The 111597-nt window shown below is 67.2% G+C and carries 104 protein-coding genes, 3 pseudogenes and 1 riboswitch (2 of these 108 only partly in view); of the genes and pseudogenes, 46 read left to right on the top strand and 61 right to left on the bottom strand.

Going from position 1 to position 111597, the window contains the following annotated elements:
- The 3 genes from ACTOWJ_RS02130 to ACTOWJ_RS02120 all read left to right on the top strand — a co-directional run.
- Positions 1-282: the final stretch of a siderophore-interacting protein gene (locus ACTOWJ_RS02130; RefSeq protein WP_441332922.1), read on the top strand. It extends 456 nt beyond the left edge of the window; only the last 282 of its 738 coding nucleotides appear in the window; the start codon falls outside the window, past its left edge; its stop codon occupies positions 280-282.
- A gap of 126 nt (positions 283-408) precedes the next feature.
- Positions 409-1425 carry a M28 family peptidase gene (locus ACTOWJ_RS02125; RefSeq protein WP_441332921.1) on the top strand — a complete coding sequence of 339 codons (1017 nt, stop codon included), beginning with the start codon at positions 409-411 and terminating at the stop codon, positions 1423-1425.
- Positions 1426-1480: 55 nt separating this feature from the next.
- Positions 1481-1660 (top strand): hypothetical protein, encoded by a 180-nt coding sequence (locus ACTOWJ_RS02120; RefSeq protein ID WP_441332920.1) that lies wholly within the window; start codon positions 1481-1483, stop codon positions 1658-1660.
- Positions 1661-1673: 13 nt separating this feature from the next.
- On the opposite strand, the gene ACTOWJ_RS02115 is transcribed toward ACTOWJ_RS02120, so the two are convergent.
- Positions 1674-2195 carry a hypothetical protein gene (locus ACTOWJ_RS02115; protein ID WP_441332919.1) on the bottom strand — a complete coding sequence of 174 codons (522 nt, stop codon included), beginning with the start codon at positions 2193-2195 and terminating at the stop codon, positions 1674-1676.
- A 579-nt stretch (positions 2196-2774) separates the two neighbouring features.
- Here ACTOWJ_RS02115 and ACTOWJ_RS02110 point away from each other — a divergent pair.
- Complete coding sequence (locus tag ACTOWJ_RS02110; RefSeq protein WP_441332918.1) at positions 2775-3035, top strand: hypothetical protein; 261 nt, start codon at positions 2775-2777, stop codon at positions 3033-3035.
- 84 nt (positions 3036-3119) lie between these two features.
- On the opposite strand, the gene ACTOWJ_RS02105 is transcribed toward ACTOWJ_RS02110, so the two are convergent.
- From ACTOWJ_RS02105 to ACTOWJ_RS02080, 6 genes are all read right to left on the bottom strand, one after another.
- Positions 3120-5114, bottom strand: coding sequence for a serine hydrolase domain-containing protein (locus ACTOWJ_RS02105; protein ID WP_441332917.1), 1995 nt, complete (start codon positions 5112-5114; stop codon positions 3120-3122).
- Positions 5111-6262 (bottom strand): YkvI family membrane protein, encoded by a 1152-nt coding sequence (locus ACTOWJ_RS02100; RefSeq protein WP_441332916.1) that lies wholly within the window; start codon positions 6260-6262, stop codon positions 5111-5113. The genes ACTOWJ_RS02105 and ACTOWJ_RS02100 overlap by 4 nt, the downstream gene beginning before the upstream one ends.
- A gap of 33 nt (positions 6263-6295) precedes the next feature.
- A complete protein-coding gene (locus ACTOWJ_RS02095) occupies positions 6296-7351 on the bottom strand; it encodes a DUF1611 domain-containing protein (protein ID WP_441332915.1) in 1056 nt (351 codons plus the stop codon).
- Positions 7352-7428: 77 nt separating this feature from the next.
- The gene (locus tag ACTOWJ_RS02090; protein ID WP_441332914.1) at positions 7429-9675 is read right to left on the bottom strand and encodes a TonB-dependent receptor; all 2247 of its coding nucleotides are present in this window, start codon (positions 9673-9675) and stop codon (positions 7429-7431) included.
- A gap of 50 nt (positions 9676-9725) precedes the next feature.
- The gene (locus tag ACTOWJ_RS02085; protein ID WP_441332913.1) at positions 9726-10886 is read right to left on the bottom strand and encodes a dipeptidase; all 1161 of its coding nucleotides are present in this window, start codon (positions 10884-10886) and stop codon (positions 9726-9728) included.
- Between the two features lie 16 nt (positions 10887-10902).
- A complete protein-coding gene (locus ACTOWJ_RS02080; protein ID WP_441332912.1) occupies positions 10903-11979 on the bottom strand; it encodes a dipeptide epimerase in 1077 nt (358 codons plus the stop codon).
- A gap of 740 nt (positions 11980-12719) precedes the next feature.
- Between ACTOWJ_RS02080 and ACTOWJ_RS02075 the strand changes: the two genes are divergently transcribed.
- Complete coding sequence (locus tag ACTOWJ_RS02075; protein WP_441332911.1) at positions 12720-13571, top strand: hypothetical protein; 852 nt, start codon at positions 12720-12722, stop codon at positions 13569-13571.
- On the opposite strand, the gene ACTOWJ_RS02070 is transcribed toward ACTOWJ_RS02075, so the two are convergent.
- The 5 genes from ACTOWJ_RS02070 to ACTOWJ_RS02050 form a co-directional block, all read right to left on the bottom strand.
- Complete coding sequence (locus ACTOWJ_RS02070) at positions 13568-13864, bottom strand: hypothetical protein (protein ID WP_441332910.1); 297 nt, start codon at positions 13862-13864, stop codon at positions 13568-13570. The two genes, ACTOWJ_RS02075 and ACTOWJ_RS02070, sit on opposite strands and share 4 nt — an antisense overlap.
- Positions 13865-14066: 202 nt before the next feature.
- The gene (locus ACTOWJ_RS02065; protein WP_441332909.1) at positions 14067-14450 is read right to left on the bottom strand and encodes a hypothetical protein; all 384 of its coding nucleotides are present in this window, start codon (positions 14448-14450) and stop codon (positions 14067-14069) included.
- A 222-nt stretch (positions 14451-14672) separates the two neighbouring features.
- The gene (locus ACTOWJ_RS02060; protein WP_441332908.1) at positions 14673-15470 is read right to left on the bottom strand and encodes a LytR/AlgR family response regulator transcription factor; all 798 of its coding nucleotides are present in this window, start codon (positions 15468-15470) and stop codon (positions 14673-14675) included.
- The gene (locus ACTOWJ_RS02055) at positions 15463-16722 is read right to left on the bottom strand and encodes a sensor histidine kinase (RefSeq protein WP_441332907.1); all 1260 of its coding nucleotides are present in this window, start codon (positions 16720-16722) and stop codon (positions 15463-15465) included. Before ACTOWJ_RS02055 ends, ACTOWJ_RS02060 begins: the two co-directional genes overlap by 8 nt.
- Before the next feature lie 193 nt (positions 16723-16915).
- Positions 16916-17935, bottom strand: a complete 1020-nt coding sequence (locus ACTOWJ_RS02050; RefSeq protein WP_441332906.1) for a diguanylate cyclase domain-containing protein — start codon at positions 17933-17935, stop codon at positions 16916-16918.
- Between the two features lie 481 nt (positions 17936-18416).
- On the opposite strand from ACTOWJ_RS02050, the gene ACTOWJ_RS02045 reads away from it, so the two are divergent.
- Positions 18417-19118, top strand: a complete 702-nt coding sequence (locus ACTOWJ_RS02045; protein WP_441332905.1) for a hypothetical protein — start codon at positions 18417-18419, stop codon at positions 19116-19118.
- A gap of 103 nt (positions 19119-19221) precedes the next feature.
- Here the strand turns inward: ACTOWJ_RS02045 and gcvP are convergent, their stop codons facing one another.
- Positions 19222-22080: an aminomethyl-transferring glycine dehydrogenase gene (gcvP, locus tag ACTOWJ_RS02040; protein WP_441332904.1), complete on the bottom strand. Its 2859-nt coding sequence runs from the start codon at positions 22078-22080 to the stop codon at positions 19222-19224.
- Positions 22081-22285: 205 nt separating this feature from the next.
- A riboswitch (glycine riboswitch) is annotated at positions 22286-22383 on the bottom strand.
- 271 nt (positions 22384-22654) lie between these two features.
- On the opposite strand from gcvP, the gene ACTOWJ_RS02035 reads away from it, so the two are divergent.
- The 3 genes from ACTOWJ_RS02035 (at position 22655) to ACTOWJ_RS02025 (ending at position 25544) form a co-directional block, all read left to right on the top strand.
- The gene (locus tag ACTOWJ_RS02035; protein WP_441332903.1) at positions 22655-23110 is read left to right on the top strand and encodes a VOC family protein; all 456 of its coding nucleotides are present in this window, start codon (positions 22655-22657) and stop codon (positions 23108-23110) included.
- Positions 23110-24381, top strand: coding sequence for a multidrug effflux MFS transporter (locus ACTOWJ_RS02030; RefSeq protein WP_441332902.1), 1272 nt, complete (start codon positions 23110-23112; stop codon positions 24379-24381). Before ACTOWJ_RS02035 ends, ACTOWJ_RS02030 begins: the two co-directional genes overlap by 1 nt.
- A 239-nt stretch (positions 24382-24620) precedes the next feature.
- Positions 24621-25544, top strand: a complete 924-nt coding sequence (locus ACTOWJ_RS02025; protein ID WP_441332901.1) for a siderophore-interacting protein — start codon at positions 24621-24623, stop codon at positions 25542-25544.
- Positions 25545-25737: 193 nt separating this feature from the next.
- Here ACTOWJ_RS02025 and ACTOWJ_RS02020 read toward each other — a convergent pair whose 3' ends face one another.
- The 3 genes from ACTOWJ_RS02020 to ACTOWJ_RS02010 form a co-directional block, all read right to left on the bottom strand.
- The gene (locus ACTOWJ_RS02020; protein ID WP_441332900.1) at positions 25738-27828 is read right to left on the bottom strand and encodes a phosphocholine-specific phospholipase C; all 2091 of its coding nucleotides are present in this window, start codon (positions 27826-27828) and stop codon (positions 25738-25740) included.
- 149 nt (positions 27829-27977) lie between these two features.
- On the bottom strand, positions 27978-29300 hold the full coding sequence (locus ACTOWJ_RS02015) for an amino acid permease (protein ID WP_441332899.1): 1323 nt from the start codon (positions 29298-29300) through the stop codon (positions 27978-27980).
- Between the two features lie 4 nt (positions 29301-29304).
- Positions 29305-30429, bottom strand: a complete 1125-nt coding sequence (locus tag ACTOWJ_RS02010) for an aromatic ring-hydroxylating oxygenase subunit alpha (RefSeq protein WP_441332898.1) — start codon at positions 30427-30429, stop codon at positions 29305-29307.
- A 127-nt stretch (positions 30430-30556) separates the two neighbouring features.
- Between ACTOWJ_RS02010 and ACTOWJ_RS02005 the strand changes: the two genes are divergently transcribed.
- Genes ACTOWJ_RS02005 through ACTOWJ_RS01990 form a run of 4 tightly spaced genes read left to right on the top strand, consistent with a single transcriptional unit; the run spans position 30557 to position 33961 of the window.
- Positions 30557-31240: a vWA domain-containing protein gene (locus ACTOWJ_RS02005; protein WP_441332897.1), complete on the top strand. Its 684-nt coding sequence runs from the start codon at positions 30557-30559 to the stop codon at positions 31238-31240.
- Between the two features lie 17 nt (positions 31241-31257).
- Positions 31258-32031: a PP2C family serine/threonine-protein phosphatase gene (locus ACTOWJ_RS02000; protein ID WP_441332896.1), complete on the top strand. Its 774-nt coding sequence runs from the start codon at positions 31258-31260 to the stop codon at positions 32029-32031.
- Positions 32032-32039: 8 nt separating this feature from the next.
- Complete coding sequence (locus ACTOWJ_RS01995) at positions 32040-33527, top strand: hypothetical protein (RefSeq protein WP_441332895.1); 1488 nt, start codon at positions 32040-32042, stop codon at positions 33525-33527.
- Between the two features lie 32 nt (positions 33528-33559).
- On the top strand, positions 33560-33961 hold the full coding sequence (locus ACTOWJ_RS01990) for a hypothetical protein (protein ID WP_441332894.1): 402 nt from the start codon (positions 33560-33562) through the stop codon (positions 33959-33961).
- A gap of 421 nt (positions 33962-34382) precedes the next feature.
- On the opposite strand, the gene ACTOWJ_RS01985 is transcribed toward ACTOWJ_RS01990, so the two are convergent.
- Positions 34383-35798 (bottom strand): hypothetical protein, encoded by a 1416-nt coding sequence (locus ACTOWJ_RS01985; RefSeq protein ID WP_441332893.1) that lies wholly within the window; start codon positions 35796-35798, stop codon positions 34383-34385.
- Positions 35799-36245: 447 nt separating this feature from the next.
- Between ACTOWJ_RS01985 and ACTOWJ_RS01980 the strand changes: the two genes are divergently transcribed.
- A complete protein-coding gene (locus tag ACTOWJ_RS01980) occupies positions 36246-36632 on the top strand; it encodes a hypothetical protein (protein WP_441332892.1) in 387 nt (128 codons plus the stop codon).
- A 122-nt stretch (positions 36633-36754) separates the two neighbouring features.
- Positions 36755-37135 carry a ribonuclease domain-containing protein gene (locus ACTOWJ_RS01975; RefSeq protein WP_441332891.1) on the top strand — a complete coding sequence of 127 codons (381 nt, stop codon included), beginning with the start codon at positions 36755-36757 and terminating at the stop codon, positions 37133-37135.
- Between the two features lie 82 nt (positions 37136-37217).
- Here the strand turns inward: ACTOWJ_RS01975 and ACTOWJ_RS01970 are convergent, their stop codons facing one another.
- The 3 genes from ACTOWJ_RS01970 to ACTOWJ_RS01960 all read right to left on the bottom strand — a co-directional run bounded on the left by ACTOWJ_RS01970 (position 37218) and on the right by ACTOWJ_RS01960 (position 42794).
- Entirely contained in the window at positions 37218-37730 is a 513-nt protein-coding gene (locus ACTOWJ_RS01970) for a hypothetical protein (protein WP_441332890.1), read from the bottom strand.
- Positions 37731-37748: 18 nt separating this feature from the next.
- Entirely contained in the window at positions 37749-41072 is a 3324-nt protein-coding gene (locus ACTOWJ_RS01965) for an nSTAND1 domain-containing NTPase (RefSeq protein WP_441332889.1), read from the bottom strand.
- An 822-nt stretch (positions 41073-41894) separates the two neighbouring features.
- Entirely contained in the window at positions 41895-42794 is a 900-nt protein-coding gene (locus ACTOWJ_RS01960) for a DMT family transporter (RefSeq protein ID WP_441332888.1), read from the bottom strand.
- 108 nt (positions 42795-42902) lie between these two features.
- Between ACTOWJ_RS01960 and ACTOWJ_RS01955 the strand changes: the two genes are divergently transcribed.
- Entirely contained in the window at positions 42903-43673 is a 771-nt protein-coding gene (locus ACTOWJ_RS01955; protein ID WP_441332887.1) for a helix-turn-helix domain-containing protein, read from the top strand.
- Positions 43674-43954: 281 nt separating this feature from the next.
- Here ACTOWJ_RS01955 and ACTOWJ_RS01950 read toward each other — a convergent pair whose 3' ends face one another.
- Positions 43955-45406, bottom strand: a complete 1452-nt coding sequence (locus ACTOWJ_RS01950) for an amidohydrolase family protein (protein ID WP_441332886.1) — start codon at positions 45404-45406, stop codon at positions 43955-43957.
- A gap of 205 nt (positions 45407-45611) precedes the next feature.
- Between ACTOWJ_RS01950 and ACTOWJ_RS01945 the strand changes: the two genes are divergently transcribed.
- Together ACTOWJ_RS01945 and ACTOWJ_RS01940 are read left to right on the top strand one after the other, a co-directional pair.
- Complete coding sequence (locus ACTOWJ_RS01945) at positions 45612-47822, top strand: AAA family ATPase (protein WP_441332885.1); 2211 nt, start codon at positions 45612-45614, stop codon at positions 47820-47822.
- The gene (locus ACTOWJ_RS01940; protein WP_441332884.1) at positions 47819-48730 is read left to right on the top strand and encodes a hypothetical protein; all 912 of its coding nucleotides are present in this window, start codon (positions 47819-47821) and stop codon (positions 48728-48730) included. Before ACTOWJ_RS01945 ends, ACTOWJ_RS01940 begins: the two co-directional genes overlap by 4 nt.
- Before the next feature lie 156 nt (positions 48731-48886).
- Here the strand turns inward: ACTOWJ_RS01940 and ACTOWJ_RS01935 are convergent, their stop codons facing one another.
- Entirely contained in the window at positions 48887-50926 is a 2040-nt protein-coding gene (locus tag ACTOWJ_RS01935) for a M2 family metallopeptidase (RefSeq protein WP_441332883.1), read from the bottom strand.
- Positions 50927-51443: 517 nt separating this feature from the next.
- Between ACTOWJ_RS01935 and ACTOWJ_RS01930 the strand changes: the two genes are divergently transcribed.
- Positions 51444-51827: a hypothetical protein gene (locus ACTOWJ_RS01930; RefSeq protein ID WP_441332882.1), complete on the top strand. Its 384-nt coding sequence runs from the start codon at positions 51444-51446 to the stop codon at positions 51825-51827.
- 231 nt (positions 51828-52058) lie between these two features.
- Here the strand turns inward: ACTOWJ_RS01930 and ACTOWJ_RS01925 are convergent, their stop codons facing one another.
- The 6 genes from ACTOWJ_RS01925 to ACTOWJ_RS01900 all read right to left on the bottom strand — a co-directional run bounded on the left by ACTOWJ_RS01925 (position 52059) and on the right by ACTOWJ_RS01900 (position 55983).
- Entirely contained in the window at positions 52059-52607 is a 549-nt protein-coding gene (locus ACTOWJ_RS01925) for a hypothetical protein (RefSeq protein ID WP_441332881.1), read from the bottom strand.
- A 137-nt stretch (positions 52608-52744) separates the two neighbouring features.
- Positions 52745-53218, bottom strand: a complete 474-nt coding sequence (locus tag ACTOWJ_RS01920; RefSeq protein ID WP_441332880.1) for a hypothetical protein — start codon at positions 53216-53218, stop codon at positions 52745-52747.
- A gap of 235 nt (positions 53219-53453) precedes the next feature.
- Positions 53454-53723: a cell division topological specificity factor MinE gene (gene minE / locus ACTOWJ_RS01915; RefSeq protein ID WP_441332879.1), complete on the bottom strand. Its 270-nt coding sequence runs from the start codon at positions 53721-53723 to the stop codon at positions 53454-53456.
- Between the two features lie 4 nt (positions 53724-53727).
- On the bottom strand, positions 53728-54537 hold the full coding sequence (gene minD / locus ACTOWJ_RS01910; RefSeq protein WP_441332878.1) for a septum site-determining protein MinD: 810 nt from the start codon (positions 54535-54537) through the stop codon (positions 53728-53730).
- 25 nt (positions 54538-54562) lie between these two features.
- Positions 54563-55372 (bottom strand): septum site-determining protein MinC, encoded by an 810-nt coding sequence (gene minC / locus ACTOWJ_RS01905; protein WP_441332877.1) that lies wholly within the window; start codon positions 55370-55372, stop codon positions 54563-54565.
- Positions 55369-55983 (bottom strand): GNAT family N-acetyltransferase, encoded by a 615-nt coding sequence (locus tag ACTOWJ_RS01900; protein ID WP_441332876.1) that lies wholly within the window; start codon positions 55981-55983, stop codon positions 55369-55371. The genes minC and ACTOWJ_RS01900 overlap by 4 nt, the downstream gene beginning before the upstream one ends.
- 141 nt (positions 55984-56124) lie before the next feature.
- Between ACTOWJ_RS01900 and ACTOWJ_RS01895 the strand changes: the two genes are divergently transcribed.
- The 3 genes from ACTOWJ_RS01895 to ACTOWJ_RS01885 all read left to right on the top strand — a co-directional run bounded on the left by ACTOWJ_RS01895 (position 56125) and on the right by ACTOWJ_RS01885 (position 59503).
- A complete protein-coding gene (locus tag ACTOWJ_RS01895; RefSeq protein WP_441332875.1) occupies positions 56125-57327 on the top strand; it encodes a sensor histidine kinase in 1203 nt (400 codons plus the stop codon).
- Positions 57324-57977 carry a response regulator gene (locus ACTOWJ_RS01890; protein ID WP_441332874.1) on the top strand — a complete coding sequence of 218 codons (654 nt, stop codon included), beginning with the start codon at positions 57324-57326 and terminating at the stop codon, positions 57975-57977. The genes ACTOWJ_RS01895 and ACTOWJ_RS01890 overlap by 4 nt, the downstream gene beginning before the upstream one ends.
- 431 nt (positions 57978-58408) lie before the next feature.
- Positions 58409-59503 carry an SRPBCC family protein gene (locus ACTOWJ_RS01885; protein WP_441332873.1) on the top strand — a complete coding sequence of 365 codons (1095 nt, stop codon included), beginning with the start codon at positions 58409-58411 and terminating at the stop codon, positions 59501-59503.
- Here the strand turns inward: ACTOWJ_RS01885 and ACTOWJ_RS01880 are convergent.
- Positions 59473-59685: a hypothetical protein gene (locus tag ACTOWJ_RS01880; protein WP_441332872.1), complete on the bottom strand. Its 213-nt coding sequence runs from the start codon at positions 59683-59685 to the stop codon at positions 59473-59475. The genes ACTOWJ_RS01885 and ACTOWJ_RS01880 overlap by 31 nt on opposite strands.
- Between ACTOWJ_RS01880 and ACTOWJ_RS01875 the strand changes: the two genes are divergently transcribed.
- The 3 genes from ACTOWJ_RS01875 to ACTOWJ_RS01865 are packed head-to-tail and all read left to right on the top strand — an operon-like array spanning position 59684 to position 60919.
- Entirely contained in the window at positions 59684-60082 is a 399-nt protein-coding gene (locus ACTOWJ_RS01875) for a DUF423 domain-containing protein (RefSeq protein WP_441332871.1), read from the top strand. The genes ACTOWJ_RS01880 and ACTOWJ_RS01875 overlap by 2 nt on opposite strands.
- A gap of 1 nt (position 60083) precedes the next feature.
- Positions 60084-60773, top strand: coding sequence for a DNA-3-methyladenine glycosylase family protein (locus tag ACTOWJ_RS01870; protein WP_441332870.1), 690 nt, complete (start codon positions 60084-60086; stop codon positions 60771-60773).
- 35 nt (positions 60774-60808) lie between these two features.
- Entirely contained in the window at positions 60809-60919 is a 111-nt protein-coding gene (locus ACTOWJ_RS01865) for a DUF6053 domain-containing protein (protein WP_441332869.1), read from the top strand.
- Positions 60920-61030: 111 nt separating this feature from the next.
- On the opposite strand, the gene ACTOWJ_RS01860 is transcribed toward ACTOWJ_RS01865, so the two are convergent.
- The 9 genes from ACTOWJ_RS01860 to ACTOWJ_RS01820 all read right to left on the bottom strand — a co-directional run bounded on the left by ACTOWJ_RS01860 (position 61031) and on the right by ACTOWJ_RS01820 (position 67141).
- The gene (locus ACTOWJ_RS01860) at positions 61031-62536 is read right to left on the bottom strand and encodes an FAD-binding protein (protein WP_441332868.1); all 1506 of its coding nucleotides are present in this window, start codon (positions 62534-62536) and stop codon (positions 61031-61033) included.
- A gap of 10 nt (positions 62537-62546) precedes the next feature.
- Complete coding sequence (locus ACTOWJ_RS01855) at positions 62547-62672, bottom strand: hypothetical protein (protein ID WP_441332867.1); 126 nt, start codon at positions 62670-62672, stop codon at positions 62547-62549.
- A 166-nt stretch (positions 62673-62838) separates the two neighbouring features.
- Entirely contained in the window at positions 62839-63204 is a 366-nt protein-coding gene (locus tag ACTOWJ_RS01850) for a hypothetical protein (RefSeq protein WP_441332866.1), read from the bottom strand.
- A gap of 55 nt (positions 63205-63259) precedes the next feature.
- Positions 63260-64063 (bottom strand): M15 family metallopeptidase, encoded by an 804-nt coding sequence (locus tag ACTOWJ_RS01845; protein ID WP_441332865.1) that lies wholly within the window; start codon positions 64061-64063, stop codon positions 63260-63262.
- 73 nt (positions 64064-64136) lie between these two features.
- Positions 64137-64316: a hypothetical protein gene (locus ACTOWJ_RS01840; RefSeq protein WP_441332864.1), complete on the bottom strand. Its 180-nt coding sequence runs from the start codon at positions 64314-64316 to the stop codon at positions 64137-64139.
- The gene (locus ACTOWJ_RS01835; protein WP_441332863.1) at positions 64313-64495 is read right to left on the bottom strand and encodes an Arc family DNA binding domain-containing protein; all 183 of its coding nucleotides are present in this window, start codon (positions 64493-64495) and stop codon (positions 64313-64315) included. Before ACTOWJ_RS01835 ends, ACTOWJ_RS01840 begins: the two co-directional genes overlap by 4 nt.
- Complete coding sequence (locus tag ACTOWJ_RS01830; protein WP_441332862.1) at positions 64492-64881, bottom strand: hypothetical protein; 390 nt, start codon at positions 64879-64881, stop codon at positions 64492-64494. The genes ACTOWJ_RS01835 and ACTOWJ_RS01830 overlap by 4 nt, the downstream gene beginning before the upstream one ends.
- A 10-nt stretch (positions 64882-64891) precedes the next feature.
- The gene (locus ACTOWJ_RS01825; RefSeq protein ID WP_441332861.1) at positions 64892-65755 is read right to left on the bottom strand and encodes an SPFH domain-containing protein; all 864 of its coding nucleotides are present in this window, start codon (positions 65753-65755) and stop codon (positions 64892-64894) included.
- Positions 65756-66133: 378 nt separating this feature from the next.
- The gene (locus ACTOWJ_RS01820) at positions 66134-67141 is read right to left on the bottom strand and encodes a hypothetical protein (protein WP_441332860.1); all 1008 of its coding nucleotides are present in this window, start codon (positions 67139-67141) and stop codon (positions 66134-66136) included.
- A 102-nt stretch (positions 67142-67243) separates the two neighbouring features.
- Here ACTOWJ_RS01820 and purT point away from each other — a divergent pair, with 102 nt between their 5' ends.
- From purT to ACTOWJ_RS01805, 3 genes are all read left to right on the top strand, one after another.
- A complete protein-coding gene (gene purT / locus ACTOWJ_RS01815; protein ID WP_441332859.1) occupies positions 67244-68458 on the top strand; it encodes a formate-dependent phosphoribosylglycinamide formyltransferase in 1215 nt (404 codons plus the stop codon).
- Positions 68459-68511: 53 nt separating this feature from the next.
- Positions 68512-68928, top strand: coding sequence for a hypothetical protein (locus ACTOWJ_RS01810; RefSeq protein WP_441332858.1), 417 nt, complete (start codon positions 68512-68514; stop codon positions 68926-68928).
- Between the two features lie 79 nt (positions 68929-69007).
- Positions 69008-69421, top strand: coding sequence for an ADP-ribosylation/crystallin J1 (locus tag ACTOWJ_RS01805; RefSeq protein WP_441332857.1), 414 nt, complete (start codon positions 69008-69010; stop codon positions 69419-69421).
- Between the two features lie 23 nt (positions 69422-69444).
- On the opposite strand, the gene ACTOWJ_RS01800 is transcribed toward ACTOWJ_RS01805, so the two are convergent.
- From ACTOWJ_RS01800 to ACTOWJ_RS01765, 8 genes and pseudogenes are all read right to left on the bottom strand, one after another.
- Positions 69445-69555 (bottom strand): DUF6053 domain-containing protein, encoded by a 111-nt coding sequence (locus ACTOWJ_RS01800; RefSeq protein ID WP_441333073.1) that lies wholly within the window; start codon positions 69553-69555, stop codon positions 69445-69447.
- A 164-nt stretch (positions 69556-69719) separates the two neighbouring features.
- A pseudogene (locus ACTOWJ_RS01795) lies at positions 69720-69794 on the bottom strand (DUF6053 domain-containing protein); the annotation flags it as partial.
- Positions 69795-69928: 134 nt separating this feature from the next.
- Positions 69929-70276, bottom strand: a complete 348-nt coding sequence (locus ACTOWJ_RS01790; protein WP_441332856.1) for a hypothetical protein — start codon at positions 70274-70276, stop codon at positions 69929-69931.
- Complete coding sequence (locus tag ACTOWJ_RS01785; RefSeq protein WP_441332855.1) at positions 70273-70503, bottom strand: hypothetical protein; 231 nt, start codon at positions 70501-70503, stop codon at positions 70273-70275. Before ACTOWJ_RS01785 ends, ACTOWJ_RS01790 begins: the two co-directional genes overlap by 4 nt.
- Positions 70504-70565: 62 nt before the next feature.
- Complete coding sequence (locus ACTOWJ_RS01780; protein WP_441332854.1) at positions 70566-70985, bottom strand: hypothetical protein; 420 nt, start codon at positions 70983-70985, stop codon at positions 70566-70568.
- Between the two features lie 32 nt (positions 70986-71017).
- Complete coding sequence (locus ACTOWJ_RS01775) at positions 71018-72265, bottom strand: endonuclease/exonuclease/phosphatase family protein (protein WP_441332853.1); 1248 nt, start codon at positions 72263-72265, stop codon at positions 71018-71020.
- Positions 72266-72433: 168 nt separating this feature from the next.
- Complete coding sequence (locus ACTOWJ_RS01770; protein WP_441332852.1) at positions 72434-72868, bottom strand: hypothetical protein; 435 nt, start codon at positions 72866-72868, stop codon at positions 72434-72436.
- Positions 72869-72994: 126 nt separating this feature from the next.
- Positions 72995-73765, bottom strand: a complete 771-nt coding sequence (locus ACTOWJ_RS01765) for an arginyltransferase (RefSeq protein ID WP_441332851.1) — start codon at positions 73763-73765, stop codon at positions 72995-72997.
- 164 nt (positions 73766-73929) lie between these two features.
- On the opposite strand from ACTOWJ_RS01765, the gene ACTOWJ_RS01760 reads away from it, so the two are divergent.
- Positions 73930-74559, top strand: a complete 630-nt coding sequence (locus ACTOWJ_RS01760) for an EF-hand domain-containing protein (RefSeq protein WP_441332850.1) — start codon at positions 73930-73932, stop codon at positions 74557-74559.
- A 561-nt stretch (positions 74560-75120) separates the two neighbouring features.
- The gene (locus ACTOWJ_RS01755) at positions 75121-77367 is read left to right on the top strand and encodes a prealbumin-like fold domain-containing protein (RefSeq protein ID WP_441332849.1); all 2247 of its coding nucleotides are present in this window, start codon (positions 75121-75123) and stop codon (positions 77365-77367) included.
- 87 nt (positions 77368-77454) lie between these two features.
- Here ACTOWJ_RS01755 and ACTOWJ_RS01750 read toward each other — a convergent pair whose 3' ends face one another.
- From ACTOWJ_RS01750 to ACTOWJ_RS01735, 4 genes are all read right to left on the bottom strand, one after another.
- Positions 77455-78762, bottom strand: coding sequence for an RNA polymerase sigma factor (locus tag ACTOWJ_RS01750; RefSeq protein ID WP_441332848.1), 1308 nt, complete (start codon positions 78760-78762; stop codon positions 77455-77457).
- Between the two features lie 439 nt (positions 78763-79201).
- Positions 79202-80053, bottom strand: coding sequence for a hypothetical protein (locus tag ACTOWJ_RS01745; RefSeq protein WP_441332847.1), 852 nt, complete (start codon positions 80051-80053; stop codon positions 79202-79204).
- A 1-nt stretch (position 80054) separates the two neighbouring features.
- The gene (gene tesB / locus ACTOWJ_RS01740; RefSeq protein ID WP_441332846.1) at positions 80055-80957 is read right to left on the bottom strand and encodes an acyl-CoA thioesterase II; all 903 of its coding nucleotides are present in this window, start codon (positions 80955-80957) and stop codon (positions 80055-80057) included.
- 226 nt (positions 80958-81183) lie between these two features.
- Entirely contained in the window at positions 81184-81747 is a 564-nt protein-coding gene (locus ACTOWJ_RS01735; RefSeq protein WP_441332845.1) for an N-acetylmuramoyl-L-alanine amidase, read from the bottom strand.
- A 40-nt stretch (positions 81748-81787) separates the two neighbouring features.
- Here ACTOWJ_RS01735 and ACTOWJ_RS01730 point away from each other — a divergent pair, with 40 nt between their 5' ends.
- From ACTOWJ_RS01730 to ACTOWJ_RS01705, 6 genes and pseudogenes are all read left to right on the top strand, one after another.
- Positions 81788-82297: an MOSC domain-containing protein gene (locus ACTOWJ_RS01730; protein ID WP_441332844.1), complete on the top strand. Its 510-nt coding sequence runs from the start codon at positions 81788-81790 to the stop codon at positions 82295-82297.
- A gap of 385 nt (positions 82298-82682) precedes the next feature.
- The gene (locus ACTOWJ_RS01725) at positions 82683-83210 is read left to right on the top strand and encodes a hypothetical protein (protein ID WP_441333072.1); all 528 of its coding nucleotides are present in this window, start codon (positions 82683-82685) and stop codon (positions 83208-83210) included.
- A gap of 19 nt (positions 83211-83229) precedes the next feature.
- Positions 83230-85536, top strand: a pseudogene (rlmKL, locus tag ACTOWJ_RS01720) (bifunctional 23S rRNA (guanine(2069)-N(7))-methyltransferase RlmK/23S rRNA (guanine(2445)-N(2))-methyltransferase RlmL); the annotation flags it as partial.
- Between the two features lie 64 nt (positions 85537-85600).
- On the top strand, positions 85601-86194 hold the full coding sequence (locus ACTOWJ_RS01715) for a class I SAM-dependent methyltransferase (protein WP_441332843.1): 594 nt from the start codon (positions 85601-85603) through the stop codon (positions 86192-86194).
- 194 nt (positions 86195-86388) lie between these two features.
- Positions 86389-87249, top strand: a complete 861-nt coding sequence (locus tag ACTOWJ_RS01710) for a pirin family protein (protein WP_441332842.1) — start codon at positions 86389-86391, stop codon at positions 87247-87249.
- A 272-nt stretch (positions 87250-87521) separates the two neighbouring features.
- On the top strand, positions 87522-87782 hold the full coding sequence (locus ACTOWJ_RS01705) for a hypothetical protein (protein WP_441332841.1): 261 nt from the start codon (positions 87522-87524) through the stop codon (positions 87780-87782).
- Positions 87783-87967: 185 nt separating this feature from the next.
- Here the strand turns inward: ACTOWJ_RS01705 and aqpZ are convergent, their stop codons facing one another.
- From aqpZ to mfd, 7 genes are all read right to left on the bottom strand, one after another.
- Positions 87968-88678: an aquaporin Z gene (gene aqpZ / locus ACTOWJ_RS01700; RefSeq protein WP_441332840.1), complete on the bottom strand. Its 711-nt coding sequence runs from the start codon at positions 88676-88678 to the stop codon at positions 87968-87970.
- A 211-nt stretch (positions 88679-88889) separates the two neighbouring features.
- A complete protein-coding gene (locus ACTOWJ_RS01695; RefSeq protein ID WP_441332839.1) occupies positions 88890-89366 on the bottom strand; it encodes a hypothetical protein in 477 nt (158 codons plus the stop codon).
- A 106-nt stretch (positions 89367-89472) separates the two neighbouring features.
- The gene (locus tag ACTOWJ_RS01690) at positions 89473-90333 is read right to left on the bottom strand and encodes a pirin family protein (protein WP_441332838.1); all 861 of its coding nucleotides are present in this window, start codon (positions 90331-90333) and stop codon (positions 89473-89475) included.
- A 208-nt stretch (positions 90334-90541) separates the two neighbouring features.
- Positions 90542-90955, bottom strand: coding sequence for a hypothetical protein (locus tag ACTOWJ_RS01685; RefSeq protein WP_441332837.1), 414 nt, complete (start codon positions 90953-90955; stop codon positions 90542-90544).
- An 86-nt stretch (positions 90956-91041) separates the two neighbouring features.
- Positions 91042-91554, bottom strand: coding sequence for a histidine phosphatase family protein (locus tag ACTOWJ_RS01680; RefSeq protein ID WP_441332836.1), 513 nt, complete (start codon positions 91552-91554; stop codon positions 91042-91044).
- A gap of 105 nt (positions 91555-91659) precedes the next feature.
- Entirely contained in the window at positions 91660-92073 is a 414-nt protein-coding gene (locus ACTOWJ_RS01675; protein ID WP_441332835.1) for a GlcG/HbpS family heme-binding protein, read from the bottom strand.
- 383 nt (positions 92074-92456) lie between these two features.
- Positions 92457-95951, bottom strand: coding sequence for a transcription-repair coupling factor (mfd, locus tag ACTOWJ_RS01670; protein WP_441332834.1), 3495 nt, complete (start codon positions 95949-95951; stop codon positions 92457-92459).
- A gap of 320 nt (positions 95952-96271) precedes the next feature.
- Here mfd and ACTOWJ_RS01665 point away from each other — a divergent pair, with 320 nt between their 5' ends.
- Entirely contained in the window at positions 96272-96847 is a 576-nt protein-coding gene (locus tag ACTOWJ_RS01665; protein WP_441332833.1) for a hypothetical protein, read from the top strand.
- Between the two features lie 177 nt (positions 96848-97024).
- Here the strand turns inward: ACTOWJ_RS01665 and ACTOWJ_RS01660 are convergent, their stop codons facing one another.
- Positions 97025-97618, bottom strand: coding sequence for a GNAT family N-acetyltransferase (locus tag ACTOWJ_RS01660; protein ID WP_441332832.1), 594 nt, complete (start codon positions 97616-97618; stop codon positions 97025-97027).
- Between the two features lie 416 nt (positions 97619-98034).
- Here ACTOWJ_RS01660 and ACTOWJ_RS01655 point away from each other — a divergent pair, with 416 nt between their 5' ends.
- The 4 genes from ACTOWJ_RS01655 to ACTOWJ_RS01640 all read left to right on the top strand — a co-directional run bounded on the left by ACTOWJ_RS01655 (position 98035) and on the right by ACTOWJ_RS01640 (position 102925).
- Positions 98035-100131: a TonB-dependent siderophore receptor gene (locus tag ACTOWJ_RS01655; RefSeq protein ID WP_441332831.1), complete on the top strand. Its 2097-nt coding sequence runs from the start codon at positions 98035-98037 to the stop codon at positions 100129-100131.
- Between the two features lie 248 nt (positions 100132-100379).
- Positions 100380-101294 carry a cation diffusion facilitator family transporter gene (locus ACTOWJ_RS01650; RefSeq protein WP_441332830.1) on the top strand — a complete coding sequence of 305 codons (915 nt, stop codon included), beginning with the start codon at positions 100380-100382 and terminating at the stop codon, positions 101292-101294.
- Between the two features lie 132 nt (positions 101295-101426).
- Positions 101427-102431 (top strand): YwqG family protein, encoded by a 1005-nt coding sequence (locus ACTOWJ_RS01645; protein ID WP_441332829.1) that lies wholly within the window; start codon positions 101427-101429, stop codon positions 102429-102431.
- A complete protein-coding gene (locus tag ACTOWJ_RS01640; protein ID WP_441332828.1) occupies positions 102431-102925 on the top strand; it encodes a GNAT family N-acetyltransferase in 495 nt (164 codons plus the stop codon). Before ACTOWJ_RS01645 ends, ACTOWJ_RS01640 begins: the two co-directional genes overlap by 1 nt.
- A gap of 96 nt (positions 102926-103021) precedes the next feature.
- On the opposite strand, the gene ACTOWJ_RS01635 is transcribed toward ACTOWJ_RS01640, so the two are convergent.
- Complete coding sequence (locus tag ACTOWJ_RS01635) at positions 103022-103219, bottom strand: hypothetical protein (protein ID WP_441332827.1); 198 nt, start codon at positions 103217-103219, stop codon at positions 103022-103024.
- A 278-nt stretch (positions 103220-103497) separates the two neighbouring features.
- The gene (locus tag ACTOWJ_RS01630) at positions 103498-104358 is read right to left on the bottom strand and encodes a 23S rRNA (adenine(2030)-N(6))-methyltransferase RlmJ (RefSeq protein WP_441332826.1); all 861 of its coding nucleotides are present in this window, start codon (positions 104356-104358) and stop codon (positions 103498-103500) included.
- 188 nt (positions 104359-104546) lie between these two features.
- Between ACTOWJ_RS01630 and creB the strand changes: the two genes are divergently transcribed.
- The 5 genes and pseudogenes from creB (at position 104547) to ACTOWJ_RS01605 (ending at position 110044) form a co-directional block, all read left to right on the top strand.
- Positions 104547-105218, top strand: coding sequence for a two-component system response regulator CreB (gene creB / locus ACTOWJ_RS01625; RefSeq protein ID WP_441332825.1), 672 nt, complete (start codon positions 104547-104549; stop codon positions 105216-105218).
- Between the two features lie 7 nt (positions 105219-105225).
- Complete coding sequence (creC, locus tag ACTOWJ_RS01620) at positions 105226-106668, top strand: two-component system sensor histidine kinase CreC (RefSeq protein ID WP_441332824.1); 1443 nt, start codon at positions 105226-105228, stop codon at positions 106666-106668.
- Between the two features lie 234 nt (positions 106669-106902).
- Positions 106903-108261 (top strand): annotated as a pseudogene (gene creD, locus ACTOWJ_RS01615) (cell envelope integrity protein CreD); the annotation flags it as partial.
- 293 nt (positions 108262-108554) lie between these two features.
- The gene (locus ACTOWJ_RS01610; protein WP_441332823.1) at positions 108555-109163 is read left to right on the top strand and encodes a GNAT family N-acetyltransferase; all 609 of its coding nucleotides are present in this window, start codon (positions 108555-108557) and stop codon (positions 109161-109163) included.
- A complete protein-coding gene (locus ACTOWJ_RS01605) occupies positions 109160-110044 on the top strand; it encodes a carbon-nitrogen hydrolase family protein (protein WP_441332822.1) in 885 nt (294 codons plus the stop codon). Before ACTOWJ_RS01610 ends, ACTOWJ_RS01605 begins: the two co-directional genes overlap by 4 nt.
- 94 nt (positions 110045-110138) lie before the next feature.
- On the opposite strand, the gene ACTOWJ_RS01600 is transcribed toward ACTOWJ_RS01605, so the two are convergent.
- On the bottom strand, positions 110139-111597 hold the 3' portion of the coding sequence (locus tag ACTOWJ_RS01600) for a hypothetical protein (RefSeq protein WP_441332821.1). 221 nt of this gene lie beyond the right edge of the window; only the last 1459 of its 1680 coding nucleotides appear in the window; its start codon lies beyond the right edge, outside the window — the gene reads right to left on this strand; its stop codon occupies positions 110139-110141.

Genomic DNA, 111597 nt, shown 5'->3' with positions numbered 1-111597 from the left:
CGTTGTGTGTTCGAGGTCGGCTCGGTGCCGCGGGCGCGGCGCGTGCTGGACGAGCTCGGACTCGACGCCGCGCGCCTGATCGAACGCCGTGGCGACGACGCGCATCTGGACGAGACGCTGGAAACCATCCGGCGCAGCGCCGAGATCCGCACCAGTTTCGTCCTCACCGGCCGCGCGCCGGCGATCCAGCGGATCGCGCGCGCGCTCAAGGCGCAGGGACTGGGCACCGGCCCGCTGCGGATCAAGCCGTACTGGGCGCCTGGGCGAACCGGACTGGATTGAGGCGCCGATGCGACCGCCCACGGTCTGCCTGCGCGCATGCCGGCGGCGATTTAGTGCGTCCGATCGCCGATTGAGGTAGCGTCGGCGTCAGGCCGGACGGACCGAGCCGTGGCATGGAGGCCGATCATGAAATATCTGCGGCGATTGTTCTGGCTGGCACTGGCCATCGCCGCATCGATCGCGTTGGCGCTCGCTGCGATCGTGCAGCCTTTCGTTTCGCCGCGCGCGACGCATCCGCCGGCCGCCGATCCGCAACGTCTGCTCGCCGACGTCAGGCATCTGTCGGTGGAGCTGTATCCGCGCAGTTACGATCAATTCGAAACCATCGATCGGGCCGCGCGCTTCATCCACGAAGAACTGCGCCTGACCGGTGCGCGCGTGTCCTACCAGGACGTGTCGGTCGAGGGCGTGGTCTATCGCAACGTGATCGCTCGCTTCGGCCCCGAACACGGGCCGGTACGGGTGTTCGGCGCTCACTACGATTCTTTCGCCGATGTCGGCCAGGGCAGCGACGATCCGCGCGGTTACTCGCCCAAGACTCACACCCCGGGCGCCGACGACAACGCCAGCGGCGTGGCCGGTCTGTTGGAACTGGCGCGCATGTTGGGCCGCGGCGAACAGACCCGGCCGATCGAACTGGTCGCCTACACGCTGGAAGAACCGCCGCATTTTCGCAGCGAGCACATGGGCAGCGCCTGGCACGCGCGCGCGCTGCGCCAGGCCGGGCGCGAAGTCGAGTTCATGCTGTCGTTGGAGATGATCGGCCACTTCAGCGACCGCCGCGGCAGCCAACACTATCCCGTGCACGGCATGCACCGGCTGTACTCGGAGCGCGGCGATTTCGTCGCCCTGGTCGGGCGCATGGGCGACTTCGGCGCCACCCGCCGGATCAAGGCGACCATGGCCGGCGCCGGCGACCTGCCGGTGCGTTCGATCAACGCGCCGCCGCTGCTGGTGCAGGGCGTCGATTTCTCCGACCACCTGAGTTATTGGCACGAAGGCTATCCGGCGCTGATGGTCACCGACACCTCGTTCCTGCGCACCGACACGTATCACCAAGCCAGCGATACCTACGACAAGCTCGACTACGCGCGCATGGCCAAGGTGGTGCAGGCGGTGTATGCGGTGAGCCAGCAACCGTGAGCGACGCTCGGACCGATCCGGTTTTTTTGCCGGCGCAGCATCGCCCGAGGATCAATTGCCGGCGTCGCTGTGCGAGGCGTTGTTCGACGCCATCAGCAGCAGCCTGGATGCCCTGGAGCGCGTCGGGGCGCTTGACTATCGCGAGCTCGCGAAGGAGCGCCGTTACAGCGCCGTAATCGGACCCAGCGGTCAGATCGTCATTACGTTCCATGGCGGCGCGGCGCGGATCGAGTAGCGCAGCGCGAGCGTCAGTCGATCCGGTACACCCGCGCCTTGGGTGTGTCCTCGTCGACCTGCAGGAACCAGCGGCCGGCGACGCCGGGCACCACCACGATCTCCGGCGTGGTCATGGGCTTGGGCAATTTCATGCTGCCCTTGAGCACTTTCCATTGCTGGCCGTTCTCCAGCTCGAACACGGTGCCCGGCTCCCAGCCGGCCACGTCGTGCTTGAGGCGGCTCTTGATCGGCTCGTCGTTGAGGCCAATGAACTGGCCGGCGCCGGCGGGCTTGGCCGACTTGACCGGCGGCGCGCCCGCGCCGACCGCGGGGCCGGTTTCCGGCACCGCTTCGGCTACCTGCGGCGTGGGCTGCTGATCGGCTTCGCGCAGCATGCGGTTGAGCTTGGCCAATTGTTCGGCCGACAAACCGACCTCGCGCAATTGTTCGGCGCTCAGGCGCTGCTCGATCTCGACATAGGGCGGCTTGGCGGCGGCCGCGAAAGACCAGGCCAGCAGGGCCAGCAGCAGGGAAACGAGCTTGAAAGAGCGCATGGGATTGCCTGTGTCTGGGGCCGGTATCTGGACAGGTCCGCTATGGAGACTGCCGCGGCGGGATGCAGGCAATTTATGGCCGTTGCGTGACAATTGAGAGACAGGGCGGCTGAGGTGGGGCGGGATGCGGGGGAGCGTGTCGGCTACGCTCCGCGACGTTTCGGTATTTCGACCGGACCTTGCGCGGGATTGCACGGGGCGGTTGTAGGAGCTGCGCGAGCTGCGACCGCGACCGTGCAACTGCGACGGACTTTCGGCGCAGCGGCGATCCCGCGGCCGCGACTTGCGCCGCTCCTGCATCGCGCATCGCTCCGCGTTCGCGCAGTTTGCTCGGGCAGACCGCAACGGGCGCCGAAATCGCAGCCGAGCGCGAAAATTCGTGAGACCGGCGAGGCAACGCAAACGCGAACGCCGTCGCGCGGATTCAGCAGTCGCTTCACAACCGCATCGGCGAATCCGCGCCGTCGTCGCAGAAGCGAAAACCTCGAAAAATAAGCGGCGCTACACGGCGCTCGCGCGCCCGCGCAAGCTCTAGCCTGGGGCACCGTCAATCGGGCGGGATTTAAGGAAGGATCCGCAATGAAGAAGTTCTTGCTCGCGCCGCTGCTCGCCGCTTCGCTGTTCGCCTCACAAGCCTCGGCCGCGCCGCACACCGAACTGATCTACGGCAGCGGCTTCTGGGGCGACCAGACCACCGCGACCGTGGTCGCGATCAACCAGGCCATCGCCATCTGCCAGCAGTCCGGCGGCAGCGTGCTGTTCGGCTATCAGGTCACCAACGTCGGCTTCTTCCATCCGAACTGGTACGTCACCGTGTCGATTCGCTGCCAGTACCTGTGATCCGTGCCGCGACGCCCGCATCGGCGTCGTGAACGCCAAGGGCCTCTCGCGAGGTCCTTGGCTCCAAGGCGGCATGGCGCGGTTTTACAGCTTCCAGCCGAACACGTTCCACACCCACATCGCATACACGGCGACGGCGAACACCAGCACCGCCAGGGTATGACGCAGCTTGCGCCATGCGCCGACTTCGCCGGAACGCCACAGCGGCCACAACAGGGCCAGATCGACCAGGGTCAGCAACACCGGCAGCAGCGCCAGCCACAGGGCCGCGCGCAACAGCGTGGTCGGGTAGCTGTAGATCGCCTCGTTGCCCGCCGACATCAGCTGGGCGAAGCTGGCGCCGAACAGCACCGCGAACAACAACCACGCCGCGGCGGTGACGCCGAGCCAGCGCGTGCTGCGCGCGGCGGCGGAGCGATCGCCGCGGCTGGCGCGGCGGCGCAACCACAGTCCGGTCAGCACGCCCAGTGAGGTCAGCACGCTCAAGGCCAACAGCAGATACAAGGTATTGGCACTGTCGAACTCGCCGGCGCGCAGAAAGACGTCGTGACCGTAGGGCGAGACGAAACCCACCAACGCGCCGTTTTCGCGCAGGAACGCCAAGCGTCCGGAACCTTCCACGGCGCGGAACACGTCGGCCTTCTCCCACACCCAGCGCGAGGTTTCATCGCCGGCGGTGAGGGTGAGGTAACCGTCGTCGGTCGCGCCCAGATCGGCGTTGGAGGCGGTCAGCAATTTCTCGAACTGGCGATGGTTGCGGCGTTCGCTGAGGTACTTGCCCAGGTAGGGCTTGATCGTCGCGGACGCGTCCTTGGCGGGCACCGGCAGTGGCGCCGGCCGCGCGCGTTCGAAGTAGTGCTGCAGCAGCAAGCCCGGCAATTCGGCGGCCAGGCGCGCGCCGCTGTCGGTGTTGGTGGAGACGAACACACCCAAGCCCAGTTCCGGTACCGCGACCAGGTTGGAGTGGAAGTACAAGGTCGCTCCGCCGTGCTCCAGGCTGTGGACCTGGCCGTACTGACGGCGGAAGAAGCCGTAGCTCAGGCCGGTCGCATCGGGCGCGTTGGCGAACAGCGGCCCGGCTTCGAGCCGGGCGAAAGCTTGCGCGGGCACGATGCGCTGGCCGTCGAGTTCGCCATGGTTGAGCAGCATGCGCAGGTAGCGCGCCATGTCGGCCGCGTCGCTGGACACCGAGCCGGCGGGAGCCACCGAGGCGATGTATTCGAAACCGTGTTTCTTGAATCCGCCGTCCTTGCGCTGATGCCCGTCCGACCACAGGCCCTTGAACGCGGCGCCGCTGTCGCGCGGATCGGCCGCGCCTAAGGGTTCGCGGAAAGTGGTGCGGCGCATGCCCATCGGCGCGAACAGGTCGCGTTCGATCAGGGTTTCGAACGGTACTCCGCTGACTTGCGCCAACACTTCGCCGAGCAGGGCCAGGCTGTAGTTGGAATAGACCGCGCGCAGGCCGGCCTCGCGCACGCGCGCGGGGCGGTGGCGGATCAGGTAGTCGTGCAGCGAGGCCGCATGCTGCGGATCCTTGGCGAACAGATGGCCGAAGGCGGAATCTTCGTAACCGGCGGTGTGGGTCAGCAGATGGCGCAGCAGCACCGGTTTATAGCCGTCCTCGGGCAACTTGAGGTCTTGCGGCAGATAGTCGTTGACCGGTGCGTCGAGCTTGAGCTTGCCCGCTTCGATCAGCTTGACCGTCTCCAGATAGGTGAAGGTCTTGGACACCGAGCCGATCCGGAACAAGCTGGCGTCGGGCGCGACCGGCCGCGCCGGTTTTTGCGAAGCCAAGCCGTAACCGCGCAGCAGCAACGGCCCTTGCGCATCGACCACCGCGACAGTGACGCCGGCGATACCGAAGCGCCGCCGGTAGGACTCGACCACGCCGTCGACATAGGTGCCCAGGTCCTTGGCGTCCAGCCGCGCGGCCGGCGCGGTGGCCGCCAGGGGCTGCGCCGGCGCGTGCGTTACCGGCGAGGGCGGCACCGATGAAGGCCGCGGCGTCTGCGCATGCAGCGCGCCGATCGTTGCCGTCAGCGCAGCGACGGCGAAACATCTCAGGTACGACCACTTCATGTTCGTCCTCCAGGTCGATAAGCGATGGGCTGCAGCGCGGCGGGCGGACTCAGGCGTCCGCGCCGCAGTTGCCACAAACCCCAGGTCAGCAATGGCAGCACGTACACCGCCAGCAGCAGATAGGACAAACCGCGATAACCGCTGGCGATCAGATCGACCAGGCCGAAGCGGTCGGCGAGAAAGATCGAACCGGTCAGCAGCGCGCCGGCCACGGCCAGGCGGCCGCGCTTGGGCAAGGCCTGTCCGCGTCGCGCGCGCCAGGCCGATTCCACCCGTTGATTGATCGCATGCACCGCGCCGGTACCGCTTTCGAGCAAGGCCGCGAAGATCATCAGCTGGAACACACTATGAAACAGCGGCAGGCCCAACCGTTGCAGCAGATAGTCCGAAGGCAGCGCCTGATCGGCGATCTGCGGATAGTAGGCGACCATGCAGACGAAGAACGCCAGCGCCGGTAGCATCGCCAACGGCCCGGCGATCAGGCCGGCGACCACGGCATCGCGGCGGCTCAGGAAATGCCGCGCGATCGGCAGGATCACCACCGCGCCGATGATGTTGTAACCGGCATAAGTCAGCCCGTTAAGCGCCCAGCCCGTTTCCGGCTGCGGCGCGGCGAACTGCACGGCGATGCGATCGCCGAAGCGGCTCAGCGCCAACACGACGAACACCGCGTAGACGCCGTAGAGAAAGAACGAGACCCACTTGAACAAACGTTCCACCGATTCGTTGCCGAAGCTGACGAACGCGGCGATGCCGATCATCAGGCACAGCGTGCCCAGCAACGGCGGCCAACCGAACAAGCCCGCGCCGATCGCGCCGGAGGCCGCGCCGAACACCGCCAGCAGCACGATCAGCAAGGCCAGATACGCCAGCTCGAACACGCCCCAGAACCGGCCGAGCAAGCGTTGGAAGAACGCGCGGTAATCGTAGGTCGCCGCGGCGTGGGCGTAGGCGAAGGTGGCCATGCATACCGCGCTCCATACCGCCATCGCCAACAACATGCCCTTGATTCCACCCCAGGGTCCGCCGGGCAGAAAGAACTCGGCCAGTTCGCGGCCGGTGGCGTAGCCGCCGCCGATCACCACCGCCTTGAACGCGAAGCCGGGCAGCAGGAAACGTTGGAACCACGAACCGGCGGCGGAGGGCATGGGCATGTCTGGTGGAGGAGAGGCGGCGAAGACTCAGGCCGGAGCGTTCAAGCAGGCGCGTACCAGCGCCTGCAAGGACGCGCCGCCGCGGATCGGATCGGCGACCGGCAGGCCCAGCCGCGCGCTTTCGCTGTCGATCAGCGCGCGCGCTTGCGCCTCACCGAGCTGCGAGGTGTTGAGGCTGATCCCGGCGCAGCGGATCGCCGGATTGGTGCGCCGGCCCAGGCGCAGATTCAGATCGATGGTCTCCTCGATCGACGGCAGCGCGTAGCCTGGATAACCGAGCAACTCGTCGCGGCCGGGTTCGTGGCAGACCACGATCACATCGGTTTGGCTGCCGTGCAGCAAGGCCAGCGACACGCCGGCATACGCCGGATGCGACAGCGAACCCTGACCTTCGATCACGTCCCAATGCTCGGGCGCAGCGTTGGGACTGAGCAGTTCGGCCGCGCCGGCGGCGAAATCGGCGACCACCGCATCCAGCGGCACGCCGCGTCCGGCGATCAGCACGCCGGTCTGGCCGCTGGCGCGGAACGTCGCGTCGACGTCGAGCTCGCGCATCGACCGGGCCAACGCCAGAGCCGTGTATTTCTTGCCCAGCGCGCAATCGGTGCCGACCGTGAGCAGGCGTTTGCCGCTGCGTTTGCGGCCGGTGCCGGTGGGCAGGTTCGGTGGCGGTTCGCGCACGTCGATCAGGCGGCGGCCGTGGCGCCGGGCCTGTTCGCGCAGCAACGCGACGTCGCTCAGACGCGTATGCATGCCGCCGATCAAGTCCAACCCGTCGGCCAAGGCCTGCGCGAGCGGTTCCAGCCAGCTGTCGGGAACGACTCCGCCGACGTTGGCCACGCCGATCACCAGCGCGCGCGCGCCGGCGGCGTGCGCCTGCCGCGGCGACATGGGCGGCAGGCCGACGCTGACTTGCGCGTCGGCCAGCGCGTACTCGCCCACGCAACGTTCGCGCGCCCAGTCGCGCAGGCCGAAGGCGGTCTTGGCGAACGCAGGATGGGCGACGTCGCCGAGAAACAGCAGATACGGTTGCGGCAGATCGAGGGCATCGTTGCGGTTGTCGGGGGCGATGGCGAAGTGCATGCGGGCTTCCGTGAGAGTCGCGGCCGCCGGATGCGCGGCCGCGGGGAGGGCGTGAGAACAGCGTCCGTGCGCGCCGCTCAGAACCAAAGATCGAATTCCAGGCCGACCGTGCGCGGCTGCAGCTGGTTGGCCTGCCACTCGACGACTTGGTTGGTGGTGCCGCTGCGCACCGGCGACAGCGAGGTGTAATCGCGCCGGTCGCCGAGGTTGCGCACGTAGGCGCGCAGGGTCCAACGGCCCTTGGAGATATCGGCGTTGAGATTGAGCTGACCGCTGGCGCTCAGCGGTGCGGTGTCCGGATTGCTGTCGACGTTGGTCTTGCGCTTGCCGAGCCAGTGATAGCCGCCGCCGACATGGCCGGACATGCCGCGCGGCAGGGCGAAGTCGTAGTCCGCGCTCAGCGCCCAGGTCCAGCGCGGGATGCCCGGCAAGGTGTCGCCGGACTGGCCGTTCAAGGCCGGCGCGGCGTCGATCAGATAGGCATCGGTGTAGGACGCGTTGAAGCCCAGGCGCAGACTCGGCGTGAGCTTGAACGCCGAGGTCAGCTCGATGCCGCGGCTGCGCGCTTTGCCGGCATTGGTGAGATAGGTCAGGCCGTTGGGCGTGGCGGCCGAGAGCTGGATGTCTTTCCATTCGATCTGATACGCGGCCAGATCGATCGAAGCACGGCGCTCGAACATCAGCGCTTTCCAGCCCAGTTCGTAGTTGACCAGGCTGTCGGAATTCACCGTCTTGGGCACGCCGGGCAGTGCCAGATTCGGCCCGCCGGGGCGATAGCCGCTGGCGATGCGCAGGTACAGCATGCTGTCTTCGTCCAGATGCCAGCGCGAACCGAACAGGTAGGTGGTGACGTTCTCCGACGACTCGCCCGGCGTGGTGCCCGGCGCGACCAGACTGCCGGCGGAGATGATCTGCTTGAAGTCCTGTTCGTTGCGCGCGTAGCGCAGACCGGCGGTGACGTCGAAGCGATCGTTGAACTTGTAGGTGAGGTTGCCGAACAGCGCGGCCTCTTGATAAGTGGAAGGCAGATCGGCGACCAGCAACGGATTCAGGCCCGCGATCGGCACGCCGGCGAAGGACTCGGCGCTGGCTTGCTGGTGATTGGCCGACTTTTCGCGGGTATAGAAAGCGCCGAGCATCCATTCCACCGGACCTTCGGATTTCGAAGCCAGGCGCAGTTCCTGGGTCCATTTCTTCAGGTCCAGGCTCAGCGGGAATTCCGATACGCCCTCCGGTTCGCCCAACAGCGGGAACAGCGGCCCGTAGACCTTGCTCAGATCGTTGACCTGCAGGGTCGAGGTCTTGGAGTAACTGGTGGCCGAGACGAAATCGGCCCATTGCACATCCCAGTTCAAGGTCGCGGCGAAGTAGTCGACCTGCTTCTCGAAGCGTTCGCGCACCGGCTTGCCGGTGACGTCCTCGCCGAAGGTCGGCCGGCGGCTTTGCGCATCGAGCAGGATGGTGCTGTTGTCGTCGGCGTCGACGGTCTGATGCAGCCCGGTCAGCTTCAGGCGCACCTTGTCGTTGGCTCGCCACAACAACGAGACGTGGCCGCTGCGCTGGCGGGTGTCGTTGATGTGCTTGCGTGAGTCGAGCGCGTTGTCGATCCATCCCGGGGTGTATTCGTTGGCGAAGGAGGCGCGCAAGGCCAACTCGCCCTCGATCAACGGCGCGTTGAGGCCGGCGCGCGCGTTCCAGCCGTTGTCGCCGGCGCCGCCGATGGCCGAGATTCCGGCGCCAACGCGGCCTTCGAAACCGTCCAGGTCGGGATCCTTGAGCACGTATTTGAGCAGTCCGCCCATCGCGCTGGCGCCGTACAGCGTGCCTTGCGGGCCGCGCAGCACTTCCACGCGCTGGAGGTCGTAGGGCAGAAGATCGAGCACGAACGCGCCGGAGCGGGCGAAGTTGCTGCTCGAACCCAGCGGCGTGTCGTCGATGTAGGTGCCGACCACCGCGCCGGGGCCGACGGTGGGAATGCCGCGCAGCGAGACCGCGGTCTGGCCGGGAGTGCCGCCGTCCTGGATGGTCATCGCCGGCAAGTAACCGTTCAAGTCCGACAACTGGGTGACGTGCTGGTTTTCCAGTTGTTGTTCGCCGACCACGCTGATCGAGGCGGGCACCTTGCGCTCGTTCTCGCTGCGTTTTTGCGCGGTCACGGTGACCGTTTCCAGCGTGGCCGAGGGCGCGGCGGTTTCGCGCGCGGGCCGGTCGGCTGCGGCCGCGTTCGCGTCCTGGGCGATGGCCGCGCAGTTCCACGCGCCCAGGCTCAGGCCTACGGCCCAGGCGAGCGCGTTGTGCGGGCGACGGAAGATGGCGTGCGGCATGGTGACCTCCCCGGGTAGCGGACTGCTGGACGGCGCGCGACCGACTGGGGTCAGCGCCAGACTTGGCCGAGCAAGCGGCGGAAATTTCCGCCGAGCACGGCTTCGATGTCGCCGTCGCCGTAGCCGCGGCGGATCAGGGCTTGGGTGAGTTCGAAGATCTTGGTCGGGCGGTCGAAACCTTCGATATCGATGCGTTCGCGGAAGCCGTAACTGGCCTTGTACGAGGCCTTGAGCGCCTTGAGCTGATCGGCCGGCAGTGCGTCGTAGCCGTACAGATCCGCGTCCGAGCCGATCCCCACGTGTTCGATGCCGACCAGCCTGGCGACGTGATCGATGTGATCGACCAAGCTGTCCAGCGTGGTGGGTTCCTTGGCGCCGACGAACATGCGCACGCCGGTGATGCCCATCACCCCGCCTTTGGCGGCGAGCTTGCGGATCGCCTCGTCGCTCTTGAGCCGCGGGTGATCGTTGAGCGCGCGGCAGTTGGAGTGAGTGATCGCGATCGGCCCCTTGGCCAGTTCGATCGCGTCCAGCGTGGTGCGTTCGCCGCAATGCGAGACATCGATCAGCATGCCGACCTTTTCCATCTCCGCGACGATCTCCACGCCGTAGTCGCTGAGTCCGCCGTCCTCGCGTTCGGTGCTGCCCGAGCCGATCACGGTCTGGCTGTTGTAGGTCAGCTGCGCGCAGCGCAGGCCCAGGCCGTGGAAGAATTTCACGTCTTCCTTGTGGCGGAAGTGTTCGGCGTTCTGCACGCCGGAGATCACCGCGATCTTGCCCTCGCGCTTGGCCCGGTCCAGATCGCCGGCCTGTCCGACCAGGGTGAACAGATCGCTGCGACGGGCGATGAAGCCGTGCCAACCGGCCAGATGCTCGGCCACGCGTTCGCGCGCGTCCGGCCCGCCCAGGCCCCAGGAGTTGTGGAAGACGTCGATGCCGCTGAGGCGGAAGTCGGCGACTTGTTGCTCGGTCAACGCGAAGGCATAGGCGTCTTCGCGCAGATCCAGGCGCAGCGGCGCGAGCATGTCGATGATCAGCGCGCGTTCGACGATGGCGCGCGCGCGGCTGGAAAATTTGCTCAGGTCGGCGGCGGCGCGCGGCCGGGCGTTCGCGGCGAGCGCATGCATCGGCAACGCCAGCGCGGCCGCGGCCGCGGCCGCGGCCGCTTGCAGCAATCGGCGGCGGCCGAGTCGGACGGAGGATGAGGTCATGATCGCGGGCCTGTGGTCAGCGGAGGGGAGCGGCGGAAACCGCGGCGGTGGTGCGGGCCGCACGGGCGGCATCGTCGTCGGCGTCGGCGATACCGCCGCCCCAGACATCGCCGGGGCAATGGATGAGGCCGTCGCGATAGACCACCGCGCGCAGGCGATCGCCGGCGAGGAAGGTCGGGCCGTCCAGATCGATCACGTCGCAGCGTTGGCCCAGCACGAAGGCGGGCGCGGCCGCCCAACTGGTGCCGAGCATGTTGCCGACCATCAGCTTCATGCCCAGCGCGCGCGCGCGGGCCACGATCAGCAGCGCTTCGGTGAGGCCGCCGCATTTGTCCAGCTTGAGGTTGAGCACATCGAAGCGGCCGTGGAGCGCCTCGACGTCGTCCAGCCCCTGCAGGCTTTCGTCGGCGGCGACGTCGATCGGGCAGTCCAGCCGATCCATGTCGGCTTCGCGTCCGCGCGCGAAGGGTTGTTCGAGCAGCATCACCCGGTGATCGGACAAGGCCGCGATCAGCGGTTCGATGCGGTCCAGGGTGTAGGCCTGATTGGCATCGACGGCGAGATCGACGTCCGGGCGCGCGCGGCGCGCGGCCGCGACGCGTTCGATGTCGGCTTCGACCTCGCCGTCGAGTTTGAGCTTGAGCAAGCGCGCCTGCGCATGGGCGCGCGCGCCGGCGGCGACGATGTCCGGATCGTCCGCGCCTAGGGTGAAAGCGGTGACGAGCGGGCGCGCGCGCGTCAGGCCGGCCAGTTCCCACACCGGACGGCGTTCGCGTTGCGATTGCAGTTCCCACAACGCGCAATCGATCGCGTTGCGCGCGCCGCCCGGCGGCAACAGGCCGCGCAGTTGCAGGCGATCGATGCCCGCTTCGATCGGCTCGCGGCACGATTCCAAGGTGGCGAGCATCGAGGTCGGTTCGTCGCCGAGGTAATACACACCGCAGGCTTCGCCGCGGCCGTAGTGACCGGGTTCGCTGAGGATCGCGGTCAGCGCCGGCATCGCTTCGAAACAGTAGCCGGCGATGCGGAAGGGCGCCTTCAGCGGCAACGGTTCGATCGCGAGCGACAACTGCAGTCGGGCGGGTCGGGTCATTGCGCTCTCGCCGGTGGAGAACCGGACGCCGCATCGTGCGGCGCGGGAGTTCTGGGTGGCCTTGCGGTGCGTCCGCGCTACCAGCCCCTGCGCGGTCGTCGATAAGCTTCAGGAAAGTGTCCGAAACATGTTTTCATAATCAGAAAATTAATTTTCATTAGAGTCAAGTTCGGCCAGCCGACGGCCATCCAGGACGGTGGAAAGGCGGAAAACGCCCACGATGTGATGCTGCACTGCAGCATGTTGGGCGCGCAGAGTGCGCGAATCGACACGGCCGCCCGGAGCTGGCGGCCAAGCGATCACGACCACGCCGACGGCGGCCGGCCCATTGCGGAGCCGCACTGGCGTATCGGCGAGGCCGGGAGTTCCACGCGTCGCTGCCCTGGTGCGGTAGGGCGTTTCCGCCGTTGCCGTTCGAGCCGGAATCCGATGAAGAATCGATCCCGCCAGTGTTGCGAAAATGGCCGGACACCGACGGCGGCGTCTGAATCGACCACGCCGCGCCGTAGCGCGGCTTTGCGGGAATTTCAGACAGGGGCGTATGCAAGACAACCCGACGACGGGCTCAGGCGATCGTCTCGAATGGACGAGCCGAACGACCGCTGCACCGGCTACGGATCGAGTTGCCGCGGTTGATGCCGCGGTACTCGGCGATGGACAATCTGTCGTTGTGGAAAGCGCTTATCAAGCGACTCTCCTCAAGCACGACGACGAATCCGGACTGGCGAACTGGTGAGCGCATGAGCGAGGCTTTGTCCCGGTTGCTGGATCGATTGGGCCAGGACCCGGATCTGGAACGATCGGAGCGCTTGCGCGATCGGATCCAGGCGCTGGACCGTCTGGAGCGTTTGGGCGATTACCTGCCCGATACGCCATCGAGCGAGCGATTGCGCGAACACCTCGCCGAAACGGCAACGCGCCTGGACGCCGCCAACGAGCGGCTGTATCGCGACCTGCGCGCGCAGATCCGCCTTGGCGATTTCAGCGGTGTGCGCGCATGGCTGTCGGCGGACGGCGCCGCCGCCGCGCAGGGCGAGGCCTACGACCATCTCGATGCCTTGCTCGGCGGCGTGCTGCAGTTGAGCGAACCCGACGGCGAGGTCGCGCCGCCGCGACCGGAGATGGTGTTCTACCAACCTACGCCGGCGCGCCATATCGTCGATCTGATCGGCCGGCTCGCGTTGAGACAAGCCGATGTGTTGATCGACCTGGGCTCCGGACTCGGCCATGTACCCTTGCTGGTCGGGCTGTGCACGCCCGCGCGCTGCATCGGCGTGGAACTGGAGCCGGCGTATGTGGCCAGCGCGCGGCGCAGCGCCGATGATCTGGGGTTGCGCAAGGTGAGTTTCGTACAAGGCGATGCGCGCGCCGCCGATCTGTCGCAAGCCACGGTGTTCTATCTGTACACGCCGTTTACCGGCGGCGTGATGGCGCAGATGCTCGAACGCATCCGCGCTCAGGCGCGCAGCCGCGATATCCGCGTGTGCAGCCTGGGACCGTGCACTCAGGTGTTGGCCAGGCAATCGTGGTTGCGCAGCGGCGAGACGGCGCTGCGCGGCGATCGGATCGCGGTGTTCCAGACGATCGCTTAAGCGCCTGCGTGCCAGGACGCGGCGGCATCATTCGCCGCGGCGCGGACGGGAGAGGCCAGCGCCGCTGCCATCAGCAGCGCGACTGCGATCCAGCAGCCGACCTCGCGCAGCGAACGTCGACGCCGTTTCAATCGCTCCGGGTCGCGTCCGGCCAGCTTGAGCCGGCACAGCAGATCGAGCCGGCTGCAATCGCGGCCCGGTGGGTGATCCAGGGTCTGCGCCGCGTCGGTCCGGTGGCCGTTGAGCATCCGGTCCGCGTCGTGCGCGTCGTAGTCGTTACGAAACAGCTCCATGTCGTTCTCCCGCCGTCCTGCCGGTCGGTCCTTGCATGACCTAGACAACGCGGGCGATTACAGGGGGCGGACATTGCAGAGATGAAACATTCGGGCCTGCGCGGCGGATGCTGAACGTCGGCACGCGGCCAGGGCGGCCAGCGCCGTCAGGCGAGGCCGGCCGTCCTGCCGCGAGATACGCGCGCGGCGGCCCACGGCGACATCACGCGGACGTGGGTTTGCAGTCCGGCCCCGTCGTCTGGTCCTTGTCGCTCACGCAGACGTCGAATCCCGGCGCGATGTCGATGATCTCGCGCGCGCCGCCGGCCTCCAGATCGAAGCGCTCGAACGGCCGGCCCACGCAGACGGTCCGCGATGCGGCCGCGGCGCTCGCCTTGGCGGCGCAGTCGGAGCGGAACAAGGCGTAGTGGCAATGGCCGCTGCGGCTGGCGCGGCATTCGAACTTGGCGATCTGTTCGCTGACCCGGACCCGGCTGTCGATGACGTCGACGCCATCGACGTTGGCGCGGTGAACGATCGTGGTCCCGCCTACGTCGCAACCGAGCAGGGCGCACAGGTAGTACAGCAGGGCCATCATGTTACGCATGTCCGACTCCTTGGTCTGCTTGAATGAGCTTGGTGCTGAGCCCGTCGCGCGCGATGGCCGCGACGACGCGCAGGCGATACCGGGCCTGGCCGCGCCGGGATGCGGCGCGGCTGAGCGTCGTGTTCGAGTTGTCGCGCCGGCTGTCGGCGTCGTGGAATCAGACGTGCCCGACAGCGCGGTTGTGACCCGATCGCGGCCGTCCCGCGGCCGGTGCCGGGACGGTTACATCGTCTTGAACAAGGCCATGAACGGCTGGCTGACGGTCAGCGTTTCGGGCCGGTTGCGCAGGCGTACCGTGCCCTTGCCGCTGTCGTCGCGGACGATGCCCGCGATGGCCTTGAGGTTGACGATGGTGGAACGGTGGATCTGCTTGAAGCGCGCGCCGTCGAGTACATCGAGCAATTCGCGGATCGGTTTGCGCAACAAGGCTTCGCCCTCGGCGGTGACGACCGTGGTGTATTTGTTGTCGGCGCGGAAGTAGGCGACGTCGTCGACCAGGATCAGCCGGGTTTCGCGCCCGGCGCTGGCGGTGATCCAGGTCAGCGCGGGTTTCTCCTCGCGCTTGGCCTGGCTCGCGGCCAGACGCTGAGCCAGATCGGTCAGCGCGTCGCGTTCGTCCTGGCCGGCGCTGCGCCGCGCTTGCAGTCGCTGCATGGTGATCGCCAGGCGCTCGGGAGTGACCGGCTTGAGCAGATAGTCGATCGCGCCATGTTCGAAGGCATCGATGGCGTGCTGGTCGTAAGCGGTCACGAACACGATCTGGGTATGCGGGCTGACCTCGGGAATCGCCGCCGCCAAGTCCAGGCCGGTCAGGCCGGGCATGCGGATATCGAGGAAGGCGACGTCGGGACGGTGTTCGGCCAGCGCTTCGAGTGCGTCGGCGCCGTCCTCGCATTCGGCGACGATGCGCAACTGCGGCCAGCCCGCCTGCAGCGCCTCGATCAAGGCCTGGCGCAGCAGCGTTTCGTCTTCGGCGACCAGGGCGGTCAACGCCGGCGCGATGGCGGGGGAATCAGACACGGGAACTCTCCGGGCTCGGCGGCGCCGGCACGACGATGGTGGCGGCGATGCCGTTGGGGAAGTTGGCGACGATGGATAACTGCGCGCGAGGGCCGTAGACCAGTTGCAAGCGCTCGCGCACGTTGCGCAGGCCGATGCCGGTGCCGGCATTCAAGGCATTGAAGCCCAGGCCGTCGTCGGCGACGGTGACGGCGACCGAATCTTGCTCGCGCCGCGCCAGGATCCACACCGTGCCGCCGCCGGGCTTGGGCTCCAGGCCGTGTTTGATCGCGTTCTCCACCAGGGTCTGCAGGATCATCGGCGGCAGCTCGATCCCGCGCAGGTCTTCGGGCACCTCCAGTTGCAAGGCCAGGCGCGTGCCCATGCGCAGCTTGAGGATCTCCAGATAAGCGCGCGAGCGGTCCAACTCATCGCCCAGCGTGGACAGCGCATCCTCGGTGCGCGGCAACGAGCGGCGCAGGAACTCGATCAGATGGCCGAGCATCTCGTCGGCGAGCGGCGGATCGTTGCGGGTGAGGTATTGCGCGCTGGCCAGGGTGTTGTAGAGAAAGTGCGGTTCGACCTGAGCGTGCAGCAGGCTCAGCTTGGCCACCGCCAGTTCCTTTTCGGTCGCGGTGCGCGCGGCGTCGGCGCGTTCGTTGCGGTGGCGTTCGGCGATGCGGCGGTTGATCGCGCGGACGATGCCCTCGGCGTTTTCCAGGTTGGCGCCGTGATCGACCCGGAACCAATCGCTCCAGGCGCCGGTTTCCGGCTCGCAGATCAGGGTGATGCGGCTGGTGTCGCCGTCGGGCGCGACGGTGGCGAGGATCTGATTGCGGGTCGCGCTCATCCACCAGTGGTGAAGATTGTTCGGCCCGAACGGGTTGGGGTTGCCGGCATCCGGATTGTCGAGCTTGGCGCGCACCTGCAGGCTGTCGCGCGCGCTCTCCACTTGCTGGGTGCGCGGCAGTTCGCGAATCGCCGCATCGAGCAGGTGGAAGGTTTCGTCCGCATCCAGCGGTACTTCGATCTGGCGCCGTTGGCGGTTGGCGATGGTGCTGGCGTCGACGCGTCCAGCGATCAGGCGCACTCGGCGCAGGTGGGCGAAGGCGGTGATGGCCACTACGATCGACACGATCGTCGCCACCATGAACAGCGCGCCGGTGTCCTGGTTGCGCACGACCGGAATCGCCGAGGCGATCAGGGCGAGCACGACGAACAGGCCGAACCATGCGGCGGCGAGGCGGGCGACGAAGAACAGGCTGCGGATCACGGGGCGTCCGATAGGGTGTCGGCGGATGAAGGCCAGAATAGAACGCCGCGGCCGAAGTGGAAGAGGGCGCGCGACGAAGCCGGGACCGGCGGCGACGAAACGGCGCCGGCGCGGAGCGAAGCCGGGCCGTGGGAGGCCCCGCGCCGGGGGCGACCGGTCCGGGGGTACGAAAGCGCGTTATCGGCGGGCGGGTTCAGCCGGCCGCGTCGGCCTTCTTCGAGCGCTTCATCCGGTACATCGCCTGATCGGCCTTCTCCAGCAACTCGGTCAATTCTTCGCCGTCGTCGGGATAGATCGCGCAGCCGATGCTCGCGTCGAGCGCGATCGGGCGCTGTTCGAACTCGAAGGCGAAGCGCAGCGACTGCGCCAGACGCGCGGCCTGCGCGGCGACGCCTTCGCGGTGTTCGATGCGCGGCAGGATCACCGCGAACTCGTCGCCGCCGACCCGCGCCACCGTGTCGCCGGCGCGCGCGAGCTGCTTCATGCGTTCGGCGAACTCGCGGATGGCCGCGTCGCCGGCGCGATGGCCGAGTTGATCGTTGACCGGCTTGAGCCCGTCCATATCGAGGTTGAGGATGCCGATGCGGCGCGATTCGCGATGCGCCTGGGCCAGGTTGTGGCGCAGGCGATCGTAGAACAGCGCGCGGTTGGGCAGGCCGGTCAAGGCATCGTGGGTGGCCTGATAGAACAACTCGTTGGTTTCGTACTTGGCCGCGTGGTACATGGCCGCGGCGATCAGGCCCGACATCAGGTCGAGCAAATGCAGATATTCGTCATCGAACGCCGACGGCTCGCGCGCCATCACCTTGAGCACGCCGACCACCGAGTCGTGATGCTTGAGCGGGACCACGATCATCGATCGCAGGCCGACCGCTCGGCAGGCTTGCAGATCGACCCGCGGATCGGTTTCCGAATCGTCGCAGCGCAGCGGCTGGCCGGCGGCGACGCAATGGCCCGACAGGCTGGCCTCGCGGCGCAGACGCATGCCCAGGCTGGATTCGGCGATGCCCGATGCGGCGCGATAGACCATGTCCTCGCCCTCGGCCAGCTCGACCACCGCGCCGACCGCGCCGGTGAGCTCTTGCGCGCGGTTGGCGACCAGGCCCATCACACCGCCCAGATCCAGGCCGAGCTTGGCGATCTCGGTCTGGGTCTGGATGACTTTCAGCAGACGCTCGGAGAACGCCTGCGTTTGCGGTTCCTGCAGGTTCATTGCGATCACCCCCCCGGCGATGGCGGGATTATATCGTCCACAACGCTCATGGCCTGCTGGTCTGGGGCCGCATTCAGGCGGGGTGGCGGACCGCGCCGCTCAGGCGGGCCAGTAGGCTTCGCAGGGTCGCGCGTGGATGGTGTTGTCGAAATGCCGGCACCGGTGCGCGCGCCTGCTCGATGGTCTCGGCATCGACCGATTAAGACTGTGCTCCAGGGTGCGGGTGACGTCTTGTCGGTGGCCGCGCACGGCGACTAAGCTGCGCGACGCGCATCACCACGCGATCGGCGGGCAGAGCGCCCACGGAGGGCTGGAGCATGTCGCCTGCTTCGACGGATCATTCCGCATTGGATATCGACCTGCCGTCGCACGTCACCCGATCGGGTGCGGCATGCGTTGATGCAGCGGGGCCTTCCCGAGGAAGACGCGGATCTGGCCTGGGACCGCACTCACGGCGGCAGCCAAAGATGACGGATATGCAATGAAGTTGTGGAAGAAAATAGCGATCGCCGTGGTGGCCCTTGCCGGCATCTCGTTTCTGGTGCCGGATTTCCAGGAAGAATCCTGGAGCCGCGATGAGGAGATCGTCGCGCTCAAGTTGAACCGGTCCGGCGACCGCTTGTTGTTGCGGACCCAGCGGTACGATTTCGAATTCGTTCTGCCTGCCAACCGCCTGAACGATCTGCCGCCGGTGGTGTCGCAGTCGCAGCCTCATACGACGGTGGATCTGAAAAGCATCGATCTGGGCGAGGTCCGCGTCGACTCCGCGGGCGCGGCGAGCGCGTCGCTGGCGGTCAATATCGGCGGCTATGATGTGACCGCTCCGAAAACCGAAAGCGTCCTGCCGCAGGAGGGGCGGCGCGCCTTGGCCGATCTCGGATTTATCCCATCGAACGGAATCGTCAGTGGCAACTTCGAGCCGTCGCTGTATATGGCCTGGCAGGCCGATCTGAAGGGTCGTCGGTATCCGGCGAACAGTCGCGGTGAATATCAGGGCGTTGACCTCACGCCGTGGCCGTGGGGTACGAACGCGACAATCGTCGACGTCATCGACGATGGGACGCTGGCGCGCAACCGCGTGCTCAACACCTTGCTGCGTCCTCTGACGACCGTGCGCAACGGGATCATCATGGTGGTGGGCGTGTTGCTTATACTCGTCACCGGCTTCAGACCTGGAGCCTGAGTCCGGTGCGGTGCACGGAACGCCGACCGGCTGACGAGGAAAAGAAAAAGGCCCCGCGAGTGCGGGGCCTTTTTTACAGCGGTCGCGAAGCGCGTCGCGAGGTTCAGGCCTCGACTTCTTCCCTGTATGCATCGATCGGAATGCAAGCGCACATCACGTTCTTGTCGCCATACACGTTGTCCACCCGCGACACCGGCGGCCAGTACTTCTGCAGCTTCAGCGAGGGCAGCGGGAAGGCGGCCAGTTCGCGCGGGTAGGCGTGGGTCCATTCGCTCGCGGTGACTTGCGTCGCGGTGTGCGGGGCGTGCTTCAAGGGATTGTCTTCGCGATCCAGGCGGCCGTCCTCGACCGCGCGGATTTCGTCGCGGATCTGGATCATCGCGTCGATGAAGCGGTCCAGTTCGTGCTGCGATTCGCTCTCGGTCGGTTCGACCATCAAGGTGCCGGCGACCGGGAAGCTCAGGGTCGGAGCGTGGAAGCCGAAGTCGATCAGGCGCTTGGCCACGTCCTCGGCGCTGATGCCGGTGGCGTCCTTGATCGGGCGCAGGTCGAGGATGCACTCGTGCGCGACCAGACCGTTGCGGCCGGTGTAGAGCGTTTCGTAATGCGATTCCAGACGCTTGGCGATGTAGTTGGCGTTGAGCAGGGCGACCTGGGTGGCCTTGCGCAGGCCCTGGGTGCCCATCAGGGTGATGTACATCCACGAGATCGGCAGGATGCTCGCCGAGCCGAAGCTCGCCGCGCTGACCATTCCGACCACGCCTTCGCCATCGACCGTCTTCGGCAGGAACGGCGCGAGGTGCGACTTGACCGCGCAGGGGCCGACGCCGGGGCCGCCGCCGCCGTGCGGGATGCAGAAGGTCTTGTGCAGGTTGAGGTGCGAGACGTCCGAGCCCCACTTGCCGGGCTTGGCCACGCCGACCAGGGCGTTCATGTTGGCGCCGTCGGTATACACCTGGCCGCCGTGCTTGTGGATGATCTCGCAGATCTCGACGACTTCTTCCTCGAACACGCCGTGCGTGGACGGGTAGGTCATCATGATTGCGGCCAGACGGTCGCTGTACTTCTCGGCATTGCGGCGGATGTCATCGACATCGACGTTGCCGTTGCTGTCGGTCTTGGTGACCACCACGGTCATGCCGCACATCTGCGCCGAGGCCGGGTTGGTGCCGTGCGCCGAATCCGGGATCAGGCAGATGTCGCGATGGCTTTCGCCGCGCGAGTGGTGATACGCGCGGATCGCCAGCAGGCCGGCGTACTCGCCCTGCGCGCCGGAGTTGGGCTGCAGGCTGACCGAGTCGTAGCCGGTGCACTCGACCAGCATCGCTTCGAGTTCGTCGATCAGCTGCTTGTAGCCGGTGGTCTGCACGGCCGGGGCGAGCGGATGGATGTTGCCGAACTCCGGCCAGGTGACCGGGATCATCTCGGCGGTGGCGTTGAGCTTCATCGTGCAGCTGCCCAGCGGGATCATGGTGCGATCCATCGCCAGATCCTTGTCGGCCAGCGAGCGCATGTAGCGCAGCAGCTCGTGTTCGCTGTGGTGGGTGTTGAACACCGGGTGCTGCAGGAACGAGGACTGACGCACCAGCGAAGCCGGAATCGCATCGGCGGTGGATTTATCCAGCGCATCGATATCGAGCGCGGCGCCGAACAGGCCGGCCAGCGCGATCAGGTCTTCTCGGTTGACGGTTTCGTCCAGGCTCAGGCCCAGGCGGCTCGCATCGATGGGACGCAGGTTGATGCCGGCCACGCTCGCCTTGGCGTGCAGCGCATCGGCATCGACGCCGCTGATGTGCAAGGTGTCGAAGAAACCGTCGGCGACGGTGACGCCGGCCTTGCGCAGCGCGGCGGCGAGGATCGCGGCTTGGCGGTGGACGCGGCGGGCGATGCGGGTCAGGCCGTCGGGGCCGTGGTAGACCGCGTACATGCTCGCCATCACCGCCAGCAGCACCTGCGCGGTGCAGATGTTGGAGGTGGCCTTCTCGCGGCGGATGTGCTGCTCGCGGGTCTGCAGGGTCAGGCGGTAAGCCGGCTTGCCGTCGGTGTCGACCGACACGCCGATCAGGCGGCCGGGCATCGAGCGCTTGTACGCATCGCGGCAGGCCATGAAGCCGGCGTGCGGGCCGCCGAAGCCGAACGGCACGCCGAAGCGCTGGGTGTTGCCGACCACGATGTCGGCGCCGAATTCGCCCGGCGCCTTGAGCAGGGTCAGCGCGAGCAGGTCGCTGGCGACCGCGACGATGCCGCCGCGCGCATGCACCGCGTCGGACACGGCCTGGTAGTCGTGCACGCCGCCGAAGGTGTCGGGGTATTGCAGCAGCGCGCCGTAGGCGTCGACCGTGGCCGCTTCGGCGTCGTCGCCGATTTGTAACTCGATCTCCAGCGGCTCGGCGCGGGTGCGCAGCACTTCCAGGGTCTGCGGGTGAATGTTCTTGGAGACGAAGAACACGTTCGACTTCGACTTGGCCGAACGCTTGGCCAGGGTCATCGCTTCGGCGGCGGCGGTGCCTTCGTCGAGCAAGGATGCGTTGGCGATCTCCATCCCGGTCAGGTCGGCGACCATGGTCTGGAAATTGATCAGCGCTTCCATGCGGCCCTGCGAAATCTCGGCCTGGTACGGCGTGTAGGCCGTGTACCACGCCGGGTTCTCCAGGATGTTGCGCAGGATGACGTTCGGGGTGTGGGTGCCGTAGTAACCGCGGCCGATGAAGCTGCGGAAGACTTTGTTCTGGGTGGCGATGGCGCGGATCTTGGCCAGCGCCTCGACTTCGCTGATCGCGGCCGGCAGGGCCAGCGGCTGGGTCGATTTGATCGAGCCCGGGACGATGGCGTTGGTCAGCGCTTCGAGTGAGTCGTAGCCGACCTTGCCCAGCATGTGGCCGATCTCGGCGTCGTTGGGGCCGATGTGGCGCTCGATGAAGGCGTCGTGGTGCTCGAGATCGCGCAGGGATACGTTGGTCATGGGCAGGGGGCGTCCTAAGGCGACGTGCGGTGCCGCACGCGAGGCGCCCCTCTGTCCTTTTGCCTGAGAGTTTAAAAGCGTGCTGCGGTCAGGCAGCTAGGGGAGGGGTTGGCCGCTGGGGCCGCTCCTGTCCGCGCTCGCTTCGTGCCCCTTCGGCGCCGGTTCCGCCCGATTTTGCCAGGACGGGCGGTCTCTCCAGAGTTTTGTACACGCGGCGGTATAGAGCCTGAGCGATTACGGGCGTTGCGCCTTCGGCAGCGGGCCGGGCCTTGGGACCGGGACCGCTTCTCCCACCGCGTGTTTCAAGGCGGCGATTATAGCCGTTTCGACCCGGTAAGGGCGGCGCCGGCTGAATCCGCGACCGCCCCCGCCCCTGTAGGAGCGGCGCGAGCCGCGACCGCGAAACCACGCATACGACGCGACCGGCCGCTCCGCGGTCGCGGCTCGCGCCGCTCCTACAGGGGCGGCCCAGGCTATAGCGCAGCGGGAGGACAGATCGAAACAAATCCGCCATCCATGCGGCGAACTGCACGGGAGTATGCTGTCGCCCCTGTTCATGCAAGGAGGTCCGGCCATGAGCGCGCGACCGTTCCAATTGCTGCAACTCGATCATGTGGTCCTGCGCGTGCGCGACATCGCGGCGATGATCGTTTTCTACTGCGAGGTGCTCGGCTGCACCGTCGAGCGGCGCCAGGACGCGATCGGTTTGGTGCAGCTGCGCGCCGGTCAGTCGCTGATCGACCTGGTCGACGTCGAAGGCAAGCTCGGCCGCAACGGCGGCGCTGCGCCGGGTTCGGAAGGCCACAACATGGACCACCTGTGCCTGCGCGCGGAACCGTTCGATCGCGAGGCCGTCGTCGCCCACTTGCAAGCCCACGGCGTGCGCCTGAGCGAGTTCGGTTCGCGCTACGGGGCTGAAGGCGAGGGCCCCTCGCAATATCTGTTCGATCCGGAAGGCAATCTCGTCGAGCTCAAAGGCCCGCCGGACTCGCCGCCGGTCGCCTCCCATTCCCCTCAAGCAGCGAGCTGATGAGCGATACCGCCGCAATCCCCGCGAAGAGTTCCTTGTCGTTGCGCCGGTTGGCCCTGTTGCTCGGCGGCCTGGCGATGTTCGGGCCGTTTTCCATCGACACCATCTTCCCGGCGTTTCCGGCGATGGGCGCCGAGCTCGGCGCGGACAAGCTGGAGATGCAGCAGACCATCAGCGTGTACCTGGTGGCGTATGCGCTGATGAGCGTGGTGCATGGGCCGCTGTCGGATGCGATCGGGCGGCGGCGGGTGATCATCGGTGGGTTGGCGGTGTTTACGTTGGCTTCGGTGGCTTGTGCGTTGTCCGAAGAACTGCCTACTTTGCTTTTCTTTCGCGCGGTACAAGGGCTGTCGGCGGGGGTTGGCCTGATCGTCGGGCGCGCGGTGATCCGCGACGTGCTGCACGGCGACGATGCGCAGCGGCTGATGAGCCAGGTGATGATGATCTTCGGCATCGCCCCGGCGATCGCGCCGATCATCGGCGGCTGGATCCTGGGCTGGGCGCACTGGCCGGCGATCTTCTGGTTCCTGGTCGGTTTCTCGGTGCTGTTGCTGGCCGCGGTGATCTTCATGCTGCCCGAAACCCATCCGCCGCAGGCGCGGTTGGCGCTCAAGCCCAAGCGGCTGCTGCGCGATTACGTCGCGATCTTCCTCAACCCGCGCTTCCAGCGCCTGACCGCGGCGGGCGCGTTCAACTTCGGTGCGTTGTTTCTCTACATCGCCTCGGCGCCGGCGTTCGTGCTCGACATCCTCAAGCTCAACGAACGCGAGTTCGCCTGGTTCTTCGTGCCGACCATCGGCGGCATGGTGCTGGGCTCGTTCGTGTCCGGGCGCGCGGCCGGCAAGGTCAGCGGCGACCGCCTGGTCAACTTCGGTTTCGCGTTCTGCGCGCTCGCCCTGGCGATCAACCTGGGCTACAACCTGTGGACCGATGCGCCGCAGGTGCCGTGGGCGGTCGTCCCGATGTGCGTCGGCGCGTTCGGCATCGCCCTGGTGTTTCCGATCGTGACCTTGTCGATCCTGGACATGTACCCGCATCAGCGCGGCTCGGCCTCGTCGTTGCAGGCGTTCTCCGGCCTGGTGGTCAACGCGGTGCTGGCCGGGGTGATCTCGCCCTTGCTCAGCGACAGCGCGCTGCATCTGGCGATCGCCGCCTCGGTGCTGACCGCCGTGGCCTGGGGCTTCTGGCGCTGGGAGGCGTCGGTGTCCAAGACCGCCTGCGCGCGGCTGCCCGAGAACGCGGTCGTCGTCGAACCGCAGGATTCGTTGTAACCCCTGTAGGAGCGGCGCGAGCCGCGACCGCGGGGTCGCCGGTCGCGTCGTAAGCGCGATGTCGTGGTCGCGGCTTGCGCCGCTCCTACGGTCGCAAACGAAGATTCGGCCAAGTCTGGCAAGTCCACCAAGGTCGCGGAGGACTAAGCTGGCTGGGCGGCGCGCAAGGCGCCGCACGGCAGCCAGGTTGCGTCGACGCGCCCCAGCCATGTGCATCCGCTCTTGTTGAGGAGCCGCTCATGGCGCAGGGTATTTCGTTTCGTTTGTTCGACGTGTCGGTGCGCGAGCGCATCGAGTTGAGTCCGTCGATGGTGCGGTTCGTGTTCGCGGCCGACGCTCTTGATCAGGCGCGCAGTTTCGGTCCCGATCAGCGCATCAAGATCTTCTTCCCCAACGCCGCCGGCGAGCTGGCCGTGCCGCGCGGCGAGGACTGGTATGCGCGATACCGCAATCAAAGCGAGGTTTCGCGCGCGCCGATGCGGACCTACACGGTGCGCGCGCTGCGTTGCGAGCAAGGCGAGATGGACGTGGATTTCGCCGCGCACGGCGATGCCGGCCCGGCCTCGCGCTGGGCCTCGCGTGCGCGGCCGGGCGATCGGGTGGTGCTGCTGGCGCCGCACGCCGACGAGGCCGACTCGGGCGGCGTGGAATGGAACCCGCCGCGGGACGCGCGCGAGGTATTGCTGATCGCGGACGAAACCGCGTTGCCGGCGGTGGCCGGCATTCTCGAATCGCTGACCCGGTTGCCGCGTCCGCCCAAGGTGCGCGCCTACATCGAGGTGCCGTTGGGCGCCGACGTGATCGAGCTGGTGGGTCCGGACGATATGCAGATCGTCTGGCTGCCGCGCGCGGCGCACGCATTCGCCGAGTCGGCCGATTATGGCCAGCGCCTGATCGACGCGATCCGCGCGGCGCGCTTGCAGCCGCCTGCCAACGACGACGATAACGATGACGGCGCCGAGCGGCCGCTGAGCGAGGTCGATATCGACCGCGAAATCCTCTGGGAACAAGCCGCGGCGACCGCGTCGAGTTTCTATGCCTGGATCGCCGGCGAGGCCGGCGCGGTGATGGCGATCCGCCGCCATCTGGTCGGCGAGCGCGGCTTCGCCAAATCGGCGATCAGCTTCATGGGGTATTGGCGCAAGGGCCGAGTGTTGGAGTGAGGTGGATCGTTGGCCGGAGAAAAGGGCGGGCTGCCATGTAGTACGCAATCCGACGCGAAAGCTTTACTTGCGGTGTGGCGATTGCGGAGCAAGAGCAAATCCCCCTGACCCCCTTTTTCAAAGGGGGGAAGCGCTGGTGGGTTTCTAAGGGGCGGGTTTCAAAGGGCGGAGCGTTGGGCGCGATGCGATCGGCTCAGATCAAACCCGGATCGGTGATCCCGTGCTCGCCGGTTTCCAGGCGTCCGCCGAGGCGGCGGTAGTACTCCGGATCGTTGGCGTCGGTGATCACGAAGTCGTACCACTGTTGGCTTTCGTCGAGCCGGATCGCGCGATAGCGCACCGCGCCCGCGCCCAGCCGCTCCAGCCGCGACTCGTACAGCCCGTACTGGTCGGCGACGTCGAGCCGCAGCGGTTTGCGGTTGGGATTGCGCAGCGCCAGGATCAGCTTGCGGCGACGCAGGCGCAGGTCGGGCATCGTGGTCACGGTCGGGTTGACGCCGTTCAACGATCCGCGGAACTCGCGGAAGAAACCGTTCGGCGCGAACACCTGCAAGGCGTAGGCGCGCGCGCCGTCGGTGTTCAAGCTCCAGTCGCCGTGCAGCGACTTGCCCGGCTCGACCGTGTAGCGGCGCGGAATCGCGTTCGGGTCGAGCAGGTCGTAGACATGGAATACCGCCGCGACCCGGCCGGTGTTGGCGAAGCTCAGCCGCAGCCGGCGCGCGTCGCGGTCGACGCGTTCGCCGACCTGCAGGTCGTAGGGCAGGGCGCGCGAGGGCTTGATGCCGCGTTCCTGTTGCGGCGCGCCGGACACCGCCGGTGGCTTCGGCGCGGGCAGGCGGCTTTGCTCGGCGACGATGCGATCGGCGTCGCCGGTATCGGGCAGGTTGGGGATCGGCTCGTGATTGGGATCGAAGAAATTGAACGCGGTGGTCAGATCGCCGCAGACCGCGCGACGCCACGCGCTGATGTTGGGTTCGACCACGCCGAAGCGTTTTTCCAGGAAACGGATCACCGAGGTGTGGTCGAACACCTGCGAATTGATCCAGCCGCCGCGGCTCCACGGCGAGATCGCGTACATCGGCACGCGCGGGCCCAGGCCATAGGGACGGTCGTAGTAGATCGTCGGATCGCTGGAGCTGCCGTGCGAGGGACCGCTGCGCGCGAAGTGGTGCTCGCCGCGCAGCTCCACGGTGGAGCCGCCGATCGGATTGCGCTGCGCGTCCAGCGACGGCGGCGCGGGCGGCGGCACGTGGTCGAAGAAGCCGTCGTTCTCGTCGAAGTTGACGATCAGCACCGTGCTGGCCCAGACCGCCGGATCGGCGGTGAGCGCTTCGAGCACACGCGCGGTGTAGTCCGCGCCCCAGATCGGCGCCGACGGACCGGGATGCTCGGAGTACTTGGCCGGCGCGACCAGCCACGACACTTGCGGCAACTGGCCGCTGCGCACGTCGGCGGCCAGGTCTTCCAGGGTCCAGGTTTTGAGCGCTTTCTCGGCCAGCGCCGAACCCGGCGCGGCCGCGCGGAACTGACGGAAACCTTCCAGCGGATTGTCTGAGAAGTTGTCGTCCATGTCCTGGTACAGCTTCCAACTCACGCCGGCGCGTTCCAGCCGCTCGGGGTAGGTGGTCCAGAAATAGCCTTCGCTGGCCGGGCCGCCGTCGTCGAAGGTGTTGACGATGGCCGGGCCGCCGCGATCGGCGGCCGGGTTGTTGGTGCCGGTCCACAGGAACAGGCGATTGGGATTGGTGCCGGTCTGCTGCGAGCAGTGATAGGCGTCGCACAGGGTGAACGCGTTGGCCAACGCGTACTGGAACGGGATGTCGGCCTGGCGGTAATGGCCGAGCGAGCGCTCGGTCTTGGCCGGCAGCCACTTGTCCATCAGGCCGTTATTCCAGGCGGCCTGGGCGTCGGGCCAGGTGTGCGGCGTACCGCCGATGCGCTGTGCGCTCGTGGTCTTGGTATCGATGTGGTACGGCTGGATCTCGCGGCCTTGGGTGGTGGTCTGCTGCCACACCGGCTTGCCGCTGGGCAGCGGAATCGGGAAGCGATCGCCGAACCCGCGCACGCCGCGCATCGCGCCGAAGTAATGGTCGAACGAGCGGTTCTCCTGCATCAGGATCACCACGTGCTTGACGTCGCGGATGGTGCCGGTGACGCGCGCGGCGGGAATGGCCAGGGCCTTCTGGATCGCGGGCGGGAACAGGTTCAGGGCGAGGCCGGCGGCGGTGGCGCCGGCGGCGCCGCGCAGGAAGTTGCGGCGCTGGGAGTCGTGTTGGTCGGTCATGGGATCCGGGCGAGAATTCCGCTCGAAAGCGGTGGCTGGGGGGAAGCGGTGGGCGACCGCACCGGCAGCGTGCTGCGCGCAGATGGCATTGCCGTGACCGCTTACCGACTGGTGCGCAGACTTGTGCGCTGACGCGCGGAAGCTTGCGATCAGCGTCGCAGCCGCAGGATCAGATGAACAGGCAGACCGGCGACGACCAGCACCGCGCCCCAGATCAGCGCCTCGGCGCCGATACCCGCCAGCGCGTAAAGACTGAACGCGAGGGCGAAGCCGGCGACGATGCGGCTGCGTCCTTTGCCGCGCAACAGCCAGGCCGCGCTGCCGGCGACGTAGGGCAGCAAGGTGGCCGCGGTCGAGAGCAGGATCGAGAACACGAACACCTGCACCAGCGAGCGGCTGAAGTTGGCCAGCACCAGCATCGAGGCGAGCGTGCTGCCGATCAGCACGCCGAGCCAGGGCGTGCCGCGCCGGTCGAGGCGGGCGAACCATTGCGGAAACACCCGGTCGCGCGCAGCCGCCAGCGGCAACTGCCCCGACAGCAAGGTCCAGCCGTTGAGCGCGCCCAGGCACGACACCGCCGAGACCGCGGCCAGCGCCAGTCCCGCATTGGATCCCCACAGCATCGCGGCGGCGTCGGCCATCGGCGATTGCGATTGCCGCAAACTGTCGATCGGCAACAGACCTACCACCACGGTGCAGGCCAGCACGGTCGCGATGCCGGCCAGCAAGGTTCCGAACACGGTCGCGCGCGGCACGTTGCGTTCCGGGTTTTCGATCGAGCCCGCCGGCACGGTCGCGGCTTCCAGGCCGAGCAGCGCCCACAAGGTCAGCGCCGCGGTCGCGTGCGCGGCCTGCGCCAACGATTGCCCGCTGGGATTGAACGGCCGGAACGCGCGCGCCGGCTCCAGCCACCACAACGCGATCGCGCCGAACAGCAGCAGCGGCAGCAGCTTCAAGGTGGTGGCGACGATCTGCACGCGTCCGGCTTCGCGCACGCCCAGCAGATTGATCGCGGTGCACAGCCACAACGCGCCCAGCGCGCAGGCCGCCGCGCGCGCGGGCGTGGCGGTCAGCGCCGGCAGCAGCGCGCCGAGGCTGCCGGCGAAGGCGATCGCGATGGCCGCGTTGGCGCACCAGATCGAAATCCAGTAACTCCACGCCACGATGAAGCCGATCGTGTCGCCGAACGCGCGATACGCATAGGTGTAAGGACCGCCGCTGTGCGGCCAGCGCATGGCCATGCGCGCGAAGGTGAAAGCCAGCAGCAGCGCGCCGCACAAGGTGATCGCCCAGCCGATCAGGCTGGTGCCGCCGTAGGGCGCCAGCGCCGCCGGCAGCAGGAACACGCCGCTGCCGATCATGTTGCCGATCACGAGCGCGATCGCCGCCCACAGGCCGAGCGGCGGCCGCGCGCGAACGCTGGAGGAGGATGCCGGTGCCGGTGCGTCTTGCTCGAAGCCGCCGGCGTTCAAGGCCTCAGTCCCGTGCCGCGGCAAACGCCGCGCGATAGGCTTCGCGCAACAGTTCCTGGAAATGATGCACGGCGTTCTCGCGCAGCGGGTTCAGGCGGCCGGCGGCGTAAGAACCCGAAGCGAGCCCGCGCTGCACGTCTTCGCAGATGGTCAGATCTTCCAACTGCACCTCATCGCTGAAGGCCAGATCGGCCTCGCGCCTTGCCCGCGCTTCGCCCGACTCGTCGGGGGTGTAGTAGAAATCGAACTCGACCCGGCAGCGGTCCGCGCCGAGCGGCACCACGCGATTGGTCTGCAGGCGGCCGGGCAGGATGTTGAGCATGGTGTTGGGCCACATCCAGTAGTACAGCGCGTCGCCGCTGCCGTACAAACCGTCGCCGCTTTCCAGCGGGCTCCACTGATAGGAGTACCAGCGCGCGGTTTCGGTGATGTAGCTGCGGTAATCCAGCAGGCGGTTGAGGCCGGGATGGATGTGCGGGACGTGATAGCCCTCCAGGTAGTTGTCGATGTAGACCTTCCAGTTGCAGGCCACGTTGTAACCGACCCGGTGGTGGTGGCCGTAACCGGGCAGATCGCGGGCCTCGCCGATGCGTTCGGCGATGCCTGCGACAAATTCGTCGAAGGCCAGCGTCGTATCGATGGAGGCGGCGAATACCAGTCCTTGCCACACGTGAACCAGCAATTGCGGCAGACGGATGTCGGTTGGATTGAAATCCGGGGCGTGATTCATTTCCGGCGCCGAACGCAGCACGCCGTCCAGGCTGTAGGTCCAGCCGTGGTAGCGGCAGCGCAGCGAGCGCGCGGCCAGGCCGTCGCAACTGGCGATTGGTCCGGCGCGATGGCGGCAGACGTTGTGGAACACCCGAATCTCGCCGTCGCCGCCGCGCACCGCGATCACCGGCAGTCCGGCGAAGTCGGCGACCACGTGATCGCCGGCATCGCGCAGCTGGCACAGGTGGGCGAGCAATTGCCAGCCGCGATCGAAAACCGCCGCGCGGTCCAGCGCGGCCATGCCGGGCTCGACGTAATAGCGCGCGGGCAGGGCGGTGGCGTGGCTCAGCGGTTGCGGCGCGAGATCGGCGCGCTCGGGCCGGAGGCTGGACATGACGCTGGCGGCGGGCTCGGTCATGGCCGAAGTATCCGCCGTGGCCGGGGCCGGCGCAAAGCCGCCGCCGTGGGCCGTTACGGCCGCCGATCCGCTTCCCCCGGGCCCGTGGGTGGCTATACTCGGGCCATATCCAAAGCAAGGGAATGCCATGAATCAATCCGCCATCCCCGACGTCGCCCTGGTCGACAACACCGAACAGCGCACGCCGTTGGTCCTGGTGCTGGACTGCTCAGGCAGCATGATGGGCGCGCCGATCCAGCAGTTGAACGAAGGTCTGAAGCTGTTGGAGACCGAGCTCAAGGGCGATGTGATCGCGGCCAAGCGCGTGCGCGTGCTGGTCGTGCGCTACGGCGGTTTCGACCATGCCGAAGTGGTCGGCGACTGGTGCGACGCGATGGACTTCAGCGCGCCGGTGCTCGAAGCCGACGGCACCACGCCGACCGGCCGCGCGATCGATCTGGCCCTGGTCGAGGTCGAGAACGAAAAGCAGCGCTTCAAGGCCGCCGGCATCGCCTACACCCGGCCGTGGCTGTTCCTGATGTCCGACGGCGTGCCCACCGATGCCTGGCAGGCTGCGGCCAATCGCGCGCGCGAAGCCGAGGGCGCCAACAAGGTGGCGATCTTCCCGATCGCGGTCGGCGAAAGCGCCGACGATGCGATCATGGGCCAGTTCAGCGGCAAGGGTCCCGGCGGCGTGAAGCGTCTGCACGGTTTGCAGTTCCGCGAGCTGTTCCTGTGGCTCAGCGCGAGCATGCAGGTGGTCTCGCAGTCGCGGCCGGGCGGGCAGGCGCAGTTGCCGTCCACCGACACCTGGTCGGCGGTACCGACCTGAGCGCCGGGGTCGCGGGCATGAGCTGGCGAATCTACGCGGCATCGGCGACCGGAACCTCCCACCTCGACAAAGGCATTCCCTGCCAGGACGCCTGCGCCTTCCACGCGCACGGCGAGGCGCTGGTGGCGGTGGTCTGCGACGGTGCGGGTTCGGCTTCTCGCAGCGATGTGGGTTCGCGTCTGGTCGCCGACACGGTGGCGCGCCGCTTGGGCGAGCGTTTCGAACGCGAGCCCGATTGGCTGGACGGCGACCGCGATGCGTTCTTCGTCGTCGCCGCGCAAGCAGTGGAGGCCGCGCGCGAGGCGTTGATCGAAACCGCCGCGGCGGACTCGGCCCCGCTGTCGAGTTACGCCGCCACCCTGGTCGGCTACGCGGGCGACGCGCGCGCCGGCTGGTTCTTCCATATCGGCGACGGCATCGGCGTGGCCGAACCGGCGTGCGAGGACGCCGGGGAAACCGCCGCCGCGCCGGTGGTGTCATTGCCGGCCAACGGCGAGTACGCCAACGAAACCTATTTCGTCACCGGCGATGCCTGGCGCGAGCAACTGCGGGTGTTGCCGGTGCCCGCGCCGGTGGCGCGGCTGGCGCTGATGTCCGACGGCGCCATGCCGTTCGCGATGCAGAAGAACAACGCCGGCCTGTTCCAGCCGTTCTTCGAACCGGTGACGCGCTATCTGGCCTCGGTCGATGAGCAGCAGGGCAGCCGGGCCTTATTGGGCACGCTCGAGGATCCGCGCACGCATGGCATCACCTCCGACGACAAGACCTTGCTGATCGCGCTGCGGGGCTGAGTCCGGCGATGAGCAGTCCCAGCACCGGCAGCAGCATCCAGATCGGCTCGCGCCGCAGCCGGCTCGGGCCGTTGATCAAGAGCGGCGGTGCCGGCAGCGTCTATCTGCTGCCGGACGATTCCGACAGCGTGGCCAAGATCTATCACGCGCGCGTCGATCCGCCGAGCTACACCGACCGCATCGAGGCGATGCTGCAACTGCGCCCGCATCTGCCCGATCAGATGGAAAGCGGCAAGCGCTACGTGCAGATCGCCTGGCCCGACGCGGTGGTGCGCGACGGCCACGGACGCTTCATCGGCTTCACCATGCCGGCGCTGGACGTGGACTCCACTTCGGAAGTCGAACAGGTGCTGCAGGAGCGCCAGGCGCGCGCCGCAGGTTTGCCGGTGGGGCTGGGCCACAAGGTCACGCTGGCGGCCAATCTGGCTTCGGTGCTGGCGGCGCTGCATGCGCAGCATCATTACGTGGTCGATCTCAAGCCGGTGAACCTGCGCTTCTACCGCGCTTCGTTGTACATCGCCTTGCTCGATTGCGACGGCTTCAGCATCCAGGGCCGCGGCCGGCGTTTCCACGCGCCGCAGTACACGCCCGATTATCTGGCGCCGGAATACCAGATCCGCGCGCTCGACGAGGCCGGCGAGGAAACCCAGGATCGCTTCGCGCTGGCGGTGGTGATCTTCCAACTGCTGAACTTCGGTATTCATCCCTACAGCGGCAGGCCCGCGCACGATCGCGTGCCGACCGACGTGCCTGGACGCATCCGCGAACGTTGCTACGCGTATTCGCGGGACGGCAATCCGGCGATGCAGCCCAACCCGGTCAGCGCGCACGCGATGATGCCGCAGCGATTGCGCGAGCTGTTCGACCGCGCCTTCGGCGACGCGCCGGCGGCGCGGCCGAGTTCGAGCGAATGGGGCGATGCGCTGCGCGCATATGCGCAGCCCTCGCGCGGGCTGATCGTGGTGTGCGGAAAGAATCGCGAGCATCAGCACTACGCAGGCCAGGCCTGCGCCTCGTGCGTGCGCCACGAACTGTTGACTCGCACCGCGCGCAACGCCAAGCCGCGGCCGAAAGCGACGCCCCAGCCGATGGGTTGGACCGCCGGGGCGCGCGCCGCGGCCGCGCGCGGCGGCCGTCCGGGTTACCTGCCGACGGCGCCGCCGCCGCCCATGCCGGTGCAAATGCCGATGCCGACTCAGGCGCAGACGCCCGCGCCGTACGGCGCGCCGCCGGCGTATTCGTCGTATGCGCCGGTGCCCACGCGCATGTCGCGTTTCGCCAGCCGCATGCGCGTGCTCATGGCTTTGCTGTTGCCGCTGGCGTTCGCTTTCATCGCGCAATTCATCCAGGGTTATTACGCCAGCCTGCGCCGCGCCGCCAGCACCCCGTTGGACGGCTGGATGAATTCGATGCTGCTGACCTTTCTCGGGATCGGCTTCGTCGTCGGCTGTTACCTCTTCGTGTTGACCTTGCCGCGGATGTTGAAAAACCGATGAGCTGGCGCGGACGTCCACCTCGATGGCAACGCATGCCGGTAACCACGCGGTTCGTGTTGTTGAAGCTGCTGGTGCTCGGATTCTTCGTCGTGCTGGTGTTGGCGCCGATCACCGCCTGGGTGATGTCGCTGCCGATGTGGGCGATGGACGTGCTGGGTTATCTGTTGTCTTCGCCGTATCACACCGAAGCCGAGCGCTGGTTCCGCGCGGGATTGGTGGTGGCCGGCGTGCCCAGCCTGATCGCGGTGGCCTGGCGCGCGCGCGAGGATCGCGATTTCGACATGGGCGTGATGACCGCGGTGGCCGCGCTGATCGTGCTGGTGGTGTTGATCGCGCATTACCGCTGGGCCGAGAACCGCCGTGGCGAAGGCGAGAAGGCCGTCTCGGCGCTGCAAGTCGAATCGCGCGCGGCGATGCAGGCGCAGGATTCTTAGGCAGTTATGGCTTTAGCGGAAGAAGTTGCTGTGGGAAGACTTTTGTGAGAGGGGCTTCAGCCCCGACGCTTTTCCTTCAGCCCCGAAGCGGTGTCGATGCTGAGCGAAAAGCGTCGGGGCTGAAGCCCCTCCCACAAAAGCCGAAGCTCTCTCAGAGAAGTCGACGCCTTTACAAAAGCCGGTCGCCCGGCGAAAGCGGTCGCGAATTCCGACCGATGCGCGCCGGCCCCCTGCCGGGCGCGCATCGGCCGGATCGCCGGAACCGGCGCCTGCGCCGGTTCCTCACCGACCGCACGATGGGCGGCGATCGCCGTCGCTGAGCGATGCCTGCCGATCGTTCGGGCCGTTGCGTACGCGCTGGCCGCGCGCATTGGCCCGTGCGGTTACTCACGCGGATTGGGAGCCGCGGAGTTTGCTGCGCTTACACCGGTGCGTTCGGCAATTCCGACACGGTCGTGCCGATGATCAGCGGACGCCGGCAAGTGCTGGTGCCGGTAAAAGTCTGAGTGGCCGCGTCGGCCTTCCAGCCGGCGGCCAGGCTGCCGGCTTCGGCTTCGAAGGTGAACGGCCCGATGCGCAGGCCGGTCGCGGCCTTGAACGGATCGACGAAGCGGCGGAACGTCGAGGTGGTGGTGCGAATCGCGAACGAAGGCTTGTACCCCACGCACATGCCGTTCTTGATCAGCCCGAAGAAACCCTTTTCGCCGAACACCGGTTGGCCGCGGGTCTCGATCGAATCGCCGCCGAAAGGGCTGTAGCCGGGCATGAACGGCCCGTCGATCATGCTCCGGGCGAAATCGCCGTCGAACCATTCGCCCGGGCGGATGCCGATCCGATCGACCGCCTGGAAATCCAGCGACAGTTCCAGCTTGTTGTCGAACTCGAATTCGTCGATGCGTTCCCAGCGGCCGTCGATGCGCACCTGCCAGAACAACTGGCGGACGCGACCGCGACGGCCGGCCCAGGTCTGGGCGAAGTCGTACGGCGCTTCGCGGTGGCTGAAGCCCAGGGTCACCCCGGCCGGGCCCTGACCGGCCTCGACCTTGGCCACCCAGTCGGCGGCGTCCTGCTCGATGCGCCAATCGGGCACCTTCGGCAGGCGGATCAGATTGAGATCGGCGAAGCGGGCATGGAGGCGCTCATCGCCGCAACGGCGTTGCGCTTCGCCCAGGCCGGGCAGTTCGCACTGCGCGACCAGCGCGCCGTAATGCGCCTGGGCCTGATTCATCGCCACTTGCGCGGCGATGATGCGGGTCTGATAGCTGCGTCCGCGCTCGCTGCCGAGCCACTCGCTGAAGGTGGGCGGGTGATCGCCGACCTGATTGGCGTAGCACGAAGCGGCCGCGGTAGTGGCCAGGGTGTAGTGATTGGTCGCGGTGACCAGCGCGTCGTCGGCGTCGTGCAGGTGCTGGCGCAGGCTGCGGTACTCGGTCTGCGCCGGGATCACGTTGAGGAACTGTTGATAGGCCTGATGCACGGTGTCGCCGCTGGAGACGTAGGCGCCGATCGCGCTCCATTGCGGCGCGGTCGCGCAGAAATCGTACTGCGCCGCCGGGATAAAACCGGCCTGCGCGCGCGGCCAGTCCCAATGGGTGGCGGGGTAGGTCAGTTGGAAGTCGTCCGGCGACAGGCCGATCGAATCGATCAGCGCGCGGTACAGCAGCCCCCAGGGCTTGTCGTCGAAGTCGGTGTTGGCGGCGATGCCCGCGTCCAGGCGCGCCACTTCCAGCAGGCGCCGGTCCTGGGCGCCGTGGCGGAATTGCGAGAGCGGGCCGACATCGTCCTGGGATTCGGGCGAATCGTCGCCGGCGACATAGGGATATTCGGACTCGGACATGGCCTGGCTCCTGCATCGCCGCGGGGCGGCGTTGCGTGCCGGATGCCATGCGCTCCCAGGCGGCTTGGCGCCCGGACGCGGCACGCGGCGATCCGGGTGAGCGCACAGTGGGCGTGCGGTCCGCCGACCGCCTTACGGCAACCTTACGAAGTTGGATTTCCCGGTAATTCAACGGCTTGATCGGCGCCAGGCGAGGCTTCGGGCAGGTTCGCGGAGCCTGATCGCGGCGATATCGCGATGCCGACAGCACTTTTGCGGTGAGAAAAAAGCAGGACTGAGTGAGGTTCGGTGATGCCTGAGCCCGACGGGCGCGGCGGCCCGTCGACCGTAAGGTTGCGGTAAGGCGCCGCCCGGGCGGAGCGCCCAGGGTGCGCCGGCGGCCCATGTCGCAGCGCGGAACACCGGCATCGCCGGAGCCCGCGCTACACCCAACCGGAGAACACCCTGATGAACGCCACGCTCGCCCAGTGCACGCTGACCGCCGTCCTGACCCTCGCCGCACTGCCCGCGCTGGCGGGCGACCCGTCGGTGTGCAAGACGCCGCTGCCCAAGAACGTGCAGAAGATGGTGCAGTCGTTCGACGACTGCGCCCGCGCCGGCGATCCGGTGACCGCCTGCGAGAAGCTGCAGCTCAACGCGCGGGTCTACGACAACGCGCAGGGCCTGCTGCCCAAGCTCGGCGCGTTGGGGCCGAAGTACTGGCGCGCCGCGCCGCGTCTGCTCGGCTCGCCCCAGGGCCTGGTCTATCTGGTCCAGGAAGCCTCCAAGGGCAAGCCGATCGGCAAGCGTTATTACACGGCCGATCAATTCGCGAGCTTCTGTCAGATCCCGTAAGCGCCTCGCGGGCGGTGCCCGGCGCGCGCAGCTGCTTGCGCGCGTCGGCCCGATCCGAAGGCGTCGCCGCGCGCGCATCGCGCAAGGCGCCGTACTCCTTCTTCCATCAAAGGACTATCGCCATGAACGCCATCCGCAACTTCGCGGCCGTGCTGTGTCTGGGCTTGCTCGCCGCTCCGGCCCTGGCCAAACCGCCGGTCTGCAAGAGTCTGCCGCCCGACATCAAGGAGGCGATGCGCAGCATGTCGTTCTGCATGACCTCGACCCAGCCGGTCGCCGAATGCGGCCGGCTCGGCCTGGACGTGCAGGTGTTCAACAACGGCGAAGGCAAACTGCCTAACGCCGGCCGCGGCCAGGAGTACTGGGAAGGCAAGATCCGCCACGACGGTGCCGCCGGCACCCGCCGGCTGGTCTATCTGATGACGATGGGTGCGCGCAAGAACATCGTCGAGACGCGCTATTACACGCCGGACCATTACGCGACGTTCTGCCAGATCAATTGAGTCGCGGCCCGGTCCGATCGCGGATCCCGCGCCTGGACTATCGGAAAGGCGCAGACGGCGCAACGCCGCCTGCGCACCGCCGTCAACCGCGCTTGTTGCGCTTGCCGGCCGGAGTGATCTGCGGATCGTTGCCGACCTGCGGATCGCAAGAGATCACCGTCGCTTCGATCGAGTTGCTTTCATTGTCGCGGACCAGCACGGTGAAGAAGATCAGCGTCTGCACGCTGTTGAGGTTGAGGAAGCTCACGCTGCGGCCGTCGGCTGCGACCTGCACGTTCTGGATCTGCTTGAACGAGTCGGAGCTGAGCACGTTGATGATCTGAAAACGCTGTGGCACCTGCGGCTCGAAGATGTAGCTCATCTGCACCGGGCCGTTGGTGCTCAAGGTCACCACGTCCGGGGCGAAGCTGTAGAAATAACGGCTCTGCCCGGCGTTGCCGCCGAAACCGACATAGGCCACGGTCAGTTCGATGTCCCTTTTCAGCGGTAGCGGCTTTTGGCCTTTGCCCTTCTTCTCGCTCTTGCCGGCCTTGACCGGCTTGGCGCCGATCGATTTGTCGCTGGACTGCTTGCCGGATTCTTTCTTCTTGGCCATTACTCGGATTCCTGTCGTTCAAGGTCGCTGGGGAGCGGCTTCGTATAAGGCAACGAAGCCGGGATGGCGGTAGCCGGACTGTTGCAGCCAGGCCAGTTGTCGGGCCGCGGCCGGGCGCGAACCCAGGCCGATTTGCGCGCGCGCCCATGAATCCAGCACGCCGCGATCGCGCGATTGCGGCGCCGCGGCGGCCAGCAGTTCGCGCGCGTCGTTCCAGTCGGCGCGCGCGCGCGCGGCGTCGCCGGCGGCGGCGTAACGTTCGCCGCGCCAGGACAGCGCGCGGGCGAGGGTGGAGCGGTTGGGCAGATCGTCCGGAGCCTGCCGCTGCAGCAAACGCAGATCGGCGACCACGGTGTCGGCCTGTTCCTGCGTGGTGGCCGGATCGGTCTGAGCCAGGCGCAGACGCACGGTGGCCTCGAGCAGCCGCCATTCCGGCGGCGGATCGGCCTGGGCCATCAGCGGCGCCAGGGTGCGCTGCGCCTGGCGCAGGCGCTGCAGCGCTTCCTCGCGCGCGCCGCGCATCGCCGCGATCCAGCCGCCGTGCGCGTAGGCATGGCCGAGATGGCGCCGCCATACTCGGTTATCGGGTTGCAGCTCGACCAGATCGGCGAGCAGTCGCGTCGCCTCGGTGATATCGCGTTCTGCCTCGTCGAGCAGGCCGCGATCGAGCGCCAGCACCGAGCTGCGCAGCAGCGAGGTCGCCAACTTGCGCCGCCACTCGTCGGCATCAGGCTCGCTGTCGACCAACTCACGCAGCATCTGGGTCTGCGCTGCGTAACCCTGCGCCGCGGCGGCCAGTTGCCCGTTCAAGTCCTGCGCGGTACTGAGCCACGACAAGCTGTCGACCAACTCGTAGCGCAACGATTTGTCCTGCGGCTTGCGCGCGAGCAGCGCGCGCTTGATCGCGACCGAGCGGGCGAACAATTCGCCGGCCTCGTCGCTGCGCTGGCCGCTGTAGGCCAGCGTGCCCAGATTGTTGAGCGCGTAGGACAACTCCAACTGCCAGCGCGGCTCCTGGGGCGCGCGTTCGACCAGGCCCTCGGACGCTTTGAGATAGGCTTGCCAATGAATTCGCGCGCCGTCGAATTTCTTCTGTTGGTAGTCGTGATAACCCAGCCAGTAAGCGGTGGTGCCCGATTCGGCCAGAGCCTCGAGCGAATCGGGCGCTCCGGCCAGCGCGCGCGCTGAGGCCTCCTGCGCGCGCTCGAACGCCGCGCGCGCTTCGGGAAAGCGCGCCTGATTCATCAGCACCTCGCCGACTGTGCGCAGCGCGCGTGCGTGGCTGACCAGTTCGCGCGGCTGCATGTCGCCCTCGGGCATGTGCTCCAGATAGGTCAGCGCCTGGCTGCCGACGCTGTCGAGCAATTTCAGATTCCCGATCGGGCGCAGTTGCTCGGCGAGATCGCCGAGCATGAACGACACCAGTTGCTGGGCCTGATCGCGCCGGCGCTCGGCTTCGCGCCGCGCCTGCCAGGCTTGCAGGCCCAGGCCGATGGCGACCAGCGCCAGTGCGCACAGCGCGCCGATCGCGCTGGCGCGCAGCCATTGCTTGCGCCGCTGCTGGCGCTCGGAGGCGTGCAGAAACTGCAGATCGTCGGCGTCCAGATCGTCGGGCAGGCGGCGCGCGGCTTCGCGCGCTTCGGCCAGCGGGCGGCCGGGATTGAGCAGATGATCGGCGCGCCGGCCCTCGCTGGCCCAGCGCCGCGCCGCGCGTTGCAGGCGTTCGCGCGCTTGCAGCAGCAGTCGGTTCTCGCTGGACCATTCGCGCGCGCGCGGCCACTGCCGCAACAGCGCTTCGTGGGCGACGCCGAAACCCGGCTCGCCGCCGCTGAGTTCGCCCACGAACAAGCGCGCGCGCACGAAGGCTTCGGCCAGCTCGCGCGCGGCCGCATCGTCCAGGCTCGACCACAGCACGCGCCGCGCGGTGACTGCGTCGCTGTCGGGGCGGATCACGATCAAGGCCGCCAGCACCCGCTCCAGACTGGCTTGAGCCGCCGCCGGCAGTTCCGCGTAGACCTGCTCGGCGCGGTGCGCCAGCGCGCCTTCCAGCCCGCCGAGTTCGCGATACGTGGACAGGCTCAGCACGCCTGCGGTGCTTTGCCGCTCGTACAGCGCTTGCAAGGTGTGTTGCAGCAGCGGCAGCGAATCGGGATGCGCGGCGGCGGCGTCGCGCAGCAGATCGTCCAGGCGGATCGAGCTGTCGGGGTCTTCCTCGAAGCTCAGCCCGGCCAACGCCGCTGGCGCGCGGATGATCTGGCCGATCTCGCCCACGCGCGGCGTCAACAGGTCGATGTGGCCGTCGCCGGCCTTGAGTTCGGCCAGGCCTGGCACGCGTTCGATCAGAGCCGGATAGAAGTCGCTGCGGGTGATGGCGATGATGGCCACGCGCGGCGACGCGCACAGCGTGCTCAGCGCGGCGCCGAAATCGCGGCGGTCGGCCTCGGTGATGCCGGGGGCGGCCACCGCGGCTTCGGAGTGATCGACCACCAGCAACAGATGCGCGCGTTCGGCCAGCGCGACGGTGCGGCGCGCGAAGGCGTCGTCGAGGCGGGCGTGCACCGCGCCCGGCGTCTGCCGCAGTTGCTGCGACAGCCCATCGGTTTCCGTGGGCAGGAACACCGGCCTGCCGTCGAGCGACCATTCGCACAGCGCCTGGGCCAGCCGCGCCAACAAGTCGCCGCCGCGGCACGCGCCCAGATCGAAGTAGGCGCTGGCCAGCGCGTGCAAGCCGTCGAAGCCGCCGTCCTGGCGCAGCAGCGGCATCACCCCCGCGCGCAGCAGCGAGGTTTTGCCGCAACCGCTGGCGCCCGACACCAGGACGAAGCGGCGCTGGTTGTCGACTTGTTCGCGCAGGGTGGCGAGCAGTTCGGCGGTGGCGCGACTGCGGCCGAAGAACACGCCGGAGTGCTGCTGATCGAACGAACGCAGACCCACGTACGGACTGCCCTGGGTCCACGACGCCGCGCGCGGCAGGCCGCTGCGATAGTCGTCCGGAAAACTGACCCGCGCCACCAGCCGGTAGCCGCGCTTGCGGATGGTTTCGATGTAATCCGGTTCGCGACTGCTGTCGCCCAGGCGCCGGCGCAACTGCGCGATGGTCTTGTGGACCGGATTGTCGCCGTAGAAGGTGCCGCGCCAGATTTCAATCAGCAGTTGTTCGGCGCTGATCACCTCGCCGGCGCGTTCGGCCAGCGCGATCAGCACCTCCATCATCCGCGGTTCCAGCGCGATGGATACGCCGTCGCGTACGATCGCCAGGCGGTCGGGTTGAACCAACAGCGCGCCGATGCGGAACTGCGAGACCGCGGCCAGGTTCTTGATCCGATCGATGCGTTGTGGCATCGCAGCGCTCGCTCGCCTTATGCGTGTCAGTCGACGGGGCCGGTGACGCATGAAGCCTCATGCGCGCCCCGCATCTGCCGCGGCCGCTGCCGGCCGGCGTGACAGGCGAGAGGCCGCCTTCGCGTTGCGCCCCATCGCAACGTCAGGCGGGTGTGAAACCTTACGCACGCTAACAAACCTTGTGGCTTTCGTCTGTATCGGCGCGTGCAATTCTGCGGTTGACGTCGGTCTGCGCACGCCGCGATCGCGATGTGGCCGGTCCGGCCGATATTTTGCGTTTGTTGCTCTGGCCCGCGGGGGTGCGTGTCTTCGGGGCGGCGCGGATCGGCATACCGCGCCGCGGCCTCAGCGGCGCGATCGGTGCGCGCGGCGCTCGGATGACTGAACTAAAAAAGCCGGCCCAAAAAAAGCCGGCCGGGGGCCACCCCCCGCGGCCGGCACAGGCATGCGACCAAGGGGGATCAGCCGCAGCAATAGCGAACCGGGAAACGGTCCGGACCGGCACGACCGAGATCTGCGCCGAACTCGGCGCACGCGGTGCGGCAGGCGAACGAACCGTGGGATTGCGACGCCGCCCAAAGCGGGTCGGGCGTGAATGGTTTCATCGAGTGGTGGGTGTCGGGTGGCGGCGACATGCCTGCGACCCTAACAGCGCGCGTGCGCGGCGAACTTGACGCGGCTCACACTGGCGAAGCGCTCGCGCGTGGAGCGCGAGCGCCCGGCTTCACCGAGGCGGCGCGGCCGATATGACGAATGTCAGCGCCGCGCAGGGAGCGCCGTGTTCATGGGCGAGGACGCGTCGTGGTCGCTCGCGGCGCGGCCTCAGCCCGCGCATTCCCGCGCGAGCAGCACCGGCGCCGGCCGCTGCCGCAGCGCCTGCGCCACCGCCACGCCGAGCAGAGTCAATCCGCCGCCGATCCAGTGATAGACCTGCAACGGTTCGCCGAGCAGCAGCACGGCGAATGCGGCGGTGAACACCGGGGTGAGGTTCATCAGCACCGCGGTCTTGTCCGCGCCCAGGCGCAGCAGGCCGTGCATCCAGAACCACGGCGCCAGAGTCGAGGCGAGCAGACCGGCGTACAGCACCAGCGGCAGGTTGTGCGCGTTCAAGGCCACCGACGGCGCCAGCAGGAAACCCGGCAGCAGCAACACCGTGCCACACAGGATCTGCAGATACAGCGACTCGCCGTTGGGAATCGGCAGCGCCCAGTGCTTCACCAGCACGCCGTACAGCGCGTAGGAGAACGCCGCCAGCATCATCATCATCTCGCCGCGCCCCAGACCTTGTTGCAACAGACGCAGCGGATGGCCGCCGCTGAGCAACCAGCTCAGCCCCAGGAAGGAAATCACTGCGCCGATCAGCATGCCCGGCGACGGCCGGGTCTTGAGCACGACCATGCCGATCAGCATCGTCATCGGCGGAATCGCGGCCACTATCAAGCCCATCGACATCGCGCTGACGCTGTGCGCGGCGAAATAGGCCAGCGACTGGTACATCACCATGCCCAGCGCGGCCAACACCACCAGCTTGCGCCAGTACGGGCGCACCTGCGCGCGAAGTTTCCAGACCCGGGGCAGCATGAACGGCGTCAGCGCGAGCAGCGCGACCAGCCAGCGGTAGAACGAGATCGCCGCCGGTTCGATGGCGCCGGCCGAAAGCTTGCTGACGATCGTGTTTCCGGCCCAGATCAGCGTGGCCAGGATCGGCAGTAACAGATGCATTGCGGACTTCCTTCGTACAACCGGTACAACGGGGGGCGGCCTATTCTAGAATGTCGGGTAATCGGCAGATGCCGATAACCAGACAGGTCGTAGCGAGGCCCGGACAAGATGCGCCGCAGCCGCCAATTCCATTACCCCTACCGTTCATTGCCCGGGCCGTTGCTGCTGCGCTACGAGGCGTTGGCGGTGGATACCGAAAGCGCGCTGCACCAGCACCCCTGGGGCCAGCTGGCGTTCGTGGAATCGGGCAGCATGGCGTTCGTGGTCGAGGGGCAGCCGTTCTTCGCCCCGCCCGGTTACGCGGTATGGATTCCGCCGCGCATGGACCACACCTCGCACAACCGCCGCGAGGTGAAGTGCCGGCTCATCAACATCGCCGAACGCTATACGCCGACCCTGCCCAAGGCGCCGGGGATCGTGCGCCTGCATCCGTTGTTCATCGCCGGGGTCGAGGACCTGTTCGATCGCGGCATCGAGATTCCCGACACGCCCGCCGACCGGAGGCTGGCGCGGGTACTGATCGACAAGCTGCTGGCCACGCCGATGCTGCAGCGCTTCGTGCCGCAGAGCGAGGACCGCCTGCTCGGACCGATCCTCGACGCCCTGCAGCACGCGCCGGGCGACAACACCACCCTGGAGGAATGGGCGCGCCGCGTGCACACCACCGAACGCACCCTGAGCCGGCGCTGCCGCGACGAATTGGGCATGTCGTTCAGCCAATGGCGGCAGCGGCTGCGTTTCCAGCAATCGATCCCGCTGCTGGAGCAAGGACGCAGCGTGCAACAGGTCGCCGCGCAAATGGGTTACGCGAGCGCCTCGGCGTTCATCGCGATGTTCCAGCAGTTCAGCGGCACCACACCACAGAAGTTCCGCAAGTGACCCGCAAGCTGCTGTAGGAGCGGCGCAAGCCGCGACCGCGACCCCGCGGTAACGACGCATGTGCGGTTTCGTGGTCGCGGCTCGCGCCGCTCCTACAGCGGCGCCGGCGCGGCCTTCGCAACTGCCGTTTGGCGAGAGAACCGCCGCGCTACTTATTGTCGCTCCGGCGGCCGGCGGCTTCCGCATGGCCCCTGTAGGAGCGGCGCAAGCCGCGACCGCGACCCCGCGGTAACGACGCATGTGCGGTTTCGTGGTCGCGGCTCGCGCCGCTCCTACAGGGATTATTGCGCGGCTTTCGTGGCGACTTTCTGCGCTGCGACGCGCTTGCGCACGTCCTCCAGCATCGCGTCCAGTGCTTTGCGGTCGTAGACCTTGCCGCGCAGCACGAAGGTGTCGATCCGGCGCGTGGCAGCGATATCGCGCAATGGGTCGGCGTCGAGCAGCACGATATCGGCGGCCTTGCCGGCGGCGAGACTGCCGTGCTGCTTGTCCCGGCCCAGGAAGCGCGCGCCGTTGATGGTGGCTGCCTGCAGCGTCTGCAGCAGGGTCAGGCCGCTTTCGACCAAGCGCTGCATCTCGTCGTGCAGGCCCACGCCGGGGTAGTTGAACGAGTTGAGGAAGCCGGCGTCGGTGCCGGCCAGGATATTCATGCCGGATTGCTGCAGCAGCGGCACGATCGCGGCATTCCTCTCATAGCGCGCGTGACGGCGCTCGATCGCCGCGGCATCGTCCTTGGCCGCGCGCTCCACGCGCCAGGCGTAGGTCGCCTGCAGGCCCGGGCCGATGTACTTGAGGTAGTCGTCGCCGCGATGATCGTTGCGATCCAGATAGGTGGTGACGAAACTGCCGTTGAGGGTCGGCGTGATCGCCGTGCCGCGGCGGGCCAGGCGCTTGTAGGCGGCGCGCGCAGTGTTCCGATCGAAGCTCGCCTGGATGCGGTTCCAACCTTCCTTGCCGTCGATCTCGCCGCGCCGGACCATCGCGCCGATCTGCGCCTCCTGCGCGGACCCGGCTTTGTACGCGTACTCGATGTGCTCGATCGAACTCAGCCCGGCGGCGCTTACTTCGTCGATGGTGAGCGAGAACGGCACGTGCGCCGACACGCGCAGACCGCGCGCATGCGCCTGCTTGAGCGCGTCCAAGAACAACTCGGGCGAGAGCGTGTTGTCGGTGATCTTGACGAAGTCGACCTTCCAGCCCTGCAGCCGGTCCAGCGCCTGAGCGATTTCTTCGTGGCTGCCGACTTCGATGTCGCCGGGCCAGATCGACTTGTAGCCTTCCAGTTTCGGCCCGGAGGTGAAGATCGTCGGCCCTTCCAGCGCACCGCGGGCGACCGCGTCTCGCCATTCGAACACGCTCGGACTCAGATCGCCGGCCGCGTCGCGCACCGCGGCGATGCCGTGCGCCACGTACAGCGGCAGCAGGTTCTTGTTTTCCTCGATCAGTTTGTCGCCGCCGCCGAAATGCACGTGCATGTCCCACAGGCCGGGGATGGCGTATTTGCCTTGCGCGTCGATGCTGCGAGTGGCCTGGTAATCGGCGGCGTGGCGATCGTGGGCGATGGCGACGATGCGATGGCCGTGCACCGCGATCAGCCGGTCGGCGAGGGTGCGGCCGGTGTCGACCTCGATCACGTTGGCATGGCGGATCAGCAGATCCACCGCTTCGGTCGCGTGCGCGGCGGGAGACAGGGCCAGCAGCAGCGCGGCGGACAGACGCAAGGTCGAGATCATGCGGGTGCTCCAGGGACGGCGCCCGCGGATGCCGCGGACAGTTGCAAAAAAAAAGGCGTCGGGGGCCTATTCTGCCCGAGACGGCGCGGCGTTCCGCGTCGCGAACGCGGAACGGGCGCTGTTTCGCCAGAGCCGGCATGTCCATAATGCGCGCGTACGCCGCCGCGGCGGTCACGCATGCCATCGCGCCCAAGGGAGGGGCTGCATGAGAAAGGTCAAACGGCTGGCGACACCGCCCGCGTTGCGCAAGCCCGAATTGCTGGATTGGGCGCACGAACTCAACTTGTTCTACAGCTTGCCGGCCGAGGTGCGCCAGCGGCAACGGGCGCCGTTCGAGAGCTATCGCGAGCTGTTCCTGGACGGGAAGGTTCATGCCGCATTGATCAATCAGTTCTTGGCCAAGTGCGCGTACTGCGAAAGCGCTTTCAGCGAACCCCGACAGGCCTCGATAGATCACTTCCGTCCGATCTCGGCGGCGGCGCAGAACAACGAGGAGCCCGGCAGCGCCGATCACTACGGCTGGCTGGCGTTCGAATGGCGCAATCTGATGCTGGCCTGCAAGGAATGCTCGCTGGCCAAGCGCAACCTGTTTCCGGTCGACACGCCGCGTGCGTTGCCGATGACGCCGTGGCGGCAGCTGATCGAAACCGAAGGCGCCTTGCTGATCGATCCCTGCCGCGACGATCCGGGCCGGCACATCGTGTACGCGCACGACGGCCACTGGCGTGCCTGTTCGGACAAGGGCGAGTCCACCATCGAAGTGCTCAGGCTCAATCGAGCCAAATTGATCGAGGACCGATTACAGGCGGTGGATGAAACGCTCAGCCACATCGGCGAGCTGATCGAGTCCCAGGATGCGCGCAGCATCGAACTGCTGACCGTCATGAGCCAGTTCGCCTACGCCGGCGCGATTCAGGCTGCGGCCGACGCCGTCTGCCGGGAGACCGCGCGTCGCAGCCGTGCCAAAGTCGAAGCCGGCTTCGATCATGTCCGCGACATCCCGCGTTTGCGCGGCCAGCAGGGAGTTTGGCGCGAAGTCGTAGCGGAGTATCTTCGCAGCGGATTGGGCCCGGATGCCTTCGATGCTCGGCGCAGCGTAGTGGCGGCCCGTCTGCCGACGGCCTCAGCTTCGCGCCGGGGTTCGTACGTCGAACGCGTGCGTATCCGCAATTTCAAAGGACTCGAGGACGTCGAACTGCAGTTGGCCTCGTCGCGCTCGCTCGACGACCGCGCGCCGTGCGCGATATTGCTGGGCGAGAATGCCGCCGGAAAAAGCACGGTGCTGCAGGCGCTGGCGTTGACCTTGATGGACGAGCGGTTGCGTACTGGCTCGCGTGTGAGCGGTGACGAGCTGCTGCCGCGGCAGATACAGTCCTGGGACATCCGTCCGGAGACGCCGACGGTCGAAGTGGTCACCACCTCGGGCGAGGCATTGATCTTGAGCGTCGACGCGCTGGGCGAATTCGCCGTGACCGGCGACATACCGTTCACGGTGCTGGCTTACGGCGCGCGGCGGTTCTTCCGCGCCCATAAAACCATCGCCAGACATGCGGTCAACCGCAGTCTGTTCGATCCGCTGGCGATGCTCGAAGATCCTGCACCCTGGCTGACGCGGGCGCCGGATCCGGATTTCAACGCCGTCGTCCGCGCGATGCGCGAGGTGTTCGCCCTGCACGGCGACGACGACATTTATCGCGACGGTCACGATCGAGTCTGGGTCAAGGCCCACGGCAGGGTCACGCCGATCGAACGCATGAGCGATGGCTACCGCGCGCTGTTCGCGATGGCCGTGGACATCATGCGGCGGATGGTCGAGGTCTGGGGCAATCTGGAGTACGCGCAAGGCGTGGTGCTGATCGACGAGATCGACGTACATCTGCATCCGCGCTGGAAGATCGAGGTGATGTCGGCGTTGCGCCGGGCGATGCCGCGGGTGCAGTTCATCGTCACCGCACACGATGCGCTGTGCCTGCGCGGCATGCGCGACGGCGAGGTGCAGGTTTTGTACCGCGACGAACACGATCGCATCCGCTTGCGCGAGGATCTGCCCAACATCGAGCTGATGCGCACCGATCAGTTGCTGACTTCGGATCTGTTCGGCCTGCTCAGTACCGCCCGGCCCGAGGTGGACGCGCATCTGCATCGTTATGCCTACCTGCTCGGCAAGCCGGGACTCGATGCCGGCGAGCGGCGCGAACGCCAAGCGCTGGCCGGGCGCGTGTCGGCGCTGCCGCTGGGCGATACGCCGACCGAACAACTGATCGGCGAGGCCACCGAGCGCTATCTGCGCGGGCGCCGGAGCAAACCCGCGCCCGAGCGCGCGAGCATGCGCGAGGATGCCTTGCGCGAAATCGTGGCCTTGCTCGAAGCCGAAGCCGAAGCCGAAGCCGAAGCCGACGCGGAGCGCGGCGCGTGAGGTACGTCGATCGCGCCCGGGTCGCGCAGCCGGCTTCGCTGAGCGACCCCGACGGCGCCGGTGCGCGCGAACGCGCCAGCGCCGAGGCTCACTACCGCGATCCGCGCGCCGGCGTGTACAAGTTCAAGGCTTACAAGGGCGAGGACGTCAAGAAGGCATTGCGGACTTTGTTCTACGGCAAATGCGCGTATTGCGAGTCGTTGCACGAATCGACTTCGCCGGCGGACATCGAACACTATCGGCCCAAGGCGGCGGTGGTCGGCGAGGCCGATCATCGCGGCTATTGGTGGCTGGCCGCCGACTGGAACAATCTGCTGCGCAGCTGCATCAGCTGCAATCGCGTCGAAGGCCACCGGATCGGAGCGATCGGAATGAACGCCGCGCAGATCGCCGCGCAGGCCGCGCGCAACGCCGGCAAGGGCAACTTGTTTCCGATCGCCGCGGCGCGCGCGTTCCAGCCCGGCGACGATTGCGACGGCGAAGACCCGTTGCTGATCGATCCCACTCGCCGCGATCCGGCTGCGCATCTGCGCTGGCACGTGGCCGAGGATTTGTCGCTGTTGGGACCGCGTTTCGACGACGGGGACGCCGATGCCTACGGCGAGCGGACCGTGGAGATCATGGCGCTGAACCGGCAAGCGCTGGTGGAGGCGCGCAGCCGGCATCTGCAGCGCCTGAGCGAGGTGCTGTTGGACTTGGAAGAAGCGCTCGATGAGGCGGCGCAGGCCGATCCGGCGGACATTACCGGGCCGTTGCGGCGTGCGACCAGAAAGCTGGCGAGTCTGCGCGCCGCGGCCGCGCCGGATCAGGAATATTCCGCGATGGCGCAAGCGTTCGTGGCTGATGTACAGCGGCGATTGCTCGCGCGCTATCGCGATTTGATCGGAACGATCGGCGCAGCGATGTAGATCGGAAGAAATGAAAAACCGGCCGAAGCCGGTTTTTCTTCAATCCCGAGCGCCTGGTTCCAGTCTCGGAAAACAAGCTCGTCATTCCCGCTTTCGCGGGAATGACGAGCAAAAAACGCGGCGGCCGCGAACATCGCGGCCGCCATACGTCGCAGCTCAGCCCTGTGCTGGTTTGCCCGGCTTGGCGTCGGCCTTCGGCGCGTTCGTCGGCTTGGCCGGCGAGGTCGGCGCCGGAGCGCCCGCGGCCGAGGCCTGCCATCCGCAGGTCTTGCCTTCGTTCTGCTGCTTGAGCCAGGTCTGCAGCGGCGCGAAGTACTCCAGCACCGCCGAGGCGTCCATCTTCTCGCCGCCGGTCAGTTCCTTCATGGTCTGCTGCCACGGCTGGCTGGCGCCCTTGCTCAGCATCGCCTCGAACTTCGCGCCGGCGGCCTTGTTGCCGTAGAAGCTGCATTCGTACAGCGGGCCCTTGTAGCCGGCCGCGTCGCACAGCGACTTGTAGAACTGGAACTGCAGGATGTGCGAGAGGAAGTAGCGCGTGTACGGCGTGTTGCCCGGCACGTGGTACTTGGCGCCGGCATCGAAGAACTCTTCGCCGCGCGCTTCCACCGGCGCCACGCCCTGGTACTTGGCCTTCAGTTCCCACCAGGCCTTGTTGTAGCTGTCGGGTTTGATCGAACCGTCGAACACGCCCCAGCGCCAGCGGTCGATCATCAGGCCGAACGGCAGGAACGAGACTTTGGCCAGGGCCATGCGCATCTGCGCGTTGATCAGCGCCTCGTTGCTCTGCTGCTGATTGCCGACCATGCCGATCGAGGCCAGGTACTTGGGCGTCATCGCCAGCACGATGGTGTCGCCGATGGCTTCGTGGAAGCCGTCGTGCGCGCCGGTCTGGAACAGCGGCGGCTGCTTGTTGTAGGCCAGGTAGTAATAGACGTGGCCGAGTTCGTGATAGATCGTGGTGAAGTCTTCTTCATTCGGCTTGATGCACATCTTGGTGCGCACGTCGCCGCTCATGTTCATGTCCCAGGCGCTGGCGTGGCAGACCACGTCGCGATCGCGCGGCTTGATGAACTGGGTCTTGTTCCAATAGCTGTCGGGCAGCTTGGGCATGCCGAGCGAGACGTAGAAGTCCTGCGCGCGTTCGGTCATGCGCTTGGCGTTGACCAGGTTGGCCTCGACTTCGGTCTGCGCCTGTTCCAGCGGATTGCGGTCTTCGCCGGCCTTGGCGTTCTGCGCGTCGAGAACCTGCTGGTACTGACGGCTCAACGCGCCGTTGATGTCGAGGCTGCCGGCCTGCTGTTCGTTGTACGGCGCCAGCACGTCCCACACATTGCCCCAGTCCTGCTGCCACATGTTGCCGAGCAGATGCGCCGGCAGCATGCCGCCGCTGGTCTGGCCCTTGTCGGTGCCGTACTTGGATTCCAGGCGCGAACGGGTATAGCAATGCAGTTGTTCGTACAGCGGCTTGACCTGGCCCCACAGGCGGTCGGTTTCCGCCGCCAGTTCCACCGGGCTCATGTCGTAGCCCGAGCGCCACAGCTCGCCGGTGTCGGCGTAGCCGAGGTTCTTCGCGCCTTCGTTGACCAGTTCGACGAAGCGCGTGTAGTCCTTGCGCATCGGCTTGGAGATGGTGTGCCAGCCCTTCCAGGCATCGAATTGGGCGTCGTAGTCGCGGCTGTTGCGCAACACGTCTTCCAGATCGCCGAGCTGACGGCAATCGGTGTCGCCGGGGCCGCTGCAGAAGCTGCCCGAGCCGTACATGCCTTCCATGCGCGTGGCGATCTGGGTCAGTTCTGCCAGGCGCGCCGGGTCTTTCGGCGCGGGCATCGCGGTGCCGATCTTCAGCAACTGGATCGAACGTGCGGTGGCCGGCGACATCTGCTGGCCTTCGAACTTCTTCGATTGTTCGATCCAGCTGTTGAGCTGGCTCAGGTAACGCTCATTGGCCTTGGCCGACAGCAGCTGGCTGTCGTCGTTAATGTAGGTCGACGACAGCCACTGCGCGGCGGTCATCTCCGGATACATCTTTTTGTACTCGTCGTTGACGCGAGCGATGAACTGATCCGCGGTTTCGCCCGCGGGCGCGGCGGCCGGGGCGCTGGTGCTCGGGGAGGGGACGGGTTCCTTCTTGCAGCCGGCCAGGCCGATCACGGCCGCAGCGACGCCGAGCGCCAATAAGGCGCGGACATGTTTCATGTGTGCTCTCTCCGGAATAGTGCCGCGCTTTGCGCGCGAGCCAGAAGGCTAGAGGCCGCCCGAGTCGGGCGCAAGCCGTGCCGCGGCGGGAGCGTCGGACCCGGCCGGGCGGGGTGTGCGTGGATGAGGTTTTGCGCAGATCAGGCACACCGACTGTGCTGAAAACGGTTACTCGGCAGGCATCGTCTGGCGTTGTTTCGCCAATTCAGGCGATTGATACCGGCAGAAACGTTGCAGGTGTCGCGAAATAAAGTAAATATTTTGTTAATTGTAATCGGTTAGATTGTTAAATTTTCGATATTCACGTTACGCATGCGCAACGCAGGCCGGAAAGATGACTGTTTTGTTCAGGATTCGAAACAGCACCGGGCGGTGTGGTTCTGACTGCTGTCACGAAAATGGAATTGATTTGTGACGCCAAAACGGAAAAAGTGACGTCCAAGGGCAGCCGTTCATCGGTTGTCCGGCCAGGGCGGGGCAGGCCCTTGGTTTCAGTCTTGGCTGCAATGGATAGGGCATGAAATCTACGATGCGGACCGCGGGCGGCAAGTTGCACACGGCCACAATGGCGGGGCTGCCGCTGCGTGGACGCGAAGGCGGCGCCTGTTTGTTCACTGCCGATCTGAGCTGGGCGCGCGAGCGCGCGCCGGCCCGCGTCCAACGCCGCCTGCGCGGCGCCCATCTCGCCCGCGTCGCTCTGTTCGCCTTGTTGGCGATGGCGGTGGTCGGCGTGGTGATCATCAATGGTCCGGCCGATGCCGGCCCGAACCGTACGGCCGCGTCGGCGTTGCCCGATCCGATCAGCGAGGCCGAAGTCGAAGTCGATCACGCCATCCCGGTGCCCGTCGCGGCGTCGCGGGCGGCGTATGCCGTACAAGAACGCGGGCAGGCCGCGCGCTGAGGCGCGCGCCGCCAGAGGAACTCGGTGGGGGTAAGCGCCTGGATGGCGCATCAGGGGAAGGGAAGCAACAGCAGTGCCAGTCGGGACCGGTTATGGGGATAGCCGCGACCGCGAAGTTTGAATGGCGTCGGCGCCAGGGATGGCGTCGGTGACCGCTGCTCTTCTCTCGCCCATGCGCGAACTCCCCTCTCCACGAACGATGTCCGTCATCCAAAGGATCGATACGAGGAACTACCGCGTCGTCGGCTTGAGATCGTCACCGAAGATGAAGGTCTTGGAGGGATCCCAATCGATCCGGGTTTCGAAAAAACGGATCAGGCGTTCGCCGAGTTTGATCGGATCGCCCCACATCCCCGCCAACTCGTGGCGCAATAGCGTGTCGGCATCGGTGTCGGGCGTCAGATCGGCTTTCAGCACGGCGGCATCGACCGAGTCGTAGCTCTCGCTCAGCTCGATCAGATCGACCGAGCATTTGTATTTCTGATCCATGATCGGGAACGCGCTCAGCATCAGTCTGGGCGTCGGCCGCGCGCTCGGAGCGACACGTTCGGCCGGAACGATCGCGTCGATCAGCGATCGGATTCGCTGGTCGGCGACGTAGATGCAGAACAACGCATCGGCTGCGTTCAAATCCACGCCGTTCCAGCGAGCATCCTCGCCGGCGATATCGAAGAACTGGATCAGATGGTTCTCGCGGACCTGCGCGAGCGTGAACAAATCCTCGCGCAGCTTGATGCTGAACACATCGCCGGTCTTCAGGCGGAATCTTTTGCCGGACATTCTGGTTGCCTTCGGTGTGGGCACCGCGGCGGCCTACGCCGCTTCCGCATCCGCGCAGGGCGGCGGCAGGCAGGTTACCCGGTTCGCCGCTTAGGTCCTGGAGATCGACCCAGGTCGTTGGGTCAGTTGCGAGGGGCCTACAGAACCAAAGTACGCCCGGGCAGCGTTACCAATCCACGCGCGGCCAACCACTGCCACGAAGTCTCCGCATCCTGCTCGACATACGCGCGCGCCGAGCCCAGCCGGAAGCTGTAGCCCCATTGATCCATGTCGGCGAGGATGCGTTCGCGTCCGGCGCCGGGAATCGCATCGCCGAGCAGCGACTGCAGCACGCAGACCGCGTCTTCCTCTTCGATCGAATCGGTCGCGTCGGTGTGCACCAGCGCGCGCCGCTGCGGCGGCAGCACGATCAGGTGACAGGCTTCGTGCAGGAGCGAGTGCACGGGCGTGTCGCCGCGCGCGTAGACGGTGCTGCCGATCAGCCCGGCTTCGCATTCGCCCCAATAGCTGCCCGGGATCGGTTCGCCGTCGGCCACGCGCTCCAGGCGCAGGTCGTAGCGCGCGAGCAGGGCGGCGACGTCTTCGAAGGCGATGTCGGACAGGGTGAGCATGGGGCGGGGTTCGGGAAGGTGGCCCGTGTGGGGGCCTTCGGGTCGCGGGGCGCGAATGGATATGAGTTGAATGCCGCGGGGTGTTGCTGCGGCGCGGGGGCGCTGGTCAGCGCTTGGTGTTTGCTGGCTTTGGGGTGTGACGCTGACGTACGTAACTTCGGTGGGTCGCGGCTCGCGCCGCGCCTGCAGGGGCGCGACGAAGACGACGGCGGCCGGGAGGCCGGCCGCTCGCTCGTCATGCCTGCGCCGGGCTCGGGTTTTCCGGCAATGCGACGGAAATGTCGAGCACCTTGTTGTCGCCTTCGCCGATCAGATCGACCTTGACCGATTCTGCGTCGACGTTGACGTACTTGCGGATCACCTCGAGCAACTCGCGCTGCAGCATCGGCAGATAGTCGGGACCACCGCCGCGACCGGCGCGCTCGTGCGCGACGATGATGCGTAGCCGCTCCTTGGCGACGTTGGCGGTGGGTTTCTTGGCCAGCAGGAAGTCGAACAGACCCATAAGCTCAGCCTCCGAACAGCTTGGTGAAGAAGCCCTTCTTTTCCACTTGGGTGAAGCGCATCGGACGGGTGTCGCCGAGCAGGCGGGCGACGGCATCGTCGTAGGCCTGCGCAGCGTCGGATTCGGCTTCCAGGATCACCGGCTCGCCCTTGTTGGAGGCGTTGAGCACGTCGCCGGATTCGGGGATCACGCCGATGGTCTTCAGACCGAGGATTTCCTCGACATCGCCGATGCTCAGCATCTCCTGATCCTCGACCCGCTTGGGGCTGTAGCGGGTCAGCAGCAGGTGTTCCTTGACGCGCTCGCCGTTCTCGGCGCGGCGGGTCTTGGACGACAGCAGGCCCAGGATGCGGTCGGAGTCGCGCACCGAGGAGACTTCCGGATTGACCACCACCACCGCCTGATCGGCGAAGTACATGGCCAGGAACGCGCCTTTTTCGATGCCGGCCGGCGAATCGCAGACGATGTAGTCGAAACCTTCCGCGGCCAGATCCTCGAGCACCTTCTGCACGCCTTCCTTGGTCAGCGCGTCTTTGTCGCGCGTCTGCGAGGCGGCCAGGATGAACAGATTCTCGAAACGCTTGTCCTTGATCAGCGCCTGCTTGAGGTTGGCCTCGCCGTTGACGACGTTGACGAAGTCGTACACCACGCGACGTTCGCAGCCCATGATCAGGTCGAGGTTGCGCAGGCCGACGTCGAAGTCGATTACCGCGACTTTGTGGCCGCGACGGGCGAGACCGCAGGACAGGCTGGCGCTGGTGGTCGTTTTACCGACACCGCCCTTGCCCGAAGTGACAACAATGATCTCGGTCAAAATAGGTTCCTCCGTTCGTGCGACGTCAATCCAGCGCCGCAATCTTGATTTGTTCGTCTTCCAGCCAGATCTGTACGGCCTTGCCGCGCAGTTCCTTCGGGATGTCTTCGAGCACTTTGTAATGTCCTGCAATCGCCACGAGTTCGGCATGGAACTCGCGGCAGAAGATGCGCGCCTTGGTATTGCCCTGGGCGCCGGCCAGCGCGCGTCCGCGCAGCGGGCCGTAGATGTGGATCGAGCCGTCGGCGATGACCTCGGCGCCCGCGCCGACCGTGGTCAGCACGGTCAGGTCGCGGTTGTCGGCGTAGATCTGCTGGCCCGAGCGCACTGGAGCGGACTGGATCAGTCCAACCGAAGAGGACGGAGCCGCAGCCGCAGGCGTCGTAGCCGAGCGCGACGTCTTGGCCGGTTCGGCCGCCACCGTCGCGGGAGCCGCCTCGCGCTTGGTCGCCGCAGCCGGCGCCGCGGCCACCGGTTCGACGCCGCCTTCGCCGCGCTCGTAGGAAGCACGGAACTTGGCCAGCAGCGGCAGCCCCAGCGCTTGCGACAGGCGTTCGGTCTCGCTGGTGCCGTAGGCCAGCGCCACCGGCAGCACGCCGGCGTCGCGCAGGCCGTCGAGCAGCGCCTGCGCGGTGGCCGCGTCGGGCGTCTGGCTCAGGCCGCCGAAGTCGATCACCACCGCGGCGCGGCCGAACATGTTCGGCGCGCGCTGCACGCGGCTGCGCATTTCTTCGGTCAGACGCTGAACGTCTAGGGTGCGGATGCGCAGGTTGGCGATGCCGACCTGGCCGATTTTGAGTTCGCCGGCCTGTTCGTAATCCACGGCCACGCTCACGGGCACGTCCCGGTCGGACGCGGCGCGTCGGCCTGGACGCGCGCCACCGGCACCCGCGGGCGGGTCAGCCAAGTGGCTTCGGGCAGGGCCTCGCCGTAGGTGTCGCACACCCACGGGTAGCTGCACAGCGGCTTCATCAGCATCGCCGCGCGCACGCTGGCTTCTTCCATCACGTGCTGGCCGACCTCGCGGAAGCCGAAGCTGCCGTGGAACAGCAGGGCCGGATCGTTGCCGCCTTCCAGGAACACCTCGCAGGCCAGCTGCGGATAGCGCAGCTCGGCATAGCTTTGGGCGTCGGCGTAGAAGGCGCGGCCGACGCCGCCGCCGCGACGGCGGCTGGCGACGACGATGCGGTCGATATAGAAAAAGTCCGGGTAGCGCTCAAGAAACCATCGGAAATTGCTGCTGTCGTGCTCGCTGCGGGCGCCCATGCCGATCAGAAAACCGGCCAGGGTGCCGTCGCGTTCGGCGACGCGGAAATACTCGGCGGTGTCGAAAAAATGACGCAGACGGGCCGCATCCAGCGGCAGGATCGCGGGTCCGGCGGCGTTGTTGAGGGCAAGGACGGAATCCAGCTCGTGCTCACGCACGTCGCGGACGACGATCGACATTCCAGGCTCCAGGTATTCAAAAACCGACACGCGTTCCGTGCCGGCGTCCCGATTATCGCACGGGCATCCGTCCGCGGCGAACGCCAAGTGCATGACTTCTGGACGGCTCCGTCCGGGCATCCGTACCGTTAGCATGCATTCATGCTGGCACGCCTGACTCCCACCCAATTGATGCGGTTCGCCGGACTGTTCACCTGGGGCATGGCTGGGTGCTGGCTGGTGATCATGTGGCTGGAGCCGGAGGCGGCCTCCTCGCTGCCCGGCGGCGGCGAACACACCTTCTTTCTGCTGATCCTGCGCTGGGTGGCCATCCACCTGGCCTTCGGCGCGGTCTATTGGTGGGCCAGCCGCGGCCTGGGCCAGCGCCGGCCGGGGCCGGCCGACCATGCCCTGCTGCTGGTGCTGACCGCCTGCGCGATCGGGGTCGGCTATTTCTCCAACAGCGGCATCGGCAGCATTCTGCTGATGGTGGTGGCCGGGCTGCTGCCCTGGCTGCTGCCGCTGCGGGTCGGGGTGGCCTGGCTGATCCTGAGCAATCTGTCGATCATCCCGGTGTTCGTGATCGCCATCGGCCAGCCGCTGCTGGTCGCCATCGTCCAGTCGGTGGCCTACGCCGGCTTCTCCAGTCTGGTCTTCGTCAGCTCGCTGGTGGCCATGCAGCAGGCCCAGGCGCGCGAGGACCAGCGCCGGCTCAACGCCGAACTGCGCGCGACCCGGGCGTTGCTGGCCGAAAGCGCCCGGATCAACGAGCGCACCCGCATTTCGCGCGAGCTGCACGATCTGCTGGGCCATCACCTGACCGCGCTGAGCCTGAACCTGGAAGTCGCCGGCCATCTGTCCGAGGGCCGGGTCAAGGAGCACGTGCAGCAGGCGCATACTCTGGCCAGGTTGCTGCTCACCGACGTGCGCGAGGCGGTCAGCCAATTGCGCGAGAACGGTGCCATCGACCTGTCGTTGGCGCTGCGCCCGCTGGCCGAAAACGTACCGGCGCTGGATATCCGCATGGACATCGAAACACCGCTGACCCTGGACGATCCCGAGCGCGCCCACGTGCTGCTGCGCTGTACCCAGGAAATCGTCACCAACGCCGTGCGCCATGCTGGCGCGCAGCACTTGTGGATCGACGTACGCCGCAGCGGCGAACAAATCCTCATGAGCGCGCGCGACGACGGCCGCGGTGCCGATCACCTGATCGCCGGCAACGGCTTGCGCGGTATGCGCGAGCGGTTGCAGCAGTACGGCGGCCAATTGCGTATCGAAACCCGGGCCGGCGCCGGCTTCAGCCTGCATCTGACTCTGCCCGCCACCGCGACCGTTATGGTCCGCGAAGGAGCTCTGACATGACGTCCACCCCTATCCGCGTGTTGCTTGTCGATGACCAGACCCTGGTCCGGCAGGGCGTGCGCTCGCTGCTCGCCCTGGCCGAAGGCATCGAGGTCATCGGCGAAGCCAGCGACGGCCGGCAGGCGGTTGAAATCATCCCGACCCTGCGTCCGGACGTGGTCCTGATGGACATGCGCATGCCGGTGATGTCCGGCCTGGAGGCCCTGCAGGCGCTGGCCCGCTCGGGCTACCTGCCGCCGACCATCATCCTGACCACCTTCGACGACGACCAACTGGTGCTGGCCGGGCTCAAGGCCGGCGCCAAGGGCTATCTGCTCAAGGACGTGTCGCTGGAGCAACTGGTCGGCGCGATCCAGGCCGTGGCCAACGGCGGTTCGCTGGTCCAGCCGGCGATGACCCAGCGCCTGCTCTCGGGCCTGGAGCACATGCGCAACGACTTCGTCAGCCTGGACCGCCCGGACCCGCTGACCGAGCGCGAGACCGAGATCCTGCGGCTGATGGCCGGCGGTTTTTCCAACAAGGAAATCGCCAATTCGCTGGGCGTGGCGGAAGGCACGATCAAGAATCACGTGTCGAACATTCTGTCCAAGCTCGGCGTGCGCGACCGGACCCGGGCGGTGCTCAAGGCCTTCGAACTGCAGTTGGTCTGAGCGTCCTGGCCGGCGTGCCCGGGGGATTCCCGGTAGGAGCGGCGCGAGCCGCGACCGCGAATTCGCGACAACGACGCCCGCAAGGGGTTGCGATACGACCGGCCGCCCCCGCGGTCGCGGCTCGCACCGCTCCTGCAGGGCGTTGCCCTGACTGCGCCGGCGCGCGCGACCGCCCGATCCGTCGCAATCGCGCGCGTCCGGCGCCGGCGGCGCTTGTCCGGATTTGCGCTTCGGCGTCGGCGTACGCGCGCCGATGCGCGCGCGAGCCGGTAAAAAGCCGTCAAGTTCAAAGCTTTTCGCAGCCAAACCCCGGCCGTGGGCGTTCCGGCGATTTTTCTTGGCTGTGACGGCTGCCCTTGCCGGGATTTATCTTGCTACGATTGTGGGTCTGCGCCCCTGGCCCGACCTGGGCCCGGCCCTGGAGAACCTGAATGACCCGTCTGATCGAGATTCTGATTTCCCTGGCGATCGTCGCCGCGCTATTCCTGATCGTCGGCATCGTTCTGCCGTCGAGCCGTCACCTGTCGCATTCGGTTGAGACCAACCGCAAGCTGACCATCGTGTTCGATACGTTGAACAGCCTGCGCCGTTTCAAGGAATGGAACCCGATCGTGCTGCGCGACCCCGCCATGGAGCTCAAGCTCGTCGGCAAGGATGAGGGCGTGGGCGCCCGCATCGAGTATTCCTCGCAGGAGCGCGGGCTGGGCAAGGGCAGCTGGGAAATCGTCAAGAGCGAGCCGGGCAAGTTGGTCGGCTACAAGATCAGCAACCCGGAACGCGGCGACAACAAGCGCTCGCAATTCAGCTTCAAGCCGACCGGCCGCAACAACCGCAACGTCGAAATCACCCAGACCTACGACGTCGACTACGGTTGGAACCTGCTCGGCCGCTACTCGGGCCTGTACGTCAGCAGCAACATCGGCGAAGACATGAAGATGGGCCTGGCCCGCCTGAGCAACCTGCTCGCGACGGTGCCCAACTACGACTATTCCAAGCTCTCCGAGACCGACGCGGCCAACGCGCCGAAGATCGCCGAGCGTCCGGCCGAGAACGTGCTCAGCGTGACCGCCGCGGTCGAGCGCAACAACGACAAGATCAAGGGCCAGATCCACTCCAACATGGAATGGATCAACAAGGTCATCGCCGCCAACGGTCTGCAGGCGGTCGGTCCGATCCGCATCGTGACCAACGAGTTCGGCTCGGACATCTACTCCTTCGATGTGGTCCAGGTCGTGCGCAAGGTCGGCGACACCAGCACGGGCGACGCGACCAAGCTCGACGTCAAGATCGAAGGCGCGGGCAACCCGGTCAAGGCCGAGCTGCTGCCGGCGACCAAGGTGGCCGTGGCGTCCAGCGGCGGCCACAACTTCGCCGCGCTGCCGCCGGTGCGCGACGCGGTCCGCGCCTGGGCGCTGACCCGCGGCTACACCACCACCGATCGCCCGTACGAGGCCTGGAAGGCCGGCATCGATCCGAGCTTCGATCCGACCCTGGGTCAGTTCGACGTGTACTGGCCGATCAAGTAACTCAGCGCAGCCATCGCGACGCCGCCGCTGCGGTGGCGTCGCCGGATCGAACAACGCGCCGCGGTTATCCGCGGCGCGTTTTTTTGTGTGCGCGGTTCGGCAAAGGCGCGCCGGGCGATCTTCGCGTCCGGCGCGGGCTGGTATCGTGAACGCTCCACGATCCAGCGGTGTCCCGTCCGCATGAACCTTCCAGCTTCCGATTCCCACACCGGTTACGTGCGTGCGCCTACGCCGTGGTCCTTGCGTGCGCTGATCGCAGCCGGCGCGCTGCTGGCCGCGCTCGCGGTGGCGTTGTCGGCGTACGCCGCGCACCTGGCCGATGCGCACTCGCAATCGCGCCTGCAGACCGCGGCGGTGTTCGCCTTCGGCCACGGCATCGCCTTGGCGGCGCTGGCGCCGCTGGCGCGACGCGCGCTGACCCGCATCGCGTTGTACGCGGCGCTGATCGGGGTGGCGGTGTTCTCCGGCGGGCTGGCGGCCGCGCATTTCTTCGCCGTCTCCACCGGCCTGCTGCCTTACGGCGGCAGCCTGATGATCCTGGCGTGGCTGGTCTACGCCGTCGACGCGCTGAGGCGTTGAGATGCCGCGTCATGTCCGCGGCTACGACGCGCCGGCCGCGTACGAATATCTGAGCAAGCGCGACCGCAAGCTCGCGGCGTGGATGAAGAAGGTCGACAAACTCGAGAACGGGCCGATCCCGACCGATCCGCGTTGGCGGCGGACCTTCGATCCGGTCGATGCGCTAGCGCGCGCGATCTTGTTCCAGCAGCTCAGCGGCAAGGCCGCATCGACCATCGTCGGCCGGGTCGAGACGGCGATCGACGGCCACCGCCTGCACCACGACACCCTGGGCCGCTGCGACGACGCGACGCTGCGCGGTTGCGGCGTGTCGGGCAACAAGCTGCTGGCGCTGCGCGATCTGGCCGCGCGCGAGTCGCGCGGCGAGATTCCCGATCTGCGGCGGATGGCGCACATGGACAACGAAGCGATCATCGCCGCGCTGGTGCCGATCCGCGGCATTGGCCGCTGGACGGTGGAAATGATGCTGATGTTCCGCCTGGGGCGCCCGGATATTTTGCCGGTCGACGATCTGGGCATTCGCAAGGGCGCCCAGCGCGTCGACAAGCTCGAAGCGATGCCGCCGCCGAAGGCGCTGGCCGACATCGGCGAACGCTGGGGGCCGTATCGCAGTTATGCGAGCCTGTATTTGTGGCGGATCGCGGACATCGCCGATGGGCCCAAGCCGAAGGTCAACCGGTCGCAGGATTGAGTCGCGGTCGTTGTGGGGCGGATGGCTAAGCTGCAGTGGAAGTTGCAAGCCGTTGCGCGCATGGCCGCGGCAGGATCGCGGACTGGGCGAAAAGCGTCGGGCCTGAAGGCCCTCCCACAAAAGACCTCGGGGCTTCATTGGGTTAGCGCACGAGTTTCGCAGCTTCGAAGTTTTTTGTGGGAGAGCCTTCAGGCCCGACGCTCTCGATTCCGATCGGCCGCGCAGCCCCAGCTACGTTGGCGACCGGCGGCCAGCGATCAACCCGGCAGATACTTGTCCCACATCCGATTGCGAAACCGCTTGTGCGGATCGACAGCCTGCTTCAACGCCGCGAATTCCTCCGCGCCCGGATAGCCGCGCAGAAACTGCTCGCGCGTGGCGTGCAGTCGATAGGGCAGGTAATGGCGGCCGCCGTGATCGAGCGCGATGTCGATCAGCCGCCGCGTCCATTGCCCGGCGACCGCGTCGGCGCGCTGACCGCTGCGTTGCTTGTGATAGAGCACGAAGGAGAACACCTCGGTCGGCGACCAGCTCAGCAGCGACTGGGTGTCGGGCGGCGCATGCCGGATCGATACGTTGAGCGCGTGCACTTCGTGATCGCGCAGCAGTTTTCCCATGGCCCGCGCGAACGCGTCGAAGGCCGGCACCGGGATGAAGTACTCCTGCAGCAGGTAGGTCGAGTAGCGGCGTGTGCTCGGTTCCAGCGAGGCGATGTCGAGGCTGGCTTCGCGATTGCGCCAGACCACTTCGCGCTCGCGCAGCAATTCCTCCACCGAGAATCGCTCGCGCAACCACGGCCCGGCCGGCAGTTCGGAAGCGCTCCAGATCAATTTGCGGTCGCGCCGGTAGTCGCCGTTGCGCGGCACCAGGCGCTCGCCGCGCGTGAGCGGTTCCTCGCAACGCGTCCAGGTGACCGCGACCGGCGCGTCGAAACGCGGCGGCAGCAAATCGGCGTTGTGCAGCACGCTGGCCGGATCGGCGAGCACGCGCTCGGCGAACCAGGCCGGATACTCGTCCAGCGCTACGCGTTCGGCGCGGCGGGCGATGCGGTGATTGGCGCTGAGATCGAACTCGGCTTCGCTGACCACGCCCAAGCCACCGTAGCCGCCGACCACGGCGCGGAACAGTTCGGGCCGATGTTCGCGGCTGAGTTCGTGCACCCGGCCTTCGCCGTCGACCAGTTGCAAGGCGCGTAAGCTGTGGATCAGGCTGCCCTTGCCGACGTAGCGGCCATGGCAGTTGACCGAGATCGAACCGCCGATGCTGAAGTTGCCGTAGCTCTGCATGATCGCCACCGCCAGTCCGTGCGGATCGATCCACCCCTGCAGATCGCGCCAGGACATGCCCGCCTGCACGCGCACGCGCCGGCGCACCGGATCCAGCGCGACCAGACGGTTGAGTCCGCGCATGTCCAGATGCAGCGAGCCGTCGCAGCCGATCTGCCCGCCCATGCTGCAGCGCGCGCCGCCTATGGAGACCGCGTCGCGGCTGCGGGCGAGAGCCTGCGCGACGGCAGCGACCGAGGTCGGGCGCAGGACGCTGCCTGCGCGGATCGCATCGATCCGGCTGATGTCGTCGATCCAGCGCTCGTCGCCGCCGGCGTGTTGTTCGCGGGTACAGGCGGTTGCGGCGAGCGTGCCCGAGGCGAGCAGTCCTTGCAGCACACGGCGGCGCGCGCGGTCGATGTCGCGGTCTTGCGGGTCGTGCGCGCGCCAAGCCGCGCATGCGGCTTCGTCGTTTGGGCGCGGGTCGCGGGCCGACACGATTCGCGCCTCAGGTCGTGGCGACGGGTTGAATGCGCGAGCCGGAAACGTCGCCGGTGGAGGCATCGTCGCGGGCGGTCGGAAAAGGAAGCGAAAACAACGTGGAGGTGGCCGGCCAGAACCAGGGCTTGCTCATGACAACTCCTTGAGCGGATCGAATTATCGAGGGTCTCGAACGATCCCGCCGACTCCCGGCGGTAGCCATTTGTAGCCTGCGCCAACCTAATGCGCGCTGAGCGGATCGCGTCGTCGCCGCAGTGCGCCGCCTCCCGCGTCGCGCCGGCGATCCGCGTGCGCCGTCGTCATTGCGCGGGCGGTACCGCGTCGATCGAGAAATACACCGCTTTGCCGTTGGCCCGCGCCAGGGCGACCATTTCGTCGGCGCCGGTGGAAGCCCCGCCGATGCGCAGGCAAGCGTCGCAATGGGCGACGAGGCGGCGCGAGATCGGGTGGAAGATTTCGTCGAATACCGTATCGCCGATGCCGGTGGAACCGGCGTGTTCGATCAGTGGCAGCGCATACCATTCGCCGAGCACGGGCAAATGGCCGGCGCGGAACAAGTCCAGCGCGGTGCGGGTCATCGCCGCGACGTTGGCGGCGATCCGTGCGGGGTCGTCGCCGGTGCCGGAGCGGTAGGGGCCGGCGACGAGGATCATCAAGCTGCTCAAGCAGTCGGTTCCTTAAGGAGGTGGCTCGGACGGCGAAGGCGTCGCCGCGGTTGACTCAGGCCGTCGCGAAGCGCCAATGCCACGGTTCGTAGACGATGCCGTAGGGATTGTCGCGCGGATAGCTCATGACGAAGCCGTAGCCGCCGGCGCGCTCGCGCAGCCATGCGAACGCGGCGGTGGCTTCGAAGGACTCTTCGGCCGGCGGCTCGCCGGGCGTGCCGATGTCCAGGGCCAGGCCGCTGTGGTGCTCGCTGTAGCCCGGCGCGGCGTTGACGGTGAGAATCTCGGCCACGCTTTGCCCGCGCGCGAGCTTGCGTTCGAAGATGCCCAGTTGGTAATCGTGGCTGCGGTAGCCGGAGATCGCGTCGAGCACGACGTCCTCGCGCAAGGCGGCGTCGCGCATATGGGTCCAGGCCCGCGCGGCGGCCGGATGCAGCCACAGCGGGCGGCGGAAACGGTCGAAGCCGGCCAGCGTCAGGCGGTCGGGTTCGGCGATCAGTTCCAGGCCGGTGCGCGATTGGTAGCCGGGCGCGTCCAGGCCGAGGCCGGCGAGCCGTTCTTCGAGTCGGTCCAGCGGCAACTGGCCGACCCGGACCAAGCCTTCGCGGCGGTATTCGACGATGCAGTCCAGCGCGTCGAGCGCCTGCTCGATGCCGTCCTCGTGCATCAACCGGTGCACCAGCGGCAGCAGGCCTTCGGGCAGGTCGGCGGCGAGGAAGCGGCCGTCGCGCTTGCGCCGCAGCACGTGCCGGGCTCGCGACAGCGCGCGCGCGTCGTGATTGCTGCGCGCGCGCAGCAGGCCGCCCGGCCACAGTTCGATCTGGGGCGTGTTGATCAGCAAGGTGCCGGGGCCGCGCATGGACGCAGGTTAGCCGCTGCGGCGGTCGCGTGCCAAGACATGCGGCCGCGCCGCGCGATGGCTAACGGATCGTTTATGCCGGCTGCTTGAAGTACAGGCGGGTGCCGAGAATGGCCGGGTCGTGTTCGACCGCGACCAACTCCCAGCCCTGCGCGCCGCGCAGATCGAGTTCGGCCTGGATGCGTTCGCGCATCGGCGCCTCGAACAGCTGATAGGTCAGTTCGGTGACGTGGTGTTTCCACTGCGGGCTCATGCGTCTTCCTCGGGCGTGGCGGGGTGCTCGCGCGGCAGCCGGCCGCTCTTGCGCAGGGCGTCGCGCAGCACATATTCGATCTGGGCGTTGAGCGAACGCAACTCGTCGTCGGCCCAGCGCTGCGCGGCGGCGAGCACCTCGGCGTTGATCCGCAGCGGGTAGGCTTTTTTCTCGCTCACCGGCGGCGCGTCCGCTCGTCGCGCGTTCCCTTCGCGTCGGGTGGAACGTCGCGATAGTCGCGCCGCGCCTTGGATGTGGCCAGCATCAACGCCACCGCCAGGCCGTTGACCACCACCAGCAGGGCGATGGTGACCCCGATCGTGCGGGTCTGGTCGCCGGCGGCCCAGTAGTAGCCTAGCGCGGACGACAACAGGGCGATGGCGACCATCGCCAGCAGCCGGCCCAGACGCGCCGCGGTGGCGGCCGGATCGCGCAGGCGCGAGGCGTCCAGTCCGTTGACCAGATGCAGATGGCCGCGCGCGACCAGCACCGCCGCGACCAGGATCGGCACCGCGCTGATCACCATCGCGCCGGGCAGGATGAAATCGTTGAGGGTCGTGGTCATGCGCGCGCCCTCAGTACAAGGTGCCGGCGTTGACGATCGGCTGGGCGCTGCGGTCGCCGCACAACACCACCAGCAGATTGCTCACCATCTGCGCCTTGCGCTCTTCGTCCAACTGCACCACGCCGTTCTTCTGCAGCTCGGCCAGGGCCATTTCGACCATGCCGACCGCGCCGGCGACGATGCGCGTGCGCGCGGCGATCACTGCGTTGGCCTGCTGGCGCTGCAGCATGGCGTGGGCGATCTCGGCGGCGTAGGCCAGGTGGCTGATGCGCGCGTCGACCACGTTGACGCCGGCATCGGCCAGGCGATCCTGCAGTTCCTGCTTGAGGTGCAGCGAAATCTCGCTGGCGTGGCTGCGCAGCGAGAGCTGGCCGTCTTCGTGCTGGTCGTAGGGATAGCTGGTGGCCATCGCGCGCAGCGCCGATTCGGACTGGATGTGGACGAAGGTTTCGTAGTCGTCGACGTTGTAGACCGCCTCGGCCGAATCGACCACCTGCCAGACGATCACCGCGGCGATCTCGATCGGGCTGCCGTCGAGCTCGTTGACCTTGAGCTTGCCGCTTTCGAAATTGCGCACGCGCTGGCTGACTTTGCGCTTGGCGTACAGCGGGTTGTTCCAACGCAGACCGTTTTCCTTGACCGTGCCTACGTACTTGCCGAACAGGCTCAGCACCGCGGCTTGGTTGGGCTCGATCTTGTACAGGCCGGACAGGACGAAGAACACGCCCGCCCCGAGCAACACCGACAGCACGACGCCCAGAGCGTGGCCGCTGTCGAGGCCGCCGAAGAATCCGAAGGCGGCCAGGGCCCCGGCGGCGAGGCTGCCGAGCAGGACCGGGATGCCGGAAAGGGATTGGGTGGGGTTCTCTTTCATGGCCGCGTCTCGTTGTTGGTCTGAGATATTGATATCAGATTGATATCAAATTTGCGCGACCGTTCGTCGGTAACGGGGGCTGTGGGGTGGCGCTTGGAAAAGCGGGCCCTGGTTGGAGGAGGGGGTTTTTATGGGAGAGGCTTCAGCCCCGACGCGTTTCGGTCCGAACCGAAGGGCCGAGCTGAGCTGATCGAAAAGCGTCGGGGCTAAAGCCCCTCCCACAAAAGGCCTCGTCAGCCGCGATGGCTTTTGTGGGAGGGCCTAGGCCCGACGCTCTTCGATCCGGTAGCGATGAGCTGAGCCAAAAGCGCGAGAGCTAAAGCCCCTCCCACAAAAGGCCTCGTAAGGCACGGTAAAACCGCCCCGAGCCCCGAGTACCTACGGCGCGATCCGATACAACGGCGCCGGAATGAACTCGCCGGTCGCATACAGGCTGCGGCCATCGGCGGCCCAGCCCAGCGCTTCGGCCTGCGGCAGCCAGGGCAGGTCGCTGACCCGCGGTGAGGCCGCCACCGCCTGCGCCCAGCTCTGGCCCGGGCGGCGCGGGTACAGCAGCACATAGCGGTAGGTCATCACCGCCAGGGTGTTGCCGTCGGGCGAAATATCGGCTGCGGTGACCTGGCCCTGCAGCCGCGCCCGGGTCGGGTTGGATTTGCGCAGTTCCGCGTCGGCTTGCGGAATCCCCGACAGCTCGCCGAGCTTGGTCGCGGTCTGCAGGGCGTTGCCGGCCGGCATCAGCGGCAGCGAGAACAGTTCCGGCGGTTGCCGCTTCTTGGAAATCAGCAGCACCCGCTTGCGCGCCACGTCGACCGCCACCGCCTCGCAATCGCGCGCGCCGTCGGGCCAGCGGAAGGCGATCGACCAGGCCGGCTTGAGCCGCGCGTTCTCGATCTTGTCGGGTTCTTCGATCACGTGCAGTTGCAGGCTGCGGCGCAGCCCGCCGTTGTCGCCGGTGTCGGCGATCAGCAGATAAGAGCGGCCATCGAGCTCGAAGGCGGCGATGTCTTCCCAGTCGGTCTTGGTCACGCCCTCGATGCGCAGGGTCGCCAGGCGGTCGCCCTGGTTGGAGACCGCGAACAGCCGCTCGGGATTGCCGCCGTCGTCGTGCATCCACAGCACGTCCGGGTGCCGGCGCGACGCGGCCAGGCCGCTGATTTCCGACAACTGCGGGTCCAGCAGCATTCCGCTGAGCTGGCTGGTGCCGGGCTCGGGCGGGCCGGACCGGCGCGAACAGGAGACCACTACCCCACCGCCGAGCAACGCCGCCGCCAGGGCCGCGATCGCCAATACCCGCCAACGCCACGGCCGTTGCGCGCGCGCGGCGGGCACGGTCTCGGGAGCGGTCGAGGCGGCACTGGAACCGTGCCGAACGGGGGAGGCGGGCATGCTTACAGCATCGCATGCGGGCCATTCCCGCCATAGTCCGCGGCCTGGGACCGGCGCGGGAAAGTTAGACTAGGCTCATCCCCACGCTTCGAGGTTGCCGCTATGACCACGCTCGGTACGCCGTTGTCCCCGCACGCTTTTCGCGTGCTTCTGCTCGGTTCGGGCGAACTGGGCAAGGAGGTGGCGATCGAGCTGCAGCGCTTCGGCGTGGAGGTGATCGCCGCCGACCGTTACGCCGACGCGCCGGCGATGCAGGTCGCCCATCGCAGCCATGTGCTCGACATGCTCGACGGCCAGGCCGTGCGCGCGTTGATCGCGGCCGAGCGGCCGAACCTGATCGTGCCGGAGATCGAGGCCATCCACACCCAGACCCTGGTCGAGCTGGAGCGCGAATTCGCCGAGCGCGGCACCGATACGAGGCCCGCTTCTACCAGGATCATCCCGACCGCGCGCGCCGCGCGCCTGACCATGGACCGCGAAGGCATCCGCCGTCTCGCCGCCGAAACGCTGAAACTGCCGACCTCGCCGTATCGCTTCGTCGACAGCGTCGAGGACTACCGCAACGCGGTGGCCGAACTCGGTCTGCCGTGCGTGATCAAGCCGGTGATGTCGTCCTCGGGAAAAGGCCAAAGCCTGGTGCGCAATCCCGGCGACATCGACAAGGCCTGGGACTACGCCCAGACCGGCGGCCGCGCCGGCGCCGGCCGGGTCATCGTCGAGGGCTTCATCGACTTCGATTACGAAATCACGCTGCTGACCGTGCGCCACGCCGCGGGCACGACCTTCTGCGCGCCCATCGGCCATCTGCAACGCGACGGAGACTACCGCGAGAGCTGGCAGCCGCAACCGATGAACCCGGTCGCGCTGGCGCGCGCGCAGGAAATCGCGCGCATCATCACCGACGATCTGGGCGGCTTGGGCGTGTTCGGCGTCGAACTGTTCGTCAAGGGCGATGAGGTCTGGTTCAGCGAGGTCTCGCCGCGCCCGCACGACACCGGTCTGGTCACCCTGATTTCGCAAGACTTGAGCGAATTCGCCCTGCATGCGCGCGCGATCCTCGGCCTGCCGATTCCGACCATCCGCGAACACGGCGCTTCGGCTTCGTGCGCGGTGCTGGCGCAGGGCCACGGCGTGCCGGTGTTCTCCGGCGTCGATACCGCGCTGGGCCAGGTCGACACTCAACTGCGTTTGTTCGGCAAGCCGCGCGTGGAAGGCCATCGCCGCGTCGCGGTGACCCTGGCCCTGGGCGCGGATGTCGAGGACGCCCGCGCCAAGGCGCGCGAAGCGGCCGCGCAATTGCGGATCGAGTTGCGCTGATCGCGGCCCGACCGCCGCCCCCGTAACCAGCACCCGTCCTGATCGGAGCGATGATGAACGATACACAGGGGTACGCCGTTTTCTTCTTCCCGCAAGCGCTGGAGGTGCTCGGCGAAGCGATTCGTCCCTATCTGCTCGACGGTCCGGCCGGCGCGCACGTGCTGTGCAAGGAGATCGACACCGGCGGCGCGTTCATCGAAATGACCCTGGAAGGCCGCACTTCCGACGGACGCGATCTGTCGCTGGAACTGATGGTGCCCGGCAGTATGGTGCGGATGATCGTTTCGGCGCACGGCGAGGGCTCGTTCGGTTTCGGACCGCGTATCGCGCGCGCCGCGCCGAGCGTGGCGGCCAAGACCGCTGTCGCGCCGCCGCCGGCCGCGCCGGTGGTTGCGCCGATAGTCGCGCCCGAGCCGGCTCCGGCACCCGCGGCGCCGGAGCCGGCGATCGCGCAGAAGAAGCCCGATTGAGAAGAAGCCTGATTGATCTGCCGACGATTCGCCCGGTCGCGCATGCGGACGGGCGGGGCCGATCGGCGATCGTCCGTCGATGGATCGCGGATGGGCGCCGGCCCGGCCGGCGCCCATAGGGACCAGTGAAGTGCAAACGGACCCGGACACCATCACCCTGTACCGCCCGGTCGGGCCGATCGAACTCGCGCTGCTGCGCGACAGCGGCTTCAAACGCTGGCCGCCGCGACTGCCCGATCAACCGATCTTCTATCCGGTCACCAACGAACGCTACGCCGCCGAAATCGCCGAGCGCTGGAACGTCAAGGACAGCGGCTACGGCGCGGTCACCCGCTTTCAGGTGCATGCCGGATACATGGCCCGCTATCGGATCCACAAGGTCGGCGGCGCCCACCACACCGAGTGGTGGGTGCCGGCGGAAGAGTTGGAAGCATTGAACGATCAGATCGTGGGGCTCATCGAAGTGATCCGCGAGTTCCGCGCGGAGCCATGAGCCCCGCCGAGGCTTGTCTTCGCTCAAGCGCAAGCCGCGAAGCCTTTTGTGGGAGGGCCTTCAGGCCCGACGCTTTTCGATCCGATCGCGATGATCTGAGCCAAGAGCGTCGGGGGCTGAAGCCCCTCCCACAAAAGACTTCGCAAGTAGATAGGTCTTTTGTGGAAGGGGTGCTAGGTTCTATGGATGGCTTCAGGCCCGACGCTTTCCGCCCCGACACGGCGATTTTAGCCAAGAGCGCCAACGCTAAAATCTCTCTCACAAGTTTCGCGCAAACTGCGAAGTCTTTTGTGGGCGGGCCTTCAGGCCCGACGCTTTCCGATCCGATCGCGATGATCTGAGCCAAGAGCGTCGGGGCTGAAGCCCCTCCCACAAAAGACTTCGCAAGTAGACAGGTCTTTTGTGGAAGGGGTGCTGGGTTCTATGGAGGGCTTCAGGCCCGACGCTTCCCGATCCGATGCACACGACTAAAAATGCAGGCATCGACGCGGCCACGGCGAGGCGCCATCAGTCGACAGGGCAGCCGTCGCCGAGCCATGCTTGCAGACACTCGCCGACGGCGACGAAATCCTCCTCGCTCATGACGCCGTGCCCGACCACGAACACAGTCGGCGGCTCGAGCGCGCCATGGACCATGATCGCGCGGCCGCCGCCGTCGTCGCCGATGGTCACATAGCCCGGGCAGTAGGTCTGGGTTTGGTAAGTCTGGTTGCGTTCGACGATATCCTCGGCGGCGTAGAAGCGGACGCGGCCGATTTCGAGGTCGCCCTGCGTAGCGATCATAGTGCGCAAGGCTTCGGCGATCGCCGCGCCGTACCATCGCTCGATCTCGCCGAAGCGCTCATTCGTATTCAAAGGGCTGGCTCCGGTTTCTGTTCCGGCGTCGCGAAATGCGCGGTCACCGCGGCGACGATCTTGCCGATGTCGTGCGCATAGAACCCCGACGAGTTGAAAGTGTTGAACTCGATCACCTTGATTTCCTGCACGCGCGCACCCGCGTCTTCGGCGGCGGTCCACACGCGACGGATCTGGTCTTCAGCGATGAAGTTGGTCTGGATGGCCCAGGTGCCGGGCATGGTCATTCCTTTGATCGTTGCCATCGCCCGCGTCTTCAGCGAGCGGATACGCGGTTTTTGCGATTGGATCAGCCGTTGGAGTTCAGGTTGCTTGCGCCGGGCAGCGAATCGCAATCGGCCAGACCGGGCGGGTTTCCTTTGCTTTCGCGATGGGAGAAGCCGCACTCATGCCCGCAGCGACCGCCGACTTTGCCGGCATCCGGACTGGCAAGGCAAGTGACCCGGCAATCGTCGGCGGGCGTGCAGCGCGCGGAGAGCTTCTCAATCTGGCATCGCTCCCGCTCCGACAGCGCGCGCCGAGGCGGCGCCTTGCAGGCCTGGAAACGACTGAGATCGCCAACATCGGGAGGCGGTGGTGGTGGTGGTGGGGTGATGGTCTCGCGCGCTGGGGTGGAGGTTGTGCTGGTGCGATCCGCGTCGGGCCCGGCGCAAGCGGCAACGCCGACCGCGAGCAAGGAGGCAATGCACACCACTCGCAGAAGATTCATTGTTTATTCCCTTGCATCCGCACGGCTTCGACTCAGTCGCCCAGATCCACCCACACCAGATGATGATCGCTCGCCTCGGAAATCTTCGCCTCTTCGCTCCCGGCCTTCGGCCAGAACACGCCGGTATCGCGCACCTGCCAGCCGCGCGAAGGCAGCACGTAGTCCAGGCGCAAGGTGCCGGCCTTGGGGCCGAAATCGCCGGTGTGCTGGGCGATGTCGCCCTTGCGCGCGAAGCCGTAGAACCTCGCGCGTTCGGCCGCGCCGTCGCTGCGCGGCACGTGGCTCGCATCGACGCGCGGGTGATCCAGCAACTGTTTGATCGAGCCCGGCACGCCGTCGCCGTCGATCGGATCGGCGTTCATGTCGCCGACGATGACGAAACGCGCGTCGGCGGCAAGGCCGCCGCAGCGGCCCTGGTCGTCGCATAGCCACGAAGGCGCACCGCCGTCGAGGTAGCGCGCCCACAGGCCGATCTCGTCGAAGTTGCGCGCGCCGTTGCGATCCTCCGGGCCGTCGAACACCGGCGGGGTCGGATGCGCGGCGAGGAAATGCAGCACGCCCAGCGGCGTGCGCACCGGTACGTCCCAATGCGATTTCGACGAAAGCCGCATCTGCGGCCAAACGCTCGCCGCGTACCACGGTTTGCCGGTGTGTGGGTCGCGCGGCTGGCGCGCGCCGGGCAGCGCACTCCATTTGAATTTCTGGAAGGTGCGCACCGCATCGACGTCGATCGGATAACGCGACAGCACCAGCATCCCGTATTGGCCCGGATGCAGGCCGTAACCCCAGGCGTCGTTGCCGCGCGCGCGGTCGGCGCGTTGCGCGTCGCCGGACTGGCCGTCGCCGTCGAGATCCAAGCCGCTCGGCACGCCGGTGTTGACTGGGGCGAGGTAACGATAGGGATAACGCAGCGCTTCGCCGCCGCCGGTTTGGGCGACTTCCAGGTAGTCGCGCTGGAACAGATCGGCCGCGCGCTGTTGCGCGTCGTAGTCGAACTCGTTGAGCAACACCAGGTCGGGCCGCACCCGCTGCAGCACCGCGGCGATCTTGCGCGCGTTGGCGTCGCCGGACTGCAGGCGCCGGATCAGGCCGCCGTCGGCCTCGTCGTAGAGCGAGGTGTTGTAGGTCGCCACGCGCAAGGAGGCAGCAGCGCCGCCTTCGGCGCCGCCGTTCTGGGCCTCGACCCAGGCCTTGGGATCGCCGTGTACGTTCACTTGCGTGCAGGCCGTGAGCAGGGCCGCGATCAACGCGGCGCAATAGGGACGGTGGAATCTGGGCATGCGCGCATGATCGCATGGCCCATGGCGGGCTTCGTGACAGGTTCAGGCGGCAACGGCGCGGTGGAATCCGATGGCGACGGACGGCGCAAACGACGACGCCCCGGCGGACCGGGGCGTCGAATGCGGCGAATCCCGGCGGCTATGCGGCCGCCGAGGTCCTCGCTGCGATTACAGCGTGCAGCCGAACGCGGCGTACTGGGCCTTGCTCTGTTCCAGCGCGGTCTTGCAGGCGTTGGCCAGCGCTTCCTTGCCCTGCGGGGTCGAAGCGGCCTGGGCCCAGGCGCTGCGGCTCTGGTCGAGGCTGGACTGGAACGCGGCGCGCTGGGCTTCGGGCACCTTGGCGGTCAAGCAAGCGCTGACCTTGGACAGGTAGTCGTCGCACTCGGCCACGCCGACGCTGGCAACCGCCGGAGCAGCGGCGTCCGGAGCGGGCGGGGCGGCGGTGTCGGCCGGGGTCGCGGCCGGCGCGGCGGCCGGGTCGCCCGCCGGAGCGGCGGCGGTGTCGGCGGCCGGAGCGGCGTCGGCCGGCTTGTCGGCCGGCTTGTTGCAGGCGGCCAGAGCCAGGGTGATCGCAGCAGCCAGGAACAGGGTGTTCAATTTCATTGCGGACTCCATGTGGCGGATAGGTGATGAGGGTGGCGACTCCATTGCCATGCCATTGAGTGGCGCCGTCCCGCACGTCGTGGTCACGACGCGGGTACGAGATACACGACCTGAACGAGATGAGTGTTACAAATGTGTAAAAACACGCCAATCGCGACCATCGAATGCCTCCAACGGTCGGTAGCGGCGCTTGTAATCCATCTTCGGGTGCCCGGCGATCCAGTAGCCGAGGTAGAGGTGCCCGCGCCGTTCGCGCCGCGCCCATTCGATCTGCCGCAGGATCGCCAGCGTGCCCAGGCCGCGCTCGGCCTGATCCGGATCGTAGAAGGTGTAGACCGCCGACAAGGCCTGATCGATCACGTCGGTGACCGCGACCGCGAGCAGCCGGCCGTGGCCGGATTCGCGTAGTTCCAGAAAGCGGTTGTCGCTCCAACTGCCGATCAGGAACTGGTCGAACTCGAGCGCGCCGTGGCCGTCCATGCCGCCGCCGGAATGGCGCGAGGCCAGGTAGCGCTTGTACAGATCCAACTGTTCCTCGTTGCGCTCGGCCGGGCATACGCGCGTTTCCAGGTCGGCGTTGCGCGCCAGACAGCGGCGTTGGCTGCGATCGGGGACGAAGCGATCGACCGGAATGCGCACCGCCACGCAAGCGCGGCAGCCGCTGCAATGCGGGCGGTAGACGATGTCGCCGGAGCGGCGGAAGCCCCAGCCCAAGGCGTGCGGATACCAATCGCGCAGGCGCGGGTCGCGCGGGTCCAGCACCAGATCGCGGGCGGTGCGCTCCGGCCAGTAGCCGCAGGCGTGCTCGCCGGTGTGGAACAGGCGGAGGTCGTCGCTGTCAGGCTGCGGTTGCGTGCCCATGGGGCCAGCATAGCGCCGGGTTCGTGTGTTGCGCATGCAGGCGGTTCCGATTCGGCCCAGGCGGCTGGATCGAGGCGGCGCGGCGGCCTGCGCCGGCTGTCGGGGCGATGAATGTCCACGCCCGGTTGTCAACCGTCGCGCGGGCAGGGCGTTGATCCGGTCATCGGCGCCACGGTGGCGCCTGCCGCAGGAGTCAACGCATGAACCGTTCCCCCTTTTACCTCGCGGCGCTGACCGCGGCCCTGCTCGCCGGCGCAGCCGTCGCGGCGCCGCAGGACGATGCCGGCGCGCAGCGTCCGCGCGCGAAGATCGATGCGAACCAGGACGGCGTGATCACCCGCGAGGAAGCCGCCAAGTTCCCGCGCCTGGCGGAAAACTTCGACAATCTCGACAAGAACCACGACGGCAAGCTCGACGCCAGCGAGCGCCCGCAGCGTCGCGGCGGCCGCGAACAAGGCGGCCATCGCGGTGGTCCGGGCGGCGCGGCCAGCCTCGACAGCGACGGCGACGGCCGAATAAGCCAGACCGAAGTGGCCAAGGCGCCGCGCCTGAGCCAGGCCTTCGCGCAGATCGACAGCAACCACGACGGTTACCTGGTGCGCAGCGAACTGCGCGGCTACTTCGAGCGCGAGCGTCCCAAGCGCGAGGCCGAACGCACCAAGCGCTTCGACGAGAAGTTCGCCCAGGCCGATCTCAACCACGACGGCAAGCTCAGCAAGGTCGAAGCGCAAGAAAAGATGCCGCGTCTGGCACGTAGCTTCGCGTTCCTCGACGAGGACCGCGACGGCTTCCTGACCAAGGCCGACCTCAAGCCGGCTCCGCGTCGCTGAAGCGAGCGGCCGGTCCGCCGCATCGGACCTCGGTCTGATCCGGTGCGGCGCTTGGGCGCAGGTTGCGCCTATTTTTTACCGCGATGCATGCTGCGATCGCGCGGCGGCCGAATGTTTCGGTCGGAACGCCCCGGGAATTTGTCGGGCGCTGTCGGGCGTCGCTGCACCCGGACAGGGTCTGTGTGTCGCGCCACCGGTGCGCGTATCGATTCCGCTGGACACCCATGCTCGCGCGAACGATCTTCCAGTGTTGTTGCCCGGTCCGGCCGGAGTGATTTCGCGCAGTTCCGGTTTTCTAGCCAGTGAAGGATTCGCCTAAAACAAGGCATTTTCCCCGGGATTGCATCATTTTCATGCCTTTAAAGTGCAGTTGATGCACGCCAAGTGCATACAACTAATATCTTTTTGAGAACGGCCGAGCGCGGCCTTCTTTTTTCGTTTTTTTAGGATTAGAAGTAGTGCCACGGCATCCAGAAATAGCGATGCCGATACGTCGCATAGGGGAGCGATGCTATGGCGCTACGGCACAGGTTCAGTGCAGACCTTGCGGGATTCCGTGGCGTGCCGGCTCGGCGCCGGCGCATCGCGATCGTGGTGCTGGCCATCATCGCGGCGATGCTCGCGCCCGCCGCGCAGGCCGACCGCGCGTTCGCGCCGCGCTATCAGAATCCGGCCGTCAACGGCGACATCACCGGCATCGGCAACATCAACCTGCATTGCGGCGGCAATGCCGTGCTGTGCTCGCAGGCGCAGAACGGCAGCGTCACGGTCGTCAATCAAGATCCGCTGATCGCGATGGTCCATGTCGATGTCGACACCGATTCGACCACGTTCAACTCCAGCAGCGCCAATCTCAATCTTCCCGCGGATTCGACCGTGTTGTTCGCCGGGCTGTACTGGAGCGGCATCAGCGCCTCGCTCGCGCGCAACACGGTGCGCCTGCGCCCGCCCGGCTCGGCGCTGTACTCCTCGCTCAGCGCCGACGAACTGTTGACCAATTCCGCCGGTGCGTTCGGCGATGCCGCCTACCAGGGCTTCGAGGACGTCACCGCCGTGGTGCGCGCCGCCGGCAACGGCACCTACACCGTCGCCAATGTGCAGACCACGCAGCGCTCCATCGGTTCGTCGGGCAGCACCTGGGGCGGCTGGGCCTTGGTGATCGCCTATCGCGACCCGGCCCAGACTGCGACCCGCAACCTCAACATCTACGACGGCCTGCTCAGCGCCAGCGATGCGTCCTTGCCGGTGGATATCGCCTTCAGCGGTTTCGTCACGCCCGCCACCGGGCCGGTCAACACCACCCTGGGGCTGCTGGGCTGGGACGGCGACGATACCGTCGACGGCAGCGTCGGGCTGCAGTATGGCCGCAACGCGGCCACGCTCAGCAACGTGTCCAACGCGGTCAATCCGGTCAACAATTTCTGGAACAGTTCGGTCAGCCGCAACGGCGCCAACGTCGGCGCGCGCACGCCGAATTATATCGACACCCTGGGCATGGATCTGGACTTCACTCCGCCCAACGTGCCTTTGCCCAACAGCGCGAATTCGGCGCTGCTCCGCGCGCGCGGCAGCATCGACGAGGTGTTGATCTTCGGCATGATCAGCCGGGCCACCGACGTGTCGCGGCCCAATCTGAAGGATCAGCTGCTCAAGAGTTCTGCCGACGTCAATGGCGGCAGCCTGCTGCCGGGCGAGTTGCTCGAATTCACCATCGGCACCACCAACCTCGGCAGCGATGCTTCGCTGCAGACCGTGTTGACCGATGCGATACCGGCCAACACGACCTACGAGCCGGGCAGCCTGATCATCGTCAGCGGCGCCAATGCCGGCGCTAAAAGCGATGCGACCGGCGACGATCAGGCCGAATTCGACGCCGCCAATAACCGGGTGGTGTTCCGTCTGGGCACCGGCGCCACCGCCGGCGCCGGCGGCACGATCGCGCCCGCAGAAGGGTTCAGCCTGCGCTTTCGCGCGCGGGTCAACGCCGGCGTCGCGGCGGGTACGGTGATCAACAACAGCGCAAGCGTGGCGCATCGCGCCGCGACCTTGGGCGAAAACCTGCTCGATGCCACCGATGCCGACTTCGCCGCGCCCGGCGATCAGCCGACTCGCAACGTGGTCGCTGCATTGCCACGGCTCATTCTCAACAAGATCAGCTTGCGCGGCGTCGACAGTTTCGCGTTCACTCTGACCAACACCGCGCAGGTCACCGGCAACGTCGCCACGGCGACTGCGGGCACGGCGGCGCAGGTCGATGGCGACGTCAATGCGGCCGGGTTGCAGCCGTACATCGTCAGCGCGGTCGGCACCGAGGTGGCCATCGCCGAGACCGCCGTGCCGCCCGGTTATGCCTTGACCTCGGCGGTTTGCCGCAATGCCGCCAACGCGGGGGTCGGCGCTCTGGCGGGCACGGTGTACACCATTCCCGGCACCAGCGTCGTCGCCGATGAGGTGTTGACCTGCACCTTCACCAACACGCGCAGCGAGGCGGCGCTGTCGATCGCCAAGAGCGACGGCAGTGCGACCTACACGCCGGGCGGCGACGCCGTCTACACGATCACCGTGCGCAACGACGGTCCCGACGCGGTGGCCGGAGCGCTGATCGAGGATTTGCTGCCCAACGGTGCGAGCCTGCGCGCCGTCTGGGATTGCGCGATCAGCGTCGGCACCGGCGCCTGCAATCCCGCCAGCGGCGGCGCGGTGGGAGGCAATGCGGTGAATCTGAGCGTGGATCTGGCCGGCGGCGCGACCGCGACGATTACCGTGCCGGTGAACTTCGCCGCCGTGCCGGAGGCGTATGTGCCATGACCGCGGTCGCGCGGTCGCCGATCAGTGCGCGGGGGCGCAGGGACGCCGCGGCGGCGGTGCGGGAGGGCGCCGCCGCGGCCGTCGCGATCAGCCCAAGCGGCCTTCGCGCCAGAGAATCAGGGTGATCGAGGCGATCAGCAGCAGCGAGGTGTAGGCGACCGCCTTGGGGCCGATCATCCAGCGATAGGCGATGTCCTGGCGTGGATCGCGGCCGCTTTCGCGTTGGATGCGCTGCAGGCTCGGCGCCAGCACGCGTGGTATCAACACCAGGCATTGCCAGTTCGAAATCGCGGTGACGACCAGGGTGAAAGCCATCGGCCAGACCCAGCCGCGGGTGGTTTCCAGGCAGACCACCAACGCGGTCGCCATCAGCGCGCCACTGATCGCGACCACGCGAATCAGGCGGCGGATCGTTCGGCGCTCCTCGGGCGTGCCGGCGTAGGACATCAAGTAGTGGTTGAGCATCAGCATCATGGTCACGCCGCCGATCACGCCGCCGATCACGCTGCTCAGGTGGATGTGGTCGCCGAGTTGCGAGAGCCCTTGAACCTTCGCGCTCAGCGAGGCGCCGTCGATCGGATCGCCGCCCACCGCTTGCGACACCGGCGACAGCACGCGTTCGGCGAGGAAGGCCAGCGTGCCGCCGAGCACGCCGCCGGAGGCGCCGGCCGAGCCCATGCCGCCGACGCCGAACTTGCCGGCCAGGCCGGAGCCCAGCGAACCGGCGCCGACGATGGCTGCGGTGGTGCCGGCCGGCGCGGTCACGCCCAAGGCGCTGGCGACCAGGGTGGTGAAGCCCACCGACGGCGCGCTGGCGGTGGCGAAGGCGGCGAAGCGTTCCATCAACTCGCCGCGCACCGTGCTGCGCGCGCGCGACAGGCGCTTGCGCACGGCCGCGTCGCTGAGGCCGAGCAGGGCGGCGACCTGCTGCGAACTCTGGCCTTCGCGGTAGTACAGCAACAGCACCTCGCGGCTTTCGTCGGGCAGGGCCGAGATCAGCTCGGCCGCGACTTGGGCGCGTTCGCCTTCGATCAGGCGCTCGATCGCGCTGGGCTCGGGGTCGGCGGCCGAAGCGATGACCGCCTCCATGTCGTCGCCGCCGCGCGGCAGGCGCTGACGCGCGCGCAGATGGTCGTGGGCCAGGTTGCGGGTGATCTGCCGCAGCCACGGCAAGAAGCTCTGCGGGTTGTGCAGCTTGCGGATGTTCTGCCAGGCGTTGAGGAAGGCCTCCTGGGCGATGTCCTCGCTGGCGTGGACGTCGCGCACCATGGCCAGGGCGATGGCGGTGACCGAGTTCTGGCAGGCGCCGACGATGCGCGAATACGCGGCGGTATCGCCGCGCGAGGCCGCCGGCAGGTCGTGGCCGATCAGGGAATGCAGGGCTTCGGCATTCATCGCGAAGCGCTCCGGAGGGCGGGTGCGGGACGGGCGGGAACGCGGCGTGGCGGGTGGGCGGGTGTCATGCGAGCGGTCTCCGGACGCGGCATCCGGCGATGCCTGCAGTCCTGGACGTGGCTGCCGGGAGGATGTGACCAACCGAAGCGAAATAAAACAATAGCCCGCCCTCACACCCGAAGCCACCGCAACTCGGCTCCAGCCCTCCGCAAAGCGACGCCGCCCAGCCCCCGCTCATCCCGTTGCCCTGCAGTCGGGTCGCGGCGCGAGCTGAGCGCAAAGCGTCAGGGCTGAAGCCCCTCCCACAAAAACCCGCCTCGGGATCTAGTAAAGGCCCTGGCCGCGCTTATGGCGGACGCAGTTGTGCTCTTGTGGGAAGGGGCTTCAGCCCCGACGCTTTGCGATCAGCTGGCCAAGAACACGGCCCGAACCTCAACGTTCACCCCATCGCGCGCACGGTCTTGACCGTCTTGACCACCGTCCACTTGCCGCCGATCCGCTTGACTTCCAGAGTCTTGTAAACCGCGGCGAGGCGGTGGTGATATGCCGAGTATTCGATGCGGCCGCCGTCCTTCGAGGTCGGCCGGAACGCGTGCACCTCGATCAGCTCGGCCGCTTGGCCGTCGCGCGCCATGCTGCCCTTGTCCTCGTCGGCGACCTCGATGCACTGACCGTACGGCAGCAGTCGCAGACCGGGGCGGGCGAGGGCGTTGAGCAGTTTGCGCGTCGCGTCGGCGCGATCCACGCGCAGGCACTGAGTGGCCTGGTCGGCTTCGGCCAATTGCTGGGCGAACACCGCCTGCGCCAACGCCTGCGGTGTCGCTGCGACGCTGCCGTCGAACTTGTGCGCGGCCAGCGCGGTCTCGGCCGGATCCACCGGCGCCCGCGCGACCGGACGATTGCGCAGGCCATGGAACATCGCCAGGCCCAGCACCACCGCGATGCAGACCAGCAGCCCGACTTTGATCCGCAGCGCGCGCTTGTCCGAGGTCGTGCGGGTGGCGTCGACGTCGGAACGGAAGCGATACGGCGCCTGCGTCGCCTGCTCGCCGCGGGTGCTGTCGATCAATCCGGCTTCGCGCAGCAGATCGCGCGCGCGCAGCTGATCTTCCGAACGGATCACCCACACGGTCGGCCGTTCGGTGACGTGTTCGCGATAGCTGAAGCTCGAACGCCGGTTGCCTTTGTAGGAGCGATCGTTGGTGACGCGCACGTCGATCCCGGCATTGCGCAGCAATTGCGCCACGCCTTCGACGTTTTCCAGTCGCGGGCTGCTGAAGACTTGTCTCATGTCAGCCCTTCGCCGGTGCTTGCCCGGCCGTGGTGTCTTGGGCCGGCATGACGCGGATCAGACCTTCCTGCGTGCTGCTGGCCACCAGATGGCCGTGGCGGTCGAAGATCTGCCCGCGCGCCAGTCCGCGCGCGCCTTGCGCGCTGGGACTGTCGATCGAGTACAGCAGCCAGTCGTCGGCGCGGAACGGGCGATGGAACCACAGCGCGTGATCGAGCGAAGCCATCTGCACATTGGGTTGGTAGTAGCTGATCCCGTGCGGGAAAGTCGTCGTGCCCAACAGATGGAAGTCCGAGGCGTAGGCCAGCAAGGCGCGATGCAGCTCCGGCGCGTCGCCGACCGCCTCGCTCAAGCGGAACCACACTTGCTGGAACGGCGGGCGCTTGGGCGGATTGAGTTCATCGCGCGGATACACATGGCGGAATTCGAACGGCCCCTGCCGCGACAGCCAGCGTTGCACCTTGTTCGGCAGGGTCGCCATGACTTCGGCCGGCACCGCGGGCGCCGGAGCGATGTCTTCGGGCTTGGGCACTTCCGGCATCGACAACTGATGCTCGGCGCCCGGCTGATCCTCGTGGAAGGAGGCGGCCAGGAAGAAGATCGGCTGGCCGTGCTGGATCGCGGTGACCCGGCGCACCGAGAAGCTGCCGCCGTCGCGAGTGCGGTCGGCCTGATAGACGATCGGCGCTTCGATATCGCCGGCCTTGAGGAAATAGGCATGCAGCGAATGCGCCGCGCGCGCGGTGTCCAGCGTGGCCTGGGCCGCCGACAAGGCCTGGCCGAGCACCTGCCCGCCGAATACGTACTTGGTCCCGATGTCGCGGCTCTGGCCGCGGAACAGGTTGTCCTCCAGGCGCTCCAGCGACAGCAGTTCGATCAGTTCGGAGACGGGAGAGGCGGTCATCGTTGGGGCGGAAAGTGAGGTCGGGGGGAGTATAGCGGGACGGCCGGCACAGTCCGGGGCGCCCCTGTAGGAGCGGCGCGAGCCGCGACTAACCGCAGCGACGTACCAAAGCGCCTTCGCCGAAGCCTGGTATTTCAAGCGCTGCTCCGCGCAATGGCCGATTGTCGAGGGCTTCGGGTAGTCCGCTTTCGTACGTCGCTGCGGTTGGTCGCGGCTCGCGCCGCTCCTACAGGGGCAACCGCTGCAGGCCGCAGGCGGCCAGCACTCGCGGCCAGGGAAACCAGGGCCCCGGATCGAGCTTGCGCTGCACCAGCACGCTCGGATTGTCGCTCGCCTCGACCTGGGCGGTGTCCAGATCCTCGTGCCCTGCGATGTAGCGCAGGCCCGGCAAGCGCGAGCTCAGATCGCCGAGCAAGGCGATCAGCGCTTCGATCTGCGCCGGGGTGTAGTCCTCGCGCATGCCTTGGCGGCGTGAATCCAGCCAATCCGGATAGCGCCCGATGTTGACCAGTTCGATTCCGATCGAGCGAGGGTTGTAGCCGCGCACGTGATGGGCGATGCGTTCCTCGCTCACATAGCGCAGCACCGATCCGTCGCGATCGATGTAGTAATGGCCGCTGTTGCCGGTGCCCGAATCGGCATACAGCACGCGTTCGCCGTATTCGCGTGCGGTGGCCAGATCCGGCAGTTCGGTGCAATGGATCACCACCAGATCGATGCAGGCGCGATCGCGCGCCTGCAGCCGGGTTTCGTAGGGCAGCGGGGCGGGGGTGAGGTTCAGGGGCGGCATGCCCGCGGATGCTACCATTCACCCTCTCCCGGAGCCCGCCATGAGCCTGCCGCCCGCCGACTCCGCCCTCGGAAAACTAATGTCCACGCTGCCCCGTCCCGGGCGCGTGGAGTGGATCGGCGTGCGCCCGGCGCGCGGAGTGAACATGCAGGCAGTGGACGAGGTGGCGGCGCAAACCGGCGCCGGCCTGCATGGCGACCGTTATGCCGGCGGAAGCGGCAAGCGCGGGGTGACTCTGATCCAGGCCGAACATCTGCCGGTGATCGCGGCCCTGGCCGGGCTGGACTCGGTCGAGCCTGCGACGCTGCGGCGGAACATCGTGGTTTCCGGCCTGCCGCTGATCGCGCTCAAAGGGCGCCGCTTCCGGCTCGGCGAAGTTTTGTTGGAAGCGACGGAAGAATGCGACCCGTGCTCGATGATGGAGGCCGCGCTGGGTCCGGGCGGCTACAACGCGATGCGCGGCCATGGCGGGCTGTGCGCGCAGATCATCGAGGGCGGGGCGATCCGGCGCGGCGACGCGCTGATACCGGTGATCGATGCGCCGGGTTGAATGCGCGGTGGCTGCGTCGGGCCTGGTGCTGACGGCCTTCGGCGATCCGGCGCGGTATCGATGGATGGCCGCTTCGGTCTTGCTTGTTAAATGATCGTTGCCGGCCCCGCTCGCTTGGCATCGCCGCGGCGATCCAACATTGCGCGATGTTCATTTGACATGCGGCCTGGGATGCAGATGCTGGCATGCGGGTTCGTTGCGCGCGCGGCGATTGGCTGCGATCGCACCTGGATTTTTTAGCTGATCGCGCGTGTGCGCTGCATTTTGTGGACTTGCGCGGTTATTTGTAACTCCTGTACCTCGGCTCAAAGACGATCGCTCCAGAACACTGCATTCGCCGGATTCCCGCGGCGATCTGCACCTACTACACCTCGGCTCTAAGATGATCACTCACGGACACTGCATTCTGTCTCATGGCTTCGAAAGCGGCCCCGACGCGACCAAGGTCACCGCCTTGGCGCAGGCCGCGCAGCGCCATGGCTGGACGCACGAACGCCCCGATTACACCGATCTGGACGCCAAGCGCGAGGTCAGCGATCTGGGCGACGTGTATGCACGCATCGATCGTCTGCTGGGCCTGGCGCGCAAGGCCGCCGATCGCGGGCCGGTGGTGTTGGCCGGTTCCAGCCTGGGCGCGTACATCTCCGGCGTGGTCTCGCTGCAGGTCAAGCCGGTGGGTTTGTTCCTGATGGCGCCGCCGATCGCGATGGGCCCCGCGCCGCGCTTGGAAGCCGCCGACGTGCCGATCAGCATCATCCACGGTTGGGACGACGAACTCATTCCGGCCAGCGACGTGGTCGCCTGGGCGCATCCGCGCCGGGCCCGCTTGTTGCTGGTCGACGACAGCCACCGCCTTTCGGCGCATGTGCAAGGCAGCGCCGATGCCTTCGCGCGCCTGTTGCAAAGCCTCTGAGTACCGCAAACGCATGAACAAGTTCTACGCAAGCTGCGGCAAGGGTCTGGAATACCTGTTGGCCGACGAAATGATCGCGCTGGGTTGCGCGCGCGCGACCGCCGCGACCGCCGGCGCCAACGTCGAGGGCGATCTGGCCGACGCGCAACGCGCGGTGTTGTGGTCGCGCCTGGCCAGCCGCGTGTTGTGGCCGATCGCCGAATTCGACTGCCCCGACGAACACGCGCTCTACGCCGGCGTGGCCGCGCTGGATTGGCCCTCGCACATGGAGAGCGTGCACACCTTGGCGGTCGACGCGCACGTCTCCGGCGAAGCCATCACCCATGCGCGCTATGCCGCGCAGCGGGTCAAGGACGCAGTGGTCGACGTGATGCGCGCGCGCACCGGCGCGCGTCCGGACGTGGACACCGAAACCCCGGACCTGCGCCTGAACCTGGTGGTGCGCAAGGACAAGGCGATTGTGTCGATCGATCTGGGCGGCGGCCCGCTGCATCGCCGCGGTTGGCGGCAAAAGCAGGGCGAAGCGCCGCTGAAGGAAAATCTGGCGGCCGCGGTGTTGTTGCGCGGTCAATGGCCGAAGGTCTATGCGCAAGGAGGTTCGTTGCTGGATCCGATGTGCGGCAGCGGTACCTTGTTGATCGAAGGTGCGCTGATGGCCGCCGATGTCGCGCCGGGCCTGTTGCGTCACGGCAATCTGCCGCCGACGCGTTGGCGCGGTTTCGATTTCGCCGCCTGGCGCGCGCTGTGCGAGCAGGCGCGTACTCGCGAGCAAGCCGGTCTGGCCGCGTTGCGCCCGGCTTTCGCCGGCAGCGACATCGACCCGCATGCGATCCGCGCGGCGCGCGAGAATGAAGCGATGGCGGGGTTGGCCGGGGCGATCGTTTGGGATGTGGCGAGTGTCGAATCGTTGCAGACTTTGCCCGCGCAACTTCAAGGCCGTCATCCCCGCGAAGGCGGGGATACAGCGACTTTGCCGGCCGATGGAGATGAGAAACTGGATTCCGGCGTTCGCGGGAACGACGGTCGGGAAGACTTGGGCTTCGATGGCAGCGGCGGAGCGGTTGTTTCCTCTGCTACCCCAGTTGGCCTGGTCGTCTGCAACCCGCCCTACGACGCCCGCCTCGCCGCAGACGCCGCGCTCTATCGCGGCCTCGGCGATGCGCTCAAGCGTCTGGTCCCCTCCTGGCGCGCCAGCCTGCTGTGCGGCGACGCCGCGCTGGCCCAGGCCACCGGATTGCGCGCGAGCAAGAAGTATCAGGTGTTCAACGGCGCGATCGAATGCGCGCTGATCGTCTGCGATCCGATCGCCCGGATCGGTCATGCCGAACAAAAAGCCAAGGCCGAAGACGCCGCGCCGCAGCCCTTGAGCGAAGGCGCGCAGATGGTCGCCAATCGCCTGCGCAAGAACCTGCGCAAGCTCAAATCCTGGCGTCAGCGCGAAGCGGTCGATTGTTTCCGCGCCTATGATGCCGATCTGCCCGAGTATTCTGCCGCCATCGACGTGTACACCACCGACGAGGCTCAGCCGCGCACCTATCTGCACGTGCAGGAATACGCCGCGCCGGCCGATATCCCCGAAGCCGATCAGCGCCGCCGTCGCAACGAGTTGCTGGCCGCCGCGCGCGAGGTGTTCGACGTTCCGCGCGAGCGCCTGGCGATCAAGACCCGCTTGCGCGGCAAGGGCGGCAGCAAATACGGCCAGTACGATCAGCGCGGCGAGTTCGTGGTCGTGCGCGAAGGCGACGCGCGCGTGCGAGTGAACCTGTTCGATTATCTCGATACCGGCCTGTTCCTCGATCACCGGCCGATGCGTCTGCGCATCGCCGGCGAAGCACAAGGGCGCCGCTTTCTCAATCTGTTCGGCTACACCGGCGCGGCCACCGTGCACGCGGCGGTCGGCGGTGCGATCGAAACCACCACCGTCGATCTGTCGGCGACCTATCTGCAATGGTGCTCGGACAATCTGCGCGAGAACGGCGTGGCCGGCGCCCAGCATCGCCTGGCGCAGGCCGACGCGGTGCAGTGGCTGGAAGCCGATCGCGGCCGTTACGACCTGATCTTCTGCGACCCGCCGACCTTCTCCAACTCCGCGCGCGCCGACGATTTCGACATCCAGCGCGAGCACGTGCGCCTGTTGCGCGCGGCCGTCGCGCGGCTGGCCGACAACGGCGTGTTGTACTTCTCGAACAACTTCCGCCGTTTCCGTCTCGACGCCGAAGCCGTCGCCCAGTTCGCCCGCTGCGAGGACATCAGCGCGCAGACGATACCGCCGGATTTCGAACGCGACGCCAGGATCCACCGTTGCTGGCGACTGGAACCGCGTTGATGTCCGTCGCCTCGGATAAGCCAGCCGCCACTGCCCGATGCCGCGTGTGCATGGAGCGATGCGTATGAAGTCGCATCGCAAGCCCGGCACTTGGACGTTCTTCCGCCAATGGCTCAAGAACCCGTTGCGGGTGGCGGCGGTGGCGCCGTCCAGCGCCGAACTCGCCGCGGCGATGATCGCCGAGCTGCCCGACGAGGTCGAACGGGTGATCGAACTCGGCGGTGGCACCGGCGCGATCACCCGCGCTCTGCTCGATGCCGGCATCCGCGATGAGGACTTGCTGGTGCTGGAGCTCAACGAAGAGCTGCACGCGCATTTGCGCTTGCGCTTTCCGCGGGTGCCGGTGCTGTTGGGCGACGCGCGCATGCTGCCGTCGCTGGCGAGCGAACAAGGCTATCTGGAGCACGGCGTCGCCGACGCCATCGTCTCCGGTCTGGGGCTGTTGACCATGCCGCATCCCTTGCAGCACGACATTCTCGCCGCCGCGTTCCAATGCCTGCGCGAGGACGGGGTGTTCGTGCAATTCACCTACGGCCCGATCGCGCCGGTCGCCGAACCGGTGGCGCGCTCGCTGGGGCTGCAGGTGCGGCGCGGCGATTTCGTGCTGCGCAACGTGCCGCCGGCGACGGTGTACGTCTACTCCAGGGTGACCGGGTAACCGCGTCGGTCGAGGCGTCGACAAGGTCGCGTGCTTTTCCCTATCCCGCAAGCGGGAGAGGGAGTGCTTGCGCGAGGGCAGGAGGATTGTTCTGTTTATGTAACTGATGATTGCATGAAGGTCTATATTGTTCTGAAAATGTGGTGGCATCCTAGGCCCATCGCCAATTCGGCGTACCCCTAGGAGAGAGGACCATGGCCACCGCCACCCACACCGCTTACGCCCGCGTCGGCCGCAAGCTGCGCGGCCAGCCCACGTCCGATGGCGCCGGCGTCCGCCTGACCCGGGTTATCGGCGGCGCGCAGCTGCCGGATCTGGATCCGTTCCTGCTGCTCGACGAGTTCGGCACCGACAAGCCTGAGGATTACCTCGCCGGGTTCCCGGAGCACCCGCACCGCGGCTTCGAGACCGTCACCTACATGCTCGACGGCCGCATGCGCCATCGCGACAACCACGGCAACGAGGGCGTGCTGGTGCCCGGCAGCGTGCAGTGGATGACCGCTGGCCGCGGCTTGGTGCATTCGGAGATGCCCGAGCAGGAAGAGGGCCGCATGCGCGGTTTCCAGCTCTGGGTCAATCTGCCCGCGAGCGAAAAGATGACCGAGCCCAAGTACCAGGAGTTCGCGCCCGAGCGCATCGTGCAACTGAATCCGGCCGACGGCGTGCAGGTCAAGTTGATCGCCGGCCGCATCGGCGATCTGCGCGGTCCGATCGCGCAGCCGGCGACCGATCCGGTTTACCTCGACGTCGCGCTCGATGCCGGCGCATCGTGGGAGTACGAGCTGCCCGAAGGCCACAACGCCTTCGTCTACGCCTACGAAGGCGGCGTGCAGATCGGCGATGGCGAGGATGTGCGCGCCATCGACGCGCAGGAACTGGCGGTGCTGTCCGCAGGCAACCTGCTCAAGCTGCGCGAGGCGAAGCAGGGCAGCCGCTTGATCGTGGTCGCCGGGCGCCCGTTGCGCGAGCCGGTCGCGCGCTACGGCCCGTTCGTGATGAACACCAAGCAGGAAGTGATGCAGGCCTTCGTCGATTTTCAGGAAGGCAAGTTCTGATCCCCGCGGCATTGCGACAGCGAGCGAAGGCCACGCGCGAGCGTGGCCTTCGCGTTTGCGCGGGAAGCTCCGCGACTGCGCGCGAGAAGGGGCGAACATGCCGATTCGCGCCCATGTTGCATCCATGCATCGTGCCCGCGATGGCCGCGGCGCAACGGCGCGTGCGTTGTTTGCTATCGCACGACGCATCATCGCTGCAAGCCCGCGGCGACGACACAAATGCGCGCGTCGCCGCCACGGCGGCGGCTCGCGTTCACAAGGAGCGTAATCGCATGGCTACCAAACTCGATCCCAAGCAAGTCACCCTTGTCGCCACCTTCGTATCGGCCGGCGTCGCCGCAGGCGCGAGCGGCTGGTTCATCGTCGGCGGCAAACTCAAGAAGGTTCCGCCGCGCGGCATCAAGCAGCTGCAGGCGGTGCATCAGATGCTCGAAGCGTCCGAGGCCGTCGGCAACGCGCGCCTGGCCGCGCAGTTGCAGCAGACCGCGATCGAAGTGGCGAACGCGGCGTTGAACCAAAAGGCCGGACGCTGACCGATCGCGCGATTGCCGTAACAGCCCGCTTCGAAGATCGCAAGCCAGCGCCAGAAACCCGCGCTCGTCATTGCGGTTTTCGCCACGACGATGGCGACAGGCTTGGCCAAGTACCGGCAAGAACGCGTTCGCATAAAGAAAAAGCCGCGCAAAAGCGCGGCTTTTTCGTAACGCAGGGGTTCGGATCAATCTTTTCCGAGCCAGCGATACACCGCGCCGCCGAGCAGGCCGCCGATGATCGGCGCGACCCAGAACAGCCACAACTGGCCGATCGCGGCGCTGCCGGCGAACAAGGCCACGCCGGTGGAGCGCGCCGGGTTCACCGAGGTGTTGGTCACCGGAATGCTGATCAGATGGATCAGGGTCAGGCCCAGGCCGATCGCGATCGGCGCGAAGCCGGCCGGCGCGTTCTTGTGGGTGGCACCGAGCATGATCACCAGGAACATCGCGGTCATCACCACTTCGGTGAGGAACGCAGCGGTCAACGAGTAGCCGCCGGGCGACATCAGATCGTAGCCGTTGCTGGCGAAGGTGCCGGCCGCGTTGGGATCGATGCTGAAAGCGCCGGTGCCGCTGGCGATCTGGAGCAACACGAAGCCAGCGAGGATGCCGCCGAGCACCTGAGCGACGATGTAGGGCAGCAAATCCTTGGCCGGGAAGCGGCCGCCGGCCCACAGGCCGAAGCTCACCGCGGGATTGAAGTGGCCGCCGGAAATGTGGCCCAGCGCGTAGGCGCCGGTCAGCACGGTCAGGCCGAATGCCAGCGCTACGCCGAGCAGGCCGATGCCGAGCGGGTTGCCGGCGCCGCCGAAGTTCGCCGCCAGTACCGCGCTGCCGCAGCCGCCGAGCACCAGCCAGAACGTACCGATGAACTCCGCTCCGAGTCGCTTGATCATGATCGTCTTCCTTTTGAGTTGTGGGGCAGGCAGGCCCTACGGATCGACGATCACCCTGTTCAGCCTTGGAACCGGGCAGCTCGACCCTGTTCAGCCAGGCCATTCTTATGCTGGCCGATTCTGAGAAAATGAGCAATCCGTCACAAATCGTGTGCCGAGACGACAAAAAGCGGCCGCACCTTCGAGGCGCGGCCGCTGCATTAGTGGCGTATTACTTGTTGACGCTCAATCGGGTCGATGGAAATCGCAGCCCGTCGGTCTGACCGAGTACCTCCTTGAGCTGCTCCGGCGAGTTGGCCTGCATCCAGATGTGAGCCATCTTGCCGTTGCCCACTTCGATCAGGGTCTCGCGCACCTGCACGTCGGGCTTGCCGGCGAGTTCGCCGCGGTACCAGTGCATCGGCTTGCCGTCGATGTTGGCCGCTTCGGCGCGATTGCCGCGCTTGGGCGTGAACGGCGATTTGCTGGCGATGTACAGACCGAAGGCTTCGGATCCATCGGCACGCAAGGCGCGGCAGAAATCCGAATCGGCGGTGCCGCGGTATTCCCAACGCAAGCCCGTCTCGGCCGGCAGCATCGGGCAGCTGCCCTGTGCGGGTGCGGCGTCCTGAGCGTTGGCGTTAGCGGACAGAACAAACAAAAAACACAGCCACGACATCGCGTGGTGGCTCTTTCCCCATGACTTCACGACACTTCCCCCTGCAACCGGATGTATGGTTAAGCGGTGCTGCGAGTCCTATGGTTGTGACGATAGTCCAGTTCGCGGGGATTGACAAACGCCAGATTCGGAAAAGTCAGCGTTCAGGTAAAGGAATGAATTCGTGCTCGCCCGGAATCTGCCCGAACCGGCCTTCGGCCCAGTCAGACTTGGCTTGTTCGATCCGCTCGCGCGAGCTTGAGACGAAGTTCCACCACAGATGCCGCGGCCCGTCCAAGGGTTCGCCGCCCAGCAACATGGCCTTGAGCGGCGTCTTGGCGCGCAGGCGCGGGCGGGTGCCGGGGTCGAGCACGACCAAGTGCTTCTCCGGCACATCGGCGCCGTCGAGCTGGGCCTGGCCTTCGAGCAGATAGATCGCGCGCTCGGCGTGGCTGTCCTCGATGTCCAGTTCCTGGTCCGGGTCCAGATCGATCGCGACGTACAAGGTGTCGGCGAACACTCGCACCGGCGATTCTTCGCCGAAGCCGCGTCCGGCGACGATGCGCAGCCAGGCGCCGTCGCGGCGTTGCTGCGGCAGACTCGCGGCGGGGTGGTGGTGGAACGCTGGCGCGGTTTCCTCGAACGAGCGCGGCAATGCCACCCAGGTCTGCATACCGTGCAACGGCTGCCCGTCGGCGCGCGGCTTTTGCGGAGTGCGTTCGGAATGGGCGATGCCGCGGCCGGCGGTCATCCAGTTCACATCGCCCGGGTTGATGTCCTTGATGCTGCCGAGGGTGTCGCGATGGCCGATCGAGCCGGCCCACAGGAAGGTCACCGTGGCCAAGCCGATATGCGGATGCGGGCGCACGTCGATGCCCTGGCCGGGCTCGAATACGGCCGGGCCCATGTGATCGACGAACACGAACGGCCCGACCGAACGCGCCTGGATACTGGGCACGGCTCGGCGTACCTGGAATCCGCCCAGGTCGTGGACGCGGGGGGCGATGATCGTGGTCATGACAGGCTCCTGCAGCGTTGATACGCGCAGATTGGCATGTCTTTTATGCAATCGGACCATCGGCGCTGCAACTCGGTGTTGCAGCCGTTGCGCTTGAGCGGCGTCGGTACAAATTCCCGCAACGTCGGGGATTTTTCGCTTCCGCGGATTAAGGATCGGGTCGCAGCGCCCTTCAGCTTCGATGCTTTCGCGGCCGCAACGAATGCGTCTACTTCGAGACGATGCGGACCTGGGCGTTGACCGGCTCGGCGAAATCCAGCGACTGCAGTTCGAAGCTCCACGCCCCTGCGCTCTTGATCGGCTCGGCCGGCGTGGTCAGCGAGAACGGGGTCTGAGCGCCGTCGGCGCGGGTCCACTGGAATTCCAGCGCGGCCTCGCCGGCCCAGATGCATTGCACGTTGGGTTTGCAGCGCGAATCGGAGGCGACGGCGACGAAGCGCAGGCTCGAGCCGTCATGCAGTTTGACGCTGCCGCCGGGTTGCAGCGTTACGCTGCCTCCGGCCTGCACCGTTTCGGAATCGGCCGAGGCGGACGCCGGCGACGCGTCGCCCGGTGCGGCGTGCGCGCAGGCGGCGAGGGCGAAAACACACGACAGCATCGTGGCGGTCAACAACGGCTTCATCGGGCGGCTCCGGTCGGCGACAACGCATGCTCGGCGATCGGCCGCCGCGCGTCCAGGCACGGCGCGGCGCCGGAACGCGTGCTGCGTCACCGATCGCGCGTCTGAGTGAGGACCGCGCGGCCGCTGGCGCCGACATCGATGCGCATGCGCCGGTCGAACTCGGTTTCCGGTATCGGTTCCACGGTGCAGCCGCACAGCGCCGCGGCGATGTCCGCAGCGGTATTGCTGTGGCCGACGATCAGCGTGACGCCTTGCGGATGGTCTCGGCGCAGTTGCGCGGCGAATTTGGTAGCGGGCCGCTTGCCGTCGTAGGTGGTCACGTTCAACCCGTGTGCGCGCGCGGCGGGTTCGCCGGTTTGCTGAGTGCGCCGGTACGCGGTGGCGTAGACCGCGCGCAGCGGCTCGTTCTTGAGCCAGACGGCGAGGCGTTCGGCGCGCGCGCGGCCGGCGTCGGTCAGGGTCGGATCGCGCGGATCGTCGGCGGCTTTTTCGGCATGGCGCACGACCACGTAGCTGGCGGTGGGCGCCGGCGGCGTACTGGCGCAGGCGGCAAGCGACAGGCACAGGGCGATCGCGGCGAGTCGTGGCAGGGGGCGCATCGTGGTCCTCGGTTCGCAGGCGCCGCGCGTCGCCGCGGCGGTAAAGCGCAGCCTAGACCAGGCGCGGCCGGGTCGGGCAGGCGCGGCGGGTTCTGTTCGAAAGGCTTACTTCAGCAAATCCGCGCCGGCCTGGGCGATCTCGCCGTCCTGCGCGGCTTGCGCGCCCGACACGCCGATGCCGCCGATCACCTGATCGCCGTGCAACAACCGCACGCCGCCTTCGATCGGCGTGCTGCCGGGCAGGCCGAGCACGACGTTGTTGCCGTCGCCGAGCAGCTTCTGATGAAAGGCGGTGTCGCGGCGGAAATTGACCGCATGCACGGCCTTGCCGATGGCGACCTCGACGCTGGAATTGGGCGTGCCGTCCATGCGTTGGAAGTGCAGCAGGCGGCCGGCTTCGTCGACGATCGCGATCGATACGTTCAAGCCTTGCGCGCGCGCCTTGGCTTCGGCGGCCTGGGCGATCTGCTTGACCGCGGCGAGGTTGAGCACGGTGCGTTGCGAGAGTTCGATTTTCATGGCGGCCTGCGTGGTCGAGGCGAGGCCGGACAGAGTCGCGGCCAACAGGATCGGAGCAAGGATGCGTGCGCGGCGGGACGGCATAAGACGCTCGGCGACGGGAGAAGGGGCCGATGGTAGGGCGATCGCTGCTGGGCGCGGCAGTGCGTTTAGTCAGGTGTTTTCGCGCGGCCGGCGCGGCCCGGGCCACGACCCGCGCATGGGCGGGAAGCAGGTGGCGGGAAAGAGGTGGGACGGTCGCAATGACGCGGGCGTTGATGCTGGCGAGTCGGGGCTGAAGCCCCTCCCACAAGAGACCTCGCAAGTTTCGCGATCTTTTGTGGGAGGGGCTTCAGCCCCGACTCGCAGCACCAACTTCGCCGCGCCAATCGCCCGCGCCGCGCTTAATGCTTGGTATCGAGCAAGGTCAACAGCCCCTTGGCCGCGGCCAATCGCGCCGGGGCATCGGGCAGATCCAACTTGATCTTGAGCTTGTCCGGCCCGTCCATCTGATACAGCTTCGGTTGGCCCTGGATCATCTTGATGATCGACATCGGATCCACGTTGGGCCGCTCGACGAATTGCAGGCGGCCGCCCTTCTCGCCGAGGTCGAGCTTGCGGATGCCCAATTCGGTCGCGGCGAGCTTGAGTTCGGCGACCGTGAACAGATGCTTGGCCGGATCGGGCAGCAGGCCGAAGCGGTCGATCATCTCGACCTGCAACTCGCGCAGTTCCTCGACGCCGCGCGCGCCGCTCACACGCTTGTACAAGGTCAGGCGGGTGTGCACGTCGGGCAGATAATCCTCGGGAATCAGTGCGGGAATATGCAGTTCGACTTCGGCGCCGCGCGCGTCGGTGGAATCCACATCGGGCAGCTTGCCCTGGCGGATCGAACGTACCGCGCGTTCCAGCAGCTCGGTGTAGAGACTGAAACCGACTTCGGCCATCTGTCCGCTCTGATCCTCGCCGAGCAGCTCGCCGGCGCCGCGGATTTCCAGGTCGTGCGTGGCCAAGGTGAAACCGGCGCCGAGTTCGTCCATCGAGGCGATCGCTTCCAGGCGCTTTTGCGCGTCGGCGGTGATCGAACGCTTGTCGGGCACCACCAGGTAGGCATAGGCGCGATGGTGCGAACGGCCGACCCGGCCGCGCAACTGGTGCAACTGCGCCAGGCCGAACTTGTCCGCGCGGTTCATGATGATGGTGTTGGCGTTGGGAATGTCGATGCCCGACTCGATGATGGTCGTGCACAGCAGCACGTTGAAGCGCTGCTTGTGGAAGTCGAGCATCACGCTTTCCAACTCGCGCTCGGCCATCTGGCCGTGAGCGACGCCGATGCGCGCTTCGGGCACCAACTCCTCGATCTGGCGCTTCATCCGGCCGATGCTTTCCACGTCGTTGTGCAGGAAATATACCTGGCCGCCGCGCGAGAGCTCGCGTTGGAACGCCTCGCGCAGTTGCATGTCGTCCCACGGCACCACGAAGGTCTGCACCGCCAGGCGGTGCGCGGGCGGGGTGGCGATGATGCTCAGATCGCGCAGCCCGGCCATGGCCATGTTGAGCGTGCGCGGAATCGGCGTGGCGGTGAGCGTGAGCAGATGCACGTTGGCGCGCAGCGCCTTCAGCGCTTCCTTCTGGCGCACGCCGAAGCGCTGTTCTTCATCGACGATGACCAGGCCCAGGTCCTTGAAGCGCACATCGCCCTGCAGCAGGCGGTGGGTGCCGACCACCACGTCGATCTTGCCTTCGGTGAGTTTCTCCAACTCGGCCTTGATTTCCTTGGTGCTCTTGAAGCGCGACAGCACTTCGACCTTGAGCGGCCAATCGGCGAAACGGTCGCGGAAATTGCGGTAATGCTGTTCGGCCAACAACGTGGTCGGGACCAGCACCGCGACCTGCTTGCCGGCGGTGGCGGCGACGAAGGCCGCGCGTATCGCGACTTCGGTCTTGCCGAAACCCACGTCGCCGCAGACCACCCGGTCCATCGGCTGGCTGCTGCTCAGATCGCGGATCACCGCTTCGATCGAAGAATGCTGGTCGGGCGTTTCCTCGAACGGGAAACCGGCCGCGAACGGTTCGTACATCGAGCGATCCACGTCCAGCGCCAGACCCGCGCGGGCCTGGCGCTTGGCCTGGATTTCCAGCAGTTCGGCGGCCACGTCGCGGACTTTTTCCGCGGCCTTGCGTTTGGCCTTGGTCCATTGCTCGCCGCCGAGCGAATGCAACGGCGCGGTTTCCACCGAGGCGCCGGAATAACGGCTGATCAGATGCAACTGCGCGACCGGCACGTACAACCGATCGCCCTTGGCGTATTCGATTTCGAGGTATTCGCCGGGCTGGCCGCCGGCTTCGAGCACGATCAGGCCGCGGTAACGGCCGACGCCGTGATCTTCGTGCACGATCGGCGCGCCTTCGGACAACTCGCCCAGGTCGCGGATGATCGCTTCGGGCTCGCGGCCGACGCGCTTGCGCCGGCGTGGTTGCGCGGCACGTTCGGGGAACAACTGGCGTTCGGTCAACACCGCGAGCGGCGGTTCGCTCAAGGCGAAGCCGTCGTCGAGCGGCGCCACCGCGATGGCGAAGCGGGCGGCACCGTCGCGGAATGCGCTCCAGTCGGCCACCACGTCGGGCTTGAGCGCCGCGGCCTGCAGCACTTCCAGCAGCGCTTCGCGGCGGCCGGCGGTATCGGCGGCGATCAGCACCCGGCCGGGATAGCTGGCGAGGAAGGATTTGAGCGCCTGCGCCGGCGCGGCGTCGCGCGCGGCCACCGGCAAGGTCGGCGCGGGCTGATCGCCGAGCGCCAAGGCGCGGGCGCGTTGCGCGTGCTGCTCGCCGCACAGTTCCACGCGCGGCGCGTCGTTGAGTTTTTCGCGCAGGCCGACCGGGGTGAGATACAGCGTATCGGGCGGCAGCAGCGGGCGTTCCAGATCGTGGCGGCGCTGTTCGTAGCGCTCGCCGGTGTGGCTCCAGAACTGGTCGGCCGCTTCCAACGCGCCGTCGGCGATCACCGGCAGAGCCTTGTCGCCCAGGTAATCGAACAGCGTGGCGGTCTGCTCGAAGAACAGCGGCAGGTAGTACTCGATGCCTGACGGCGCCAGGCCGGCCTTGAGATCCTGATACAGCGCGCTGCGCCGGGTATCGAGATCGAAGCGCTCGCGCAACGCATCCAGCGCGCGCTTGAGCGAGGCATCGTCGAGCGGCACTTCGCGGCCCGGCAGCAGATGCACGCGTTCGATCTTGTCGAGCGAGCGCTGCGATTCGGGATCGAAGGCGCGGATGGTTTCGATCTCGTCGTCGAGCAGCTCGACCCGGAACGGCGTGTCGGCGCCCATCGGATAAACATCGAGCAGGCCGCCGCGCACGGCGAAATCGCCGGGATCGAGCACTTGCGGCACGTGCCGGTAACCGGCCGATTCGAGCCGGCGTTTTTCGCTGTCCAGATCCAGGCGTTGGCCCACGCGTACGTCGAAACTGCCGCCGACCACATGCCGCAACGGCGCCAGTCGCTGCAACAGCGTCTGCACCGGCACCACCACGATGCCGCGCTTGAGCGTGGGCAGGCGATGCAACGCGGCCAGACGCTGCGACACGATGTCCGGGTGCGGACTGAACAAGTCGTAGGGCAGGGTTTCCCAGTCGGGGAAGGGCAACACCGGCAAGGCGCCGTCCACGGCGCCGGCCGCGCCGAGCAAGGTGCGCAGATCCGATTCGAGCTGGTGCGCGCCGTGGTTGTCGCGGGCGATCACCAGCAGCGGGCCGTCGTATTCGCCGGCGGCGCGGGCGATCGCCCAGGCCAGCGCGGAGGGCGAGGCCGGCGCGCGCCACCAGGCGCGCTGCTGGCCGGTCTTGGGCAGCAAGAAGGACACTGGTTGAGAAGCCGGGGATTCGGAAGTCGGGGGCATAGAGGGCGGCTAGTGTAATGGGATACGTCGCGCAGGGTTTGCGCGGTTTGCGCCTGCGGTCGCGGAAGCACGGATTGCAACGCGTTATACCGGGCAGGGACGGTCCGCAATGGTTTCGCAGGGCTCTTGGGGTTGCGACGCCCGACGCGGTGTCCGCTCTGGCGCGCGCCGGGCGGGACGAATCGTCCGAGTCGTTTCAATGGAGGCGGGCAGCGCCGAATCAACCGCGCCGCGCTGAGCGAACCCGCATCCGATCCGTTGCGTCCCGCGCGAATGTCCGCCCGGGCCGCAGATGCGTCACGCAGACCAAGGAGAGGTCGATGAAACGCAATGCATTGAAATGGTCGATTGCCGCTGCCGCGCTCGCGCTGGGCGGCGTGTTCTCGCTGAGCAGTTCGGCGTTGCCGTATCCGCCCGACAACACCTGGGTGGTGGTGACCTGGAGCAGCAACGGTATCGCGCACGGGCAGACCCACTACGGCAACTGTCCGCCCGGCTCGCCGTATCCGCTGGATTGGGGATACGCCGGCGGCACGCCGACGATCAGCTACCTAGTCTTGCGGCAACATCGAGTAAGCCGCCGCGTCCTTACCCGCCGCGCGCGTGCGCGGCGCCTTCGAGGAGAAAGCACGATGAAACAGTTTTTGCACGATGCCTGCGTGCGTCGCGCCGCGTTCGCCGCCTCGCTGTTGGCGTTGACCCTGTTCGCTTCGGTGGGTTCGGCGGGGCCGGTGATACCCGACGGCAAACTGCTGATCACCACGTTCTGGCAGGAAGGCGAAGCGGTCGGCGGCGATGTGCAGGGCGTCTGCCCGCCCGGCGCGCCGATGCCGTTGCCGTGGGGCATCCGCAGCAGCCAGAAGACTTATTCGTATATGAACTGCGCGGCGCCGTAAGCATGCCGATGAGGTCGCGGCCGGAGTTGCGATGGAGCGTTCGGAATGCTCTGTCGCGGCTTCGTGTCGGGCCTGAGGGCCGTCTCGCGGAGACTTTCGGCGGTGGCGCCAGGCGCCGGCTTCAGCCGCAAGGTTCTGCGATCGACGGCGGGCCGCCGATCGCGCGGACGAAAGCGATCAGCTTTCGTCCTTGGCCGGAGCCGGATCGTCGCCGACCGTGCGCGCGGCCTTGCTGCGCAGATCCAGCGATACCCGGATCAGCCCCGGTGCGTCCTGCTGGAATTCGCGTTCGAAACCCAGCGACTGCGCCAGCGACAGCATCGGCGTGTTGTGCTCGAACACGTCGCCGTACAAACGGCGAACCTTTTTACCCCGCGCCCACTTCACCAACCGGGTCATCAAGTAGCGACCCAAGCCCATATTGGCGATGTAGCGACTGACCAGGATCGCGAATTCCGCGTCCTGAGTGCGCTCGTCCAGGGCCACCCGCGCGACCGCGCCGACCAGGGCTTCGCCCGGCGGCAAGGGCTCGGCGGCGACCAGGGCAAATTCGGTGCGAGGGTCGATGCGGGTGAAGCGTTCGGCCATCTCCGGCGTGAGTTCCTTGAGCGCGTACAGAAAGCGCTGGCGGACCTCATCGGGCTGGAGCAGGGCGAATCCGGCCCGTAAGGGCTCGGCGTCCTCGGGTCGAACCGGACGTATCAGTACTTCGCGTCCGTTCGGAAGGCGCTGGCGTTCATGCCAGGGCGGTAAGCGTTCACGCGTGGCCATGATTCGGATAGTGGCACATTGTGACGAATTTGGCCCTTCATCTTCGTGATGAGCGCTCACCGGTCCGACCGGCGGCGCTGAACAGCCTGAATATGCGTTCCGCGTGGTGAAGGGTGGGCCATGCGGAGCGGGAACGGCGGCTTTCTTGACGTGGTCGACGCTGAAAATGAGAATGGATCGCAGATGGCCGTGTGAACACGGCTTGACAATGCCTCCCGGCCAGCCACAGCGCCAGTGCCTTCGTGCACGTGGCTTTTCAGCCAACGGGTCCCAACTCGCCTGCCTCAGCCGACCCGACCCTACCGGCCGGTCTGGGGCTGCGCGCGCCCGTCGCCGCGGCCATTGCCGCGTAAACCGGGGCCGCGGCGGGGCCGGGGGCACCGTCCCGCCTTCGTTTCGATTCCGGATTTTTGCCCATGACGCTTTCCCTGCCTCGCCCGCACCCGCTCGCCCTCGGCCTGATCGCCGCCTGCGCCTGCGGGCTGGCCCACGCCGAAGATGCCGCCGAGCGCGAGGCCAAGCGCCTGGACGCGGTGGTGGTGATCGCCGATCGCGCCACCACCGCGACCAAGACCGACACTCGCCTGATCGAAACCCCGCAGGCGATCAGCGTGGTCACCGCCGAGCAGGCCGCCGATCGCGGCGCGCAGAACCTGCAGGAAGTGCTGCGCTATTCCGCCGGCGCGGTCGCCGAGGCGTACGGCCTGGACACGCGCAGCGACGGCTCGATGGTCCGCGGCTTCTATCCGGTGGCGTTCCAGGACGGCATGACCCGGCAGGTCGGCACCAGCCTGGTACCGCGCCCGGAGGTCTACACCATGGAGCGGGTCGAACTGCTGCGCGGCCCGTCCTCGATGTTGTACGGCGCCGGCGCGTCCGGCGGCGTGCTCAATCTGGTCAGCAAGCGCCCGCAGTTCCAGAGCGCGGGCGAGATCGGGCTCAGCTACGGCACCAATCAACGCAAGCAACTGCAGTTCGATCTGACCGGCGCCTTGAACGATGCCGGCACCGTCGCCGGCCGCATCGTCGGCGTCGCCCGCGACGCGCAGTTGCAGGTCGATGGTCTGCCCGACGACCGCCTGGTGTTGGCGCCGTCGATCACCTGGCGTTTGTCGGATGCGACCCAGCTGACCTTCCTGGGCCTGTGGCAGAAGGACGAGACCGGATCGAGCCAGCAGTTCCTGCCGGTGGCGGCCTCGATCCACGCACTCAAGGGTCGGCGTATTCCCTCGCACCGCCTGCTCGGCGAACCCGACGCCGACCGCCTCGACAGCCGTCAGGCCAGCGGCGCGCTGCTGTTCGAACATGCGTTCTCCGATTCGGTGAAGCTCAACAGCGCCGTGCGCTATGCCAGGTCGCGGACCAAGTTCACCGAGATCTACCCGGACGTGTACTCCAATCCGGCCAATCCCTTCATCGATACCGACGGCCGCCTGCTGGCGCGCTCGGTCTATGTCAACAATCCCGACATCGACACGCTGACCACCGACCATAACCTGCAGGTCGATTTCGCCACCGGCGCGCTGCGCCACACGGTGCTGGCGGGCGTGGACTATCTGCGTTTCCGCCAGACCGCGATGACCGGCTTCGACGCGACCACGCCGATCGACGCGTTCGCGCCGGTCTACGGCGACTACACGCTGCCCACGCTGGCGCCGCAGGCGCGGCAGGACCAGAGCCAGATCGGCGTGTACGTGCAGGATCAGATCCGCTGGGGCGAACGCGTCACCGCCGTGCTCGGCGCGCGCCGCGACCGTGCGCGCACCCAGGTCGGCGATCAGCCGCAGATCGAGGATTTCGCGACCAGCTATCGCGCCGGCGTGATCGTCGACGCGGGCGGCGGTTTCTCGCCGTACCTGAGCTACAGCGAATCGTTCCTGCCGATCGGCAGCCTGGATTTCTTCAGCCAGCCGTTCAAGCCGCAGCAAGGCCGTCAGTACGAGGTCGGCGTGAAGTGGCAGCCGCGCGAGCAGACGATGGTGACGCTGGCGCTGTACGACATCCGCGAGAAGAACCGTCAGACCAACGATCCGGAAAACGTGCTCAACTCGGTGCAGACCGGCGAGGTGAGCTCCAAGGGCGTGGAACTGGAAGCCACCCACACCTTGCCGAACGATTTCTACGTGACCGCGAGCTACAGCTACAACGACGCCAAGGTCACCCGCAGCAATTTCGCGCCCGAAGTCGATCGCCAACTGGCCGATGTGCCCAAGGATCTGGCGTCGGTGTGGGGCGTGAAGCAGTTCGATTGGGGCGACACCGGCCGGATCCGCCTGGGCCTGGGCGCGCGTCACGTCGGTTCGACGCAGTCGATCGGCGGCAACGGCAGCCTGCGCACGCCGGGCTACACCCTGGCCGACGCGCTGGTGTCGTTCGATCTGCCGCAGTGGTCGTTCACCGTCAATGTGACCAACCTGGCCGACAAGGACTACTACGCTCCGTGCCGCGCGTTCGGCGATTGCTTCACCGGCAGCGGGCGTAACGTGACCGGCACGGTGACCTACCGGTTCTGATCGGAGGCCGATCGGAAAGCGTCGGGCCTGAAGGCCCTCCCACAAAAGACCTCACAGCTCCGACCACTCTTGTGGGAGGGCCTTCAGGCCCGACGCTTTCCACTCCGGTCGCGGTCGCGGCACTGGACCGCGGAATCCGTCGTCGAGGTGTCCGTCCTGGGCCGTCGCTTCCGGCCAACCTCGGCCACTCAACCGCCAGCATCGGCAATGCTAGACTCCGGCGTTCGGACCCGAAGGAGCAGTTCAGCATGGCAGGTGGTGGCGATTCGACCCGCGCGATTTTGTTCGCACTTGGCGCTAATTTCGCGATCGCGGTCGCCAAGGGCGTGGCCGCGTTCTTCACCGGCTCCAGCGCGATGCTGGCCGAAACCGTGCATTCGCTGGCCGATTGCGGCAACCAGGGCCTGCTGCTGCTCGGCCTGAAGCAATCCAAGCGGCCGCCGTCGCCGGATTATCCGCTGGGCTACGGCAAGGCGATCTACTTCTGGTCGTTCCTGGTCGCGGTGATGCTGTTCACCGTCGGCGGCATGTTTTCGCTGTACGAGGGCATCCACAAGCTGCAGCACCCCGAACCGCTGAAGCAGTGGTGGTGGGCGGCCGGCGTGCTGGTCTTCGGCATCGCCGCCGAATGGGTGTCGATGCGCGCGTGCCTGCAGGAAGTGGCCAAGGCGCGCGGACAGCGCTCGTTGTGGCAGTGGTTCCGCGAGAGCCGCCAGGCCGAACTGGTGGTGATTTTCGGCGAAGACTTGGCGGCGTTGCTGGGCCTGGTGCTGGCGCTGGGCGCGATCTTGCTGGCGGTGTTCACCGGCAACCCGATGTGGGACGCCATCGGCACCATCAGCATCGGCGCGCTGCTGATCATCGTCGCGGTGTTCGTGGCGATCGAAGTCAAGGCGATGCTGATCGGCCAAAGTGTCGATCCGCAGCGTCAGCAGCAGATCCGCGCCTTCCTCGATGCGCGTCCGGAAATCGCCAAGGTGATCAGCGTGATCACCTTGCAACTGGGCAACGAGGTGATGGTTTCGGTGCAGGCCCAGATGCGCGAGGAGAACAGCGTGGGCGTGCTCATCGAGCAGATCAACGCGATCGAGCGGGCGATGAAGCAGGCGTTCCCGGAAGTGCGCTGGAGCTTCTTCGAGCCGGATATGAAGAGCGGCGACTGACCGTTTGCGCGGCCCGGCGTGCGCCGGGCGGCTGTTCGAGTATCCAAGCCGGGGCGGCGTTGGCCGCCCCGGCTTTTTCTTGGCCATAATCGGCGCCAGGACAGATCGGCGCGATCGACAGGACGGCGGACGATGAAGACGGGCAAGGCGGTGTTGTTGTCGGTGGGGATCGTGGCGGCGGTGCTGGCCACGGTCGGCGGAGCGGCGTATCTGGTGTATCGGCAGGCCGACGGCGAACTGCGCCAAGCCATGCAAGGCGGTCCGCCCGATGCTACCCAAACCGAAAACGCTCCCACCTGCGCCAAGCACGACGAGGGCGCCAAGGCCAAGGCGGTGCTCGCGCCGGTGTCCGACGCCCTGCAACGCAGCGAGCGCCCGGTGGCGCGGATCGCCCTGGAAGCGCTCAAGGCCGACGAGGCGACCATCAGCAAGGTCGGCGGGCGCGCCTACTGGGCCGCGGGCCGCGATTATCCGCGCGACGCCCGGGGCCAGCCGATGTTCCTGCTGGCGCAGATCAATCTGGCCGAGCCGCCGAAGATGCCGGGTTACCCCGAGCGCGGCCTGCTGCAGTTCTTCATTTCAGGCGACGATTACTACGGCGCCGCGTTGGATCACGCGCACGGCGCCGACCGCATGCAGGCGCTGGCGCAGCAGACAGGTTTTCGCGTGGTGTATTGGCCCGACGCCTCCGCGCCCGCATTGGCGCCGCCGCCGGCGCAGGCCGGCAAGGATTCGCTGCCGCTGGACCCGGACAAACCGCGGCGCATGCGTTTCAGCGCCGACCACGAAAGTATCGGCATCAACGACGCCGGTCTGGCCAAGGTCCTGGGCGGCGGGGTGGACGGCTTGATCGAGCGCTATTCCAGCGAACATCCCGATGACCGCAGCACCACCGAGGAGCTTGGCGATGAGCTCGCCGATCATCTGCAACGCACCGGCCACAAACTCGGCGGCTACCCCGATTTCACCCAGAGCGATCCGCGCGAAGCCTCGGACCGGCGCGTGCTGTTGTTCCAGCTCGACAGCGACGACGCGATGATGTGGGGCGATTCGGGGATCGCCAATTTCTTCATCGATCCTGACGATCTGGCGCGCGCCGATTTCAGTCGCGTGTCGTATCACTGGGATTGCTATTGATGCATTTACGTAATTATTCACCGGCCGACCGAGAGGCCTGCCTGGCGTTGTTCACCAGCAACGTACCCGAGTACTTCGCTCAGATCGAGCGTGCGGACTTCATCCACACGCTCGAAAACATCGAGGATTACTGGGTGTTGGAACTGGAGGACGAGGGCGTGGTCGCTTGCGGCGGTTACGCCGCTGCCCGGCCCGATCCCGAATCCGGGCCCGATTCCAACGCCGGCGTGGCCGTGCTGTGCTGGGGCATGGTGCGCCGCGATCTGCATCGCCGCGGTCTGGGCGAGCGTTTGCTTAGCGAGCGCTTGAACCGGATCGATGCCGATCCGGCGTTCCACTCGGTACGGATCGAGACGACGACCTTCAGCCGCGATTTCTTCGCCCGCCACGGCTTCGTGGTCACTCGCGAACAAGCCGACGGCTTCGCGCCCGGCTACGATCTGGTCGAGATGCGCCGGCCGGTGCCGTGGCCGCAGGGCGCAGGCGGGGAATAGAAGCGGGGCAGGGATCGGGAAACCGCGGATTGCGGCGAGCCGGAATCCGACGATTCTCGCTCCCCTGACCCTAACCCCGCTTCTCAACCCCCTGCCTTAAGGAAGGATGCAACCGCAACGGCGATAGCACTGCACGTACGCCAGCTCGCAACCGGCGCCGGTGCAGGTGTCGTGGGCGCGTTCGCAGCCCAGACGGCAGGTGTTGTTGCAGGCCGCGACCGCGGTGCTGGCCAGGCCGATGCCGAAAGCGAAAGCGCAGGCGGCGAGAAAAGCGATCTTCTTCTTCCTGATCATGGCGAACTCCCTCTCCATGCCCGTGATTGGGCGCAGCCGTCTTACGCCGCCGGACGCCGGTGTCGCAAGGCGGCGCGTGCGGAACTGTGACTTCGGGGTGAGGGCGCGACCACCGCAATGAGCGAGCGGCCTCGGCATGCGCGCGCATCTGTGCGCGGTAAGTGCGCGATCGCCGGTCGATGCGCGCGATGCGCAAACGCAATCGGCGATGGCGCGGGCGATCGCGTTCGGCTGGCTTCTCGTTGCGGTGCAGCGCGAAATCGCGGTAGCCGCGCGGCTCAGTCGGCCTGCTTGAGCCAGGTGACGCCGCCGACCGCGTCGGCGGTTTCGCCGAGCGTGCGCGCCAGCACCGGCAGCGTCGCGGCCAGGGTCTGGTCGAACTGCCAGGGCGGATTGAGCAGCAGCAGGCCGCTGCCGTTCATGCGCAGCGGCGAGTCGTCGGCGCGGACCAGCAGTTCGGCGGTCAGGATCGACTTGGCCGGCAGGGTGGCGGCGCGGCGGTAGAACGGCTGCAGCGCGCGGCGGCGCTTGATCGGGTACCACAGCGCATACGTGCCCTGCGGCCAGCGGGCCAGGGAATCGCGCAGCGCGCCGAGCGCGGTATCGAACTCCTGCAGTTGGGCCTCGAACGGCGGGTCGATCAGCACCAGGCCGCGATTGAAACGCAGCGCGCCCAGCTTGGGCGGCAGCAGCGCTTTCATTGCCGCGTAGCCGTCGCGTTCGTGCACGGCCATGCGCGGGTCGTTGGCGAAGTTGTGCTTGAGCTGAGCCGCTTCTTCCGGCTGCAGCTCACAGGCGGCGATGCGGTCGTCGTCGCGCAGGGCGTAGGCGAGCAGCCAGGGCGAGCCGGGATAGGCCGAGGGGCCGTGTTCGGCTCGGCAGGCGCGGACCGCGGCCAAGTAGCGGGTGATCGCCGGCTGTTTCGGCGCCTCGGCCAGCAGCCGGCCGATGCCGCCCTCGGCCTCGCCGGTGCGCAGCGCCGAGTTGCCGTCCAGCGGATACAGCCCGCGCCCGGCATGGGTATCGAGCGCGAACAGTGGAGCCGGCTTGGCGGTCAGCGCGTCGCACAAGGCCAGTACGGCAATGTGCTTGAGCACATCGGCGTGATTGCCGGCGTGGAAGGCGTGGCGGTAATTCATGGGATTGGGGATTCGGGATTCGGGAGTGGGGATTCGGAAAAAGCGGACCCCGGTGGGCGTCATTATGCGGGCAGACCGATGAATTCCCGGGCGCGGCCTGGCAATTCGGTATTTCCCAGGCTACCCGCATAATGCCCGGGCGACCCGTTCTGTCGAATCCTTCATCCGAGTCCCGAATGCCCGGCCCCATGCGCATCTTGTTAGTAGAAGACGAATCCGCCATCGCCGACACCGTGCTTTACGCGTTGCGCGCGGAAGGCTTCGAGGCCGTGCACTGCCTGACCGGCGGCGAGGCCCTGCGCGAAGCCCAGCGCACCGTCTTCGATCTGGCGGTGCTCGACATCGGCCTGCCCGACATCGGCGGTTTCGCCTTGTGCCGCGAGCTGCGCCGCGGGCGCGATCTGCCGGTGATCTTCCTCACCGCGCAGAACGCCGAGGCTGACCGCATCCTGGGCCTGGAGATCGGCGCAGACGATTACGTGACCAAGCCGTTTTCGCCGCGCGAGCTGGCCACGCGCGTGCGCGTGGTGCTGCGCCGCGTCGGCGCCGGCAACGCGCCGGCCGAACCGGAAACCGGCTTCGTCCACGACACGCAGGGCAAGCGCATCCGCTACCGCGGCCAGGCGCTGGACCTGACCCGCTACGAATACGGCCTGCTGGCCGCGCTGTTGCAGCGCCCCGGCGCGGTGCTCTCTCGCGCGCAGCTGATGGACCGGGTCTGGGGCGATGCGCTCGACAGCGGCGACCGCACCGTCGATACCCACATCAAGACCCTGCGCGCCAAGCTGCGCGAGGTCGCCGCCGACAGCGATCCGATCCGCACCCACCGCGGCCTGGGTTATTCGCTGGAACACGACTGAGGCCGGCATGCGCATCGGTCTGCGGATCTTCCTGGGCTATTTCCTGATCGTCGCGCTCGCGGCGACCTTGCTGGCGCGGGTGTTCGTGGCCGAGGTCAAGCCCGGCGTGCGCCAGGCGATGGAAGACACCCTGGTCGACACCGCCAACATCCTGGCCGAGTTGGCTGCAGACGATTTCCTCGCCGGCCGCATCGATCAGGGCGATTTCGCCAAGCGCGTGCGTGCGCTGGCCGGACGCGACGTCGGTGCGGCGATCTGGGGGTTTCGCAAGCGTTCGGCCAGCTATCGGGTCTACGTTACCGATGCCCGCGGCATCGTCGTGTTCGACAGCGGCGGCCAGGACATGGGCAAGGACTATTCGCGCTGGAACGATGTCTACCTGACCCTGCGCGGACGCTACGGCGCGCGTTCCAGTCCGAGCGAGGGCGACGATCCCGAGGACACGGTGATGCACGTGGCCGCGCCGATCCGCGACGACGACGGCCGCATCGTCGGCGTGCTCAGCGTGGCCAAGCCCAATCGCGCGATCGCGCCGTTCATCGCGCGCAGCCAGGGCGTGGTGACGCGTTGGGGTTTCGTGCTGATGGGCGTGGCCTTGCTGATCGGGGTGGGCGTGTCGTGGTGGTTGTCGCGCCAGATCGGATTGCTGCGGCGTTACGCGCACGCGGTCACCGCCGGCGCGCGCGCCGCGCCGCCGGACGCGGCCGGCGAATTCGGCGAACTCGGCCGCGCGTTGGAAACGATGCGCACGCGGCTGGAGGGCAAGCAATACGTCGAGCAGTACGTGCATACCCTCACCCATGAGATGAAAAGCCCGTTGGCGGCGATCCGCGGCAGCGCCGAGTTGCTGGAATCGCCGCCGGGCGAGGGCGGCATGTCCGATACCGATCGCGCGCGCTTCGCCGGCAGCATCCGCGGCCAGGCCGAGCGTCTGGCGCAGATGATCGACAAGCTGCTGGCGCTGGCCGCGGTGGAGCATCGGCAGAGCCTGGACCGGCCCGAGCCGGTGGCGTTGGCGGCGATCGCCCAGGATGCGGCCGAGCAGTGCGCGCAACGCCTGGACCGTGCCGGCGCGAAGCTGCTGCTGGACCTGGAGCCGAACTTGTCGCCGGTGAGCGGCGACGCGTTCCTGTTGCGTCAGGCGCTGATCAATCTGATCGACAACGCCGCCGATTTTTCGCCGGCCGGCGCCGAAATCGTGCTGCGCCTGCGTCGCGACGGCGACGCGCAACGCATCGAAGTCAGCGACCGCGGCCCGGGCGTGCCCGATTACGCGGTCGCGCGGGTGTTCGAGCGCTTCTACTCGCTGCCGCGTCCGGCCGGCGGCAGCCGCAGCAGCGGCCTGGGCTTGTGTTTCGTCGCCGAGGTGGCGTCGCTGCATGGCGGCGGCGCGGAGTTGGTCAATCGCGAAGATGGTGGAGCGCGGGCGAGCTTGTCGGTGCCCGGGTAGACCGGCGCCTGACGGCAGCGCTTGCCGTGTAGGAGCGGCGCGAGCCGCGACCGCGAATTCGCAACTGCGGGGAAAGTGTCGGCGCGGCTGCTAATTCGCAGTCGCGGCTTGCGCCGCTCCTACAGTCGGGGCGCGGAACTTCACGGCTGCTTCACCGATGCCACACCGCTGAGCCATTCCCTCTACGCACAGCGCCTTCAACCTGCCGTCCACATCGCGGACAGGAGCAGGGACATGCGGGTTTGGCTGAAAATGTTGCTGGTGCTGGGGATGACCCTGGCGATATTGATTCCGTTGTTGATGATCGGCGGGATCATCAGCGATCGGCAGATGTACCGCGCACAGGCGGTGTCGACCGTGGCGCGCAGCTACGCCGGGGCGCAAGCGTTCTCCGGGCCGGTGCTGGTGGTGCCGTACGAGGACACTTGGGTCGCCGAGGAAAAGGACGACAAGGGCACGATCAAGCATGTCGTGCACCGCGAGCAGGGGCGCTGGACCTACTTCCCCAACAAGCTGTCGGTCGAAGGCGATGTGGCGCCCAAGGTGCGGGCGCTGGGACTGTACAAGGTGCTGGTCTACGAATGGACCGGCAAGGCGAAGGCCGATTTCGTCGCCAACATCCCGCTCGATCCGGTCGCCGAGCCCGGCACCACCGTGTCCGGCATCACCCGCACGATCGGCAAGCCTTGGCTGAGTTATGCCTTCGCCGACGTGCGCGGTCTGCGCGATCCCAAGCTACGCCTGGACGGCGCGGAAGCGGCGATCGAAGACGGCATGGGCGCGCGCGACGGCAACGGTATCCATGCGCGTCTGGCCGCGCCGGCGCCGGGCACGGCGTTGCGCCTGCAAAGCGATCTGGATTTCGTGCTCGGCGGCACCGAATCCCTGGCGCTGGTGCCGTTGGGCAAGGACAACCGCTTCTCGTTGCGTTCGGCCTGGCCGCATCCCAACTACAGCGGCAGTTTCCCGCCGAGCTCGGACAACATCACCGATAAGGGCTTCCGCGCCGATTGGCGGGTGTCCTCGGTCGCCACCAACGCGCAGCGCCAGTATCTGGCCGGCGCGGTGATCCCGACGGTGACGGTGGCCGGCGGCGAGGCTTCGGCCGACGGCATCGGCAGCGACATCAACGCGGTGCAGATCACCTTGAAGGATCCGGTCAACGTTTACTCGCAGGCCGATCGCGCGACCAAGTACGGCCTGCTGTTCGTGTTGCTGACCTTCGTGGGTTTCTTCATGTTCGAGTTGATCAAGCAACTGCGCATCCACCCGATTCAGTACGGATTGGTCGGCCTGGCGCTGGCGATCTTCTTCCTGCTGCTGGTGAGCCTGAGCGAGCACATGGACTTCGGCCTGTCGTATCTGATCGCGAGCGTGGCCTGCATCGGGCTGCTGGTGTTCTATCTGAGCGCGGTGCTGGGCGGGCTGGTGCGCGCGCTGGGCTTCGGCGCGATGCTGGTGACCTTGTACGGCGCGCTGTACGGATTGTTGATCTCCGAAGACAACGCGCTGGTGCTGGGCGCGGGACTGTTGTTCATCATCCTGGCGACGATCATGGTGGTCACCCGCAAGGTCGACTGGTACCAGCTCGGCGGCGGCGCGCCCAAGCGCGAAGCGGCCCAGGCACGGCCGGTGCCGAGCGTTCCGCGCAATCCCGGCGACGAAGCGGCGATCTGAAGCGGCGGCGCGACGGCGGCGGGTGTCATGCCCGCCGCCGTCGTTTTGTCATGAGCAGGCCTGCGCGCTCGCGTCCGAGGGCCCGCCCAGATGGCGCCGGACGCGGCGGCGGTGGAAGATAGCCGGGCCGCGACGGACCGTCGGTTCCCGCATACCCAAGGCGCGCCGCGCAGCACGGCGGCAACCTGGGCTGCATCTAAGATGCCCACATGAACAAGCCACTGCCCGTGATCCGCAGCTTCGTCGGCGCCGAGATTTCGCCTTATCTGGATGCGATCGCGGCGCTGCGCATCGCGGTGTTCCGCGACTGGCCGTATCTGTACGACGGCGACGCGGCCTACGAGGCCCAATACTTGCAGACCTATCGCGACTCCTGGCGCAGCATCGCGGTGCTGGCGTTCGATGGAAACCGAATAGTGGGCGCGTCGACCGGATTGCCGTTGGCCGATGAGATGGCGCAAATCCGCGCCGCCTTCGACGGCCATCTGGTCGCCATCGATCACGTGTTCTATTGCGGCGAATCGGTGTTGTTGCCCGAGTACCGCGGCCGCGGTGTGGGCCACCGCTTCTTCGACGCGCGCGAGGCGCATGCGCGCGCGCTGGGCGGGTTCCGCTGGACCACTTTCTGTGCGGTCGAACGCGAGCCCGGCAATCCGCGGCGGCCGGCGTTCCATCGCGGCAACGAGGAATTCTGGAAGAAACGCGGCTACACCTATCGCCCCGAATTACAGGCGCGATTGCCGTGGAACGAAGTCGGCCGCGGCGAACGCGACCACACCCTGGGCTTTTGGCTGCGGCCGCTGGAGCGCGCGCGATGAAAGTAGCGGTAGCCAAGTACCCGATCGGCGCGCCGCGCAGCTTCGCCGAGTTCGCCGACAAGCAGACCCAATGGCTCAGCGCGGCGCGACGCGGCGGCGCGGAACTGGCGGTGTTGCCCGAATACCTGTCGCTGGAATTGGGCGCGACCTTCGGCGCGGCGACCCAGGGCGACCTGCACGCTTCGCTGGTCGCCACCCAGGCCTATCACGGCGCCTGGCTGGATTTGTTCGGATTGCTCGCGCGCGAGCTGCACATGCACGTGATCGCCGGCAGTTTCCTGTTCGATCCGGGCCACGGCCGTTATCGCAATCGCAGCTACGCCTTCGCGCCGGACGGCGCCGCTTTGTGGCAGGACAAATTGCAGCTGACCGGGTTCGAGAAACAAGCCGGAGTGATCGAGGCCGGCGACGCGCTCAAGACCTTCGCCTTGGGCGAACACCGCGCCGGCATCGCGATCTGCTACGACATCGAATTTCCGTTGCCGGTGCGCGCGCAATGCGAGGCCGGCGCGCGCTTGCTGATCTCGCCCAGTTGCACCGACACCCAGGCCGGCGCGACCCGGGTGCGCGTGGGCTGTCTGGCGCGGGCGCTGGAAAACCGCTGCTTCATCGCCCAATCGGTGACCGCCGGCGAAGCGTTGTGGAGCCCGGCGTTGGACACCAACACCGGCGAGGCGGCGATCTATGCACCGATGGACGTCGGTCTGCCCGCCGACGGCGTGCTGGCGCACACGCGCGGCAATCAGGCGTGGGCGTACGCGGATCTGGACTTCGCCGCGTTGGAGGCGAGCCGCGCACGCGCGCAGGTGGCCAACGATCGCGACTGGATGGGGCAACTGCGGCCGGGCTTGCTCGCCGCGCGTTTGGAAAACTTCGTCTAGCCGAACCGGCGCCGGCCGGGTCGACGATGCGGCCGCGGCTACGAAAACGGCGGCCATTGGCCGCCGTTTTCGCGAGTCGCACGAGCCGCCGCGCTTATTCCTCGTGGCCGCCCAGGTTGATGTTGAGCTTGGATTGCAGATCCAGCACTTCGTCCGAGCGAGCGCTGCGGTAGGCATCGCGCAGATCCGGCTGGCCGATGTTGGTGGCGAAGTTGTCGATCACCGCATCGTAGTAATCCTTGATCTCGGCGGCCAGCGCGGCATCGGGACGATCGGGATTGCCGTCGAGAACACCGAGCACGCCGTTGGTCAGTTCGCTGAGCAAGGTCGCGGCGGTGTTGCCGCCGTGCGGCAACAGGTCGCCGCCGATCGCCCCGACCAGGTCGGCGAATTTCTCGCGCGATTCCTCGCTGGCCCTGATGTCGTCGGAGTAAATGCTCAGGGCCTTGGCGATGCCGCCGGTGACGCCGGCAGTGATCTGGCCGAAGTTTTCGATCGCGCGGCGCTGGGCGTCGGAACCGTCGGGCGCGGCGTCGGCGGCGACCAGGTACTGGTTCAAACGCGTGTTGATCGCGCTGTTGATCGCGTCGGGCAGCGACCGGTCGCCGATCTTGATGTCACCGGCGGCCGGATCGAACACGCCCTGGCTGATCAGCGTGGCCAGGTTCGAGGTATCGGCGACCTGACCGGGCACGGCGCTGGTGTAGCGGGTCAGCAGGCCGGGTTCGGCCGGACGGGTGGTCGGCTGCTGGCCGGGAAAGAACGGGCCGCTGGGATCGACGGTCTGCGCCGGCTTGTCGGCGGCATAGGCCAGGAACAGTTCGCCGGTGGCCTGGATGATCGCCGGGTCGTCCTTGGCGTTGACGCCCATCTCGCCGACCGCGCCGATCAGCTTGTCGGCGAAGCCCAGCACCTGATCCTGGGTCTGGCCGGCCGGGTAGGGGAAGCCGCTGTAGCGGCTGTCGCCGATGTCGCCGGCGGCGGTGAGGATATTGCTGACCACGTCGCGGTCGGCCGGGATGGTCCCGGTTTCCACGCTGACCTGGGCCTGCACCAGGATGTCGGAAATCTGCGTCGAGCTGTACTTGTTGAGTACGTTCATCACCGTCTGCGGACTGGCGTTGTCGACGGTGATCAGACTGGTGGCGATGCCGGCGGCATGGAACGATTCCGGGCCCGAGTCCTTGCCGACCACATAGGTGTCGAGCAGGTGCTGCGCATAGCCCTCGCGTAAGGCGCGCTGATCGGGGTGGAACGCGGCGTTGGAGTAAATCCCCAGCATCTGGTCGATCGAATCGGCCGATGCGCCGGTGCCGCCGAGCGCGCCCGGCATGTATATCTTGTCGAGCGCGGCATGGAATTCGTCGCGCAGATCCGGGTTGTTCTCGTAGGTCGCGGCCAAGCCGATGCTGACGTTCTTCTCGCCCTGTTGGTCGAGCGCGCCGCTGTCGCGATTGGCCTGGATCGTGGGCGGGCTGAGCCAGGTGCTCAGCGCGTCGGGATCCAGGCGGATCACTTCTTCGGTGATCGCCGCGGCCTGATCGGGGGTGATG

It is taken from the genome of Lysobacter sp. CA199 (genome assembly GCF_052078715.1).
Lineage (GTDB): Bacteria > Pseudomonadota > Gammaproteobacteria > Xanthomonadales > Xanthomonadaceae > Lysobacter.
This window is presented reverse-complemented; position numbering and strand designations above follow the sequence as displayed.

Bases quoted from the DNA above. Each gene is read 5' to 3' on its own strand.
- ACTOWJ_RS02125 (WP_441332921.1), top strand. From the start codon at position 409: ATGAAATATCTGCGGCGATTGTTCTGGCTGGCACTGGCCATCGCCGCA.
- ACTOWJ_RS02115 (WP_441332919.1), bottom strand. From the start codon at position 2,195: ATGCGCTCTTTCAAGCTCGTTTCCCTGCTGCTGGCCCTGCTGGCCTGG.
- ACTOWJ_RS02110 (WP_441332918.1), top strand. From the start codon at position 2,775: ATGAAGAAGTTCTTGCTCGCGCCGCTGCTCGCCGCTTCGCTGTTCGCC.
- ACTOWJ_RS02105 (WP_441332917.1), bottom strand. From the start codon at position 5,114: ATGAAGTGGTCGTACCTGAGATGTTTCGCCGTCGCTGCGCTGACGGCA.
- ACTOWJ_RS02100 (WP_441332916.1), bottom strand. From the start codon at position 6,262: ATGCCCTCCGCCGCCGGTTCGTGGTTCCAACGTTTCCTGCTGCCCGGC.
- ACTOWJ_RS02095 (WP_441332915.1), bottom strand. From the start codon at position 7,351: ATGCACTTCGCCATCGCCCCCGACAACCGCAACGATGCCCTCGATCTG.
- ACTOWJ_RS02090 (WP_441332914.1), bottom strand. From the start codon at position 9,675: ATGCCGCACGCCATCTTCCGTCGCCCGCACAACGCGCTCGCCTGGGCC.
- ACTOWJ_RS02085 (WP_441332913.1), bottom strand. From the start codon at position 10,886: ATGACCTCATCCTCCGTCCGACTCGGCCGCCGCCGATTGCTGCAAGCG.
- ACTOWJ_RS02080 (WP_441332912.1), bottom strand. From the start codon at position 11,979: ATGACCCGACCCGCCCGACTGCAGTTGTCGCTCGCGATCGAACCGTTG.
- ACTOWJ_RS02075 (WP_441332911.1), top strand. From the start codon at position 12,720: ATGAGCGAGGCTTTGTCCCGGTTGCTGGATCGATTGGGCCAGGACCCG.
- ACTOWJ_RS02070 (WP_441332910.1), bottom strand. From the start codon at position 13,864: ATGGAGCTGTTTCGTAACGACTACGACGCGCACGACGCGGACCGGATG.
- ACTOWJ_RS02065 (WP_441332909.1), bottom strand. From the start codon at position 14,450: ATGCGTAACATGATGGCCCTGCTGTACTACCTGTGCGCCCTGCTCGGT.
- ACTOWJ_RS02050 (WP_441332906.1), bottom strand. From the start codon at position 17,935: ATGAACCTGCAGGAACCGCAAACGCAGGCGTTCTCCGAGCGTCTGCTG.
- ACTOWJ_RS02045 (WP_441332905.1), top strand. From the start codon at position 18,417: ATGAAGTTGTGGAAGAAAATAGCGATCGCCGTGGTGGCCCTTGCCGGC.
- gcvP (WP_441332904.1), bottom strand. From the start codon at position 22,080: ATGACCAACGTATCCCTGCGCGATCTCGAGCACCACGACGCCTTCATC.
- ACTOWJ_RS02035 (WP_441332903.1), top strand. From the start codon at position 22,655: ATGAGCGCGCGACCGTTCCAATTGCTGCAACTCGATCATGTGGTCCTG.
- ACTOWJ_RS02030 (WP_441332902.1), top strand. From the start codon at position 23,110: ATGAGCGATACCGCCGCAATCCCCGCGAAGAGTTCCTTGTCGTTGCGC.
- ACTOWJ_RS02025 (WP_441332901.1), top strand. From the start codon at position 24,621: ATGGCGCAGGGTATTTCGTTTCGTTTGTTCGACGTGTCGGTGCGCGAG.
- ACTOWJ_RS02020 (WP_441332900.1), bottom strand. From the start codon at position 27,828: ATGACCGACCAACACGACTCCCAGCGCCGCAACTTCCTGCGCGGCGCC.
- ACTOWJ_RS02010 (WP_441332898.1), bottom strand. From the start codon at position 30,429: ATGACCGAGCCCGCCGCCAGCGTCATGTCCAGCCTCCGGCCCGAGCGC.
- ACTOWJ_RS02005 (WP_441332897.1), top strand. From the start codon at position 30,557: ATGAATCAATCCGCCATCCCCGACGTCGCCCTGGTCGACAACACCGAA.
- ACTOWJ_RS02000 (WP_441332896.1), top strand. From the start codon at position 31,258: ATGAGCTGGCGAATCTACGCGGCATCGGCGACCGGAACCTCCCACCTC.
- ACTOWJ_RS01995 (WP_441332895.1), top strand. From the start codon at position 32,040: ATGAGCAGTCCCAGCACCGGCAGCAGCATCCAGATCGGCTCGCGCCGC.
- ACTOWJ_RS01990 (WP_441332894.1), top strand. From the start codon at position 33,560: ATGCCGGTAACCACGCGGTTCGTGTTGTTGAAGCTGCTGGTGCTCGGA.
- ACTOWJ_RS01985 (WP_441332893.1), bottom strand. From the start codon at position 35,798: ATGTCCGAGTCCGAATATCCCTATGTCGCCGGCGACGATTCGCCCGAA.
- ACTOWJ_RS01980 (WP_441332892.1), top strand. From the start codon at position 36,246: ATGAACGCCACGCTCGCCCAGTGCACGCTGACCGCCGTCCTGACCCTC.
- ACTOWJ_RS01975 (WP_441332891.1), top strand. From the start codon at position 36,755: ATGAACGCCATCCGCAACTTCGCGGCCGTGCTGTGTCTGGGCTTGCTC.
- ACTOWJ_RS01970 (WP_441332890.1), bottom strand. From the start codon at position 37,730: ATGGCCAAGAAGAAAGAATCCGGCAAGCAGTCCAGCGACAAATCGATC.
- ACTOWJ_RS01965 (WP_441332889.1), bottom strand. From the start codon at position 41,072: ATGCCACAACGCATCGATCGGATCAAGAACCTGGCCGCGGTCTCGCAG.
- ACTOWJ_RS01960 (WP_441332888.1), bottom strand. From the start codon at position 42,794: ATGCATCTGTTACTGCCGATCCTGGCCACGCTGATCTGGGCCGGAAAC.
- ACTOWJ_RS01955 (WP_441332887.1), top strand. From the start codon at position 42,903: ATGCGCCGCAGCCGCCAATTCCATTACCCCTACCGTTCATTGCCCGGG.
- ACTOWJ_RS01950 (WP_441332886.1), bottom strand. From the start codon at position 45,406: ATGATCTCGACCTTGCGTCTGTCCGCCGCGCTGCTGCTGGCCCTGTCT.
- ACTOWJ_RS01945 (WP_441332885.1), top strand. From the start codon at position 45,612: ATGAGAAAGGTCAAACGGCTGGCGACACCGCCCGCGTTGCGCAAGCCC.
- ACTOWJ_RS01935 (WP_441332883.1), bottom strand. From the start codon at position 50,926: ATGAAACATGTCCGCGCCTTATTGGCGCTCGGCGTCGCTGCGGCCGTG.
- ACTOWJ_RS01930 (WP_441332882.1), top strand. From the start codon at position 51,444: ATGAAATCTACGATGCGGACCGCGGGCGGCAAGTTGCACACGGCCACA.
- ACTOWJ_RS01925 (WP_441332881.1), bottom strand. From the start codon at position 52,607: ATGTCCGGCAAAAGATTCCGCCTGAAGACCGGCGATGTGTTCAGCATC.
- ACTOWJ_RS01920 (WP_441332880.1), bottom strand. From the start codon at position 53,218: ATGCTCACCCTGTCCGACATCGCCTTCGAAGACGTCGCCGCCCTGCTC.
- minE (WP_441332879.1), bottom strand. From the start codon at position 53,723: ATGGGTCTGTTCGACTTCCTGCTGGCCAAGAAACCCACCGCCAACGTC.
- ACTOWJ_RS01900 (WP_441332876.1), bottom strand. From the start codon at position 55,983: ATGTCGATCGTCGTCCGCGACGTGCGTGAGCACGAGCTGGATTCCGTC.
- ACTOWJ_RS01895 (WP_441332875.1), top strand. From the start codon at position 56,125: ATGCTGGCACGCCTGACTCCCACCCAATTGATGCGGTTCGCCGGACTG.
- ACTOWJ_RS01890 (WP_441332874.1), top strand. From the start codon at position 57,324: ATGACGTCCACCCCTATCCGCGTGTTGCTTGTCGATGACCAGACCCTG.
- ACTOWJ_RS01885 (WP_441332873.1), top strand. From the start codon at position 58,409: ATGACCCGTCTGATCGAGATTCTGATTTCCCTGGCGATCGTCGCCGCG.
- ACTOWJ_RS01875 (WP_441332871.1), top strand. From the start codon at position 59,684: ATGAACCTTCCAGCTTCCGATTCCCACACCGGTTACGTGCGTGCGCCT.
- ACTOWJ_RS01880 (WP_441332872.1), bottom strand. From the start codon at position 59,685: ATGCGGACGGGACACCGCTGGATCGTGGAGCGTTCACGATACCAGCCC.
- ACTOWJ_RS01870 (WP_441332870.1), top strand. From the start codon at position 60,084: ATGCCGCGTCATGTCCGCGGCTACGACGCGCCGGCCGCGTACGAATAT.
- ACTOWJ_RS01855 (WP_441332867.1), bottom strand. From the start codon at position 62,672: ATGAGCAAGCCCTGGTTCTGGCCGGCCACCTCCACGTTGTTTTCGCTT.
- ACTOWJ_RS01845 (WP_441332865.1), bottom strand. From the start codon at position 64,063: ATGCGCGGCCCCGGCACCTTGCTGATCAACACGCCCCAGATCGAACTG.
- ACTOWJ_RS01840 (WP_441332864.1), bottom strand. From the start codon at position 64,316: ATGAGCCCGCAGTGGAAACACCACGTCACCGAACTGACCTATCAGCTG.
- ACTOWJ_RS01830 (WP_441332862.1), bottom strand. From the start codon at position 64,881: ATGACCACGACCCTCAACGATTTCATCCTGCCCGGCGCGATGGTGATC.
- ACTOWJ_RS01825 (WP_441332861.1), bottom strand. From the start codon at position 65,755: ATGAAAGAGAACCCCACCCAATCCCTTTCCGGCATCCCGGTCCTGCTC.
- ACTOWJ_RS01820 (WP_441332860.1), bottom strand. From the start codon at position 67,141: ATGCCCGCCTCCCCCGTTCGGCACGGTTCCAGTGCCGCCTCGACCGCT.
- purT (WP_441332859.1), top strand. From the start codon at position 67,244: ATGACCACGCTCGGTACGCCGTTGTCCCCGCACGCTTTTCGCGTGCTT.
- ACTOWJ_RS01810 (WP_441332858.1), top strand. From the start codon at position 68,512: ATGAACGATACACAGGGGTACGCCGTTTTCTTCTTCCCGCAAGCGCTG.
- ACTOWJ_RS01805 (WP_441332857.1), top strand. From the start codon at position 69,008: ATGGATCGCGGATGGGCGCCGGCCCGGCCGGCGCCCATAGGGACCAGT.
- ACTOWJ_RS01785 (WP_441332855.1), bottom strand. From the start codon at position 70,503: ATGACCATGCCCGGCACCTGGGCCATCCAGACCAACTTCATCGCTGAA.
- ACTOWJ_RS01780 (WP_441332854.1), bottom strand. From the start codon at position 70,985: ATGAATCTTCTGCGAGTGGTGTGCATTGCCTCCTTGCTCGCGGTCGGC.
- ACTOWJ_RS01775 (WP_441332853.1), bottom strand. From the start codon at position 72,265: ATGCCCAGATTCCACCGTCCCTATTGCGCCGCGTTGATCGCGGCCCTG.
- ACTOWJ_RS01770 (WP_441332852.1), bottom strand. From the start codon at position 72,868: ATGAAATTGAACACCCTGTTCCTGGCTGCTGCGATCACCCTGGCTCTG.
- ACTOWJ_RS01765 (WP_441332851.1), bottom strand. From the start codon at position 73,765: ATGCGCAACACACGAACCCGGCGCTATGCTGGCCCCATGGGCACGCAA.
- ACTOWJ_RS01760 (WP_441332850.1), top strand. From the start codon at position 73,930: ATGAACCGTTCCCCCTTTTACCTCGCGGCGCTGACCGCGGCCCTGCTC.
- ACTOWJ_RS01750 (WP_441332848.1), bottom strand. From the start codon at position 78,762: ATGAATGCCGAAGCCCTGCATTCCCTGATCGGCCACGACCTGCCGGCG.
- ACTOWJ_RS01745 (WP_441332847.1), bottom strand. From the start codon at position 80,053: ATGAGACAAGTCTTCAGCAGCCCGCGACTGGAAAACGTCGAAGGCGTG.
- tesB (WP_441332846.1), bottom strand. From the start codon at position 80,957: ATGACCGCCTCTCCCGTCTCCGAACTGATCGAACTGCTGTCGCTGGAG.
- ACTOWJ_RS01735 (WP_441332845.1), bottom strand. From the start codon at position 81,747: ATGCCGCCCCTGAACCTCACCCCCGCCCCGCTGCCCTACGAAACCCGG.
- ACTOWJ_RS01730 (WP_441332844.1), top strand. From the start codon at position 81,788: ATGAGCCTGCCGCCCGCCGACTCCGCCCTCGGAAAACTAATGTCCACG.
- ACTOWJ_RS01715 (WP_441332843.1), top strand. From the start codon at position 85,601: ATGAAGTCGCATCGCAAGCCCGGCACTTGGACGTTCTTCCGCCAATGG.
- ACTOWJ_RS01710 (WP_441332842.1), top strand. From the start codon at position 86,389: ATGGCCACCGCCACCCACACCGCTTACGCCCGCGTCGGCCGCAAGCTG.
- ACTOWJ_RS01705 (WP_441332841.1), top strand. From the start codon at position 87,522: ATGGCTACCAAACTCGATCCCAAGCAAGTCACCCTTGTCGCCACCTTC.
- aqpZ (WP_441332840.1), bottom strand. From the start codon at position 88,678: ATGATCAAGCGACTCGGAGCGGAGTTCATCGGTACGTTCTGGCTGGTG.
- ACTOWJ_RS01690 (WP_441332838.1), bottom strand. From the start codon at position 90,333: ATGACCACGATCATCGCCCCCCGCGTCCACGACCTGGGCGGATTCCAG.
- ACTOWJ_RS01685 (WP_441332837.1), bottom strand. From the start codon at position 90,955: ATGAAGCCGTTGTTGACCGCCACGATGCTGTCGTGTGTTTTCGCCCTC.
- ACTOWJ_RS01680 (WP_441332836.1), bottom strand. From the start codon at position 91,554: ATGCGCCCCCTGCCACGACTCGCCGCGATCGCCCTGTGCCTGTCGCTT.
- ACTOWJ_RS01675 (WP_441332835.1), bottom strand. From the start codon at position 92,073: ATGAAAATCGAACTCTCGCAACGCACCGTGCTCAACCTCGCCGCGGTC.
- mfd (WP_441332834.1), bottom strand. From the start codon at position 95,951: ATGCCCCCGACTTCCGAATCCCCGGCTTCTCAACCAGTGTCCTTCTTG.
- ACTOWJ_RS01665 (WP_441332833.1), top strand. From the start codon at position 96,272: ATGAAACGCAATGCATTGAAATGGTCGATTGCCGCTGCCGCGCTCGCG.
- ACTOWJ_RS01660 (WP_441332832.1), bottom strand. From the start codon at position 97,618: ATGGCCACGCGTGAACGCTTACCGCCCTGGCATGAACGCCAGCGCCTT.
- ACTOWJ_RS01655 (WP_441332831.1), top strand. From the start codon at position 98,035: ATGACGCTTTCCCTGCCTCGCCCGCACCCGCTCGCCCTCGGCCTGATC.
- ACTOWJ_RS01650 (WP_441332830.1), top strand. From the start codon at position 100,380: ATGGCAGGTGGTGGCGATTCGACCCGCGCGATTTTGTTCGCACTTGGC.
- ACTOWJ_RS01645 (WP_441332829.1), top strand. From the start codon at position 101,427: ATGAAGACGGGCAAGGCGGTGTTGTTGTCGGTGGGGATCGTGGCGGCG.
- ACTOWJ_RS01640 (WP_441332828.1), top strand. From the start codon at position 102,431: ATGCATTTACGTAATTATTCACCGGCCGACCGAGAGGCCTGCCTGGCG.
- ACTOWJ_RS01635 (WP_441332827.1), bottom strand. From the start codon at position 103,219: ATGATCAGGAAGAAGAAGATCGCTTTTCTCGCCGCCTGCGCTTTCGCT.
- ACTOWJ_RS01630 (WP_441332826.1), bottom strand. From the start codon at position 104,358: ATGAATTACCGCCACGCCTTCCACGCCGGCAATCACGCCGATGTGCTC.
- creB (WP_441332825.1), top strand. From the start codon at position 104,547: ATGCGCATCTTGTTAGTAGAAGACGAATCCGCCATCGCCGACACCGTG.
- creC (WP_441332824.1), top strand. From the start codon at position 105,226: ATGCGCATCGGTCTGCGGATCTTCCTGGGCTATTTCCTGATCGTCGCG.
- ACTOWJ_RS01610 (WP_441332823.1), top strand. From the start codon at position 108,555: ATGAACAAGCCACTGCCCGTGATCCGCAGCTTCGTCGGCGCCGAGATT.
- ACTOWJ_RS01605 (WP_441332822.1), top strand. From the start codon at position 109,160: ATGAAAGTAGCGGTAGCCAAGTACCCGATCGGCGCGCCGCGCAGCTTC.